Raw genomic sequence first — 114417 nt, 5'->3', positions numbered from 1 at the left:
CGCCCGGCGCACCCGGATCGCCGACCCCTTGCCGCGGCGCACAATCTGCTGCAGCCGCATGCCTTCCGCATCGGTCAACCGACGCGCTCGAACCGGTTCCGCCACAAACCACCCCACACTCTCGACAGCTACTACCGCCCTCGAGAGTGCAGCAATCCCTGGACATACCGCCGGATTCTCAGCGGTGTGTCACCCACCCCGGCCAACGTTCGTGGTCAACGCACTAGTCCTTCCGGGACGCGAGCACCGTTTCGTACAGTTCCCGCTTCGAGACGCCGGTGGTGGCGACGAGCGCGCACGCGTCCTTGAGCCGGGTGCCGTCGGCGACCAGTCGCTCCACCTCGTCGACGAGGTCGGCGGGGTCGGACGCGACGAGGGTGGCGCCCTCGACCACGACGGTGATCTCACCGCGGACGCCCTCGGCTGCCCACTCGGCGAGTTCGGCGAGGGTGCCGCGGCGCACCTCCTCGTACGTCTTGGTCAGTTCCCGGCAGACGGCAGCGCGGCGGGTGCCGCCGAGCACGTCGGCGGCGTCCGCGAGGCAGTCGGCGAGCCGGTGCGGGGCCTCGAAGAACACGCAGGCGCGTTGCTCGGTGACCAGGGCCTGCAACCACGTCTTGCGCTGACCCTGCTTGCGGGGCGGGAAGCCGTCGAAGCAGAACCGTTCGACGGGCAGCCCGGACAGCGCGAGTGCCGTCGTCACCGCCGACGGTCCGGGCAGGCACGTCACCGCCAGATCCTCGGCCACGCACGCCGACACCAGCCGGTACCCGGGGTCGCTGACCGACGGCATGCCCGCGTCCGTGACGAGCAGGACGGTCTTGCCGGACGCGACGTCGGCGACAAGGGCGGGCAGCCGGGCCGTCTCGACCTGGTCGTAGAAGCTGACGACCTTGCCGGTGATCGTCACGTCGAGCGCGGAGGCGAGGGCCTTGGTGCGGCGGGTGTCCTCGGCGGCGACGACGTCGGCCGTCCCGAGCGCCGTACGCAGCCTCGGCGAGGCGTCACCCACGTCCCCCATCGGTGTTGCGGCGAGCACTAGGCGACCAGTCATGACCCACAGCCTACGATTGCGGCGTGACGATGCTGACGGACGAGCGACCGACGCCCTCCGCACGACAGCCGTCCCTGGTCGGACCGGCGCCCCTCGTGCCGCCCCCCGACTTCGGTCCCGTCGACCGCGCGCGCGGCTGGGTGGTGACCCTGTTCGTCACGGCGATCGCGGCGATCACCCGGTTCACGATGCTCGGTTACCCGACCGACGCGGGCACTCCCGTGTTCGACGAGAAGCACTATGCGCCGCAGGGCTGGCAGGTGCTCACCGGCGGCTGGCTCGAGGACAACCCCGGCTACGGGCTGGTGGTGCATCCGCCGATCGGCAAACAGCTGATCGCGATGGGCGAGGCCATCTTCGGCTACAACGGCTGGGGCTGGCGGTTCGCCTCGGCCGTGGCGGGCACGATTTTGGTTCTGCTGGTGATCCGGATCGTCCGCCGGCTCACGCGGTCCACTCTGATCGGTGGTCTCGCCGGGATTCTGCTGGTCGCGGACGGGGTGACGTTCGTCTCGTCCCGGCTCGGCATGCTCGACATCTTCCTGGCGCTGTTCGCGGTGGCGGCGCTCGGCTGCCTGATCGTGGACCGCGACCAGGTCCGCGAGCGGATGGCCCGGGTGTACGCCGAGGACCGGATCGGCGACAGCGAGTGGGGTCCGCGGCTCGGTGTGCGCTGGTGGCGGTTCGGCGCCGGGATCATGCTGGGCCTGGCCTGCGGCACCAAATGGTCGGGCGTCTACTTCATCGTGTTCTTCGGGCTGCTCAGCGTCGCCTTCGATGTGGCGGCCCGGCGCGCCTACGGGGTGCGCCGCCCGTGGTTCGGCGCCGGCGTCCGCGACGTCGGCCCCGCGCTGTACGCGCTCGTCGTCGTACCGCTGTTCGTGTACCTCGCCAGCTACTGGGCGTGGTTCGCCAGCGAGACCGGCGTGGACCGGCATGCCGTGGGCAACGAGATCGGGACCGGCGGCACGTGGTCGTTCGTGCCGGCAGCGCTGCGGTCGCTGTGGTACTACAGCGGCAACGTCCTCCAGTTCCACGCTGGCCTCACCAATTCGGCGGGCAATCATCACCCGTGGGAGTCGAAGCCGTGGACGTGGCCGATGGGTCTGCGTCCGATGCTGTACTACTTCGCCGAGGGCGATCACGTCACCGGCTGCGGGGCGTCGAGTTGCGTCAAGGCGGTCATGCTCATCGGGACGCCCGCCATGTGGTGGCTGGCACTGCCGATGCTCGCGTGGGCCCTGTGGCAGTCCGTGGTGCGGAAGGACTGGCGGTACGCCACCGTCCTCACCGGCTACGGCGCCGCGTTCCTGCCGTGGCTCACCACCCTGGACCGCCAGATGTACTACTTCTATGCGGTGGCGCTGGCGCCATTCATGGTGATGGGTTTCGCGCTGGTGCTGGGTGACGTCCTGGGAAGCGCGCGGGCGTCGTTCGAGCGCCGCACCACCGGCCTGCTCGCCGTCTGCCTGTATGTGGGGCTCGTGGTCGCCAACTTCATCTGGTTGTGGCCGATCCTCACGGCCGTCCCGATCACCCCGGAGACGTGGCAGCACCAGCTGTGGCTGCCCAGCTGGCGCTGACGCCGTAGACGAGTCGAGCCGTCCGGGTCCCGTGGGACCCGGACGGCTCGCAGACTGTTCCTCTAGCGGGACGAGATCCGGTCGCGACGACGCTTCGCCGCCACTCTCCGCATTTCCCTCCGCATTTCCCGGCCGTCGACGATCATCTGGTCCCGGGACAGATCCTTGTACAGCGAGAAGCACAACCCGATCATCACGATGACGAACGGAGCCGCGGCGATGATCGTCATCGTCTGCAGTCCGTCGAGTGCGGTGTCGCCGCCGGTCCACAGGATCAGCGCGGCCACGCCACCGGTGAGCACACCCCAGAACACGACCACCCAGCGCTGCGGTTCCAGTGAACCGCGCTGCGACAGGGTGCCCATCACCATCGAGGCGGCGTCGGCGCCGGAGACGAAGAAGATCCCGACGAGGACCATCACCAGGACGGTCGTGATGCCGGTGAGCGGCAGGTGGTTGAGCATCCCGAACAGCTGCCCCTCCTGGGTGTCCTGCCCGGCGAGGTCGATTCCGTCACGCTGCTCGTTGATTCCCGCACCGCCGAAGATCGCGAACCACACGAGGCTCACGGCGCTCGGCACCACGATCACGCCGACCACGAACTGCCGGATGGTGCGGCCGCGGCTGATGCGGGCCAGGAACATGCCGACGAACGGGGTCCAGGAGATCCACCACGCCCAGTAGAAGATGGTCCACGACGACAACCATTCGCCGGTCGCCGGATCGGACGACGCACCTGTGCGGGCCGACATCTGCGCGAGTTGCGCGGCGTAGGCGCCGATCGTCGTGGGCAGCAGGTTGAGGATCAGGACCGTCGGTCCGACGACGAACACGAACAGCGCCAGGACGACGGCGAGCACCATGTTGGTGTTGGAGAGCCACTGGATTCCCTTGGCGACACCCGACACGGCGGAGGCCACGAACGCGAGGGTCAGCAGGGCGACGATCGCGACCAGCAGGAACGTGCTGACCTCCGACATCCACCCGACGACCTGGAATCCGGAACCGATCTGCAGTGCGCCGAGACCCAGCGAAGCGGCAGTGCCGAACAGTGTCGCGAAGATCGCGAGGACGTCGATGAACTTGCCGATCGGCCCCTCGGCGCGGCGGCCGAGCAGCGGGATGAACGCGGAGCTGAACAACTGCTTGCGACCCTTGCGGTACGAGCCGTACGCGATCGACAGTCCGACCACCGCGTACATCGCCCAGGGGTGCAGGCTCCAGTGGAACATGGTGGTGGCCATCGCAGTTCCGATGCCACCGCTGGAACCCGGAGGGGGTGTCACGTAGTGCGCGAGCGGTTCGGCGACACCGAAGAACATCAGTCCGATGCCCATCCCGGCGCTGAACATCATCGCGATCCAGCTGACGGTCCGGAACTCGGGCTTCTCGCCGTCCTTGCCGAGCGGAATGTGCCCGAACTTGCTGAACGCGAGCCACAGTGAGAAGAGGACGAACCCGGACGCCGACAGGACGAACAACCAGCCCATGTCGGTGACCAGCCAGTCGAGCGCCTTACCCGTCGTGGTGTCGAGATTGTCGGGGGCCACGAGCCCCCAGACGACGATTGCCGACACCGCGGCGGCGGCGGCCGAGAACACGACGTGATCGGTGCGAACACCGACCCGTTTGAGCCCTCCGCCGACGGCCGCGTCAGCGGTGTCGGAACCTTGATCAGGCAGATCAGTATTCATTGCCATGAACAACTACGTTGGTCATTTTCGATGGTAAAAGCAAGCTAGCCCACCGCTTCACACCGAATCGAGACCCACCGAACGGTATCGTTACGCTGCGATTTTGCCCCATCCCGAGCCTCTTCCGAGGAGCCCGTCGATGCTGAGGCGTCCGGCACCGATCACCGCGAGAAGCAGCGACCCGGCGCCGAGTGCGACGACGAGTTCGTACCCGCCGTTCGTGACGAAGACACCCTTGTCCGCGTGCACCAGAATCAGCGCCCCGAGCATGTCGAAAAACAGCAGGATCCCGGCGATCGGTGTGGCGACGCCCACGATGAGAGCAAATCCACCCGCGAGTTCGACAGTGGCGGCCGCAACAGCCGAGATGTCGGGCCGCGGGACGCCCATGTCGGCGAACGACGCCTGGGTTGCCTTCACTCCGTAGTCGAAGAACTTCTGCCAGCCGTGCGCGACGAAGATCACGCCGAGCCCGATCCGGGCGATCAGTAGTGCGAAGTCACGGAAGAGTGCAGAAGCCATGCCGAGCGTCCACCTTTCTGGGGTCACACCGTCTGGGGTCACACCGTCTGGATGCGGCGCCGTCCTCATTCGGCGCCGTCCTCATTCGGCGCCGCGGAGAGCGGACTGCACGAAGCCGAGGATCTCCTCGTCGGACACCCCCAGCTTCCGCAGTTCCTGCACATACCCTGTTGCGGCCTTCTCGGCTCCGGCGCGTATGGGGTCACCGCCGCTCGCGATGAACGTGCCCTGCTTGCCCCGGGTTTCGATGACACCCTGCTCGCCGAGTTCCCGGTACGCCTTGGCGACCGTGTTCGGTGCGAGGCCGACCTCGACGGCGAGTGCGCGGACCGTGGGGATCTTCGTTCCCGCGATCAACTGCCCGCTGCGGACCTGCTCGATGATCTGCAATCGCAACTGGTCGAACGGGGCGGTCGACGAATCGGGGTCGATGTCGATGTCCACGGTCGGCGCCACCTCCGTTGTTCCACGCGTTGTATCAGACCGTAGTTGCGCGGTTGCGGCGCCGCAACGGTTACAGCGCGGCGACGGCGTCCTCGATCGGCGTCGGACCGGACGTCAGCATGAGCGTCTTCTTCGCCGTGTTCGGGTGGTCCAGGAGTGCCGCGACCACCGCTGCGACGTCGGCGCGCGTGACGGTGCCGCGTTCGAGGGGCGGAGCGGTGAGCGTGACGTGGCCGGTCGGGTCGTCGTCGAGGAGACCGCCCGGCCGGAGAATCGTCCAGTCGAGGTGGGTGCGGGCGCGCAGATCTTCCTCGGCGGCCGTCTTCGCGACCAGGTAGGCGGCGAACACGTCGTCGGTGCCCTCGGGGATCGGCTCACCCGCGCCGAACGAACCGACCTGAACGAATCTCTTCGTCCCCGCCTTCTCGGCGGCATCGGCGAGCAGGACCGCGGCCCCGCGGTCGACGGTGTCCTTGCGGGCGATTCCGCTGCCCGGGCCGGCACCGGCCGCGAACACCGCGGCATCCGCACCGGCGAGAGTCTTCGCGACGTCGTCCGCGGTCGCCGTCTCCAGATCGATCACCACCGGTTCGGCGCCGAGCGCCGCCACCTCGTGCTCGTGGTCGGGGTTGCGGATCAACGCGACCGCACGGTCACCGCGGGCGGTGAGAATCTTGATGAGGTGACGGGCGATCTTCCCGTGTCCACCCGCGATGACGATGCGCTGCGGAGTCGCGTCCCTGTGCTCGGCCATGATCGATCTCTCCCTCTTTCGTCGACTAGTCACGACTTACTACCCCCGGTTCAGCGCTCGGTGCGGGCGCATTTGTTCCCCGGGTGCAGAATGTCGGATATGGCGAACACCGCGACCATCTACCACAACCAGCGCTGCAGCACGTCCCGCACCGTCCTCGGATTGATCCGGGACGCGGGCATCGAGCCGACCGTCGTGAAGTACCTCGAGACCCCGCCCTCGCGGGACGGATTGCGCAAACTTCTCGACGACGCAGGCCTGAAGCCGAGCGAGGCGATCCGCAAGAAGGAGGCCGTCTTCAAGGAACTCGGGCTCGCCGAGGCGTCCGAGGACGAACTGCTGGAAGCGATGGTGGACAACCCCATCCTCATCGAGCGACCGATCGTCGTGACGGACAAGGGCACCGTCCTCGCCCGCCCGGCGGCGAAGGTCAGCGACATCCTGTAGGCGCTTCGCGCCCGTGCGTGGTTAGGGAGTCCAGAGACTCGTCAACCACGCACGGGCGGCGGAGCCGCCTACAGCGGGTCGCGGGCCACCGGGCAGGACATGCAGCGGGGGCCGCCGCGGCCCGAACCGAGCTCGGAACCGGCGATCCGCAGTACCTCGATACCCGACGCCTCGAGCCGGGCGTTGGTCTCGACGTTCCGTTCGTAGGCGACGACGACGCCGGGTGCGAGTGCGAGCGTGTTGTTTCCGTCGTCCCACTGTTCGCGTTCGGCGGTGACGTTGTCGAGTCCGGTGTCGATGACGCGCAGCTTTCCGATGCCCATGGCCTCGGCGGCGGCCGCGAGGAACGGGTCGGCGCCGCGGATCGACACGCCTTTGTCCTCGCGGTGAATGGTGAACGCCGACAGCGTGTCCTGAATGACCGGGTACATCACGACGGCGTCGTGGTCGACCATCGTGCACACGGTGTCGAGGTGCATCGACGCCCGAGCCTGCGCGATGGGCACCACCAGCACGGTGTGCGCCAGTTCGTCCTCGAAGACGCTGCGCGCCAACGCTTCGGCACCGGCCGGTGTGGTGCGCTCCCCCACTCCGACAGCGACGACACCCGGTGCCAGGAGCAGGACGTCGCCGCCTTCGACGGGGGCGGTGTGGGATTCGTAGGCGCGCCGGGCACCGCGGAAACGCGGGTGGTGGGCGTAGATGATGTCGGTGAGGGACGTTTCGCGGACGCGGGCGGGCAGTGCCAGCGAGGTGATCGCGACGCGCGGTCCGATCCAGAACGACGAGTCCCGGGTGAACAGCAGGTTGGGCAGCGGGTCGATGACGAAGTCGCCGCCGTGGTGCATGCGACGGACCAGCGACGCCGTGTTCGCGGCGACGGGCAGTTCGTCGAACGTCATGCCTGCCGTGAGGATAGTGGAGAGTTCGGGCGCCGGGACGCCGCGGAGGTGCGCGGCGAGTTCCTGCGCCAGGGTGTGACCCAGCTTCCGGGGGTCGACGGCCGCGCCGATGCCCTGGATGCGGGCGGCTCCGCTGGCGCCGAGTGTCTCGCTGAGCAGGTCGGACAGCAGCAGGACCTCGACGCCGCGGCTGCGCAGGAGGTCCGCGAACGCGTCGTGCTCCTCCTGTGCGCGGTCGACCCAGGGCAGTCCGTCGAACAGCAGTTGGTCGTTGTTGCGGGGTGTCAGCCGCTTCAGTTCGTCCCCGGGCCGGTGCAGGAGGACGGCACGCAGCTGCCCGACTTCGGAGTTGGCCCCCAGCGGCGCAGAACCCGACGCGTTCATGTCTAGACGGTAATGCCGGCGGGCCCGGCAGGCACGCTCAAACGCTCCCGCCGCCGACCGTGTCCCTCGGCCCCGCAGGCGAGTACCGTGAAGCGGCGGAGGTATCTCATGGACGAGAACTCGACTCTCTCGCCGGCGCACACGGATGCGACGGCGAGTTCGTCTGCGACCGCACCACCGGTTCCGTCCGTCCCGCCCGCCCTGGCGCCGTTCGCCGGTGTGTGGCGCGGCGAGGGCGAGGGCGCGTATCCGACGATCGACGACTTCGCGTACACGGAGGAGATCGAATTCGCTCCCAGTGGTAAACCGTTCCTGGCGTACCGGTCTCGGACCTGGGAGGCGGGCACCGGGCGGCCGTTGCACTCGGAGTCCGGGTTTCTGCGGCTCGTCGCCGAGGACGAGGCGGAATTGCTCGTCGCCCAGCCGACCGGGTTCACCGAGATCCACCGCGGTCAGATCCGGGAGGGGATCATCGAGTTGTCGATGGTGGCGCTGAGCGCGTCCCCCGACGCCAAACCGGTGCACAGCATCCGGCGGCAGTTGTCGGTGCGCGGCGGCGACCTCACGTACGACCTGTGGATGGCGCACGACCTGACTCCGCTCACGCACCACCTCCACGGGCATCTCCGCCGCGACTGACCTCGAGTATTGTTCAGGTAACCCGGTGAAAGGTTGCCTGTCGTGGAGATGCCCGAGTGGAGAGCGAAGGAACTGACGCCGGGACAGCTGTCGGAGCGCAGTGGCGTCGCGGTGTCGGCGTTGCATTTCTACGAGCGCGAGGGGCTGATCACCAGCAGGCGGACGTCCGGCAATCAGCGTCGCTATCGCCGGGACACGCTGCGGCGGGTCGCGTTCATCCGCATCGCCCAGCGGGTCGGGATTCCGCTGGCCGAGATCCGGGACGCCCTCGCGACCCTCCCCGAGGGCCGCACCCCGAACCGGAAGGACTGGGAGAAGCTGTCGACGCGGTGGCACGCGGATCTGGATCAGCGGATCGAGCAGCTGATCCGGCTCCGCGACAACCTGACCGGCTGCATCGGCTGCGGGTGCCTGTCGCTGGGGAGTTGTGCGATCGTCAACAGCCACGACCGGCTGGGCACGGCGGGACCGGGTGCCCGCACGCTGGACGTCGAACTGGACGCCCCCGCGCCCGGGGCGTGAGCGTCAGCTGTCGCCGAGCCACTTCTCGATCGCGTCGCGGTCCTGCCCGATCATGTCGCCGATCAGCTTCCTGACGAGGGATTCGATCTGTCCCCCGACGAGCGGGATCTTGACCTGCACCGTTCCGGAGACGTCGAGGACGGTGACGTCACCCGACGCGCGGAGCACCGACGTGCAGTCGATCTTGACGGGGATCCCGGTGGAGCTGCCGCTGATCCTGCCGTCGGCATGGTCGCCGTCGAGTGCGCCCCATTCGTCGGCCCGCTCGACCTTCAGTTCACCGGAGACGACCTTGCGCACCAGCCCGGGGAGGGAGGATGCGCCGATGGTGTCTCGCATCGTCGCCGTCAGCGTGCCGGGGCCGCGGCTGTCGTCGAGGGTGAGCTTCTCCGGCGCCTCCTCGAACCGGTGCTGCCAGAACGCCCGGTCCGTCACCGTCGCGTGCACGCGGTCGATCGGGTACGCGATCTGTTCGGAGTAGTCGAAGCTTTTCGCCATGACGGCAGCCTACGACAACCCCGTGAGTGGCGAAGGAGTCCAGGGACTCGTCAGCCGCGCACGGGTGCGGAGCGCGAATCCGCCGGAACAAGGGACGCGATCCGCGGGGCGGGTCCACACTGGAAAGCAGCAGCTGAGGGCAACTCGAGCAACCGAATGAGGGTGGGCATGGCCGACGGCGAACCTCTGATACCACCGAGTGCCGTCGACGTGGATTTCTCCGACGTCGCCTGGGGAGCGGACCGCACGATGTCCGACTTCGAGACCGGGATGTGGCGGATGGAGGAGGTGCAGCCGAAGCTGCGCTCACCGATCGTGGCGGTCGACGTCCTCGACAAGCCGCCGGACTGGGAGCGGCTCGTGCGCGCCCACGAATGGGCGTCGCACATGGTGCCGCGCATCCGGATGCGGGTGGTGGAGCCGACGCTACGGCTGGGCAACCCGATGTGGTCGGTCGACCCCGAGTTCGACCTCGACTATCACCTGTCGCGCGTGCGGTTGCCGGAGCCCGCGACGTTCGACCATGCGCTGCGGATGTGCAGGCACATGGCGACAGAACCGTTCGACCGCGCCCGGCCGCCGTGGAGCGCCATGCTCATCGAGGGACTCGACGACGGCCGCGCCGTCTACGTCGTGAAGACGCACCACAGCATCACGGACGGTCTCGGCGGCATCCAGTTGATGACCCTGCTGCACAGCAGGCGCCCCGAACCGACGCCGGACAAACCGGATCGGCCTGCGCCGTTGCCGGAGCAGATGTCGGGCGGCGGCGCCCTGTTCGAGCAGGCGCTCGACAACGTGCGCAGCGCCCCCGGCCGTCTCGGCGGCCTGATCCGCGGTGCGGTGCGGACGGCGATGACGGTCGTCGGCGACCCGGTGGGCAGTGTCACGGAGGTCGCCGGTTACGCGAACTCGATCCGCAGGGTGGTGACCCCGCCCCCCACGACGGGTTCGGACCTGCTGCGCGACCGGGGGCTCGGACGCTGGTTCGGGGTGCTCGAGGTGAGTGTCGACGAACTGCGTTCCGCCGCCCACGTCGCGGGCGGGTCGTTGAACGACGCGTACGTGGCGGCGCTGCTGGGCGGTTTCCGCCGCTATCACGAATCGTTCGGCCACGACCTCGAGACGATTCCGGTGGGGATGCCGGTGAGTATGCGTTCGGCGTCGGATCCGACCGGGGGCAACCGGTTCGCGGCGGCCCGGTTCGCCGGACCGGTCGGTGAACGCGACCCGATCGCACGGATCAAGAAGGTGCGCGCGATCATTCTCGGGTTGCGCCAGGAACCGGCACTCGGTCTGCTCGATTCCGCCGCCCCGATCCTGGTCCGGATCCCGACGGTGGTGCTGGCGAACTGGTACCTCTCGCAGTCGACGGGTCTCGATCTGCAGGCCAGCAACGTCGCCGGGGTCCCCGTGCCCGTGTATCTGGCAGGTGCCCGGATCGAGCGGATGTTCCCGTTCGGCCCGGCCCCCGGCTGCGCGGTCATGGCCACTCTGGTGTCCCACGTCGGCACGTGTTGCATCGGCGTCAATCTCGACACCGCCGCCGTGACCGAGCCGGCGCGGTTCATGTCGTGCCTGCAGGAGAGTCTCGACGAGATCGTCGAACTCGGCCGCGGGTGATAGGGAAGGCTGGCGCGATGGACGAGCAGACGACACGGCCACGGGTCTATCTCATCGAGACGATGAGCGAGATGGAGGACGACGTTCTCCGCACGTGGCTGGAGCGGCAGGCGAACGACTCCGGTCAGCCACCGCCGACAGTCCGAGTCACCGATCAGGCGCTCGCCGATCTCGCACGGCGGAAGGATGATCCGCTGCTCACCCCGCTCCGGGTGGTGTGGCTGCCGAAGGAGACCCATCCGGACGGCGCGCAGCGATTGCGGGAGACGCTGTCGCTGCGTGATCCGCTGCACCCCGGCCAGAACACACAGCGCCGGGTGATGCGCGACGACCCGGCGCGGTGCCAGGTCCTCGAGGGCGACCCGGCCCCGCTCAGCGACCTCGAACGCCGACTCGCCGAGAACGGGGGTGGATCCCTTCCGGATTTCATCCGTCGCCAGGCGGCGCTGACCCTGGAGCGGGCCGAGCGCACGGTGCTGGGCACGCAGTACAAGGTGTCGAGGTTCGTCGTCGACGAGATCACCGACGCCAGCCGGTACCACGACGGCACGCATGAGCTGTCGGCAAAATTGAATCTCCCCGTCGCCGAGGTGGATCGCCGTGCCCGCGGGGCGCTGGACGAGATGGTCGCCGCCCAGAGCCGCCGGGCCATCACACTGTGGGATCAGTTGGGCCGCTACTTCTCCCGCGCGTACCGTCTCGACGTCGACACCACCCGGCTCGACGACCTGCGGGAGCTGAACAAGGAACATTCCCTGGTGTTCCTGCCCAGTCACCGCTCGTACCTCGACCCACTGGTGCTGCGGCCGGCGCTGATCGCGAACGACCTTCCGCTCAACCACGTGATGGGCGGGCTGAACATCAACTTCTGGCCGATCGGGCCGATCGGCAAGCGCAGCGGCACCGTGTTCATCCGCCGGAAGATCGAGGGCGACGAGATCTACAAGTGGACGCTCCGCGAGTACATGCGCTACCTGCTCACGAAGCGGTTCAACCTCGAGTGGTACATCGAGGGCGGGCGGAGCCGGACAGGCAAGCTGCGGCCGCCGCGGTTCGGCCTGCTGAACTATCTCGCGAAAGCGTTCCGGGACAGCGGGATGTCCGACGTGTACCTCGTGCCGGTGTCGCTGACCTACGACCAGTTGTACGAGGTCGGCGCGATGGCGGCGGAGGCGCACGGCCAGGCGAAGAGCAAGGAGAGTCTGCGCTGGCTCCTCGGATACGTTCGGGCGCAAGGTCAACGGCACGGCGTCGCGCACGTCAACGTCGGTAGGCCGATGTCGCTGGCGGACTACCTCGGCCAGGAGGACGACCTGCGCCTGGCGGTGCAGAAGACGGCGTTCGAGGTGTGCCACCGCATCAACGAGGTCACCCCCGTCACGGCGTCGTCACTCGTCATGCTCGCGTTCCTCGGCATCGAGGACCGGGCGCTCACCGTCGCCGAGGTCGGCGGCATCCTCGGACCGCTCGTCGACTACATCACGGCGCGCTCGCTGCCCACCGCCGGCGACGTGGATCTGACGGATCCGCAGGTGATCCGAAAGGCCGTGCGCACCCATCTCGACTCCGGGGTCCTGAAGAGTTTCGACCAGGGCAGCGAGCGGGTGTTCTACCTCGGGCGCGATCAGCATCTCGTGGCAGCGTTTTACCGCAACAACACCATTCACTTCCTGGTGATGCGGGCGATCGCGGAGATGGTGCTGCGCGCCGCCGTCGATCAGAAGTTCACCGACCCGCTCGAGGACGGATGGAATGCGGCGCTCCGCATCCGCGACCTCCTCAAGTTCGAATTCTTCTTCAGCGAGAAAGACAGTTTCCGGAAGGAACTGCGGGCCGAACTGGACCTGATCGACCCGGCATGGGAATCCAATCTGGGCGACCCTCAGCATGCGGCGAACCTGTTGTCCGGAATGCGCATTCACCTGGCGCACCGGGTTCTGCAGCCGTTCCTGGAGGCGTACGCCGTGGTCGCGGCTCAGCTGCTGCGCACCCCCGTGGACCGGAAGTTCGACGAGAAGGCATTCATGACGGCGTGCCTCGCCCTCGCCGAGCAGCGACGGCTCCGGCAACAGATCGGGAGCAGCGAGTCGATCTCGGCCGAACTTTTCACGACCGCGCTCAAGCTGGCGCGGAACCGGGGCCTGGTCGAACCGAACGCCGAGAACATGGCGGCCCGGCGGGTCGAGTTCGAGGCCGAACTCCAGACCTTGATCGACCAGGTGCTCCGCATCCGGGCCATCGCACACGAGAATCTCGACCAGATGGGTGGTAGGTGAGTAGATGAGCGATCTCCGCAGTCTCCACGACGACATCGCGGCCGCCGTTCCGGGTCCGGCCACCCTCGCGGCGTTCGACCTGGACGGCACGTTGATCAGCGGGTATTCCGCGAGTGTCGTCTACCGGGACCGCCTGCGGCGCTTCGACATCAGCGTCGCCGAGCTTCTCCGCACCACGAATGCCGCGGTGGAGACCCGATTCCGGGGCGCCGATGTCGGCAACCTGATGCGCATCGGCGTGCAGAGCCTGGCCGGGCGCATGGAGGACGAGATGCAGGAGTGGGGGCAGCGGCTGTTCCGGCAGGAGATCGCGAGGATGATCTTCTCGGAGGTCCGCGGCCTGCTCGCCGCGCACCGGCACGCCGGCCACCGGGTGGTGATGGCCACGTCCGCCACCCCGTATCAGGCACTGTCGGTGGCCGCCGACCTCGACATCGAACCCGAGGACGTGCTGTGCACCCGGCCCGCGGTCCTGGACGGGATGCTCACCGGAAAGCTCGAATCGGCACCACTGTGGGGACCGGCCAAGGCCGAGGCACTGCGCGAGTACGCTGACAAGCACGACGCCGATCTGGGCGACAGCTTCGCGTACTCGAATGGCGCGGAGGATGTTCCGATGCTGAAGTCGGTGGGACATCCCGTGGCGCTGAACCCCGACCGCAAGCTGGCGGCCACCGCGCGGCAGAACGGGTGGCCGTCAGTGAATCTGCGACCTCCCGAGAGCGGCGCCGACCCGATGTCCATCGCCCGCACCACCACCGCGATCGGCGCGCTGATGGGCGCCGCGGCGTTCGGCGTCTCCGCGGGCCTGCTCACCCAGAACCGGCAGACCGGCGCCAACCTGGTCGGCAGCTTCGGACCGGATCTCGCGCTCGCGATCTGCGGCATCAACGTGCGCATCAAGGGCAGGGAGAACGCGTGGTCGGCGAGGCCCGCGGTCTTCATGTTCAACCACCAGAGTTCGCTCGACATGCTGGTGATCGGCAGCGTCATCCGCCGCGACGTCACCGGCGTCGCGAAGAAGGAGGCCGCGCGCGACCCCCGGTTCATTCCCGTGGGTGCCCTCCTCGACGTCGCCTACATCGACCGGTCGGACAGCACCAAGGCGCGGGCGGCCCTCCGCCCGGCCGTGGACAAACTGCAGTCCGGCATTTCCATCGCGATCGCCCCCGAGGGCACCCGATCACCGACCCCGCGTCTCGGCAAGTTCAAGAAGGGCGGATTCCACCTGGCCATGCAGGCGGGGGTGCCGATCGTGCCGATCGTCATCCACAACGCCGGCGAACGGATGTGGCGGAACTCGCTCGTCGCGCACCCCGGCACCGTCGACGTCGACGTCCTCGCGCCCGTGCCGACCGACGGCTGGGACCTCGCGGACCTCGACCGGCACGTCGACGAGGTGCGCACGCTGTTCGAGGACTGCCTGCACGGCGGGCACCGCTGAAAAATTCTTCGAAGAAAGTTCTCGAAGGATGTCGAGAACGCCGGTTGGGCTCCGTCCTGTACGTGAAGCGCCAGAATGGGCGCACCACACGACGAGGAGCAAGACGATGCCGAAGTTCATGTTGCTGCAGCACTACCAGGGCGGCGCGGGATGCGACGTGCCCATGACCGAGTGGACGCCGGAGGAGGTGCAGACGCACATCCGGTTCCAGCAGGACCTCAACGCGGAGCTGGTCGCGAACGGCGAACTCGTCGACGCGCAGGGGCTCGCCGGGCCGGACGTCGCGAAGCGTGTCACGTTCGACGGCAAGGGCGCTCCGGTGGTGACCGACGGACCGTTTCCCGAATCGAAGGAACTGCTCGCCGGGTACCGCATGATCGACGTCGAATCCGAGGCGCGGGCGCTGGAGATCGCCGCGCGGACGTCGGCGGCCCCAGGTCCGGGTGGGGCGCCGATCCAGCAGCCGATCGACGTCCGGCAGGTGATGGGCGCACCCGACGTCGATCTGTGAAGACCGACTACGCAACCTTGAACCTGCTGCGCGAACTGGCGCCGCAGGTCCTCGGTGCGCTCGTGCGGCGGTCCGGTGATTTCGAGGCTTCCGAGGACGCGGTGCAGGAAGCCTTGCTTGCCGCGGCCCAGCACTGGCCGCAGGAGGGGCTACCGGACAATCCGCGAGGATGGCTGATCCAGACCGCCACCCGCAAGATGACCGATCAGATCCGCAGCGAGATCGCCCGCCGCGCGCGGGAGGAGGTGGTTGCCCGGCAGGTCCGTGCCACGGACGTGCCGGATCGGGACGACACCCTGCTCTTACTGTTCCTGTGCTGCCATCCTGCTCTCACACCGGCCCCGGCCATCGCGTTGACGCTGCGCGCGGTCGGGGGTCTCACCACCGCCGAGATCGCCAATGCGTTCCTGGTTCCGGAAGCGACGATGGCACAACGGATCAGTCGCGGAAAGCAACGCATCACGTCGTCCGGGATACCGCTGCGCCGGCCGACGGGTGACGAGTGGACGGAACGCCTGCGGTCCGTGCTGCATGTGCTCTACCTGATCTTCAACGAGGGGTACGCCAGCAGCATCGGCGATCATCTGCACCGCACCGAACTGTCCGCCGAGGCGATCCGGCTCACGCGGGCGGTATACGCGATGCTGCCGGAAGACGGCGAAGTGGGCGGGCTGCTGGCGCTGATGCTGCTGACCGATGCCCGTCGCCCCGCCCGCACGGGTCCGCACGGCGAGCTGATCCCGCTGGCGGAGCAGGATCGCACGCTGTGGGACCGGGAGCTGATCGACGAGGGCCAGCAGATCGTGATGGATGCCGTCGCCCACGGCTCGGTTGGGGCCTACCAACTGCAGGCCGGAATCGCGGCGGTGCACGACGACGCGGATCGGGTCGAGGACACCGACTGGGCGCAGATCCTCGCGCTGTACGGTCTACTCGAGCGCATGTCGGACAATCCGATGGTGACGCTGAACCGCGCGGTGGCCGCGGCGATGGTGCACGGACCGGCCACGGGACTGACGATGCTGGGGACCCTCGACGAGACCCTGGCCGGGCACTATCGGCTCGACGCCGTCCGCGCCCACCTGTTCGAGATGGCCGGCGACACCGAATCGGCCGTCGCGCACTACCGATCCGCGGCGAACCGCACCACCAGCGTGCCGGAGCAGCAGTACCTCGCGGCGCAAGTGGCCAGGCTCAGCGCTGAACGCTGAACCGGGCTCTGCGGCGACCTCACATCAGGTCGGCGAAGATCAGGTTCCCGCCTTCACACTGCCGGTGAAGAAGAACGGCGCCGTGGTGCCGAAGCAGAACACGGTCACGTTGGATCCCTTGGCGAAATCACCGATTGGTCCCACACCGGCTTTGAGTCCGAAGTTCGAATCCAGCCCGAAGCAGTTCCAGCTTTCCCCGCTCGGTACGTTGATGACGATCCCACCAGTGACGCCCGTGCTGAGCGTGGGGGATGCTGTCGCCGTTCCTGCGCCGACGAACATCACCGGGGCGATGACGGCCGAGGCGATTGCGGTGCGGAGTGCGATCTTGTTCATTCTGCTCACCTTCGATTCTCAGAGTCCCCGACCGACAATTTCGGAGAGGCCCGACCTACTACGCATATCGCTCCGACCCCCTCGAAAAGTTTCACAACCTGCGTAGTCGACTACGCGCGACGGGTCGCGGGCCGTGCGGGAGAGTCGACGTACACCGGTGGAGCGTCGACGGGAGCGGGACGATGAGCGAGACCAAGAGCGCCGAACCTCTGGACCGAATAGCTGTGCGGCGCCACCAATTTCGGCTCAGCATGCTCGTCGCCACGATGGCCGTCGTCGGCACCCTGATCGGTTCGGTGTCCGGAGGGGCGTTCACGCTGCTGAACACGTCGAATCAGGTGGAGGCTACGGTGAACCAGTCCTCGAACGAGTTCCTGCGAACGCAGCGGCAGCAGATCTACACGGAGTTCCTCACCGCGGCCAACGAAGTGTGCACCACCGCGAGTTCCGTGTCGGTGGCGTTCGACAACTTCGACGGCCCCGACCTCTCGGGCGTGATGCTCGAAATCCTCGGGCCACTACCGCGGCAAAATCTCGTGCTCGGCTCGAAGTTCGCGGCGGTGGAGTTGATCGGATCCGAGGCGGTAGTGGAATCGGCACGGCGAATGGTGGTCGAGTATCTGGCCGGCGCCGAGACGATCGGCTGGCTGAGCAACGACTTCGCGGCAGATGATGTCGTGTCGGCGGACGCCCTGTCCACCCGCCAGCAGCAGTTCGCCGACCACTTCCAGTCCGGGAAGAGCGCCCAGGAAGACTTCCTCGCCGCAGTGCGGGGCGAACTCGGCATCCCCGGGCACGGTGACCGGCCGTAACCGGACCGAATCGACTCGCCAGGGCTCCGCTCGGTGGGCACGATGGGGACATGTCCGCGACCGGTCCCGTATCCACACAGCAGGCGCTCGAGCCTTCGCTGCTCCCCCGCATCTGGGCGCTCCTGCGCCCCTACCGCGGATGGCTGGCACTCGTCGCGGCCGCGATCGTCGTCTCGTCGCTGCTCGGCATCGTGAATCCCTTCCTCACGAAAGCCGTGTTCGACCGCGCACTGTTCCCCACCGACGGCAGCGGCGTGCATCTGACGCTGCTGCTGTGGCTGGTGGTGGCCATGATCGTGGTGACGCTGGCGGGTTCGGTGATCGGCGTCGGCCAGAGTTACCTCACCACCAAGGTCGGCAACCTGTCGATGGCGGATCTCCGGGAACGCCTGTTCGCCCATCTCGAGAAGATGGAACTGGCCTTCTTCACCTCCACAAAGACCGGCTCGATCCAGTCACGTCTGGCCAACGACGTCGGAGGCGTCCGGTCCGTCCTCACGTCCACGGCGTCGAGCATCCTCTCGAACGTCGTCACCGTCACGGCGTCGCTCGTCGCGATGCTGCTGCTGTCGTGGCAGTTGACGCTGCTCGCGGTCGCGTTGCTCCCCGGTTTCGTCTACCTGCAGCGGCGGGTCGGCGCCCGGCGGCGGGTGCTGGCGCGCAAGACGCAGGAGTCGTTGTCGGACATGACCGCGATCACCGAGGAAGCACTGAGCGTGTCGGGTGTGCTGCTGACGAAGGTGTTCAACCAGGCCGACACCGAACTCGACCGGTATCGGACCGAGAACGCCCGGCAGACGGAACTTCAGGTGCGCCAAGCCATGACGGGGCAGGGCTTCTTCGCCGTCGTGAGCTCGTTCATGGCGATCACGCCCGCCCTCGTCTACCTGCTGGCCGGGTATCTCGTCAGCGGCGGGTCCGCGGCGCTCTCGGCGGGCACGCTCGTCGCGTTCTCGACGCTGCAGGCCAGGTTGCTGCAGCCGTTGGTCTCGCTGATGCGGGTCACCCTCGACGTCCAGACGTCGATGGCGTTGTTCCGCCGCATCTTCGAGTACCTCGACCTGCAACCCGCGATCATGAACCGGCCGGACGCGGTCGAACTGCCCGCGGACTCCCCCGGTCGGGTGGCACTGGACGACGTGTATTTCGCGTACCCCGCGCCCGTGCGGCTGGCCACCGCGGATCCCGACCCGGTGGCTCTGCGCAGCCTGGGCCGCGGCGGTGGGGGCGGCGGCATGCGTGGCGTCACGACCGTCGCGTCTCGGTTCCCGGCCGCGGCGATACCCGACACCGCACCGGCGGAACGTCGCAGCAGGCGCTGGGCGGTCGCAGGCACGTCACTGGAGATCGAACCCGGTCAGCTCGCCGCGTTCGTCGGACCGTCCGGCGCAGGCAAGACCACGCTCTGCTACCTCGTGCCGCGCCTCTACGAGGTGGACAGCGGCGCCGTCCTCGTCGACGGCCACGACGTGCGCGACCTGACCATGAGTTCACTCGCCGACGCGGTCGGGATGGTCACCCAGGACCCGTACCTGTTCCACGCCTCGATCGCCGACAACCTTCGGTACGCCAAACCGGACGCGGCGGATACCGAATTGCAGGCGGCCGCCGCAGCCGCCAACATCCACGACCGCATCCTCGGATTCGACGACGGCTACGGCACCCTGGTCGGGGAACGAGGATTCCGCCTCTCCGGCGGCGAGAAGCAGCGCCTGGCCATCGCCCGGGTGCTGCTGAAGAATCCTCGCGTACTGATCCTCGACGAGGCGACGTCCGCACTCGACACGGTCTCAGAGCGACTCGTCCAGCGCGCCCTCGCAGAGGTGATGCGCGGACGCACCACCCTCGCGATCGCCCACCGGCTGTCCACGATCCAGCACGCCGACGTGATCTTCGTGATCGACGAAGGAACCTTGATCGAACGCGGCACGCACACCGAACTCATTGCGCGGCAAGGGTTGTACGCACGCCTCCACGCCGAACAGTTCGGCGCCGGGCAGGTCGAGTGCCGGTGCACCGACGGCGTCCGATTCACCGACGGCACCGTGCTCCGCGCCGGCGAGGCGTAGCCGCTACAGGAACTTGCTGAACTGGTCGTTCGCCCGCTGCATCACGAAGTCGTACGGCGGCGAGAACTTGCGGGCCCACCAGTAGCCGAACCGGATGTCCGGCGACGTGTACACCAGGTACCGGTCCTTCTTGACGCCGGCGATGATGCAGGACGCCACCTTTTCGGGCGTGACGGCCCGCTTCTCGAAGCGGTGGATCGCCTTCCGGATGCGCGGATCGTCACGGTCGACGCCCGCGATCTCGACGGTGCCGACGAGCGGTGTCTTCACCGCGCCGGGAACCACGAGGCTCACGCCGATGCCGTGCCGTTTGAGGTCGAACCGCAGGACCTCGGAGACTCCGCGGAGCCCGAATTTGCTTGCGCTGTACGCCGCATGCCACGGAAGTGCCAGGAGCCCGGCGGCCGAAGAGACGTTGACCAGGTGTCCGCCGCGTCCCGCCCGCACCATCGGAGGCACGAAACTCTCGATGATGTGGATCGGACCCATCAGATTGACGTCCACCATGGACTTCCAGTGACGGTGTTCGAGATTTTCGACCGTCCCCCACGCGGAGATGCCGGCGACATTCATCACGACGTCGAGGCTGCCGAACTGTTCGTGGACGTCGGCGGCGAATGCGGTAACCGCGTCGTAGTCGGACACGTCGAGCGCACGCGAGAAACTCACGGTGCCCCCACCGCTGCCGACCTGCTCGACCGTCTGCGCCAGGCCGACTTCGTTGATGTCGGTGAGGAACAGTTCGGCGCCCTCCGCCGCGGCGGCCAGGGCGGTTGCCTGCCCGATTCCGCTACCTGCACCCGTGATCAGGCACTTCTTGCCGTCCAGCGTCTTGATCGCCATAGCCGTGTGCGCCCCCGTCGTCACCGATCCGTGTCGGCTGGAAGTCTACGCACGCAATCTGATTGCGCGCACGCAACTGCGGCGGCGCAATTGCCCGGAAGCGACGCGAACCGGCCCGCGGCGGGCCGGTTCGTGACGGTTCACAACCGCTGGGTCATTTCTTCCTGATAAGTACGAATCGTCCTCTCGATCCCATTGGCGTCGTCGTCGTTTCCTCGGTGCCGGGCGTCGTCGGCGCGCTCGCGCAGAACTCGAATCGCCTTCCGAAGCTCGGCGTCACTCATTCTGTGTTCCATATCACAATCATCCCTGACGGCTTCGGTTTTGACCAGACTCGGAGGTCTGCCGCGGCTGCAGAACCCCACCTGATCTGGACTATCGTCCAGATTGCCGAGGTGGGGCCGCCAGTCATTCGCGGCGGCCGAGAGCTGGATCGACGGCGCGCGGCCCGCCGCCCGTGCAGAAGGCACCGGTTCACAGTAGTGTTCACCAAGCCCCGCGGGCCGCGAGCGACCTCTGGTCGTTGCGATGCGCAACGCAACACTTCGGCCCTGAACAGGGGCGATGGACACTCCCGCCTCACGGCGCACACCCCTGCGACGGTGCCAGCAAACTCTCAGTGATTGAAACGGCAACCACGCGGCCACACCCTCGACCGCGGATGCCGACGCGAGCACATCCCGGCCCGCACCGACGCCGCCCTTGAACTTTCAACGGTAGAACGTGCGTGACGAGCACAGAGAGCGCCCGAAAAGCCGACGATTCCCGAGCGGGCGGCGCGCGATGATTGAAACATATATGAGATAAACCTCGCTCGAACGAACGGGGTTTTGCCTCTATGTCCGTGAGTTATCAATCGGTTATCATCGTGGTACGGTGTCGTTCACACGACTGACGCGCGCACGAGAGAGGACCCGGCGGCTCACAATGGCAGATTTTGCTGCGCGGTTGAACAAGCTTTTCGACACGGTCCACCCTCCGGGACGTAAACCGCATACCAACGCCGAGGTCGCGGCGGCGCTGATCGAGGACGGGCATCAGATCTCGAAGCCCTACATCTCCCAGCTCCGATCGGGACAACGCACCAATCCCTCCGACGAGACGGTCGCGGCATTCGCCCGCTTCTTCAAGGTGAAGCCCGACTACTTCTTCAACGACATCTACGCCGCGAAGATCGACCACGATCTCGAGCTTCTCTCGCAACTCCAGGGATACGGACTCCGCAAGCTCTCCAGCCGCGCGTTCGACCTCTCCGAAGAATCGCAGAATCTGCTCACGACGATGGCCGAGAAACTCCGCGCCAGCGAGGGGTTGCCGGAGGTTCCGCCGGACGCGTCCCGCTGACGACGAAAGCCGTTGGGCGGCAACGAGTTCGCGGGAGATCGCTTCGGAGATCTATGTAGGACTCACGGACGCGGGCCCGACGACACCGCCGGATTGCCCTGCCCGGCGTGCCTCGGTGGCGCATGATGGAGCAATGGTTGACAGACCGCAGCTCGGTCCCACGATCTTCGTCCTCTTCGGTGCCACCGGAGACCTGTCCAAACGCATGGTCCTCCCCGCCTTCTTCCAGCTCGCCCTGTCGGGGCTTCTGAACTCCGAGTGGATGCTGATCGGCACCGGGCGCGGCAACGTCTCCGACGATCAGTTCCGCGACCACGTGCACGACGTCGTGAACGAGTTCGGAGTGCCGCACGACGACGCCGACTGGGAACCGTTCGCCCGGCGGCTGAGATTCGCCGGCGGCGGGTTCACTCCCGACAACCCGGGAACACTCCCCACGGCCGTGCAGCAGGCGCGGCAGGACCTCGGCGCGGCCGATGCACAGTTGGTGCACTACCTGGCGCTGCCGCCGAGCACGTTCGCCGAGACCACCCGTGCGCTCGGCGCTCACGATCTGGCCCGCGGCGCACGCGTCGTGTACGAGAAGCCGTTCGGGACTTCCCAGGAGGCGTTCACCGAACTCGACGAAGCCGTGCACCACGTCCTCGACGAGAAGCAGATCTATCGGATCGACCACTTCCTCGGCAAGGAGAGCACCCAGAACCTGCACATCCTGCGCTTCGCCAACGGGATGATCGAGGGCGTCTGGAACCGGGAGCACGTCGAGCAGATACAGATCGACGTGCCCGAGACACTCGACATCGACGACCGCGCCCGGTTCTACGACGCCACCGGCGCCGTCCTGGACATGCTGGTGACGCACCTGTTCCAGGTCGCCGCCGAGATCGCGATGGAACCGCCGGAGACGTTGGGCGCCGACGATCTCCAATCGGCCCGGGAATCCGTGATCGGGACGTTCCGTCCCCTCGATACCGCCGACGTGGTGCTCGGCCAGTACGAGGGGTACCGCGACGTCGACGGTGTCGCGGACGATTCCACGACGGAGACGTTCGTCGCCGCCCGGTTGTGGGTCGACACGGACCGCTGGCGGGGAGTGCCGTTCCTCCTCCGCACCGGAAAGATGCTGGGCGTCAGCAAGCAGCGGGTCAGCCTGGTCTTCCGCAGTCCGCAGGGCCCGCTCACCGACATTCCACCGGACGGCGCAGTCCTGACCTTCGATCTGAAGGGCGACGGCGAGATCGACATCGCCATGGTCGTCAAGGAACCCGGCCCCGACGACAGCCTGTCGGTGGGCCACCTGGGGCTGCCCCTCGACACGGTGCCGCTCGGCCACGCCCTCGCACCCTATTCGCGGCTCATCCTCGACGTCCTGCACGGCGACCGGTCGCTGTTCACGCGCCCCGACGGCCTGGCCCACGTCTGGACCGTCGCCGACGCGCTCCTGCGTGACCCTCCCCCGGCCAAGCCGTACCCCGCCGGATCCATGGGACCGCCCGAGGCCGAGGACCTCGCCGCGCCCTGCGGGTGGCTCGTCACCGGTTCTCCGGACTGACCGGCGTCACGGGCCGCTCCGGCTACTCCGCGGTCGAATCCGCGGTGTCCGCCCGCGCGGGAGCCGGGGCCGACGTGCCGAACTCGGTGTACGCATCCGCGAGTTCGAGGACCCATCGGCGCGGCGACATGCCCTGAGGCGGCGCGATCCATTCGGTGTCGAGGACGTCCGAGGCGACCGGGTCGTGGATCCAGCGCGCGAGAATCTCGGCGCGCTCGGCCGTCGATTCCGGAAGTTGCTGTTCGTCCGCGTCGAGCATGCCGGCACCCGCCTGCAGGTACAGCGCGTCCATGACATGGGCGACGGCGTCGGAGGCGCGCAGAACGGTCGTGCTGCCCTTGCCGTCGCCCTCGACCACTTCGGGGAACCGGGTGACGAGCACCGAATGCAGAGTGTCCATGCGGCGCAGGTCCTGCCGTGCGCGCAGCCAGGTTTCGACGAGCACCCAGACGGTGCCGACCGACACGATCACGGCCGCGACGGTGTACGCAGGCGAGGAGCCGACGAACCACATCTGCCCCGACAGCTCACGCACCAGTCCCACGACCGCTGCCACGAGGACCGTCGCGGATCCGACGACGATCAGCGAGATTCCCCGGCCGAGCGCGGTCCACGCGACGTGCCTGCCGCCGGTCACGACCACCGCGGTCAGCGCGATCACGATGAACACGAGCGCGGGAACGGGAACTCCACCGGCAAGCCCGATTCCGAGCACGAGGGCGACGGTGTAGACGATCACGGCAACCGCACGTAGCGCCGCACGCGGGAGTATCGGCCACACGGAGACCGCGCCGACCGCGCTCGCGGCGGCGAACAGCGTCCATGCCAGTTCGAGGACGATCTCCGACAGGCCGGCCGTCGGGGCCAGGGTGTCGAGGCGACCGGCGACGTCCGGAACGGCCAGCGTCGACGCGATTGCCGCGCTGGACACGGCCACTACCATCGCCACCCGCAGCGGCGTCGGCTGACGCGCGGCGACCCGGCCGATCCGGGCACCCGCCGCCGTCCACACGACCAGCGCAATCAGCCAGCCCATCAGCCGATCGCCTCGTCGTACCGGAGCACGGACACGGGAGTACCGCGCCCCTGCATCGTCTTCAAGCGGATGAGCAGCATCGACGCGAACGTCTCGGCCTCCCACTCCGCCACCTCGTCGGACGGCTGTTCGTCTCCCCGCCGCCTCGACCGCTGGCTGAGCATGTAGGCGATCAGATCGTCGCCGGCCTCGAGGGTCGCGGCCACGATCTCTGCGCCCTCGTGCCGAAACACGATGTGACCCAACTCGTGCGCGAGCGTGCGGTCGAGGTCCGGCAGGCCCGGCGCCAGCACGATCACGTCCCGGTCCGGGTAGGCACGCCGCTGGCCGCAGACCCCGGGTGCCATCGGCTTCGTGAAATCGAGTTCGATGGAACGCTGCCGTTCACGGGCCACCGCGTCCACCACGTGCCGGAGCGTCACCGCCTCGGCTCTGGCCGCCGCGTCACACACCGCGTCCACAGCCGCCGCCACCCGACGATGAGATCTGTTCGCCCCCACGACTACACCCCTCCATTCGAAGCGGGCGGGAAGAATTCCGCCCGAGCGGCCGCGATGCGCGCCTGTTGTGCGCGAGCACCCTGGAATGTCAGCGCACCCGCTCCGCCGGCGCAGCACAGCAGCACGCCGACCCCACCGAGAACGGTGATCGCGGGCAACGGCTCACTGTGGACCACCGGCACCATTCCCGGCGGCGCGGCATCCGGATCGCCCTGGGCAGGCGCCTGCGCGCCGGGCGCCCGAGCGTCGCTGCCGGGGGTCTCCCCCGCGGGCCGGTCCTGGGGCGCGGAATCCGTGGAACCGCTCGCACCCGGGCCTGCCGCGGCGCCGGGACCGAACCCTCCTGCCGAGGCTCCCCCGGAAGCCGGGGGTGCGGCAGGACTCTCGGGGCCCGGCGCGGCAGCAGAGTCGGAACCTACGTCTCCGGAACCCACGTCACCGGAATCGTCGCCTCCGGACGTGTCCGGACGCAGGACCTTCGGTTCGGCCGGGGGCGGCAACTGGATCGGACCGGGCGGCGCGACCACGACTCGGGACGTCGAAGGGGTCGACGTTTCCGTGGGTTCGACGGTCTCGGACGGTTCCGTGGTCCCGGACGGCTCCCCGGTCTCGGACGGCTTGGTGGGCTCGGCCGTCTCGGATGGCTTGGTGGGCTCGGCCGTCTCGCTGGGTTCCTGTGTCTCGCTGGGCTCTCCGCCACCGCATCCGCGCCGGCTCTCGCACGGTGGATGGGGATGATCGGGCTTGCCGCCGCCGGGAGACCCGGTGGAACCGCCTTCGCAGCGACCGCCGTCGCATTCGTGGTACTGGGGGCCCGCGACGGCGTCGGACGGGAACGCCGACACAGTGATCCAGGCGAGCCCGGACAAGAAGGCCACAGCCAACCCGACCACGGTCAGCCTTCGCAAGACACGACGCGCGCTCACCATGCACCCCCCTCGTATTCACGACACGACACCACGTTCACGGCGACATCGCCGCTGTCATGGTAACGAGCGAATCGAGCGGAGGTGCTGGTGGTGCCGGTGTCGGGGAACCGGCACCACCAGCGGTGCCCGAGCCAGGTGGGACTCGAGCAGCTTCGGTGAACCCCTACGGGCTCGGCGTTACCGCCTGGAGGTGCTGATCGGTCAGGGTCTTCGCGACGCCGTCACGCCGGCGGGAGTTCACAGAACGTTCACCAGCAACATCGTCGCGGTGATGGTCGCGACCACTGTCGCCGGCTCGAGAAACTTCGAGATCTTGCGCATTGCCTGCATGTATTTCCACCCCGTGCGATCGACCCCTTGATGACCTACGGACAGTACACAGCATTCAGTTACCTTTTGGCAAATTTGGACCGGAATGCCAGGAACCCCGAACCCCCGACGACGGCACTCACCTGGGCCGGAACGCAGAAGAGGCACTCTCTCCGGATGGAGTGAGTGCCTCTTCTGTGGTGGAGCTGAGGGGAATCGAACCCCTGACCTCTTCGATGCGAACGAAGCGCGCTACCAACTGCGCCACAGCCCCGCGCGGATCCTGCGATCCGCTCGGCAAACTCTAGCAGGCAACCCGCGGAGGGAGCGAATCGCCTGCACCGACGTGGCTTTCGGCCCGGATCCGAGGACTACTCACCGGCAGCCCGGCGCATCGTCGCCTGCTGCATCGGCTCGTCGTCGAAGTGCTCGAGATGATCGAATTCGGGATCCTCGTCGTCCACCTCGAGGACGACGGCGCCCGGACGACGCAACCGGGCAGGGATGAGCCGGAGTTCGTCGTCGCTCCGGGACTCGACACCCAGCCGCGAGCGATTGAGACGCGCGGTCCGCCGCCGACGGATCTCCTGCTCGATCTGGACCTGCCGGCGCAGGTACGCCATGTAGGCGACGAGACCGGCCACGCCGGCCGCGAACGCCCACCACATCAGCGGAGAGATGATCAGGCCGAGCGCCGCCGACATGATCGTCGCGAATACCAGCCCGAGAAGCGATCGCTGCCGAAACCCGTAGCGTGCCTCGCGCGCGATCGCGTCGGCCTCGGGATCGAAGCCGCCGCGTCCCCGGCGTACCGGCACGTACTCGCCGACCGGGGCCCGCTCACCGTCGAAATCGTCTTCCTCTGCGTGAGTGTCCACAAGGTCCTCCGCGTCGTAGCCGTAGTGGTCCGGTTCCGGTTGCCAGTACGGGTCGCTGCGGTGCCCTGCCGCGGGTCCACGCTGCACGGGACGTTCGTCGCCGCGGTGCAGCACGCGCGTCGCGAGTGCTGCGTCACTGGTTTGCCGAATTCGGGGGCGGTTGTTCACCAGCATTGGGACCAGGACGAAGAGCCACACGACGACGAGCCCGATCCAGAGAAACGAGTTCGGCATTCGGCGACCTCCTCCCAATCGTCTACCAGCATGGATACCGCTGTTGACCCATCCAGGCTAACCGCATGAACACGCACATCTTCGCAGACGCGCCGATCTCACCATACTCAGGTGTCACATGCGTAACGCGAAAATGTGGTGCTCGGCATGCCCCGGACAGACGAAGGAAACGATCGGGCAAAGACTCACCGAAAGCGGAGACCCGGTCGGGGAGCTTTGATACCGTGAAATAACTGCCACGTAGCTGGACGTTTGTCCATGTCCGATTCGGCGGACATATTCGGGTGGATTCACCCGGTCACGCCCAGACGGCGCCGGCGGTCACGCCCAGGTGGCTTTGCCACTCCGCACGAGCGAATCCGCGACGGTGCCGGGCACGTCCTCGACGGTCATGCCGACCAGAATGTGGTCGCGCCACTGCCCGTCGACGTCCAGATAACGCGCGAGCAGACCTTCCTCACGGAAGCCGACGTTGCGGAGCACCGCCTGGCTCGCCAGGTTCTCCGGACGCACAGTGGCCTCCACGCGGTGCAGACCCACTGGGCCGAAGGCGTGATCGAGTCCCAGCGCGAGCGCACCGGTGGCCACGCCGAGCCCATTGACGTCGCTGGCCACCCAGTATCCGATCCACGCGGACCGCAGCGCACCCCGCACCACGTTGCCGATCGTGATCTGGCCACAGAAATTGCCGTCGAGTTCGATGGCCATCGGCAGCATCCGGCCCTTCCGCGCCTCCGAACGCAGACTGCTGCACAGTCCGGGCCATCCCGAAATATGATGGCGCGCTTCCCAGGGCGCCTCCCCCGTCGGCTCCCACGGTTCGAGGTGCGCGCGGTCGCGGGTGCGCAGACGGCTCCACGCGGAGGCGTCACGCAGCCTGATGGCGCGCACGGTGACGACGCCACCCTTCACCCGCAGGGGCCCGAGATGCGGCGGCCAACCGGGATGCTGTGTCATCTCGTCTCACGCCGATGCTGTGTCATCTCGTCTCGCACTGTGTCATCAGCCACGCTGCGCCAGGAATGCCACGTCCACCTGGTCACCCGTCCGCACCTCGGTGATCTCGGGTTCGATGAGGACGAGGCAGTTGGCCTCCGCCAGCGTGGCGAGCAGGTGCGAGGACGCGCCCGGCGCCCCGCCGAGAGCTTGGACGAGGTATTCCCCCGTGGCCTCGTCGCGCATGAGCTGACCACGGAGAAAACCCTTGCGGTTCTCGATCGACGTGATGGGTGCGACGGTGCGGGCGGTGACGACGCGGCGCATCGGCTGCCTGCGACCCAGTGCGATGCGGATCAGCGGGCGCACCATCACCTCGAACACGACCAGGGCGCTCACCGGATTGGACGGGAGGAGGAACGTCGGAACCTCGTCCCGGCCGAGCTGGCCGAATCCCTGGACCGATCCCGGATGCATCGCGACCCGGTCGACCTCGAGGTTGCCGAGATCGGCGAGCGCGTCCCGCACGTCCTCGGATGCGCCGCCGCCGACCGCACCCGCGATGACGACGATCTCGGACCGGATCAGCTGACCCTCCACCACCTCACGCAGACGGCGCGCGTCGGCGTTCGCGATACCGACCCGGTTGACGTCGGCGCCGGCGTCGCGGGCGGCGGCGGCCAGCGCGTAGGAGTTGACGTCGTAGACCTGACCGGGTCCCGGGGTGCGGTCGACGTCGACGAGTTCGCCACCTACCGAGATGACGGACAGCCGGGGACGAGGATGGACGAGCACCTTGTCGCGACCCACCGCGGCCAGCAACCCGACCTGAGCGGCGCCGATGATGGTGCCTGCCCGGACGGCGACGTCGCCGGGCTGCACGTCGTCGCCTGCGCGGCGCACGTAGTCGCCGGAGCGCACCGGTTTGTAGATCTTGACGCGGGCCCGGCCGCCGTCGGTGCGGTCGAGCGGGAGGACGGCGTCGGCGAGCGTCGGCAGCGGAGCGCCCGTGTCGACCTTGACGGCCTGACGGGGCTGCAGCCGGATCGGCTGCCGTGAACCGGCCGTGACCTCGCCGACCACGGGAAGGGACAGTTCCACGGGCGCACCCTCGTCGTCCCGGATGTCGGTTCCGGCAGCCTGGACGTCGACGCTACGGACGGCGTAACCGTCGATGGCGGCCTGGTCGAACCCGGGAAGCGGCCGCTCGGTGACCACTTCTTCGGCACACAGCAGCCCCTGGGCTTCGGAGATCGCCACACGGACCGGCCGCGGCGCCACCGCGGCCGCGGTCACGATCGTCTGTTGCTCCTCGACCGACCGCAAGTTCTTGCCTCCCGAGCTTCTAGGATTCCGTCCGCTTCAATCGGTCGATCAGCCATTCGCGCAACGACGGGCCGTACTCTTCCATGTCCAACGCAAAGTCAACCGCAGCACGGAGGTAGCCGCCGGGATTTCCGAGATCGTGTCTCGTGCCTCGGTGCACGACGACGTGAACGGGGTGGCCTTCCTTGATGAGGAGGGCGATGGCGTCGGTGAGCTGGAGCTCGCCGCCGGCGCCGGGTTCGATCCGCCGCAGCGCGTCGAAGATCGCCCGGTCGAGGAGGTAGCGACCGGCGGCCGCGAACGTGGACGGCGCGTCCTCGATGGCCGGCTTCTCGACCATGCCGGTGACCTTGAGGACGTCCGGGTTCGTGGCGTCGGGCACCGTTTCGACCTCGAAGACGCCGTACGCGCTCACCTGGTCCTTGGGGACGTCGATGGCGCAGAGGACGGTGCCGCCGCGCTTGCGGCGGACCCGGGACATCGTCTCGAGCACACCGCGCGGCATCACCAGGTCGTCCGGGAGGAGCACGGCAATGGCGTCCTCGTCGTCGTCGAGGACCGACTCCGCGCAGCCGACCGCGTGGCCGAGGCCGAGGGGCTGGTCCTGGACGACGGACTCCACCTCGAGCAGGCCGGGAGCCTTGCGCACCTTTTCGAGCAGGTGGTACTTGCCGCTGGCCTCGAGCTTGCTCTCGAGGACGAGGTCCTCGACGAAGTGGGCGACCACTCCGTCCTTACCGGGCGACGTGACGATCACGAGCCGGCCGGCACCCGAATCGGCGGCTTCTCCGGCCACGAGTTCGATACCTGGGGTATCCACGACCGGGAGCAGCTCTTTCGGCACGGTCTTCGTCGCGGGGAGGAATCGCGTCCCCATTCCCGCTGCGGGCACGACAGCCGTGCGAAAGGCAGTGGCGGTGTGCGGGGCGGCGTCTGTCATGCCCACACCTTAACTGTGCGGACCTACCAGTCAGTCACCAAGATCCTGTCAGCTACCTCCCGGAACCCGTCGGAGACGCTCTCCGGCCGGCTCTAAGGTTGGGGCATGCACGCACGAACGAAGGACGAGTGGCGGCAACTGGTGCTCACCGGGCGGCGTGCGCTGACCCCCGAACTCCGCGAAGCCGAGGACCAGGCGGTCGTCGCGCTCGTCACACAGGAAGTCGCAGGCGGATCGACCGTCTGCGCCTATGTTCCCACCGCGCTCGAGCCGGGGTCGCTGGACTTCCTCGACGCGCTCCGGCGGGTCGCCGGACGCGTCCTCGTGCCCGTCACCCGCGGTCCCGGCCCGCTCTACTGGTCCGAGTTCACGGGCGCGGACGGTCTCGCCGACGCGAGTTACGGCCTGCGCGAACCCACCGGACCGGTACACGAACCCGGCGAGATCCGTTCGGCCGACACCATTTTCGTTCCCGCCCTGGCCGTCGATCGGCGGGGCGTGCGACTCGGCCGCGGCGCGGGCTTCTACGACCGGACCCTCGGGTTCGCCGCCCCCGGCGCGCGGCTGATCACGATGGTCCGCGACGAGGAACTGGTGCCCGAACTGCCGGAGGATCCCCACGACGTGCGTATGGGATGGGCCCTCACGCCCGGCTCGGGACTCGTCGCGCTCGGCGAATAGCGAGGGCACACGGGGCCCGGAATAGTTCCCTGATTAGCGTTGTTGGCACTGTCGACTGTAGAGTGCTAAAACCTGCGGTTTGACTACACAGTGCGGAGGAACCCAGTGCCCACTTATTCATATGCGTGCACGGAATGCGACAACCGTTTCGACATCGTCCAGTCGTTCAGCGATAACTCCCTGACCGTCTGCCCCGCATGCTCGGGCAAGCTGCGCAAGCTGTTCAACTCCGTCGGCATCGTCTTCAAGGGCAGCGGTTTCTACCGCACCGACAGCCGCGGGACGTCCGGAGCGGCCAGCGAGCCGGCCAAGACCGACTCTGCTCCCGCTGCCAAGTCGGAAAGTTCGTCGACGGCCTCGTCCAGCTCCACGAGCACCGCGACCGCCGCACCGGCCAAGGCTGCTGCCAGCTAGTTCTCGCGCTTTCGCGAGTTATCCACAACTTCTCGTCCATCCACAGGCGGGCCCGTTCCGCGTACCTACGGGCCTGCCGTTCTCCTAGCGTCGAACCATGTCGTTCGACCCCGCCCAGACCGGTCACCACCGGTCGAACCGCGCACACCGCAGCCTGAGCCCGTCGTGGGCCGACCGGCTGTCGGATCTCACCCATCCCGGCTGGGCCCGCACCCTCGCCGCCAGACGCGTCCTGGCCGCCGCGCTCGTCTGCCTCGCGCTGGCCCTCCTCGCCCGCGGGGATCCTGGCTCTGGCCGCTCCGCGGTCGTGGTGGCCGCACGTGATCTGCAACCCGGAGTCGTCCTCACGGACGCCGACGTGGACCTGGTCGAATTCGAGGCCGGGAGCCTCCCCGACGGGGCTGTCACCGCTCTGGCGGACGTAAACGGACGCACCCTCGCCGGACCGACCCGCGCCGGTGAAGCCCTCACCGACGTCCGGGTAATGGGCCCCCGTCTGGCCGCTGCCGCAGCGGGCATGGACGACGCACGGATCGTCCCCGTCCGGCTCGCCGACCCCGCCGTCACGGAACTCCTCCGTGAGGGCGATCGCGTCGACGTGCTGACAGTCGATCCCGGCACACCAGCGAATCCGGACCGGCGGTCCGGAGCCACCGTCCTGGCGTCCCGTGCCGTCGTCGTGCTGGTGACTCCGTCCGAGAACGGACGTGACCAGCGCGAACGGGTGGTGATGCTGGCGCTTCCGACCTCGGACGCCACGACGGTGGCCGCGGCATCCCTCACGAGCGCGATCACCGTGACCTTTCAGTGACCCGCCACGCTGATCTAGGCTTTTCCGGGAGACAGTGCTGGATGACTTGCCACCCACTCGAGGAGACGTCGACATGCTCAAGGGATTCAAGGACTTCCTGCTCCGGGGGAACGTCCTCGACCTCGCCGTCGCGGTCGTAGTCGGAGCCGCGTTCACCGCCATCGTCACATCGTTCACCAACAACGTGATCAATCCGTTGATCGCCGTTGCCGGCGGCGCCAACGACCTGGGTTGGGGTTATCAGATTATCGCCGACAACCCGGCCACCTTCATCAACATCGGTGCCGTCATCACGGCCGTGATCAACTTCGTGATCATCGCCGCGGTCGTGTACTTCATTCTCATCGTCCCGGCCAACGCCGCGAAGAAGCGGTTCATCACCGAACCCGCAGACAAGAAGGCCAGCGAGGCCGACCTGCTGATCCAGATCCGCGACATCCTCGAAGCGAGCCTCCAAACCGACGGGGCCGCAGCGAGTTCCGACGGAGCGCACGCCATGCCGGCGGAGAAGGCCGCCAAGCTCGAGCAGACCCGCGAATAGCGTTTCGACGACTCCGGGCCCGTGCAGCAGCTGCTTGCACGGGCCCGGAGTCATGCGTGGAACGAATATCAGCCGAGGCTGAAGGGCTGTCCCCACAGCGTGACGGTGCTGCTCACGTTGTCCGTCTCCACAGACACGTTCACATACGACCGCGCCTGCGCGTAGCCGGCGCAGCCGCTCACGCCGAGCGTCGAGTCGGCCCAGGAGACCGAACCGTCGGTACCCTCGAAGCTGTTGTATGCCGAGTGCGACTCTCCGCCGTAGGCGTCGGCCGCCTCGAGGTCGAGGATGTCGACGCTGACCGCCTCACCGGGGCCGAGGGTTACGGCACCACCGCCGCTGGGCGTAACGGGAATGGACGTGGCGGCCCCGGTCACGAGGTCCGCGAGGTTCCCCGAGTCGACGCCCGCGCCGGCTTCTGCACCGAAGTCGACCTGGCACGCAAGCACGTAGCCGGGCTGGATGTCCGCACCGGTCGCTCCGGCGCCTTCCAGGTGAACTGCGGCCTTGCCGTTGACCCAGACGTTGCGGTGCAACGGCGTCGAACCCATCGACGGCGAAATGTTCGCACTCTCGTCCGTCAGGTTCACCGTCACCACGGTGCCGTCAGCCAACGTCTGCGTGATCGAACCACCGGGCAGCGGAACGAACGTGTCGGCATTCGCCGCACCGACGGAGAAGAAGCCCATGGTCGCGGCAGCAGCGGCACCGACCGCGGCCAGACGCACACCGTTCTTACGGTTGATGATCATTGTTCCCTCTCAGGGATAGAAACCTCGCGCACGCGAGAAAGTGGGTGGGAAGAACTGCGAAAGAGACCGAAATCAGCCGATGCTGAACGGCGCACCGTACAGAACGGTCTTCGAGTAGTCGTTACCCACGATCTCCACGACCGAGTACGACCGAGCCTGCGCGAATCCACCGCACTTCTGAACCTGCAGCTCCGCATCCTGGTACTGCAGCGCGTACACGCCGTCCTTCTTGATGTCCTTCGCCGCGATCGGCACGTACTTGACCTCACCCGAGTTCAACGGAACCGACAGCCCCAGGCTCGGCGTCAACGAAGACAGATCCGCAGAGAACGACGGGCTCGCCGACAGACCGGTGATGTCCACCTGGCAACCCACGATGTACCCGGTCGACACCCGCGAAACACCATGCGTCGTCGTCGCATTCGTACCGTTGTAGGTACCCGCATTGTTCGTCGTGGCATTCGCGTCCGGAACCTCGGTGACCTCCTTGATGCCCTTGACATCAGCAGTCACAGTTCCCGACACCCACGCCACACGACCGGCGCCATTGGCAGCCAACGACGGCGACGACAGAGCGCTCTCCGCGGTACGCGTCACCGTCACATTCGGACCGGCCTTCGAACCATCAGGCAGCGGGATGAAAGTATCCGCGCTCGCCGCACCGGTAGACATCAAACCGAGTGCAACAGCCGCAGCAGCACCCAGGCCTGCAATACGGGCGCCACGGCGCAGGCCGGACTTGCGGTTCTCGCTCATTCGTTCCCCTCATCAGGCGTGGCTGCTCCGACCGTCGGAGAAAGTCCCACCACCTAGCGAGGTCCAAAGTTAGAGCATTCGAGTCCGAAACGTAATATCCAGAAGGGCGCATTTACGTAAGCGTTACCGTACATAAAGGAGCGTTATTTACTTGTAATAGCGAATTTTGAACGCCAAAAATCGGGGCGCGGGTATTCCCGCGCCCCGATTCCGGGGTATTTCCTACTTGTTTATGGAGAAGACAATCAGCCGATGCTGAAGGGCTGTCCCCACAGGGTGACGTTGCTGCTCACGTTGTCGGTGCTGACCGCGACCTTGACGTAGCTGCGCGCCTGGGCGTAGCCCGCGCAGCCGCTCACGCCGAGGGTCGAGTCGGCCCAGGTGACCGATCCGGTCTTGCCCGTGAACTTGTTACCGCCGGTGTGCGACTCTCCGCCGTAGGCGTCCTTCTTCTCGAGGTCGAGAATGGTGACGTTCTTGGCCTGGCCGGGGCCCAGGGTGATGGCACCGCTGCTCTTGCCGGCCAACGGGCCGGACACAAGGTTGCCGCTCTCGTCATCGATGGTCATCTTGCTGCTGGCGCCGGCGTCACCCTTGGCGCCGAAGTCGACCTGGCAGGCGAGGATGTAACCGGGGGTAATGGTGGCACCCTTGGCGCCGGCACCGTCCAGCGTGACCGCGGCCTTGCCGTTGACCCAGACGTTGCGGTGCAACGGCGTCGAACCCATCGACGGCGAAATGTTCGCACTCTCGTCCGTCAGGTTCACCGTCACCACGGTGCCGTCAGCCAACGTCTGCGTGATCGAACCACCGGGCAGCGGAACGAACGTGTCGGCATTCGCCGCACCGACGGAGAAGAAGCCCATGGTCGCGGCAGCAGCGGCACCGACCGCGGCCAGACGCACACCGTTCTTACGGTTGATGATCATTGTTCCCTCTCAGGGATAGAAACCTCGCGCACGCGAGAAAGTGGGTGGGAAGAACTGCGAAAGAGACCGAAATCAGCCGATGCTGAACGGCGCACCGTACAGAACGGTCTTCGAGTAGTCGTTACCCACGATCTCCACGACCGAGTACGACCGAGCCTGCGCGAATCCACCGCACTTCTGAACCTGCAGCTCCGCATCCTGGTACTGCAGCGCGTACACGCCGTCCTTCTTGATGTCCTTCGCCGCGATCGGCACGTACTTGACCTCACCCGAGTTCAACGGAACCGACAGCCCCAGGCTCGGCGTCAACGAAGACAGATCCGCAGAGAACGACGGGCTCGCCGACAGACCGGTGATGTCCACCTGGCAACCCACGATGTACCCGGTCGACACCCGCGAAACACCATGCGTCGTCGTCGCATTCGTACCGTTGTAGGTACCCGCATTGTTCGTCGTGGCATTCGCGTCCGGAACCTCGGTGACCTCCTTGATGCCCTTGACATCAGCAGTCACAGTTCCCGACACCCACGCCACACGACCGGCGCCATTGGCAGCCAACGACGGCGACGACAGAGCGCTCTCCGCGGTACGCGTCACCGTCACATTCGGACCGGCCTTCGAACCATCAGGCAGCGGGATGAAAGTATCCGCGCTCGCCGCACCGGTAGACATCAAACCGAGTGCAACAGCCGCAGCAGCACCCAGGCCTGCAATACGGGCGCCACGGCGCAGGCCGGACTTGCGGTTCTCGCTCATTCGTTCCCCTCATCAGGATTTCGTGCAGGTTCCCAGCCCCGACGATCGAAGCTGAGGAGTGGTCCATTTCGGGCCCAGCGCAGTATTCGCAGCAAAGGTGTCCGCAGAGTTAACTGCAGACGACCAGTTGCCGGAATTTCGACACTAGAGACAAACCTCACTCAGAGGCCCGTCCGGGCGACGACGTGGCACCACGCCCCGCCCTCCATCTTCGTACTGACTCGTCAGGGACATTAACCTGAGCTAAGAACCTGGGCAACGTGATCAGCCTGTGACGCAATTGTGATGTGTCTCACAAAGTTGAAAACGAAACGTTACCTACGGGTAGCCCCGCTTTGGAATCGCGTGAATGAAAGCGGCCGTACCAGTGACTTTCCGAGCGCGAGTTTTTCCGTTACTGCAGACAACACTTAGATTCATCCAGATTTCAATCACACATTCACCCATGGTGGGGAGGAACCTGACGCCGAAGCCACTCCTCGGACTCGCTGCGTCTGTCCACATGCTGAGACGCCTCGTCGGGTTCGCGTTCGTCCGCGGTGGTGTCGGGGAAGACGTCCCCGAAGATGCGCTCGAGCCGGGCCCTGTCGATCGGGGCCCGGCTCGGAACTGCCTGCTCGTCGGGCTCGCTGTGCGAACCCGGTTCGTCGGAACGAGAAATCGTCTCAGCCTTCCAGACCGGACAATTCGGAAATCACGTGCGCCGCGAGCGGCGTCAGGGTGGCCATGCCGTCCCGGACCGCGGCGCGCGAGGACGCGAGGTTTACCACGAGTGTGCTGCCGGACACACCGGCGAGCCCGCGGGAGAGGCCGGCGTCCAGCGAACCGGCGGCGAGACCCGAAGACCGGAGGGCCTCCGAGATTCCCGGAATCTCGCGGTCGAGGACCTCGGCGGTGACGTCGGGGGCGACGTCGCGGGGCGACACGCCGGTGCCGCCGACGGAGACGACGAGGTCGACGCCGCCGATGACGGCGGTGTTGAGCGCGTTGCGGATCTCCACCTCGTCGGCCGCCACCGCGACGATGGCGTCGACGATGAAGCCGGCCTCGTTCAGCAGTTCCGTCACCAGAGGCCCGATGGAGTCCTTGCCGTCACCGTGAGCGGTGCGGTCGTCGACGATTACCACCAGCGCGCGGCCGGCCAGCGAGGCTTCGATGTCCATGGTCCCTACCGTAGTGGCCCCGTTCAGAACGGACTCGACCTGCCCGAGAATCCCCGTGTTCATCAGCGGCCGCCCTGTTCGGCGGTTCCGAGCGTGACGTCGACGGTCTTGGAATTCGACCCGTTCCCGTCGGTGTAGGTGATGGACACGTTGTCTCCCGGTGCGTGCGATCGAATGGCGGCGATGAGCGCGTCGCCGCTGGTGATGACCCGGTCGTCGACCTTGGTGATCACCGAGCCCTTAGGAATTCCCGCCTTCTCCGCCGGGCTGCCCGACGTGACCTCGACGACGGTGGCACCGTTCGCAGCGTCCTGCGACGGGACCTGGATCCCGATGACGGCCTGGGTGGCCTTGCCCGTCTTGACCAACTCGTCCGCGATGCGCCGGGCCTGGTCGACCGGGATCGCGAAGCCGAGACCGATGGAGCCGCTCTGCTCGCCCGCGCCGGAACCGCCGATGCTCGCGATGGCGGTGTTGATGCCGATCAGCTGACCGTCCATGTTGACGAGGGCGCCGCCGGAGTTGCCCGGGTTGATCGCCGCATCCGTCTGCAGGGCATCGATGACGGTGTTCTGGTTGCCGGACTCACCGCTGGTGGACACCGGGCGGTTGAGCGCCGAGATGATGCCTTCGGTGACGGTCCCGGCGAGGCCGAGAGGCGAACCGATCGCGACGACCTGCTGTCCGACCTGCACGTTGCCCGATGTGCCCAGCTCGATCGGAGTGAGGTTCGTCTTGCCGTCCACCTTGATGACCGCGAGGTCTGATACCGGGTCGGCACCGACCAGCTTGGCGTCGGCCGTGCTGCCGTCCGAGAACGCGACCGTCAGCTTGCCGCCCTTGGCGGCCGCGCCCGCGACGTGATTGTTGGTGAGGATCATGCCGTCGGACGAGATGACGATGCCGGACCCCTCGCCACCGGAACCGCCTGCCGTCGCAACCTCGATCTGGACGACGCTCGGGACCACCTTGTTCGCGACCGCCTGCACCGACCCCGCCGGTGCATTCGCGGCCGGGGTCGCGGTGTTGTTCTTGGGGGCGTCGAGGGAGTTGGTCACCGCGGCGCCGCTGCCGTTGCGATCCGTCGCCAGGGAACCGACGACGCCACCGATGCCGCCGCTCACGAGGGCGAGCGCCACGGCGCCCACCACGATCGCCGTGCGCGCGGGACGCTTCGTCGCGGTTACGGTCGATCCCGCTCCGGCCTGTCCGGGCCCCTGCAGGCCGGGGAACGGGCCCTGAGGCGTCCCGGGCTGCCCGGCCGCATGCTGGGCACCCGGATGTCCCGGAGCCCCGTGCTGGGGGTGCCCGAACTGCTGGGTGGGCTGGGGCGGCGGACCGTACGGATTGCCCTGGGGGTACCCGGCGCCGTAGGCCTGCTGCCCCGCCGGACCGCCCGCCGCGTTGTGCGGAGTGGTCGGGAACTGCTCGGTCGGGTGGTACCCCTGCGTCGGCGGCTGCGGCTGTGGGTTGGCCGGCTGGTCGGGGCGCCCGCCCCGGTCGCCACCGGCGTTCTCGCGGCTGTCGCCGTCGTGGCTGTTTCGATCCTCGGTCATCGCATCACTTCCATCTCCCGCGACCACCCGCAGGGGCAGTCGCACCGTCTCTGTCTACGAGAGTGCCCGGTGGGACTGAGAGGGTCCTGAGACCGGCCTTTGAGTTAGCCGAGACCTCGAGCTTCGAGCCTATTCCGCTTCGGGTTCCCCCGGAAGGACGATGCGGATGAGCGCACCGCCCCGTTCGGAGACGTCCACCGCGATCGTGCCGCCGTGCTTGACGACCACCTGCCGGACGATCGCCAGCCCCAGCCCCGAACCGGGCATCGAGCGTGACGCCGTGGACCGGTAGAAGCGGTCGAACACCAACTCCCGGTCCTCCTCCGGAATACCCGGGCCCGCGTCGTCGACCGTCAGCTCGAGCAGTCCGTCGCCTGCCGGTCTCATCGCCACCCGCACCTGCTCACCGGTCGGACTCCACTTGGCCGCGTTGTCCAGGACGTTCAGCACCGCCCGCGACAATCCCGCGTGGTCGCCGTAGACGAACCAGGGAACGGTGACGGCGGTGAAGTCGATCTCGTTGCGCCTGCGTCGCGCGCGCTCGAGGCTGCGGTCCACCACTTCGCTGAGATCGACTCTCTCGAAGACAGTTTCCGGTGCGTCCTCGCGGGCGAGGTCGACGAGGTCGCCCACCAGCTGCGAGAGTTCCTCGATCTGCGCCACCACGTCGGTGCGCAGTTCGGCCATGTCCTCGTCCGGAATGTGCGGCGCACCAGGACGACTCGACGCGATCAGCAACTCCATGTTGGTGCGCAGCGACGTGAGCGGCGTCCGCAGTTCGTGTCCCGCGTCGGCGACGAGCCTGCTCTGCCGCTCCCGCGATTCCGCGAGCGCCCTCAGCATGGTGTTGAAACTTTCGGTGAGCCGTGCGAGTTCGTCGTTGCCCGTCACCGGCATCGGTGTCAGGTCGTCGGTGCGGGCCACCCGTTCCGTGGCGGCGGTGAGCCGGGCGATCGGACGCAGACCGGTGCGTCCCACCGTCGTTCCGGCGGCGGCCGCGAGGACCACCCCGCACCCGCCGACGATGAACAGCACCCAGGCCAGCCGGTCGAGCACCGCCCCCGTCGGCGCGAGCCGCTGGGCGATCACCAGCGTGCTGCCGTCCTGGGTGCGCTCGGCCAGCACCCGCTGATTGTCGGCGGTGCGCAGGGACGTTTCCTGCTCGCCGCGCGCCACCGACAATTCCGGCTCGCCGATCGGCACATTGGAACCCGGTGGCGTGTACGTGTCGAGGTCCGGAAAGACCAGCGCCACACTGATGTCCGTCGTGTACAGCGTCGCGCCCGCGATGTAGCGCGGATCGAACGTCACGAGGTTGCTGTCGATCAGCGCCGACGCGCGGTTCCGCAGCTGGTTGTCGACGTCGGCGTACAGGGCCCGCGACACCACGGCGTAGGCTGCAATGGCCATCACCGCCACCGCGATGGCCACCACGGACGCGGCGAGCAGCGTCACCCGCCACCGCAACGAGACCGACCGCGTCAACGGCATCGGAGGCCGCATCTCGGGCGGTAACGGGATCGGTCCTGTGGGGTGCCGCGAAATAGGGTGCGTGTCGTGCTTCGCCGACCCCGACTTGGGGGCAGTTCTGTGGAACGGAACAGCCATCACGGAGGAGTCTCCCGCAGCACGTAGCCGACCCCGCGGACGGTATGCAGCAGGCGGGTCTCGCCGTCCGCCTCCGTCTTGCGGCGCAGATACCCGATGTACACCTCGAGCGCGTTGCCGGACGTCGGGAAGTCGTAACCCCACACCTCCTCGAGGATGCGGCCGCGGGTCAGCACCCGGCGCGGGTTGGCCATCAGCATCTCGAGGAGCGAGAACTCGGTGCGGGTGAGGCTGATGGACCGCTCGCCACGCGTCACCTCGCGGGTGACCGGGTCGAGCGTGAGGTCCTCGAACGTCATCTTCTCCGAATCGATGCCCGGCTCCGGGGCGGCGCGGCGCAGCAGCGCACGCAACCGTGCCAGCAACTCCTCGAGGGCGAACGGTTTCGGCAGGTAGTCGTCGGCTCCGGCGTCGAGGCCCGACACCCGCTCCGACACGGAGTCGCGCGCGGTCAAGACGAGAATCGGCAGGTCGTCGCCGGTGCTCCGCAACCGGCGGCACACCTCGAGACCGTCCAGTCGCGGCATCATCACATCGAGCACCAGCGCGTCGGGGCGCGCGTTCGCGACCTTCTCGAGGGCATCGATACCGTCGACGGCCAGTTCCACCGAGTACCCGTTGAAGCTGAGAGACCGCCGTAAGGACTCCCTCACGGCGCGATCGTCGTCGACCACCAAAATGCGCATACCCGACAGTTTGGCCCGATCAACTGAGATATGTCTGAGAAGGGGACCTCGAGACGAGATGGCGCCCGTCACTCGACGACGCGCGGACCCGGCAGCCCCCAGTTCCGCCACAACGCCACCAGCCGCAGCGCGGACGCGAACACCGTCCCCACCACCAGCGCCACATCGGTGCCCGAACCCCACTCGCTCACCGCGACGACCAGCGCCGAACCGAGCAGCGCCGGCACCGCATAGAAGTCCCGCTGCAGCAGCAACGGGACCTCGTTCACCAGCACGTCGCGCAGGATCCCGCCGCCGATCGCCGTCGTGCCGCCGATGAGGCATGACGCCAGCGGACTCGCCCCGTGGTCGAGCGCGATCACCGCGCCCGTGCTCGCGAACAGGCCCATCCCCAGGGCGTCCAGCACCAGGATCTCCCGGCGGAGTTTTCCGACAGTCGAATGCAGGAAGAACACCAGCAACGACAGGCCGAACGACGTGCCGAGGTTCGGCCAGCTACCCAGCGACGTCGGCGGATGGATGCCCAGCAGGACGTCGCGGACGATGCCGCCACCCAGAGCGGTGAACACACCGACCACGCACACACCGAAGATGTCGAGGCGCTTCGTCACCCCCACCAGCGCGCCCGACGCCGCGAACACCGCGATGCCCACCAGTTCCAGGATGTACAGCAGCACCCGCCAAGGTTCGCACGGCGTGCCTTCGGCCCGTGAGTACTTATTAACGTGGGGCGGTTAACAAGTACTCACGGGCGCTTGCGCACTCCGTACCGGCGCTCGAACTTCTCGACGCGGCCCGCGGTGTCCATCACACGCTGCGCACCGGTCCAGAACGGGTGCGATTCGCTGGTCACGTCCACGACCACCAGCGGATAGGTGTTGCCGTCCTCCCACACGGCAGTGCGGTCGCTGGTCAGCGTCGACCGCGTGAGGAACGTGGTTCCGGTGCTCGCGTCCTGGAACACCACGGGGTGGTAGTCGGGATGGATTCCTGGTTTCATTCGTGTCCCTCTCTCGATTCGGGTTCTGCGTAGGGTGATTCGCTGCTCTCGCAGGGGTCTTCGTGGAAGTGCCCGAACGGGTCGGGCCACGACTGCCATCCGGCCTCGTCCGCGAGTTCGTCGTCGGTGACGAGCGCCCACTGCAGCGTGCGGTCGATCTCGGTGGGGTCGGCGGCATGCACCAGCACCACCATCGACGTGTGCCGGTCGCCGAAGCGTTCGTCCCAGCACAGCGCGGCCATCGCACGACGCGCAACCCCGACCTGTTCCTGTTCCTCCGGGGTCATGGCTGCCAGCCAGCGGTCGGCGGCTGCCACCCGCAGTCCCCCACCGGCCGACTCGAGCCACAGCGCCTCGTCCGGCTGCGTCGCGACCCACACGCGTCCGCGCGAGGTGACGACGCCGTCGAGGAGGACGTCGACGGCCTCGTGCAGTCGCTCCGGGTGGAACGGCCGGGTGGCGGTGAACTCGACGAGCATCACGCCGCAGTCGTGGGACAGCGGCGGCTGCCCGCGCAGCAGCGGTGAGTGGGCATGGGACGGCTCACCGCGTCGCGCGCCGGCCGGAATGTCGAGGAGCAGTCGCTCGACGTCGGGGGTGTCCCCGCCCCAGCTGATCGGTGCGCCCGGTGCGAGCCGGGCCAGGACGGCGTGGAGCCTTGCCTGCTGCCAGCCGTCGCCCGCGCTGCCCGAGACGACGAGGGCGTCGGCGAAATCCACCTGCCCGACCGCGACCTGCGCCACGGTGCGGTCGTCGTCCAGCGCGTCGTCGCCGGTGGCGTCGGCCAGCCACGACCCCGCGTCGAGGCAGGTGACGACGCTGTCGACGCGCACGTCCCGCGACGCCGGACCGTCGATCTGCCCGACCACACCGGACACCGACACGTGCTCGACCGCCCAGCAGACGGCCTCGGGTTCGAGCCTGCGGTCGAGGTGCAACACGATGCGCTGCACCGAACTGCGGGTGTGCAGGCGGCGGATCAGCGGGAGGAGGTCCTCGCGCAGCGTGCAGGAAATGCAGCCGTGTGCCAGTTCGAGGATGCGGAGGCGCTCGCGCGGCGCACCCGACTCCAGGGTGGTGACGGTGCGTCGCACGACGCCTTCGTGCACGAGGTCGAGGTCGTGATGCACGACGACGGTGCCGTCGCGGAGCAGCGAGCGCGCCACGCCCTCGGTGGGGCCGTTCCAGCCGGATACCAGGATCAGCGGCGTCCGGCCGTCGAGTATCTCGTTCACGCGCACCCTTTCGATAACGATTGTCATTATGTGGCCCGAACGCTACATTGGAATTCCGCCGTTGTCGAAAATGATTGTCATCACCCTCTCGCGTAGTTGTCGCAGAGGGCAGAGAGGAACGCCCATGTCGGCGCACTGCCAGGTGACCGGACGCCAGCCAGGATTCGGCAAGTCCGTGTCGCACTCCCACAAGCGCACCAACCGGCGCTGGGATCCGAACATCCAGAAGAAGACGTATCTCCTGCCCAGCGAGGGCAGGCGGATCACCCTCACGCTCTCCGCGAAGGGCATCAAGACCGTCGACCGGGACGGCATCGAAGCCGTCGTCGCCCGGATCCGGGCCCGCGGGGAGAAGGTCTGATGGCCGCCCGCAACGAGATCCGCCCGATCGTGAAACTGAAGTCGACGGCGGGCACCGGATACACGTACGTGACCCGCAAGAACCGCCGCAACGACCCGGACCGTCTGGTGATGAAGAAGTACGACCCGGTCGTGCGGAAGCACGTCGATTTCCGAGAAGAGAAGTAGAAGACACCGCCCATGGCAAAGAAGTCGAAGATCGCGAAGAACGAGCAACGCAAGATCGTCGTGGCGCGCTGGGCCGAGCGCCGCGCGGAGCTGAAGGAGACCATCCGCCGTCCGTCGAGCAGCGCAGACGAGCGCGCCGAGGCCCGGGCGGCACTGCAGCGTCTGCCCCGCGACGCGAGTCCGGTACGATTGCGCAATCGAGACGCTGCGGATGGACGTCCGCGCGGCCACCTGAGGAAGTTCGGGCTCTCTCGCGTGCGTGTTCGCGAGATGGCGCACCGCGGGGAGCTGCCAGGCGTCCACAAGTCGAGCTGGTAAAGGAAGAAGATGGCAGTCAAGAGAGCACCGTCGAAGAAGCCGCGTCCCGTCGAGGGCCGCAAGCCCAAGAAGAACCCGTTGTTCGCGGCCAAGATCGAGTACGTCGATTACAAGGACATCAACCTCCTCCGCACGTTCATCTCGGACCGCGGCAAGATCCGTAGCCGCCGCGTCACGGGCCTGACCCCGCAGCAGCAGCGTCAGGTTGCCGTCGCCGTCAAGAACGCTCGCGAGATGGCTCTGCTGCCCTTCACGAGCCGGTAACTCGCAAGGCACCGAAAAGGCCCCGTAATCCTCGGATTACGGGGCCTTTCGTCATTCCGGTCAGCCGAGCGCGGCCCGCATGTCGGCGATCTCCCTCTGCTGGGCGGTCACGATGTCGGTGGCCATCTGCTTGACATCCGGATTCTCACCGTCGGCGAGTTCGGCATTCGCCATCTCGATCGCGCCCTCGTGGTGCTCGATCATCATGGTCAGCCATTGCCGGTCGAATTCGGCGCCCGACAGTGCCGTCAGGGCGTCCAACTGATCGGCCGACATCATTCCGTCGCCGTGATTCATGCCGTGCATGCCGGACGTGTCGGACGCCGGAACCGGTTGTCCCCACTGCTGGAGCCAGTCGGTCATCCGGTCCATCTCCGGTTGCTGCGCCGCCTTGATCGCGGCGGCGAGAGCGACCACGTCGGCGTTGTCGGTGCGGCCGGCGACCAGGTCGGCCATCTCCACCGCCTGGGCGTGGTGCGGGTACATCCCGTTCAGGAACGCGATGTCGGCGTCGTTGAACTGCGCCTGCGATTGGGCCGCGGACGTCGTCGCACCGGACGTCGTCGAGGTGCCGGCCGAGTCGGTGCTGCACCCGGTCAGGACGAGGGCGGCGGCCGCCGCGGCGGAGATCAGGGCTGTGGTGGTACGCATGAGGTACTCCTCGGGATCAATTTCGGTAGTTGACAGTTGGATCCGCCGGGGCACACGCCCCGGACTCCCTGTCACACCCGCAGAATCGAGAGTTCCGCCAACGACAACACCGTCCACGGCGGTGGGCCACGACCCGACTGCGCACGGTCGGCGCTCACCCGCGACCGTCGCGCCGAGGGATTCGCGGACTGCCACCACAGCAGCATCGCCGACGTCAGCGCGGCGATCACCACGATCACACCGGCACACTGGTGGCCGGTGAGATGGACTTGCCCGCAACCGTCCCCGCCGCATCCGTGGGGGTCCTCGCCGTGGGTCGCGGTGGCCGAGGGTTGTTCGTGCACCGCGGCGATCGCGGTCGGCGCGATCAGGCTGTGCATGAGGAGCACCCCGGCGGCGACGGCGATCAGCAACGCGGCACGCGCCACGAGCATGCGCCTCCGCCCGGTTGCCGTCTCCACAGCCCCACTGTAACCGGACATACCCGGCGGGGGTACTCGCCCAGGTGAGTGGCAATGCGTGCCCAAGGACACTTTGTCACTCACGTGGGGGGACGTCGGGCAGGTGAGTGGCAAAGTGTGCCGGGGGACGCTTTCGCACTCACATGGGGGTGTGCGCGAGAATCTCCAGACCCTGCTGCTCGAGGCCGCCGATCGTGTCGGTGAGGATGACGAGCCCGCGGTCGTTCTCCCGGTCGAGAACGACGGTGCACTGGAAGCCGCCCGTCGCGCCGCCGTGCAGCGTGTAGTCCCGACCTTCGAACGGGACGATCGACCACGTCAGCGCCCGGTAGTTGGCGCCGACCCACCGCGGGTCCATGGCCGTGCCGCCCGGGACCGTGCCGTCGAGCAGGGCCCGGACATACGTCGACATGTCCTTCGCCGTGGACCGCAACCCGCCGGCCGGCGCGTAAGCGTCCAGCGGCCACGGGTCCTGCGACCGGTGCAGGACGTCGAATCCGCGGGTGACGTTCGCCGGCAGGTCGGCGTCGGTGAGCGGCATCCACGACTGCGACAGTCCGAGCGGGACGAGCATGCGCTCGCGAAGCAGCGACGGGTAGTCGGTGTGCGCGGCCGCGGCCAGGGCCTGCCCGAGCAGCGCGAAGCCGACGGTCGAGTAGGAGTAGCTGCCGCGGGTGGTGAGCGGCGCCGACCGCAGTTGCTCCAGCAGGGTGTCCGGGTCGTACGTGAACGGGTTGGACGCGACCACCCAGTGTCCGACGGCGACCACGGTGTCCGTGCTCATCGGGAACTGCGCCAGCCCGGACGTGTGGGACGCCAGTTCGAGCAACGTCACGTCGCCGACCGGCGCGCCCTGCAGCGGCAGCACGTCCGCGACTTTCGTGTCCTCCCGCACCTCGCCCCGGGCGACGGCGTCGACGAACAGCGCCGCGGTGAACGTCTTGGTGACGGAACCGATCTCGTAGTCGGTGTCCTCGGTGGCCCCGAAGTTCGCGAACCGGGTGCCGGAGGAGTCGATATACGCGACGCTCGCGTTCTCCCGGTAGCTGCGCCCGAGGACCTGCCCGGCGAGCGCGATCAGCGCCGGATCCCCGCTCGACGGCGGGGCCAGCGCCGACGCCACGGGAGCGGCACCCCAGGCAAGGGTCCACGCGCAGAACAGCGCGCAGAGAACGGTCGTTCGACGCAGCATTGCGACTCCTCGAGCGCGATGGAACGCGCACACAGACGATGTCCCCGACCGGACGCTATTGTCACTCACCCGAACCCCTGGCACTAGACTTCGGAAGGTTTGCCGACAGGTGGCATCCCTGTCGAGGAGGTGCCCCGCAGCGTGTCGGGAGTTGTTGCGGGATTCACCGTCATATTCGTGATCATCGCGATCGGCTACATTCTCGGCCGGCGCGGGACGCTGGGCGCGGAGGGCGAATCCGTCCTGGGCAGGCTGGTGTTCTTCGTCGCCACGCCGGCGCTGCTGTTCGAATCGCTCGCATCGTCCGACCTCTCCGTGATCTTCTCGCCCACACTGGCCGTCGCGGCTGTCACGGCATTGACGGTCGGCGCACTGTACATGGTCGTCGCGAGGGTGTGGCTACGCAGGTCCCTTCCGGAACTCACCATCGGCGCGCTGTCGTCCTCGTATGTGAACTCCGCGAATCTGGGCATTCCCATCGCGGTGTTCGTGCTCGGGGACGCCTCGTTCGTGGCGCCGCTGCTGCTGTTCCAGATCATCGCGTACTCCCCCATCGCCCTCACCATCCTCGACGTCACCACACTCCGGCGCGGCGCGTCGCGACTCGACACGATCACCGCGCCGTTCAAGAACCCGATCGTCGTGGCCGGCGCGGCGGGACTGCTGATCGCCTTGCTCGGCTGGACCCCTCCGGAGGCCCTGATGCAGCCGTTCCGGCTCATGGGTGGCGCGTCGGTGCCGGGTGCGCTGCTCGCGTTCGGCATCTCGCTGTACGGGGTGCGGGTGCTGGAGAAGGGGACGAGTCCGCGTCGCGACGTCGCGCTGGCGTCGGTGCTCAAGATCGTCGTGCAACCGGTGCTGGCCTACGTGATGGCGCGCTATCTGCTCGGGCTGGACGGCCACGAACTGTTCGCCATCGTGGTGGTGGCGACGCTGCCGACGGCGCAGAACGTCTTCGTCTACGCCAGCCGGTACGGGGTGGGAACGGTCCTGGCCCGGGACACCGCGTTCGTCACGACACTGGCTGCGATTCCGGGGATTGCGCTGGTCTCCGGCCTGCTCGCGGGATGAGGTTACCGTGGCTTATGCGCGTAATCGCCCTCGCAGTGCTGGCCTGCCTCGCCGTCGCCGGATGCGGGTCCGGTTCGAGCACCGACGAACCGACGATTCCCCCGGAGATCGCGTCCGCAGTGGATCCCAGCCCGACCAATCCGTCGTCGGGGATGCCCATTCCCTCCGAAGTGCCCGGCGAGGACTTCGGCACCGTCTTCGAACCGCGGCCCGACATCGTCCGCGCGAATCCGACGCCGTTCGAGTCGTGGTCCCGCGCGGACGGCAACAAGGTGGCGATCCACTTCGTCACCGGAACCCCGGAGTGTTACGGCGCCGACGCGGCAGTCACGGAGACCGACACCACCGTGACGATCTCGCTGCGCACCGGCACCCTCCCGGAGGCGGCCGACAAGATGTGCATCCTCGTCGCCGTGTTCGGCACCCTCGAGGTCCAGTTGCAGGCGCCGCTCGGCCATCGTCAGGTGATCAACGGTTGACCTGGTGAAGCACTGGTTCCTCAACGTCTGCGTTGCCACTGCTCTCCTCCAGGCCGTCTATCACGCCGTCCGTGTTCTCGTCTCCTACCGCGTCCTCGCTCTCGGCGGCGACGCCGTCACGATCGGCGTCGTCACCGCGCTGTTCTCGCTGGCGCCGCTGCTCGTGGCCGTCCGGATCGGACGCGCCGTGGACCGCCGGCATGCGGCCGCGGTCCTGCGGACGGGTGTGCTGCTGACTTCCCTCGGCGTCCTGGTGATCGCCGTCAGCGGCGACCTGATCGTCCTCGGACTGGAGAACGTGATCCTCGGGTTCGGGCAGATCCTCGTGACCGTCGCCGGGCAGGGGTTCATCACGCTCCTCTCCCCACCGGGTGAACTGGACCGCGGTTTCGCCGGATTGACGCTCGGCGTCTCGATCGGCCAGGCCGTCGGGGTGCCGCTGGTCGGTGTGATTGCGGCGGGAAGCTCGGACGGCGGCGTCGTCGAGACCACCCTGGCGTTGACGGTGATGGGTGTGGTGGCGCTTGCCGCGGTCCCGTTCGCCTGGCCGATTCGCGAACGCCCACAGCCGGCGGGACCACCGTCGCCCGGCGACCGGCAGTCCGTGTTCAGCATGATCGCGACGACGGGGATGCGGCCGGCCGTGTTCAGCAGCCTGATCGTGCTGGCGTCGGTCGACGTCGTCGTCGCGTACCTCCCCGTCCTCGGGCACGAGTTCGGTTTCAGCGTGCTGTTGGTGACGTTGCTGCTGACCGCGCGCACCGCGGCGTCGATCGTGTCGCGCGCGTTCCTGCCGTGGCTGCTCACCCGGGTACCGCGGTCGAGGCTGCTGGTCTCCGCGACGCTGTGCTCGGCGCTGCCCACCGCCCTGCTGCCGTTCGTCCCCGACCCGGCCGTCATGGCACTGCTGCTCGTCGTCGCCGGATTCTTCTGGGGCATAGGCCAACCCCTGACCATGACGTGGGTGGCCGGGCTCGTCACCGCCGCCAACCGGGCCGCCGCGTTGTCTCTGCGGCTGACCGGCAACCGGCTCGGGCAGGTCCTGATCCCGCTGGCCGCGGGCGCCGCGGCGGGGGTCGCGGGCACGTCGTCGATCTTCGTGATCACCGGCGGCCTGCTCGGCACCGCGGCGGTGTCGACCTGGCGAGCCGTGAGTACTTCTTAACCGCCGGCGGTTAAGAAGTACTCACGGGTGCCGAAACGTCGCGCCCACCGACACACGACGCTCCACTTCGTCGGATGTGGCGTGCGTCTCTCGTCGACACACTGGTTCCCAGTCACGCGTTTGTCAGATCAGGGGTCAGGAGCCACACGATGAGCTATACCGGTGTCATTCCGAGCACGACCGACACACCCGGTCCACGCCGGGACGAGGCCGCCGTGTCGAGCGCGGTCCTGGCGTCCGGAGGTACCACCCCGCGGCTGCGTTTCGTCGACACCGCGGATGCACGGCCCGAGCCGGCCGCCGTCATGGTGTGGCCGCAGGGCACCCCGCTGCTCGCGGAGCTGGTCGCGTTGTTCGCCGACCTCGGGTTGCGGGTGGCGTCCCACGAGCAGCTGCCCGACGGCGAGCCCGGCAGCCCGCTGGTCCACCGGTTCGACTTCAGCACCGGCGACTTCGCCTGGGACGCCGCAACTCCCGGTCTGCTCTCCGACGCGTTCGAGGCCGCGGCCGCCGGACATCTGGAGGTCGACGGTTTCACCCGCCTCGTCGCCGCCGCGAACCTGACGTGGACGGACGCCGTCCTGGTCCGGGCGGCGTGCCGGTACCTCCGGCAGGTGGGGCTGGGACTGTCGGAACCCAACATCGTCGCGATCCTTTTGCGGCACAACGATTTCGTGCGCGGATTCCGCGACCTGTTCACCGCCCGGTTCGATCCCGCCGTCGCCGGCTCCGACCGTGAGAGCGCCGCGGCGGACGCCGAGCGGGTGCTGCTCGCCGCGATCGACCGCACCGCGACAATGGACGAGGACCGGCTGCTCCGCGGACTGCTGTCGTTCACCTCGGCGGTGTTGCGCACCAACTGGTTCCGCCACGACCGCACGATCAGCGCCGCCCCCGCGGCCTTCAAGATCGACCCGTCGATGCTGTCGCTGTCCGCGGCCGTGACGCCGTACCGTGAGATCTTCGTGCACTCGCCGATCGTCGAGGGCAGCCACGTCCGCAGCGGTCCGGTGTCCCGCGGCGGCCTGCGCTGGTCGGACCGCAAGGACGACTTCCGCACCGAGGTGCTGGGTCTGATGAAGACGCAGCACGTGAAGAATTCGCTGATCGTCCCGATGGGCGCGAAGGGCGCGTTCGTGGTACGCACCGAGACGACCCCGGACGCGGTCCGCGCGGCGTACACGAGTTTCATCGACGGACTGCTCGACGTCACCGACGACATCGTCGACGGCGAGGTCGTGCATCCCCGCGACACGGTGATCTACGACGAGTCCGACCCGTATCTGGTGGTGGCGGCCGACAAGGGCACGGCCCGGTTCTCCGATCTGGCCAACAGCATCGCGACGCGACGCGGGTTCTGGCTGGGTGACGCGTTCGCGTCCGGCGGGTCCGCCGGCTACGACCACAAGGCGATGGGCATCACGGCGCGCGGCGGATGGGTGTCGGTGCGCAGGCATTTCGCGGAGATGGGCAAGAACGTCGACACGGACGCGTTCACCGTGGTCGGCATCGGCGACATGTCCGGGGACGTGTTCGGCAACGGCATGCTGCTCAGCCGCGCCATCCGGTTGGTCGGCGCGTTCGACCACCGGCACATCTTCCTCGATCCGGAACCGGATTCCGAGGCGTCCTACCGCGAGCGCGAGCGCCTCGCAGCGGTGCCCGGCAGCAGCTGGGACGACTACGACCGCAGCCTCGTCTCGGCGGGTGGCGGTGTGTGGCCGCGGACCGCGAAGAAGATCCCGCTGTCGCCGCAGGTGCGTGAACGTCTCGGCGTGACCGCGACCGAACTTCCCCCGCACGAGGTGGTGAAGGCGCTGCTCACCGCGGACGTGGACCTGTTGTGGAACGGCGGAATCGGCACGTACGTGAAGGCGTCCACCGAGGGGCACGCCGACGCGGCCGACCCGGCCAACGACGCCGTCCGCGTGGCGGCGAGCGATGTGCGCGCCGCGGTGATCGGCGAGGGCGGCAACCTCGGTCTCACCCAGCGCGCCCGGATCGAGTACGCGCTGAACGGCGGCCGGATCAACGCCGACTTCATCGACAACGCCACCGGCGTCGCCACTTCCGATCGGGAGGTGAACCTGAAGGTCGCGCTGGACGCGGCCGTCGCGGTCGGCGAACTCCCCGCGGCGGAACGGAACACGCTGCTCGCCCGGGTCCAGGACGAGATCGGCGAATCGGTGCTCGCCGACGCCGCCTCCCAGACCCTCGCCATCAGCCTGGCCGAGGTCCACGCCCCGTTCCTGCTCGGACGCCACGAGCGGCTGATCGAGAACCTCGAGCGGGACGCCGGCATCAGCCGGGCCGCGGAGGTCCTGCCGTCGGCGGCGGAATTGTCGGCGCGGCACCGCGCAGGCAACGGACTGGTCCGGCCGGAGATCGCCGTCCTGCTCGCGCAGTCGAAGAACCTCGTCGTCACCGAACTGCTCGCCTCCCCCGTGCTCGACTTCGCGGTGTTCGACGGTGTGCTCGCCGACTACTTCCCGGCCCCCATCCGCGAACGCGTCCCCCGCCAGATCAGCGGTCACCGGCTCGCCCGGGAGATCGTGGCCGTCATCGTGGCGGGCGACATGATCGACCGCGTCGGACCGGGCCTGATCCACCGACTGGAGGAGCGACTCGGCGTCGGCACCCCCGAGATCACCGTCGCGTACGCCGTCGTCCGGCAGGTATTCGACATCGACCGCCTGTGGAACGAGGTCCTCACGCTGCCCGGCGCGTCGCACCGGACCCGGCTGAACCTGCACTTCGGCATCCAGGACCTGATCGAGCGCACCACGTCGTGGCTGCTGCGGCACCGTGGCACGGATGCGCAGGAACTGATCGAGCGTTTCGCGAAACCGGTCCAGGAACTCGCGGCCGCCCTTCCCGGCCTCACCGGTGCGCCCGCCCAGGACCTGAGCACGCTGCGGATCCTGGCACAGGCCTTCGCGCTGGAGACCACCGCCCAGTCGCTGGACGTGCCGATCACCCAGGTGGCCGAGACGTACCGCGAATTCGGCCGCGTGGTGGGCCTCGACTGGCTGTCGGAACGGTTCTCCGTCGGCGAGACCGGGACCGCCTACTGGGAGGCGATGGCGGGGGCCGTGCTCGTCGACAACCTCCAGGAGCACTGGCACGGCCTGATCGGGCTCGTCCTGCGCGGCGCCTCGCCCGCGACGACCGCCGCCGACGCCGTCGCCCACTGGCTCACCGAACACACCACCGCCGCGGACCGCCTGGCACAGATGCTCGGCGAACTGCGCAGCCTCGACCGCGTGGACAACTCGAGCATCTGCGTCATCGACGCCGAACTGTCGCTCGCGCTGACCCGCTGCTGAACCCGAACCACCTTTCACGAACCGATCAGCACTTCAACCAAAGGAGCTCGAAAGTGCCTACTCTCCAACGTGATGTCGCCATCGTCGGCGCAGGCCCGTCCGGCCTGGCCGCAGCGACGGCGCTGCGTAAGGCGGGGTTGTCCGTCGCCGTCCTGGAGGCGCGCGGCCGCGTCGGAGGCCGCACCTGGACCGACACCATCGACGGCGCGATGCTCGAGATCGGCGGTCAGTGGGTCTCCCCCGACCAGACGGCGCTGATCTCGCTGCTCGACGAACTCGGCCTGGAGACGTTCGACCGGTACCGCGAGGGCGAATCCGTCTACATCTCGGCCGCAGGCGACCGCACCCGCTACACCGGTGAGTCGTTCCCCGTCGACGAGACCACCCGCAAGGAGATGGACCGCCTGGTCCAGATCCTCGACGACCTCGCCGCGCAGATCGGGGCCGAGGAGCCCTGGGCGCATCCGCTGGCCCGCGAACTGGACACGATCTCGTTCAAGCACTGGCTGATCGAGCAGTCCGACGACGCCGAGGCTCGCGACAACATCGGCCTGTTCATCGCCGGCGGCATGCTGACCAAGCCGGCGCACTCGTTCTCCGCGCTGCAGGCGGTGCTGATGGCCGCGTCGGCCGGATCGTTCTCGCACCTGGTGGACGAGGACTTCATCCTCGACAAGCGGGTCATCGGCGGTATGCAGCAGGTGTCGATCCGGATGGCGGCCGCCCTCGGCGACGACGTCTTCCTCAACGCCCCCGTGCGCACCGTCCGGTGGAGCGAGGACGGCGCAGTCGTGCTGGCGGACGGGGACATTCGCGTGGAGGCCTCCCGCGTGATCCTCGCCGTCCCGCCGAACCTGTACTCCCGCATCTCCTACGATCCGCCGCTGCCGCGCCGCCAGCACCAGATGCACCAGCACCAGTCGCTGGGACTCGTCATCAAGGTGCACGCCGTGTACGAGACCCCGTTCTGGCGGGCGGACGGCTTGTCCGGCACCGGATTCGGCGCCTCCGAGGTCGTACAGGAGGTGTACGACAACACCAACCACGAGGACACCCGCGGCACCCTCGTCGCATTCGTGTCGGACGAGAAGGCCGACGCGATGTTCGCACTGAGCGAGGAGGAGCGCCGCGCCACCATCCTCGGCTCCCTCGCCCGCTACCTCGGGCCGAAGGCCGCCGAGCCGGTGGTGTACTACGAGTCCGACTGGGGCTCCGAGGAATGGACCCGGGGCGCGTACGCCGCGAGCTTCGACCTCGGTGGCCTGCACCGGTACGGCAAGGACACGCGGACGCCGGTCGGACCGTTCCACTTCTCCTGCTCGGACATCGCCGCCGAGGGCTACCAGCACGTGGACGGCGCCGTCCGGATGGGTCAGCGCACCGCCGCGGACATCGTCGCCCGCCTCGGAAAGTAATCCCGTCCGATCATCGCCCGGCAGTCACGACTGCCGGGCGATGATCGCGAGCAGCAGTTCGGCGCGCACGCGCGCCACGTCCAGTCGGCAGTCGATCAGCGATTCGATCCGCGCCATGCGGCTGCGCAGGGTGTGCCGGTGCACGCCCATCGCCGCGGCCGCCGACTCCCAGTGCCCGTTCGCCTCGAGGAACGCCCGCAGCGACCCGAGCAGTTCGGTGCCGTTGGTGCGGTCGTAGTCGTCGATCGGCGAGATCATCGTGTCCGCCAGCGAGTTCAGCACCTCCCTCGTCGAACTGAACGCGAGCAGCGCGCTGCCGGTCAGCGCCGCGAATTCCAGCGGATCCGCCCCCGCCTCGGCGGCCGACGCGGCCAGCTGGGACTGTTCGATGGCCGCCACGAGACCGGCGACCTCCCGCCGCCCGCTCAGCCCGGCCCGGATCGCCTTTCGTTCCGGGGCGGACAGACTGCGGAGCATCGCCCGCGCGAAGTCGACGTCGTCGGTTCCCCGCAGCAGGACTGTGACCCGCGCATCGTGCCGGCGGGAGAACAGTTGCCGTCCGGCCTTGTTCATGGCCACCGCGACCGTCGACTCCGCCCGTTCCGCGAGCGCGGGCGTCTCGGCGACGACGGTGAGTCCGCGGACCATGCCGTCCGCGTCCGCGGCGTGCCGGATCTGCGACCACGCGGGCGCGAGGTCGCGGTCCTCGGTGAGCAGCAGGCCGAGGGCGTGCGAATTGAGCCGGTTCTGTGCCGTCCTGAGCCGCACCGGCTTCTCGAAATCCAACGCGAGCAACGAGTTCGCGTGACCGAGCAGGATCTGGTCCACGTGACTGAGCGCGGTGGGACTGATCACGGCGAGGTGGCCGTGCGGGGTGCTGCCGACGCTGATCTGCTGCACCGTGATCGAGGCGCCCGAGCGCGCGAGCGACACGCTGCTCGACGCCCCGCCGGTGCCCGCCTCCAGCACGTCCCGCAGTTCCCCGAGGACGTCCTCCGCGGGCTGCGCCGGATGCGCCTCCAGCACCCGGCCGGACAGGTCGAGGAGCAGGACCGTGGACGCCGTGGCGACGGCGAGTTCGCGGACGGTGGCGCCGGTGCCGCCCTGGATGACGGCGCGGGTCATCCGCGGTTGCGCCCGGGACGCGCGCAGCACCGCCTCGTACTCCTGCTCGGCCAGACGGTTCATGACCCTCTTGACCACCGCCGCGAACGGGGTGGGCAGCGGTATCTCGAGCAGCGGCAGCCCGATCTCGTCGGCGACGGCCACCAGGTCCTCGGGCACCTCCGGATGGGAGAGTCCGGTGCCGAACCCGACCGCCGCCACCCCGGCTTCGCCGAGTCCGCGCAGGTACCGCCCCCGGTCGGCGGCCGTCAGCGGCAGCCGGATACCGGTGGTGAGGAGCAATTCGCCGCCGGAGAGCCAGCGGAAGGGGTCCTGCAATTCGGTGGCGTGGGCGAACGTGATCTCGTTGCCGAGACCGGCGGCGCCACCCTTCAGTTCGAGAGCCAGGTCCGGCTGGGACAACATCCAGCGAACGGGAACGGTCATGTCGGCTCCTGCGCAGTGTGCGGTCGGGTCCGTGTCACCCTGACCGGTCGGAATGGGGATAGCGCTGGACAAGTTGGCCAGCTGAGCACGGACGACTACACCATTGTGTCAGACGCCGACCTCGAACAACGCCGAAACGCAACATTAACGAATCAAGTTCGTTTGCCCCCTTGCGCGCGGGACGCACCCTCCGCATACTTAACGAATCTCATTCGCTAAGTGACCCACGTCTCACGCGGGCCGCCACCCGAGACCGGAGTTGTCGTTGACCCACCCCAGGAATCCCACGTGACCGCCGCCGTCCGCGTCCCCCTGACCCTCGGCCGCGGTATCGCCACCTTCAGCGTCTTCGTCGTCGGCTACATCACGGCCAATCTCATCCCGCTCATGATCATCGCGATGGTCGAGGACCTCGGCGTCACCCAGACCGTCGCCGGCGCCGTCCTCACCGGTTCACTGCTGGCCACCGCGCTCGTCTGCCTCGCGACCACCCGGTGGGCGGCCGGCCGCTCACGCCACCTGCTCGGCCGCGTCAGCCTCGTCGTAATGGCCGCCGGTTTCGGCGTCGCCGCCCTGATCCACTCCGCGCCGATCGCGTGCGCCGCCATCATCGTCGGCGGGATCGGCGCCGGCGGCGCGGTCGCGGTCGGCGGGGCCGCCCTGGCCGCGCTGAACAATCCGAACCGGGTGTCCGGGATCAACGGGCTCGTCAACCGCACCGCGGTCACCGGAGTCCTCGCGCTGATCCCGATCCTCGGCCTGCACATGACCAACGCCTTCGGGATCGTCGCGGTGCTGGCGCTGGCGACGGTCTTCACGATCACCTGGCTGCCGTCCGCTCCCGCCGTCAACGAGGACGACGACGAGCCGAGCGCGGCGCACACCCGAACCCCGTTGCCCCAGGGTGTCACCGACAAGAAACTGGCCGTCGCAGGCTTCTCCCTCCTCGTGCTCTTTGCGATCTGGGCGATCGGCGAGGACTCGCTGTGGGCGGTGTCCGGCATCATGGGCGCCGAACACGCCTCCCTGACCGAACAGCAGATGGGTCTGGCGCTCAGCCTGTCCACCGCGGGCGGCATCGGCGCCGCCCTCGTCCTGACGGCGCTCGGTTCGCGCCTCGGCCGCACCGTCCCCACCGCCGTCCTCCTCGGACTCGGCGCCGCCCTCAAACTGGGCTCCTGCCTGGCCACCGATTCGACGACGTATCTGGTGCTCATCATCGCCTGGAACACGGTGTACGCCGCGGCCTTCATCTACGTGGTGGCCATCGCCGCCGCGCTGGACCCGTCCGGCCGCTGGTCCGCCCCACTCCTCGGCACATACCTGGTGGGGTCGGCGTTCGCCCCGCTCTTCGGCACGCTCGTGACCGGCGCCATCGGGTACGTCGCGTTCGGCTTCGTCCTGGCAGGCATCAGCCTCGCCCTGCTCGTGCCGATCGTCTGGATCGCCCGCCTGTCGACGCGCACCGAGCAGGCCTCCGCGTCACCCGGACAGGATCCCGCTGACCGGTACACCACCTCGGTCGTCGTCTGACGGAAAGAGAGAACACCATGAACACGGACACGACCCACTACCGCGGCGGCCGGATCTTCACCGCCGCCGAACCCGCCTGGGCCGAGTCGATGATCGTCCGGGGCGACCGCCTCACATACGTCGGCGACACCGCGACCGCCGACACGCTGTCCGGCGACACCCGCGTCGTCGACCTCGGCGGGGCATTCGTCCTACCCGGCTTCATCGACGCCCACACCCACCTGCTGATGATGGGACAGGCGCTGCAGAAGGTGGACCTGCAGAGCGCCGCCGACCTGACCGACATCCAGGACCGCATCCGCCGGTTCGCCGCCGAGAACCCGGACGCGCCCCGGCTCCTCGGCCGCAGCTGGCTGTTCTCCGCACTCGACGGGCACCCGCCGACGCGTCAGATGATCGACGCGGCCGAAGCCGACCGACCCGTCTACCTCGATTCCAACGACGTGCACTCGGCGTGGGTGAACACCGCCGCGCTGCGCGAACTCGGCATCGACGCGGACACCCCCGACCCGATCGGCGGCCGGATCGAGCGCGATCCCGTCACCGGTGAGGCCACCGGCATGCTGTTCGAGACGGCGGTGACCCAGATCGTGTGGCCCGCCCTCGCGAAGGTGATCAGCAACGACGAACGGGACACCGCCCTCGCGGCCGCGTTCGAGCAGTATCTCGCCGACGGCGTCACCGGGGCGGTCGACATGGCGCTCGGCGCGGACGAGGTCGCGGCACTCGAACGCGCACTGGCCGCGGGCGACGGCACGCTGCCGCTCCGGGTGGCCGGGCACTGGCTGATCGAACGAACCGATTCGGAAGAGGACAACGTCCGCCAGGTGCACGAGGCGGCGCAATTCCAGCAGCGGCTGCAGGGCCCCTGGCTGCGAATGGCCGGGATCAAGGTCATCATCGACGGCGTCATCGACAGCTGCACCGCCGCCATGAAGGAACCGTACTCGGACGGCACGAACGCCGAACCGATCTGGGACCTCGCGTCGCTGGCACCGGTGGTCGCCGCGGCGGACGCCGCCGGACTGCAGGTGGCGATGCACGCCATCGGCGACGAGGCGTCGGAGATCGCGCTCGACGCGCTCGAACACGCGGTCGCCGCCAACGGGATTCGCCCGCGCAGGCACCGGATGGAGCACCTGGAGACGATCACGGAGGACAATGTGCAGCGGCTCGCCCGGCTCGGCGTCGTCGCCTCGATGCAGCCGGTGCACGCCGATCCGGCGATCCAGGAGAACTGGCGGGCGATGCTGGGCGACCATCGGGTCGAGCGGGCGTTCCCGTGGCCCGAGATGACGGCGGCGGGCGCCGTCCTCGCGCTGGGGTCCGACGCCCCCACCGCACCGCATCCCCCGCTGCCCAACATGTACATCGCGACGACCCGCAAGTCGGCGATCGATCCGGCGCTCGCGCCCAACCTGCCGGAGTACGCGCTGCCGATGGCGGACGCGCTCGCGCACGCCACCCGCGACGCCGCCTACTCGTGCCGCTGGGACGACCTCACCGGTCAACTCGTCGCGGGCAAAGCCGCCGACTTCGTGGTCCTCGACGGGGATCCGTTCACCGCCGGCGCCGATTCCCTCCTCACCGCGCGGGTGCAGCTCACCGTGGTGGCCGGCTCGGTGCGCCACGAGGCGGAGGTGGCAGGCAGCCACCCGAGGTAGCCGACCCGCTCAGTCCCGTTCGGCTGCGGCGTCTTCCGCGACGCCGCAGCCGATCTGCTCACAGAACCCCAGCATCGCCGTGCGCGCGGCATCGACGGTGATGAGACTGTTTCCGCCGACGATGTGCAGACCGTACGCGTCTTCGAGGGCCACCAAATTCATTGCCGCCTGGTCGATGTCGCCGCGCACGGCGAACTCCCCCGACGCGTGCCCGTCGCCGAGGATCGCGCGGTACGTCGCGAGTTGCCGCAGATACATCTTCCGGACCAGTTCGTCGTGCAGCGCCGAAGTGCCCGACATGAAGTCGAATTCGTAGAGCAGCCGCATCAGGGTGTCGTCGGGCCCGCTCGGCAGGCCCGCGTCGATGGCCGTCCTCAGCTTGGCGGCGTACGACGTCTGGGCGGCCACCGCCTCGTCGCGCTGATCGCAGTAGCGCTCGGTGCCCGCCCGGTGGGCCTCGACGAGAAGCGCATCCAGGTCGTCGAAATAGTAGAGCAGCGCACCGCGGGTCAGGCCCGCCCGCTTCGCCACGTCGGTCAGGGACAGGGACCGCAGTCCGTGCGCGGATCCGGCCTGCAGCGTGGCCTCGATGAGTTCGGACCGCCGCTGCTTCTGAGTGTTCGGTCGTGCCATGGCGTTGACAGTAGCCGACGTGATCTGTGACACTCGGCCCAGTTGTTTGACGGACCTGTCAAAAAACTATTTCACCCCCCTCACCCTCCCCGAACGGACAGCTCATGGACCAGACCGCCCGGCCGCCCACCGCCACTCCCCCGCCGCCCCGGGCGCCTACGAGGCCTCGCTCTCGCGGAGCATCGGCGTCGGCGGGAACATCCTGATCACCCTGTCGTCGATCTCACCGGCGTCGAGCGTCTTCATCCTCGGCGGCTCCGCCCTCGCCCTGTTCGGCACCGGCGTCTTCTGGGCGTTCCTCATCGCCGGCATCGTCAGCATCCTCATCGCCTTCTGCTACGCCGAACTCGCCTCCGCGTATCCCGTTGCCGGCGGCGACTACTCGCTGGTGGCGCGGGCACTCGGACCGGCCTTCGGCGTCGCCACGTTCTTCATCAGTCTCATCTCGCTGCCGCTGATCATCGCGGTCTTCGCCCTCGGGGTCGCCGACTACCTGGGCGTCGCGATCCACGGACTGTCGCCGCAGCAGACCGCACTGGTCGTCGTCGTGATCACCACCGTGACCGCATGTTTCGACATCCGGACGAACAGTTGGCTCACCGGCGTCTTCCTGGGCGTCGAGATGGCGGCGCTGGCCCTGCTCACCGTCCTCGGTTTCGTCCACATGGAACGGCCGCTGTCGAGCCTGCTCAGCCCGGAGGTCCTCGACCCGGCCACCGGCCAGCTCGCACCGCTGGCGATCTCCGGACTGATGCTCGCCGTCACCCAGGGGATCTTCGCGTACAACGGGTACGGCGGCGCCGTGTACTTCGCAGAGGAGACCAAGAACGCCGCCCGCTCGATCGCGAAGGCCGTGATCTGGAGCGCCGTCATCACCGTCGCCACCGAACTCGTCCCGCTGATCGCCATCATGGTCGGCGCCCGCTCGCAGACCGAACTTTTCGGATCCGACCTCCCCGTCGAGGCCTTCCTCACCGAACGCGCCGGTCACGCCGTCGCCATGGTGGTCATGCTCTCGATCGCCCTCGCCGTGATCAACGCGATCATCGCCATCACGCTGCAGGCGGGCCGGCTGCTCTACTCCGCCGCGCGCGATCGCGCCCTCCCCGGGACCGTCGCGGCGCCGCTGCAGGCCGTCAGCACCAAGGGCCGCGTCCCCGTGCTCGCCACCGTCGTGATGGGCGCCATCGCGTTCGCCGCCTGCTTCGTCCCACTGGACGTCCTGCTCACCGCCACCGGGTCGACCCTGACGTTCACGTACCTGTTCATCGCGCTGGCCGCGATCCACCACCGCCGCGGCGGAACCACCCGAGCCGGCTACCGCATGCCGTTGTGGCCGCTCGCCCCGGGAATCTGCATCGCCGCACTCGGTCTCGTCTTCGTCGTCACGCTGCTCGACCCGGAGCAGTGGCTCAGTCTCGGCATCTCCCTCGGGCTCGTCGCCGCCGGCTTCGTCTACTTCGCCCTGTACCTGCGACCGCGCAGGAACACCCACCTGCTGCTGCTCGACGCCGCCCCCGAGGAGACCCGCTGATGCTCGACCTGCTGCTGAACAACGGCGTCGTCCGCACGTTCGACGCGCCCGGCCGGGCCGAGGCCGTCGGCATCGCGGACGGCCGGATCCGATACGTCGGGACCACCGAGGACGCCCCGCCCGCCCGGCGGACCATCGACCTGCGCGGCCGGCTGGTCACCCCCGGCATCATCGACAGCCACAACCACCTGCTCCTCGGCTTCGACCCCGACGCGGTGAGTCTCGAAGGCGCACAGGACCTCACGGAGGTCCGGCGGCGGATCGGCGCGCACGCGGCCGCCCGCCCCGACCTCGACTGGATCTGCGCCGAGAACGCCGTCTACTCCGTGGTGACCGGGCGCAGACCGAACGCCGACGACCTCCGCGGTCTCACGGACCGCCCGGTCTTCATCACCACCTACGACCAGCACTCGGTGTGGCTGAACGACGCCGCGCTGCGGAAGCTCGGCATCGACCGCGGCACCCGGATCCCCTGGGGACGTCCGGAATTCGACGACCACGGCGCGCCGACCGGCTGGGTCACGGACTTCTACACCAGCGCGATGACGCGGGCCGGTCTGGCCGGCCTGCAGCGCGACATCCCGATGTACTCCCCTGACCGCCGGTACCGCCGCATCACGTCCAGCCTGGAGATGGCGACCGCGTGCGGGATCACCACCGTCGTCGAACCGCAGGTCCCGCTGGCCGAACTCGACCTGATGTACCGGGCGCGCGCCGAGGGCCGGATGCAGTCGCGGGTGATCACCGCCCTGTTCCACCCGGTCGGCGCCGACGCCGCGTTCCGCCGGGACCTGCGGGAGGCCGTCGACGGTGCGCCGGTCGACGACATGCTCCGGCTCGGGCCGGTCAAGTTGTACGCCGACGACGTGATCGAGCCGCACACCGCCGCCATGCTCGCCGACTACGCGAACCGGCCGGGCCACCGCGGGGCACCGAGCCTGCCGCCGCAGGAGTTCACCGCGATGCTCACCGAACTCGACCGCCTCGGTTTCCAGACGCACACGCACGCGACGGGCGACTGGGGCATCCGGCTGGCGCTCGACTCGATCGAGCACGCCGCCCGCGTCAACGGCACCACCGACCGGCGGCACGGCATCGTCCACGTCGAGTGCCTGCATTCCGAGGACCTTCCCCGGTTCCGGGACCTCGGGGTCGTCGCGGCGATGCAGCCGCGGCACTGCTCGCCCGACCTCGTCGCGGGAACGTGGATGGAGAACGTCGGAGAGGATCGGTGGGACCGGGCGTGGCGTTTCCGTTCGCTCGCCGAGTCGGGGGCGGCGCTGGCGTTCTCCAGCGACTGGCAGGTCGGGGAGATGGATCCGCTCGTCGGCCTCTACTCCGCCCTGACCCGATCGGGCCTGGACGGCCGCACCGACTGGACTCCGCGCGAACGGATGGATCTGGATTCGGCGTTGCGGGCGTACACCCGTGGCGGCGCGTGGGCCTGGCACGCGGAGGACGACCTCGGGGTGATCCGTCCCGGCGCCCACGCCGACCTGGTCGTCTGGTCGGCGGACCTGTACACGCTCGACCCCGGCGATCTGCTGGACCAGCGGGCCGACCTCACCCTCGTGGGCGGCGAGGTCGTGCACGACGCCGCCGTCGCGAGCGTCCCCGCGGACGTGCCGTTCGCCGGTTCCGGGGCGGCCGGGCACACCTGCTCGCACGGGTGACGCCGGAGTGGACAACTCGGCGCGACGGGGGGCGCGTCTTTCACCATTTTGTCAGCTGCCTCTGGCTTGTGAGACAGCGCACACTTGTTTTCAGATGTTCTGCAACTCCGGGCCCCGGTCGGACCGTTCCACCGACGGACCGCTGCGGACCACGAGTTTCGACCCCACGAGAGGAACCGGTACCGATGTCGATCGACGTACTCGAGAACTACATCAACGGTGAGTTCGTCGCCTCATCCGCGACGGAGACGCTGGACTTGATCAACCCTGTGGACGAGAGCGTCGTCGGGCGGGCGCCCGTCTCCACCAAGGCCGATGTGGACGCGGCCGTCGAGGCTGCCGAGCGGGCGTTCGTCACGTGGGGAAAGACCACTCCGAGCGTGCGGCAGACCGCGTTGCTGAAGCTCGCCGACGCGATCGAGGCGCACAGCGACGAACTCGTCGAGGCCGAGTGCCGCAACACCGGGCAGCCCAAGCAGGTCATCGCCGACGAAGAGATCAAGGTGGGCGCCGACCAGCTCCGCTTCTTCGCGGGCGCAGCCCGCATGCTCGAAGGCAAGGCCGCCGGCGAATACATGGACGGCTTCACGTCCTACGTGCGCCGCGAGCCGATCGGCGTCGTCGGTCAGGTCACCCCGTGGAACTACCCGTTCATGATGGCGCTGTGGAAGATCGGCCCCGCGCTCGCGGCGGGCAACACCATCGTGCTCAAGCCCAGCGACACCACCCCGAACAGCACGCTCGTCCTGGCCCGGCTGACCAAGGGGATCCTCCCGGACGGCGTCTTCAACGTCGTCCTCGGCAACGGCGAGACCGGCGCCACCCTCGTGGAGAACCCCGCCCTCGGACTGGTGTCGATCACCGGATCCGTGCGGGCGGGCATCGCCGTCGCCGTCTCCGCCGCACGCCAGCTCAAGCGCGCCCACCTCGAGCTCGGCGGCAAGGCGCCCGCGATCGTCTTCGGCGACGTCGACATCGAGAAGACCGCGAGCGGTATCGCCGAGGCCGCCTTCTTCAACGGCGGCCAGGACTGCACCGCCGCCACCCGCGTCCTCGTCCACGAGTCCATCCACGACCAGCTCGTCGACGCCCTCGTCCGCAAGGCCGAGACGCTCGAGCCGGGCCTGCCCGACGACCCGAACACGTTCTACGGCCCGCTCAACAACGTCAACCACTTCAACGCGGTCAGCTCCAAGATCGCCGAGCTCCCCGCGTCGGCGAAGATCGTTACCGGCGGAAAGCGTTCGGGAGAGCAGGGTTTCTTCTTCGAACCGACCGTGATCACCGGAGTCGACCAGCGCGACGACATCGTGCAGGAGGAGACGTTCGGTCCCATCCTCACCGTGCAGAGCTTCTCCGACGAGAAGGAGGCCGTGACCCTCGCCAACGACGTCCGGTACGGTCTGGCGTCGAGCGTGTGGACCAACGATCACGGCGTCACGCAACGGCTCTCGGCCGCACTCGATTTCGGTGCCGTCTGGATCAACTGCCACATCCCGCTGGTCGCCGAGATGCCGCACGGCGGATTCAAGTACTCCGGATACGGCAAGGACCTCTCCGGCTACGGCGTCGAGGACTACACCCGCATCAAGCACGTCATGAGCTCCAACGACTGACGTCGCTCCCACCCAACCCATCCACGTCACGACCTTTGAGGACTGCACCATCATGAACGACATCCAGTACCGGCTGCCGCAGAAGCGCGCCCTGGTCACCGAGCTCCCCGGCCCGAAGTCGGCGGCCCTCACCGCACGCCGCCGCGCCACCGTGGCCGCGGGCGTCGGCTCCAGCGTCCCCGTGTACGCGGCGGATGCCGACGGTGGTGTGGTCGTCGACGTCGACGGCAACTCCCTGATCGACCTCGGCTCGGGCATTGCCGTCACCAGCGTGGGCGCGTCCGATCCGGCCGTCGCCGAGGCGGTCCGGGAGCAGGTCGGGCACTTCACCCACACCTGTTTCATGGTCACCCCGTACGAGGGCTACGTCCGGGTGGCGGAGGAACTCGCCGCCCTCACCCCCGGAGACCACGAGAAGCGCACCGTCCTGTTCAACTCGGGCGCCGAGGCGGTGGAGAACGCGATCAAGGTTGCCCGCCTCGCCACCGGCCGCGACGCCGTCGTCGCATTCGACCACGCCTACCACGGTCGCACGAACCTGACGATGGCCCTCACCGCCAAGTCGATGCCCTACAAGGCCCACTTCGGCCCGTTCGCACCCGAGGTGTACCGGCTCCCGATGTCCTACCCGTATCGGGACCAGGACGGACTGACCGGCGAGCAGGCCGCTCAGCGCGCCATCAGCCAGATGGAGAAGCAGATCGGCGCCGATTCGCTCGCGGCGATCGTCATCGAGCCGATCCAGGGCGAGGGCGGATTCATCGTTCCCGCCGAGGGATTCCTCCCCACCCTGGTGAACTGGGCTCGCGCCAACGGCGTCGTGTTCATCGCCGACGAGGTGCAGACCGGCTTCTCCCGCACCGGCGCCTGGTTCGCGTGCGAGCACGAGGAGATCGTCCCGGACATCATCACGATGGCCAAGGGCATGGCGGGCGGAATGCCGCTGTCCGCGATCACGGGCCGCGCCGAACTCCTCGACAAGGTGCACCCCGGCGGACTGGGTGGCACGTACGGCGGCAACCCCGTCGCGTGTGCCGCCGCGCTCGCCGCGATCGACAGCATGCGGAAGTTCGACCTGCCCGCTCGTGCACAGCACATCAGCGACTTGGCCCTGCCGCGGCTGCAGGCCCTCGCCGCCGAGGTCGGAGTCATCGGTGACGTGCGTGGACGCGGCGCGATGCTCGCGATGGAGTTCGTCAAGCCCGGCACGACCGAGCCGGATGCGGAACTGACGAAGGCCATTGCCGCCCGTGCGCTCGAACAAGGTGTCATTCTGCTGACATGCGGTACGTACGGCAACGTCATCCGGCTGCTTCCGCCGCTGGTCATCGGCGACGACCTGCTCGACGACGCCCTGACCGTGATCGAGCAGATCGTGCGCTCGCTCGTCTGACCCGTGCGCCTTTCCGGTAGCCACCACTACCGGAAAGGCGCACGAGAACGAACCGCCCACCCATCGACCAGAGGAGACATCATGACCCGGACGACCACCGGCACGTTCCATCCTCTGGACCCGTTGGGGGCGGACGAATTCGCGAAGGCCGCGGCCGTCCTCGCCCGGGAACACGGGGTCGGGGACGGCTGGCGGTTCGCGTCGATCGAACTCGCCGAACCGGACAAGGCGGCGGTGTCGGCGTTCGACGGTTCGGGCACCGTCCCGGACCGCCGGGCGATCGTCGTGTGCTTCGACCGCGGCAGCGGAGACACCTACAAGGCGCTCGTCTCGCTGACCGGAGACAACGTGGTCTCCTGGCAGCACATCCCGGACGTCCAGGCCAATTTCACGGTCGACGAATGGGAAGAGGCGGACGCCTTCCTCCGCGGACACCCCGACGTGATCGCGGCGCTCGCGAAGCGCGGGATCACGGACATGAGCCTGGTGTTCATGGACGTGTGGACGTACGGCGACGCGGTGACCCCGGAGAAGTACAGGGGCCGCCGGCTCGGGTGGTCGGACACCTGGGTGCGGTCGGCCGAGGGCGCCAACCCGTATGCGGGCCCGGTCAACGGTTTCCACTGCGTGATCGACGTCAACAAGATGGAACTGCTCGAGATCGAGGACACGTTCAGCGTCGAACGTCCCGAGGTCATGGGCGAGTACGTGCCCCGGCACATCCCGGAGCGGATCCGGAACGCGAGCACCCGGCCGCCGTTGAAACCGTTGGACATCGTCCAGCCGGAGGGACCGTCGTTCACACTCGAGGGCAACAAACTCGAATGGCAGAACTGGTCACTGCGGGTGGGGTTCAACTACCGCGAGGGCATGACCCTGCACGCGGTGACGTACACCGACAACGGCCGGGTGCGTTCGATCGCGAACCGGATGTCGTTCGCGGAGATGGCGGTGCCGTACCGCGACACCAGCACCGATCACTACCGCCGCACCGCTTTCGACATCGGTGAGTGGGGCATCGGGTTCATGACCACCTCACTCACCCTGGGCTGCGACTGCCTCGGCGAGATCCGGTACCTCGACGCCGTCCTCCACGACAGCCACGGTGTGCCGTTCACGATCGAGAACGCGATCTGTATCCACGAGGAGGACAACGCCGTCCTCTGGAAGCACGTCGACCACGACGGCGCCGAGGTGCGCCGCATGCGGCGGCTGACGGTGTCGACGCACGTGACGGTCGCGAATTACGAATACCTCGTCTACTGGCGGTTCTACCAGGACGGCAACATCGAGTGCGAGGTCCGTGCCACCGGGATCATGGTGGTCAGCCACTTCCCCGAAGGCGGTGAGCACCCGAGCGGCACTCTCGTCGACACCCGCACGTACGCGCCGTTCCACCAGCACTTCCTGGTGGCGCGGCTCGACCTCGACGTCGACGGCACCCAGAACACGGTGTACGCGACCGAGACCGAGATCGTGCCGATGGGCCCGGACAATCCCCTCGGTCTCGCACTGCGCCAGAAGAACACCCCGCTGCGCACCGAACTCGAGGGCAGGCAGGACTTCGACTGGCAGAGCCAGCGGGCGTGGAAGGTCGTCAACGACAACACGACCACCGGACTCGGCACCGCCCCCGCCTACAAACTCGTTCCCGGCGGTGCGATCCCGTCGATGTTCGACCCGGCGTCGCCGATCTTCCAGCGCACCGGCGCGATCGGTCACACCGTCTGGGTGACTCCCAACTCCCCCGACGAACGCTGGCCCGCCGGGGAATTCGTGAACCAGAGCAAGGTCGATCACGGACTTCCCGCCTGGACCGCGGCCGACCGCCCGATCGAGAACACCGACGTGGTGCTCTGGTACACGTTCGGGATCCACCACATTCCGCGGCCGGAGGATTGGCCGATCATGCCTGCGGACACCGTGTCCTTCTGGCTGAAGCCGGCCGGATTCTTCGACCGCAACCCCGCCCTCGACGTCGCCCCCACCCCGGAGGCGTGCGATCACCACCATCCCCACCACGAGGACTCCGATGACTGATTTCGAACGGCTCCGCGCCACCCTGCCCACCGGTCTGTGGATCGACGGCGCCCAGACCGACCCGATCGACGGCGGCACCTTCCCGGTGTACGACCCGGCAACGGGCACCCTCATCGCCGACGTCGCGGATGCGGGCGGCAAGGACGCGATGCGAGCGCTGGACTCCGCTGCGGCGGTCCAGGAGGAATGGGCGGCGACCGCACCGCGGCAGCGGTCGATCATCCTGCGGTCGGCGTGGGAGAAGGTCATCGAGCGCACCGACGACCTCGCGCTGCTCATGACGATGGAGATGGGCAAGGCCCTGCCCGAGAGTCGCGGCGAGGTCAACTACGGCGCCGAATTCCTGCGCTGGTTCAGTGAGGAAGCCGTCCGCATCCAGGGCCGCTACACCACGTCGCCGTCGGGCAGCGGACGGATCATGGTCACCAAGGTGCCCGTCGGACCCACCCTGGCCGTCACGCCGTGGAACTTCCCGCTCGCGATGGGCACCCGCAAGATCGGCCCCGCGCTCGCCGCAGGCTGCACGATCATCGTCAAGCCCGCCGAGGACACCCCGCTCACCATGCTGCTGCTCGCCGAGATCTTCGCCGAGGCAGGACTGCCCGCCGGTGTGCTGTCGGTGCTGCCCGCATCGAACGCCGCCGCCGTCACCGAACCGCTGCTCGCCGACCCGCGGCTGCGGAAGGTGACGTTCACCGGATCCACCCGCGTCGGCAAGATCCTCATCGAGCAGTCCGCCCAGCAGGTTCTGCGCACGTCGATGGAACTCGGCGGCAACGCGCCGTTCGTCGTGTTCGACGACGCCGACATCGACGCCGCGGTCGAGGGCGCGATGGCCGCGAAGATGCGCAACGGCGGCGAGGCGTGCACCGCCGCCAACCGCCTGATCGTCGCGAACTCGGTGCGCGAGGAGTTCACCACCAAGCTCACCGACCGGATCGCCGCGCTCACCGTCGGACCAGGCAGCGCGGACGGCACCAACGTCGGTCCCCTCGTCAACGAGAAGCAGCGCCGCAACGTGGCGTCCCTCGTCGACGACGCCGTCGCCGCGGGCGCCCGGGTCCGCACCGGCGGCAAGTCCGTCGACGGTCCCGGCTACTTCTTCCAGCCCACCGTCCTCGACGAGGTGCCCGCGAACGCCCGCATCGTCCGCGAGGAGATCTTCGGACCCGTCGCCGCGATCACCGGTTTCGACACCGAGGCCGAGGGCGTCGCCGCCGCGAACGACACCGAATACGGTCTCGCCGCATACATCTACACGCAGAACGTCGACCGCGCGTTCCGCGTCGCCGACAAGCTCGAGAGCGGCATGGTCGGCGTCAACCGCGGCGTGATCTCCGACGTCGCCGCGCCGTTCGGTGGAGTCAAGCAGTCCGGACTCGGCAGCGAAGGCGGCACCGAAGGCATCGAGGAGTACCTCGAGACCAAGTACGTCGGCTTCGCGTAATCCCCCGCCCCGAGACAGAACGGAACCGTCATCATGCGATTGGTCGTTGGATATCTCGCCACTCCCAGCGGGGAGGACGGTCTGGCCCTCGGGGCGCAGCTCGCCCGTAGTCTCGGGGCACAGCTCGACATCTGCATGGTTCTCCCGCCGGACCGCACGGTCCCGGCGAGAGTTCCGGCAGAGACCGGCTACGACGACATCCTCGCGTCCCGCGCGCAGCGCTGGCTGGACGAGGCGAAGTCGTCGGTGCCGAGCGACATCGACGTGGACGTGCACCTGAGTTTCCACGACTCGTTCGCGCAGGGCCTCCTCGACGAGGTCACCCGCCTCGGCGCGCACGCGATCGTCGTCGGCGCCGCGGGTGACGGCCTGCTCGGCAGGCACTCGGTCGGATCCGTGTCGACGGAATTGCTGCACTCCGCGCACGTGCCGATCTGCCTCGCGCCCCGCGGCCATCGGCATTCCTCCGCGAAGAAGATCCGCGAGGTCACGTGCGCACTCGGGACGCGCGTCGGCGCGGACGTGCTGCTGCGAACCGCCGTGCGGACCAGCAAGCGGATGGAGACCCCGCTCCGCCTGGTGTCCCTCGTCGAACTGGACCCGCACCACCACCTTCGCGATCATCGGGACACGTCCGAGAGCGTCCGCGAGCGCGCGGTCGCCCATGCACAATCCACCCTGGACGAGGCGAAGTCCGCACTACCCGAAGACTTCCCCGTCTCCGTGACGATCGCCGACGGATCCTCCGTGGAATCGGCGGTCCGCAAACTCGACTGGCAGGACGGCGACCTCGTCATGGTCGGCTCCAGCCGTCTCGCCCAACCTCGTCGACTGTTCCTGGGATCCACCGCGGCCAAGATGCTCCGCGTCCTGCCGGTGCCCATGGTCGTCGTCCCCAAGCAGGAGTTCCCCAACAGTGAGTAAAACGTCCGCGACACCCGCCCCGGATCCACGATCGCACCCGACCGGAGGTTCAGACATGACGAACAGCGAAGGCGCACCGGCGTCGGCCGGCGTTGCCGTGAGCACCAAAGGGCTGGCCACCGGTGCGGTCGGGACCTTTGCAGGGGCGGTCCTCGGGATCTCCTCCGTGGCACCGGGTTACACGCTGACGGCCAGCATCGGACTGATCGTCGCGGCGGTCGGGCTGAAGATGCCCGCCATCTTCATCGCCGGCTTCATTCCCATGTTCCTCACGGCGTACGCCTACCGTGAGCTCAACTCCGAATCACCCGACTGCGGTGCGTCGTTCACGTGGTCGACGAAGGCGTTCGGACCGTACGTCGGCTGGATGTGCGGCTGGGGCATGGTGATCGCCACGATCATCGTGCTCTCGAACCTCGCGGCGATCGCGGTCCAGTTCTTCTATCTGTTCATCGCGAAACTGTTCGACGCACCGAGCATCGCGGACCTGCCCGGCAACAAGTTCGTGAATGTGGGCACCACCCTGCTCTTCATCGCGCTCGCCACGTGGATCGCCAGTCGCGGCATCACCACCAGCGAGAAGCTGCAGTTCGCGCTCGTCGGCTTCCAGATGGTCCTGCTCATCGCGTTCGCGGTGGTGGCACTGGTCCACGTCGGCAACGGGGACGCCCCCGCCGGGCTGTCGTTCGACCTGAGCTGGTTCAACCCGTTCACGGGACTGGCCGTCGGCGCGTTCGTGATCGGCCTGACGGGTTCGATCTTCGCGTTCTGGGGCTGGGACACCTGCCTGACACTGGGCGAGGAGTCGAAGAACCCGAAGAAGACCCCCGGTCGCGCCGGACTGCTGTGCGTGATCACGATTCTGCTGACCTACCTGCTCGTGTCGGTCGCCGCGATGATGTACGCCGGCGTCGGCGAGGACGGTCTCGGACTGGGCAACCCGGACAACTCGGAGAACGTCTTCGGCGCCCTCGCCGATCCGGTGCTCGGCAACTGGGGCGGCATGCTGCTGTTCCTCGCGGTGTTCGTCTCCTCGGTCGCGAGCCTGCAGACCACGTTCCTGCCGGCCGCGCGGACCATGCTCGCCATGGGCGCCTACGGCGCATTCCCCAAGAAGCTCGCCGACGTGAGCCCCCGGTTCCTGGTCCCGTCGTATGCCACGGTCGTCGCCGGTGTCGTCACCGCGGTGTTCTACACGGTGGTCACGTTCCTGTCCGAGCGCACGCTGCTCGACACGATCGCCGCTCTGGGCATCATGATCTGCTGGTACTACGGCATCACGGCGTTCGCGTGTGTCTGGTATTTCCGGGACAGCCTGTTCACGAGTTTCCGCAACATCGTCTTCCGGTTCGCATTCCCACTCCTCGGCGGCCTCATGCTGCTCGCGGTGTTCGTGATCTCGATCGAGGAGAGCATGAACCCGGACAACGCGAGCGGCGCCTCCATCGGCGGCATCGGGCTCGTCTTCTTCCTCGGCTTCGGCATCCTCCTGCTCGGCGCCGTGCTGATGATGATCATGCGCTTCCGCAGCCCCGCGTTCTTCGAGGGCAAGACCCTCAACCGCGACACCTCGGCGTTGCGGGACGAGGGCGATCTCACGGCTCGTTCGGAGCCTGCGCCACCAAGCCAGCGATAAGCGTCCGCAGCCCGAACTCGAATGCTGCATCCGCCCGTCCGGGGTTCGGCCCGGACGTGGCCAGGGCGGCTCGCATGGACTCGTTCGCCTCCGGCGCGGTCGCCCAGACCACTTCGGGTGCGGCGAGGTCCAGCGCCGACCCCAGCACGAAACTGTCGACCGTCGTGATGGCGTGCAGAATCTCCTCGGGCGTGAAGCCACCGTCCGAGAACGCCTGTGCCAGAGCGTTGTACAGAGCGAATGCCACACCGGACTGCACTGTGTGCGCGGTGAACAGAGGAATCAGCCGAGGATGCTCGGCGTAGTTGCGCCGATATTCGCGCGCCAGGCCGGCCACCGTCTCGCTCCACTTGCCGTCGGGGTCCGCCACCACGATGCCCGCCATCATGCGGGCACGCATCAGTTCGATGATCTCCGCCCTCCCGGACACGTGGTTGTACAGCGAGGAGGGCCGGACCTTCAGCCGTTCGGCGAGACCCGGCATCGTGAAATCACCCGTGAGGTCCACCATGCGCATCGCGGCTTCGGTGATGATCTCCGGCGACAGCAGTCGCTGTGATGGCCGTGGCATGGGTGCCCTCCTGGTCGGTGTATGTCACCGGCGACGCGCGCCTCGGCGCCGCCGTAGCGGCGACCAGGGCGGATACCGAAGGAATCGAAATCTTCGCTCCCCGCCCCTTGATCGCCGAGCGTTTACCCACCATACTTAACGAATCCAATTCGTTTTAGGCGCTCGCCGAACCGAACATCCGAGGAATCACAATGTTGACGATCACCGCCCTCACCCCTCCCGAGTCCCTGTCGAGGACGCGCGAGACCGGACGCACCCCGCTCCGCGTCGGCCTCGTCCAGCACCGCTGGCACGAGAACGAGCAGGATCTGCGGGCCGAACTCGACGAGGGCATCGCCGCGGCAGCCAAGCTCGGGGCGCGCGTGGTGTTCCTCCCCGAACTCACCCTCAGCCGGTACCCCGCCTTCGTCGAGGGCGGTGACAACCCCGGCCGCCAGGCCGAGGACCTCCTCACGGGACCCACATTCACCTTCGCCGCCAAGGCCGCCGCCGAACACGGCGTCCTCGTCCACGCGTCCCTGTACGAGCGGAACGACTCCGAGAACGGCGTGCAGTACGAGGACGGACTCGGTTTCAACACCGCCATCCTCGTCGCCCCGTCCGGGGAACTGCTCGCGCACACCCGCAAGCTGCACATTCCCGTCACCGCCGGCTACTACGAGGACACCTACTTCCGCGGCGGCCCCGCCGACAACCCGTACCCGGTCCACACCGCCGAGGCACTGGGCGGCGTCAAGCTCGGACTCCCCACCTGCTGGGACGAATGGTTCCCCGAGGTCGCCCGCGCCTATTCGCTCGGCGGCGCCGAAATCCTGGTGTACCCCACCGCGATCGGCTCCGAGCCCGACCACCCGCAGTTCGACACCCAGCCGCTGTGGCAGCAGGTGATCGTCGGCAACGGCATCGCGAACGGCACGTTCATGGTGGTGCCCAACCGCCACGGCGGCGAAGGCCTCATCACGTTCTACGGCTCGTCGTTCATCTCCGATCCCTACGGCCGCATCCTCGCGCAGGCCCCGCGCGACGAATCCGCGGTGCTGGTCGCCGACCTCGACCTTCAGCAGCGCGAGGACTGGCTGGCGCTGTTCCCGTTCCTGGCCACCCGCCGCCCCGACACGTACGGCGTCCTCACCGAGCCCGTCGATCACGCGTCCCCGTTCGGGAGGAACTGATGACCTGGCGCATGCCCGCGGAAGGCGAACGGCACGAACGTACCTGGATGGCCTACCCCAGTGCGGGCTACTCCCTGGGCGACACCCCCGAGGAGCAGCACGAGGCGCGCACCACGTGGGCCGAGGTGGCGCACGCGGTCGCCCGATTCGAACCGGTCACCGTCGTCGTCGATCCCGGTGAGGTGCCGGCGGCCGCGGAGTACCTGTCCGCCGACATCGACATCGTCGAGGCACCGCTGAACGACGCCTGGATGCGCGACATCGGACCCACGTTCGTGCTGTCCGAGGACGGACGCCTCGGCGGCGTCGACTGGATCTTCAACGGCTGGGGCGGCCAGGACTGGGCCCAGTGGGACAAGGACTCGAAGATCGGCGCCCTGGTGGTCGAGCGGTCCGGTGCCGAACTCGTCGACTCGCCGATCGTCAACGAGGGCGGCGGCATCCAGGTCGACGGCCTCGGCACCGTGCTGGTGACCGAGACCGTGCAACTCGACCCCGGCCGCAACCCGGACCTGTCGAAGGCCGACATCGAGGCGGAACTCGCCCGCACGATCGGTGCCACCAAGGTGATCTGGTTGCCGCGCGGGCTGACCCGCGACTCCGACACCTACGGCACCCGCGGGCACGTCGACATCGTCGCGGCCATCCCGTCGCCCGGCGTCGTCCTGGTGCACGATCAGCGCAACCCCGAGCACCCCGACTTCGAGGTCAGCAAGGCCGTCATCGACGTGCTGAAGCAGACCACAGACGCCCGCGGTGAGTCGTGGGAGATCATCACCGTCCCCGCGCCGCAGGTCCTGCGCGACGAGGAGGGCTTCGTCGACTACAGCTACATCAACCATTTCGTCGTCAACGGCGGCGTCATCGCGTGCAGCTTCGACGATCCCGCGGACGAGGAAGCGGTCGCGATCCTGTCGGCCGCCTACCCCGGACGCACCGTCGTGCCGGTCGACGCCCGCCCGCTCTTCGCGCGCGGCGGCGGCATCCACTGCATCACCCAGCACCAGCCCGCCGCTGTGCGCTGACGCACCCGTGAGTACTTGTTAACCGCCGGCGGTTGACAAGTACTCACGGGTCAGCGCCTGCGACGCATGTAATCGCTGACGACGGCGGCGCCGAGACCGTCCAGACCGGGCGCCACGACGCGTCCGCCGACCCGCTCGGCCATCCGGTCCACCACCCGCGCGAGACCGGGATCCTCACCGAGCCGGAAGAACGTGACGTGGGCGCCGAGCCGGGCGAGGGTGTCGAGTTCCCGGACCGTCAGACCGAGGGTCCGGGCGCTCGGCGGGTAGTCGAAATACGCGAAGCCGTCCGGCTCGAGGTGCGCCGTCGGCTCACCGTCGGTGACGATCAGGACCACCGGCTGCGCGTTGGGGTGCCTGCGCAGATGCCGGGCGGCCAGCAGCAGCGCGTGGTGCAGGTTGGTGCCCTGATCCCAGGCGCCGTCCAGGCCTGCCAGCTCCGACGGCGTCAGCACCTGCGCGTGCCTGCCGAACGAGATCAGCTGCAGTTCGTCGCTGCGGAACCGGGTGCTCACCAAGTGGTTCAGCGCGAGGGCGGTGCGTTTCATCGGCACCCACCGCCCCTCCATCACCATCGAGAACGACGTGTCGACCAGCAACGCGACCGCCGCCTGCGACCGCTGCTCGGTCTCCATCACCTCCACGTCCGCGACGGACAACCGGACGGGGACGCGACCGCGTTCGACCGGATCGGACGCCGCCCGCAGCACCGCGTTGGTGATCGTGCGCGTGACGTCCCACGGCTCGGTGTCGCCGAACGCCCACTCGCGGGACGCTCCCGTCGGCTCCCCCATCGCCCCGGCGCGCCGCGTCTCCCGTTGCCCGCCACGCGAAGACAGTTGCTGCGCGACGTCCCGCAGGGCGGTCTGACCGAGTTGGCGCATCGCCTTGGGCGACAGCCGCCACTGACCGTCCGCCCCGCGGTCGAAGAATCCCTGGTCCCGCAGGGCCTTCTCGAGTTCGGCGAGGGTCTGCGCATCCGCCGCCGCCTCGTCGCCCAGTTGCCGGGCCAGGGCTTCGGCGTCGATGTCGTCGAGTTGCGCGCCCGCGTACTGCTGCGACAGTTGCTCGGCGAGCGACTCGAGTTCCGCGATGTCCTGCAACGCCCCGGTGCCCTCGCCGAGGCCCATGCCGTCGTCGCCGCGGAACCGCTGCGCGCCCTGCCAGTCCTCGCCCGGGCGCGCGGCCTGTAGGTGCTGGTCCAGGCGGTCCAGCTGTCCGATCAGCGACGGATCGCCGAACGCCTGTTGCGCCAGCGCGTCGAGTTCGTCGCGCTGCTCCTGCGACAGCGAGTTCCGCAGCCGCTGCGCCGCCGCCGCGCGCTGCGCCAGCGAGTCGAGCAGTTCCTCGACGTTGCGCGGGTTCTCGGGGAAGTACTCCCCGTGTTTGTCCATGAACTCGTCGAACTGTTCCTGCGTGTCCTCGCCGCGGGAATGCTTGTCGAGTAGGTCGTTGAGATCGGCGAGCATCTCCCGGATGCGTTCGCGGTCTTCTTCCGTGGCGCCCTCGAGTGCCTGTTTCATGCCGGCGAACCGCTGGTCCAGCATCTCGCGGCCCAGCAGGTCGCGGATCTTCTCGTAGTCGGCGCGGGCTTCGGAACTGCGCCAGTCGTAGTCGGCGAGTTCCTGCACGGCCTGCGCGGTGGACGGCGACAGTTCCTCGAGGCGCATCTCGGAGAAGCGGGCGTCGTCGTCGAGCGCGCGGGCCAGCGTCTTGCGTTCCTCGAGTACCGCGCGGTCGAGGAGTTCCCGGACCTCTTCGAGGGTGCCGTTCAGGTTGTTCCGCTTCAGCAGCTCGCGGCGGCGCCGATTGGCCTCGGCCGCAAGCTCGTCCAGCCCGCGCATGTCCCGGTTGCCGCGCCGCAGCATCTCGCGCAACGCCTGCCGCGGCGAACTGCCCGCGAACACGTCGTCGCCGATCGCGGCGAGGGCCTCGCGCAGGTCCACCGGCGCCGCCAGCGGATCACCGCCCTCGTACGGCCCGTACCGCGCATTGTGCGGCCCGCGTTCCGCCTTGCGGGACATTACGAATACACCGTCTGCCCGTTGATGTCCGGGTTCTTGGAGATCCGCCGCGCCAGGTACAGCCCTTCGAGGGCGAACTCGGCCGCCGCGGCCCGCTCGCCGTCGGACTCCGCGCCCAGACGCTCCGCGAGCACGTCGAGGACCTCGAGTTCGGGCAACTCGTTCAGCAGCGCCTTCGCCGTGATCCGTTCGCCGGTGACCACCGGATCACCCTGTTCGACGGCGTCCACGAGTTCCGCGAGGTCGATGCCGCCGAGCCGGGTGCGGACCGTGTCGGCCGTCGCCCGCCTGAGCAGGTGCTCGAGGACCTCGATCTCACGCCCCTCCTCGCCGGATTCGAATTCGACCTTGCCCCGCAGCACGTCGACGACGGTCTCGAGGTCGACCGGCCGCGCGACCGGGTCGGCCTCACCGAGGACCGCGCCGCGATGCACCGCAGCCGCACTGACGGTTTCGGCGCCCGCCACCGCGAAGCGCGCGGACACCCCCGACCGCTGATCCACCGACGTCGACTCGCGGAGCAGACGAGTGAACCGGGCCAGGATCTCGAGAAGGTACTCGGGCACCTCCGCGGTGAGGTGCGCCTCCTGGAGTATGACCGCGACCTCGTCGTCGAGACGCGTCGGGTAGTGCGTCCGGATCTCGGCACCGAACCGGTCCTTCAGTGGGGTGATGATACGACCGCGGTTCGTGTAGTCCTCCGGGTTCGCACTCGCCACCATGAGAACGTCCAGCGGCAACCGCAGGGTGTACCCGCGGACCTGGATGTCGCGTTCCTCCATGACGTTGAGCAGCGACACCTGGATGCGTTCAGCGAGGTCGGGCAACTCGTTGATGGCGACGATGCCCCGGTGTGCGCGGGGAACGAGACCGAAGTGGATGGTCTCCGGGTCGCCGAGACTGCGACCCTCCGCGACCTTCACCGGATCCACGTCGCCGACGAGGTCAGCCACCGACGTGTCGGGGGTCGCGAGCTTCTCCGAGTACCGCTCACTGCGGTGCCGCCACGCGACGGGGAGGCTGTCGCCCAGTTCCTGCGCCCTGCGGATCGACGCCGGGGTGATGGGCTCATAGGGATGCTCCCCGAGTTCGGAACCGGCGATCACCGGGGTCCATTCGTCGAGGAGCAGGTTGAGGGTGCGGAGGAGGCGGGTCTTGCCCTGACCTCGTTCGCCGAGCAACACCACGTCGTGACCTGCGATGAGTGCCCGTTCGAGTTGCGGTTCCACCGTCTCCTCGAAACCGACGATGCCGGGCCACGGGTCACGACCGTCGCGTAGGGCCGCGAGCAGATTCTCGCGGATCTCTTCCTTGACGGTGCGTTGAACGTGGCCCGACTCGCGGAGCTCGCCGACGGTGGAAGGTCTGTGTTCCGATGACGTCACCACTCCACGCTACGAGGGTTCGGGCGAATCGGCACGCGGTTAATGCGCGCCGACCCGCCTGAGCACTGCGCGCCTACGCCGCAACCGCGTACGACGACGCGGCGTCCAACTCGCTCCACGCGGCGCGGTACTGCTCGACCGTCGCCGGGCCGGCCTCCGTCAGAAGCGAGTCCAGCAGGAGTCGCGGATCGCCGCGCCACGCCCGGACCACGTTCGCGACCGCGCGGTTGGAGAACAGACCCGACCCGGTGAGCGCAGTCACCCACTCGTCGATCGCGCCCCGGTGAATCCGCTCGACGGCCTCCCGGCGGAACCCGCCGTCGACGAAGTCGAGGGAGAACATGGCGGCGACGAAATCACCGGTGGTCAACTGTACGACGTTCATGATGCGGCACCTTCCTGGAGTCGGGAGCTCTTCTCGGACGTAATCCGTTGGAACAACTGGTGATGCTGACGCTAATCGCCGAATTTGTGAGTTCTGTGATGCTTCTCTGAGATCTCAGCCGCGATGCCTGCCTGCCATGACCAGGCGACTGCGCGCGACGTGAACTGGTAGACAGTCCCCATGCCTGACACCGAGATCACCTTCGCCAGCGGTGCCGTCACCTACTACGGCAGCCTCCGCACCCCCGCCGACGCGAACGGGTCGGCGCCCGCCGCACTGCTGCTCGCCGGCAGCGGTCCGACCGACCGCAACGGCGACAGCGCCCTGCTCCCCGGTGACATCGGAACCCTGCGCCACCTCGCCGACGTGCTCGAACAGCACGGACTTGCGAGCCTGCGCTACGACAAGATCGGCAGCGGCGAAACCGCCCTCGGTCCGTACGAGGTGGAAGAGGTCGGCGGTCTCGGCTTCACCACCTTCGTCGACGCCGCGTCCGCCGGCCTCGACTTCCTGGCCGCCCAACCCGGGGTCGACGCGTCGCAGCTGATCGTCATCGGACACAGCGACGGCGGTCTCGTCGCCCTCGCGCTCGCCACCGCGGAGAACGAGTCGCGGGTGCGCGCCGTCGGACTGCTCGAACCGCTCAGCGTCCGGCTCCTCGACCTGCTCACCACGCAGATCCACGGACAGCTCGATGCCGTCGTCGGCGCCGGACAGCTGCCGGTGGAGCTGGCCGACGAACTGCGACTCGCGCTCGCGGACACCGTCGAATCGCTCCGCACGTCGGGCACGATCCCCGACGACCTGCCGGAGCCCCTGCAGAACGCCGGGCTGGTCCATGCCAACGCCAAGGCGCTCGCGGAGGAGGACGCCCTCGACCCCCGCGCACTGGCCGGCCGGCTGCCCGCCGGTTTCCCGGTTCTCACGAGCTGCTCCGCCAAGGACATTCAGGTGCAACTCGCGGACGTCGACGGCCTGAACGACGCCCTCGCGCACACCGCGCTGACGCCGGTGCGGATGACGAACGCCAATCACGTCCTCAAGGACGTCGGCGACCGTCCGTCCACCGGACCGGATTACGTGGAACCGCTGCCCTACTCGGCGGAGTTCACCGAACCGTTCGGCAGGTGGATCGCGTCGCTGTGATCAGTTGCCCCCGCCGGCCCCGGTGATCACGGCCAGCAACGTGCTCGCCAGATCGGACACGAGCCCGAGGTTCTTGTCGTTGACGAGGTCCTCCAGGCCGTCCAGTCCCTGGACCTCGAGCAGCGGCGCGAGCATCTCCATCAGCTCGGACAGCTGCGCCGAGTCCGGCGCCGTCGACTTCGGGTTCGTGGATTTCGGGGTGGTCGCCTTCGGGGTGGTGGTGGTGGTCGACGACGCGCTGTCCTCGCTCGCCTCGGGTTCCGTGGTCGCGGCCGGCGCTGCGGCCAGCTCCTGGGCGGGCGCCGTCTCCGAGCCCGTCAGCAGGTAGGTGACGATGCCCGTCGTGATGGTGATGGCGTGCTTCAACTGGCCGTCGGAGCTCTCCAGCTGCGCGGAGTCTTCCTTGTTGGACCCGTTGCCCATCTCGACGAACACCAGCGGAACCTGGGTCAGTGCCGGACCGGCCACATCGGCGCGGGTCTGCAGGCCGTCGTTGACGCCGGCGTAGTTGGCAGGTACGAAGCCGTCGGACTTGTAGGCGTCGCGCATCATCTTCGACGCCTCGAGCCCGCCGCCGGACTGCGCCGCGTCCGCCTTCTCGTCGGGGATGGGCAGCGACGGGATGATCATGTGGAACCCGTGCTTGCCCGCGTCCTCACCCTGGGCCGTCGAGTCCGCGTGGATGCTCACTGCCAGATCGGCGTTCGATTCGCTTGCCGCACGAGCCCTTTCGTCGATGCACCCGCCCCAGCCGGTGTCGTCCTGACGACTCAGGACGACCTTCGCGCCGAGGCTCTCGAGGCTGCTCTTCACCAGCTGGGTGACGTTCCAGTTGATGGTGTGCTCGGGTACGCCGCCCAGCGACGTCATGCCGCTCGTCTGGCAGTCCTTGGTGTTTCCGCGGCCGTCGTTGACCTGCTGCGCGAGGTCGTGACCCTCGCTGGAACCCTGATGTCCGGGGTCGAGGAACACCGTCATCCCGGACAGTTCGGTGCCCGTCGCCGTCGCCGCGGGTTCCGCCGACACCTGAGCAGGGATGAGCACGGACGCACCCAGGACGCAGGCGCCGAGGCCGGCCTTGATCGCAAAACGGTTCATAACGGGGATGGGCGCACCGTCGCAGTCCGGGCGCCACTCTCCTTCCACAGGTGCCACTCGAGTCACATCAGCCCCGAGTGAATCAGCTGCACCGCGCGTTCGTGCTGCTCGAGTCCGGATCGAAAGCAACCTGTAACCAAAGTGGTGGGATTCGACGGACGAGGTGCGGATGTGAACGGGACGGCAACTCTGGGCGAAGACTCGCTGCTCAACCGTGCCTTCCTGCGCAGTGGCCGGATAATGGAGGTGCAAACCCTCAACCGGTGCTGTACGGTCATCTACCAACCAGCAACGACACGCAGAAAGGTACGGCCATGATGCAGCTTCACGCGCTCTTCGCATCCGTACCCGCATGGCGTCGATGCTCCGCCGACAAGCACATCACCAAGTACGGCGCACCCCGAGAACGTTGAGACTCAACCAAGTCGTTCTCGGGCACCCAGGGCAAACCCCTCGGGTGCCTTTTCTTTTACCTTTCACCTTCAGGAGCACCACATGAAACTTCGCATCAACCAACTGTCCACCTCTCCCCCGTATCTGGACCTGCCGGACGACCTCACCGGTTACGCCGTCACCCTCGACCTGTCGCACTGCGACGCCGCCCACGAGGCCGGCCTGGGCGAACTGATCAGCGAGGTCCGCAGTCGCGGTGCCGCCCGCGTGGTCATCACCGGTTCGCCGCGTGAACTCGAGGGCACCGGCCGCGCGCACGGGGCCGCAGCCGCCTGACGACGCAGAACGGGCCCCGGCGCGATGCCGAGACCCGTTCGAGATAAAAGCCGAACCCTAGTGCGCGAAGTGCCGCGCACCCGTCAGGTACATGGTGATGCCGGCTTCCTTGGCCGCATCGATCACCTCGTTGTCGCGGACGGAACCACCCGGCTGCACGACTGCCTTGACGCCGGCGTTCGCGAGCACCTGCAGTCCGTCGGGGAACGGGAAGAACGCGTCCGACGCGCCCACCGACCCGACCACCCGGTCACCGGCCCGCTGCACCGCGAGGTGCGCGGAGTCGACGCGGTTGACCTGGCCCATGCCGACGCCGACCGACGCACCGTCGGAGGCGAGCAGGATGGCGTTGGACTTCACCGAACGGCACGCGCGCCACGCGAACTCGAGATCCTTCAAGGTCTGCTCGTCGGCGGCGTCGCCGACGGCCAGGGTCCAGTTGGCGGGGTCGTCGCCCTCGGCGTCGAGCACGTCGCGCTCCTGGAGGAGTGCCCCACCGGACACGGGACGCAATTCGATTCCCGTCGCGGTGGGCGCCTTCGCGAGAAGGACGCGGACGTTCTTCTTGCGCTGCAGCACACCGAGCGCGCCGTCCGCGTAGGACGGGGCGATGATCACCTCGGTGAAGATCTCGGCGACCTGCTCGGCCATCTCGACGGTGATCTCGCGGTTCGCGGCGATGACTCCGCCGTACGCGCTGACCGGGTCGCAGGCGTGTGCCTTGCGGTGCGCCTCGGCGATGTCGGCTCCGACCGCGATGCCGCACGGGTTCGCGTGCTTGATGATCGCGACGGCCGGCTCACTGAAGTCGAACGCCGCACGCCACGCCGCGTCGCCGTCGGTGTAGTTGTTGTACGACATTTCCTTGCCGTGCAGCTGCTCGGCCTGCGCCAGACCGGCCGGGGCGGCGGAGTTCACGTAAAGGGCCGCGGCCTGGTGCGGGTTCTCGCCGTACCGCAGGACCGCCGAGCGGTCCCAGGTGGCGCCTGCCCACTCGGGGAACTGCGAGTCGCCGCTGTCCACCAGCGTGGACGTCATCCAGCTCGCGACGGCGACGTCGTACGACGCGGTGTGCTGGAACGCCTGCGCGGCGAGGGCGGTGCGCTCGGGCAGCGTGAAACCGCCGTCGGCGATCGCGGTGAGCACGTCGTCGTAGCGAGCGGGATCGACCACGACGGCCACCGACGGGTGGTTCTTCGCGGCGGCACGCACCATGGACGGACCGCCGATGTCGATCTGCTCGACGCATTCGTCGGGGGTCGCACCGGAGGCGACGGTCTGGGTGAACGGGTACAGGTTCACGACCACCAGCTGGAACGCCTCGATGCCGAGTTCCTCGAGCTGCGCGAGGTGCTCCGGCTTCCGGGTGTCCGCGAGGACGCCGGCGTGCACCCGCGGGTGCAGGGTCTTGACCCGGCCCTCGAGGCATTCGGGGAAGCCCGTCAGCGCCTCCACGGGGGTGACCGGGATGCCGGCGTCGGCGATCTTCGCTGCGGTCGACCCTGTCGACACCAGCTCGACGCCTGCCTTGTGCAGGCCCGTAGCCAGTTCGACCAGACCGGTCTTGTCGTAGACGCTGACGAGCGCTCGGCGTACTGCCTTGCGTTCACTCACTGGGGATCACGGCCTTTCGTCCATCGGAAACAACTCCACGGGTGGCGACAGCGGCGATGACGTCCGCCAACAACCGTCGCTCCACAGTCTTGATGCGCTCGTGCAGGGTCGACTCGTCGTCGCCGTCGAGCACCGGCACGGGCTCCTGAGCCAGGATCGGTCCGGTGTCGACGCCCGCGTCCACGAGGTGGACCGTCGATCCCGACACCTTGACGCCGTAGGCCAGCGCATCCGGGACCGCGTGCGCGCCGGGGAATGCAGGCAGCAACGCGGGGTGCGTGTTGATGATGCGACCGCCGAAGCGGTCCAGGAAGGCGGGGCCGAGGATCTTCATGAATCCGGCCGACACCACGAGCGACGGCTGGTGCGACGCGACGGCCTCGGTCAGCGCGACATCCCAGGCGGACCGGTCGGCGTGGTCGCGGAGCCCGACCCGGAAGTGGGTGATGCCCGCGGACTCGGCGTGCCGGATGGCGTCGCAGTCGCGGTCGACGCCGACGGCGACGATCTCGGCGGGATACCCGTCGGTGTGGGTTGCGTCGATCAACGATCTCAGGAGGGTTCCCGCACCGGAGGCGAGTACGACGATCCGCGCTGGCGCGGACGCGACCGGCGAAGTGGTCGTGGGCCCCAGGTGGTCACGCGAGGAAGTCAGCGCTCTACTCCTGAACAATCGAATCGAAAGGGGGCGGTCGCATCGTCGACCGACCAAGAGCCTAGTCGCTGGGGGTTGCGGGCCCGCGGGGCAGGTCGGCTTCCGGGGCCTCGCCCGCCTTCCCAGACCCCTCGGGTTCTGCCGTCGCCGCATCCTCCTCGACCTCGGCATCCACCACGACCTCGGCCTCGGCGTCGGTGTCCTGCGGTGCGACGGGGGCCGCGGGCGCTTCGGTGTCGTCGACGAGTTCGGCCTCGATCACCCGGCCGGAAGCGGCTGCCGGGACCTCCGGCTCCTCGGTGATCGGGGCGGCGATCGCGGGAACCTCCTCCGCGCCGGGAAGGTGCGGTTCCTCGTCCTCCGTGTCGGCCTCGTCGTCTTCGCCCCGGCTGCGGTGCCAGGCGACGACCACCGCCGTCACCGCGCCCGCGAGTCCGAGCCACGCGAACGTGAGCAGCCCGAACGCCCACCAGTTCAGCTCGACCGTTCCGAACGCGCCGAGCCTGCCGCCGGACACGAGTCCGAGTACCGCCGTCACCACACCCACACCCGCGGCGGCGGTCAGCACGGTGAAGAGCGCTTCCTGCCCGGCGACGCGACGTCCGCAGTCGCGTCCGAGCATCACACCGATCAGCAGCGGAACCACCAGCAACGCCGGCCAGGCGCCACCCGACACCCCGTCGGGAACCGCGCCGAGCAGCGGCAACGGCGGCAGCGAACCACCGACGTTCCCGAACACGCTGACAGAGACGTCCCCGATCTGCGCGGTCCCGCCCACGACGGCGGCCGCCGCGCCCACCACCACGTTCGGCAGGTACAGCACGGACAGGATCGTCAGTCCGAGCGCTCCGACGACGCCGTCGCCGCGTTCGAGCAGCGACCCGACCGTGGACCACTCCAGCAACAGCGAGATCGTGACCAGCACCGCACCGGCACCGACGATCGCCGCCAACGCGCGCAGTCCCGGCCGCACCGCGTCCCGGACCCACGACGGAACCTGCGCACCGAGCGTGGGCCACATCGCGACCGTCACACCGATCCCCGCCGCGAGCAGGTGCACCACCAGCACCCACCCGAACGCGGCGAGCGCATTCGGGGAGGACAGCGGGATGACCGCCGACGCGTCCGCGATGACCGCGATGGCGATAGCCGTCACGACCAGCGGTCCGGCCACCGCAGCGCCGATCACCTGCAGAGCGTGCCGCCGCGAGGACTCCGGATGCACCGCCGCCGCGCACCCACGGGCGACCACCCACATCATCCCCGCCGTCGGGATCAGCGGGAGCACACCGAGGGACGTGCCGTCGATCGTCAACGGCACCTGGTGAATCGCCAGCCACGACGCCGCGATGGCACCGAACGTTCCCGTGAGGTCGCTGTTCGCCGCCACCAGCGTGACGACGATGAGCGCGGACAGCAGGACGATCGTGACCCCCGCGGGCCGGAACGCGACCGCGAGCAGCGCCCGCATCTCGTCGGCGTCGGGCACCGGACGCTGTCGCGGGGCTCGCCGCGCATCGTCACGGACGGCTCGCCGCTCGTCATCACGGACGGTTCGCCGCTCGTCATCACGGACGGCTCGCCGTCGTGCACCCTGTGCGACGCGCTGAGCACGATCAACCAATGAACTCATCCCCTCGAGAGTGGCACTCCGACGCCGCGACAGCGGTCAGGCGCGCCGCACAGAAGTGGCCTCCGACCAGGTTCGGTCAGAGGCCACCTGCTGGATGGACCGCTACTTGTCGTCCCTGTCGGCGCGCGCGTCGAACGCCTGCGTGGGCGCGCTGTACCCCTCCGATTCGGACTTCTCGGCCGACTCGGCCGGCTTCGCCTCGGTAGAGGGCTGCTCGCCGTACTCCAGCGTGCGCTCCACGGGCGAGGATTCGGGCTGCGACCCGTACGCCGGCGCCGCGTGCTGCGCCGAACCGTAGCTGGTCCCGGCCGGGTACTGCGAGCTGGGCGTTCCGGTGGGCTGCGAGGGCGTCGACGGCTGCGAGTACCCCTGGTACTGCGGCTGCTGGTAGGCGGTGGTCGGGGCGTCGAACGACGCGGAGCCGGCACCCGCACCCGCCGCTCCGTAGCCCGGCTGCTGGGGCTGCCCGTAGCCCTGGGAGTAGCCGGGCTGGCTCTGCGAGGGCTGGCCCTGCTGGCCGTAACCCTGCTGGCCATAACCGGGCTGGTTCTGCTGCCCGTAGCCGGGCTGCGACTGGCTCTGCTGCCCGTAGCCCTGCGAGGCGCTCTGGCCGTAGCCCTGCGGCTGCTGCTGTCCGTAGGACTGCTGCGGACCCTGCGCGTATCCCTGCGGGGCGCCCTGGCCGTACCCCTGCGGGGTCTGGCCGGGCTGACCGAAGCCCGCGGCTGCGGCCGGCTTGGGCGCCGGCTGCTTCAGGACGCCGATGTCGAACAGCACGGCTGCCACGGCCACGGCCGACTGGATGAATCCGAGAACGAGGATGAGGATTGCGCCCCAACCGGAATCCGCGTCGACGTTCAGGAAGACGAACAACGCAACGACCCAGCCCGCGACGGACGCCGCCGCGGCCGCACCCGCATAGGACTGCTTCGGGAGGAGGGACGCCGCCGCGAGCAGACCACCGAGGAACAGCAGTCCGAGTCCGTCCGTGTTCGCTTCGAACGAGTTCACGGACTCTCGCGCCAAGGTGGCGTACGGGGCGAACCCGAGCAGTAGGTTGAGGACACCGAGAACGGCGACACCGATCAGGAGGAAGAAGCCCAGGCCTTTCGATTCTCCCCCTGCAGTCGGTTGCGCGGGCGGACCGTAATTCGGCCCGCCGGGCGTGAACGTCATGACTTCTCCTAGTCGACAAGTGGTCTGCGTGCGCTCTTCCGACGCTAGCGTACGGATACCCGTCGGTCACTGCCGTCACTCGCGGCACGCAGCACCGGGATCAGGGCAGGAGACAATGGTCCGGTGCCGTACACCCTCGCTCCCCGCGCCGCCGATCTCACGCTCGAGACGGAGGTAAAGCATTCACGCTTCATCGCGGCCCTGCGGCGCGTCGAGGACGCCGAGGCGGCACAGGCTTTCGTCCAGGATCGACGTAGCGCGTATCCCGATGCGCGACATCACTGTTCGGCGTTCATCGTCGGCAACGGGCCCAGCGACCGGGTCGAACGCGCGAACGACGACGGCGAACCCGGTGGCACCGCGGGCATTCCGATGCTGCAGGTGCTCAAGGCCCGCGACCTCGTCGACGTCGCGGTCGTCGTGACCCGGTACTTCGGGGGGATCAAGCTGGGGGCGGGCGGACTGGTGCGCGCCTACTCGGCCGCGGTGGCGGCCGCCGTCGATGCCGCACCGCTCGTGCGGAGGGAGCGTCGCCACCTGCACACCCTCGCCGTCGGCCACGCCGAGGCGGGACGGGTCGAGTCGGAACTGCGGGGGCGGGGCGTCGTCGTGGTGGACACGGCCTACGCGGAATCCGCGGTCCTCACCCTCGCGGCGCGGGACACTGCGGAGCTGGCCGATCTGGTCGCTGCCGTCACGTCGGGGACGGGGACGCTCGATCCGGCCGGGGAGATGTGGGTCGACGCCTGAACGACCCGTGCGTGGTTGACGAGTCTGTGGACTCGTCAACCACGCACGGGCCCGGAGGGCCTAGGCCTGGACGGTCAGGCTCTGCAGGATCTCGCGAGCGAGCGCAGCGGTCTCGGACGGCGTCTTGCCGACCTTCACGCCGGCAGCCTCGAGGGCGTCCTTCTTGGCCTGCGCGGTGCCCGAGGAACCGGAGACGATGGCGCCTGCGTGGCCCATGGTCTTGCCCTCGGGGGCGGTGAAGCCCGCCACGTAGCCGACGACCGGCTTGGTGACGTTCGCCTTGATGTAGTCGGCGGCACGCTCTTCGGCGTCGCCGCCGATCTCACCGATCATCACGATGACCTTGGTCTCGGGGTCCTTCTCGAACGCCTCGATGGCGTCGATGTGGGTGGTGCCGATGACCGGGTCGCCGCCGATGCCGATGGCGGTGGAGAAGCCGAAGTCACGCAGTTCGAACATCATCTGGTAGGTCAGCGTGCCCGACTTCGACACGAGGCCGATCGGGCCGGTGCCTGCGATGTTGGCCGGGGTGATGCCGACCAGCGACTCGCCGGGGGTGATGATGCCGGGGCAGTTGGGTCCGATGATCCGGGTCTTGTTGCCCTTGGAGACGTTGTACGCCCAGGCGTACGCCGAGTCCTGCACGGGGATGCCCTCGGTGATGACCACGAGCAGCGGGATCTCCGCGTCGATGGCCTCGACGATGGCGTCCTTCGCGAAGGCCGGGGGAACGAACGCGATGGAGACGTCCGCGCCGGTCTTCTCGATGGCCTCGGCAACGGTGCCGAAGACGGGCAGCTCGACGCCGCCGTCGTGGGTCACGGTGGTGCCGGCCTTACGGGCGTTGACACCACCGACGACCTGGGTGCCGGCCTTGAGCATCAGCGCGGTGTGCTTCGTGCCCTCGCCACCGGTGATGCCCTGGACGATGACCTTGGAGTCCTTGGTCAGGAAGATAGCCATGTGATTTAAGTCCCTTTACTTTGCGGCGAAGGCCAGCTCGGCGGCCTTGTCGGCAGCCTCGTCCATGGTTCCGACGACCGTGACCAGCGGGTGGGCGGCCTCGGCGAGGATACGACGACCCTCTTCGACGTTGTTGCCGTCCAGGCGGACGACCAGCGGCTTGTTGGCCTCGTCACCCAGCGTCTTCAGGGCGCCGACGATGCCGTTGGCGACCGCGTCACACGCGGTGATGCCACCGAAAACGTTCACGAACACGCTCTTGACCTGCGCGTCGTTCAGGATGACGTCCAGGCCGTTCGCCATGACCTCTGCGGAGGCGCCGCCACCGATGTCGAGGAAGTTGGCGGGCTTCACGCCACCGTGCTTCTCACCTGCGTAGGCGACGACGTCCAGGGTCGACATGACCAGGCCGGCGCCGTTACCGATGATGCCGACCTCGCCGTCGAGCTTGACGTAGTTGAGGTCGTTTTCCTTGGCCTTGAGCTCGAGCGGGTCGGTGGCGTCCCGGTCCTCGAACGCCTCGTGGCCGGGCTGGCGGAACGAGGCGTTCTCGTCCAGCGTGACCTTGCCGTCGAGCGCGAGGATCTCGTCACCGGGCGTGCGGACGAGCGGGTTGACCTCGACGAGGAGAGCGTCTTCGTTGATGAAGACCTCCCACAGCTTCTGGATCGTCACGGCCGCTGCGTCGAGCACCTCGGCGGGCAGCTTTCCTGCCTCGGCGATGCTGCGCGCGAACGCGAGGTCGACGCCCTTGACGGCGTCCACGGGGATCTTCGCGAGTGCGTCGGGGTTCTCCTCGGCGGTGACCTCGATCTCGACGCCACCCTCCACCGAGCACATGGCCAGGTAGGTGCGGTTGGTGCGGTCGAGCAGGAAGGAGATGTAGTACTCCTCGGCGATGTCACTCGCCTCTGCGACCAGCAGCTTCTTGACGACGTGACCCTTGATGTCGAGGCCCAGGATCGCCTCGGCGTTGGCCTGCGCTGCATCGACGTCGGCGGAGTACTTGACGCCACCCGCCTTGCCGCGGCCGCCGACCTTGACCTGCGCCTTGACCATCACTGGCTTGCCGATTTCTTCGGCAATCTCGCGTGCGCCGGCCACCGTGTCGGTAACACGCCCAGCCGAAGTCGGCACCTCGTGCTTGGCGAAGAGTTCCTTCGCCTGGTATTCGAAGAGATCCATCTGCTCACCGTCTCGTCTGCGTTGACACCCGCTCGAGGGGTAGGAGCGGGTCTGTTTTGGACTTTAACCAGTTGCCGGGCCCGCTCTGCGCCCGCGTGTCTGCTATGTGGTCCACATCACGCGATATCACGCACTGAGGCGGGCCTCACCGCTGCAAACGGGGCGGACCTCACCGATTTCTGCGGCGTGCAGTGAGGGCCGCGGCAGCCGCAATCAACACTATGCCCACCGTTGCCGGGACGACACCGGCCCCCATTTCGGGGTCGGTGACACGGGCGACGGTCAGCGGCCACGACACGAGGTATACCCCCACGGCAACGGCCGAACCGAGCAACAATGCGACCGCCCTGGCGGGCCGGGCACGTGAGGCAACTATCACTGCGAGGACGACCGCCGCGCCGAGCAGCACCCGCCCCCACACGTCGAGGTTCCACGGGACCTCCGCGAACGACGCGGGCGCGTACTCGTCGCCGCGTGCGTCGGTCCCGCGAAAGAGCGGCAGTCCCAGTCCGACGAACGCGGCGACGGCACCGAGCCCGCCGACCGCGAGGACCGCGGTCGAGGTGGACGGCCCCTCGGACGTGTCGATCTCCTCGCGTTCCGCCGAGCCCGCGAACCACGTGAGCACCCCGGTGACACCCGCGGTGACGGCCGCGCACCACAGCAGTACGGCACCGGTTCCGGCGCCGATTCCCGGCACGTCGGTGGCGAGCACCACGGACTGCGACACGGCTGCGACGGAGTACGGGATCGTCACCCACAGCACCCCGACCGCGGGCCGGACGGCGGACGCGAACTCCGACAGCAGCAGCCAGACACACCCGACGACGAGGACGAGGGCGGCAACCAGCACGACCCGGGTGGCGTAGACGTCGGGGCGTGCCGTGTCGCCGGGGATGTCGAGGACGGGGAGCAGCGCCCCGGCGGCGGCCAGTAGGGCGGTGACGATTCCGGTGGCCCCGGCAGCGACGTGCCATCGCGCGATCCGGGCGCGCGCCGCGGCGGCCTCGGCTCGCAGCGCCGCCTTGGCGACGCCCTTCGCGGACGGGGTGACCGCCCCCGGCTTGGCCGGGCCGCCCTGCGCCGGCGCGGACGGCGAGGCGGCGAGTGTCTTCAGGATCCTGCCGTCGCGGGTCCGGTCGATCATCGGGATGCAGACGCCGACGAGCACCAGGAGCCCGGCGCCGACGGTCCCCCACACCGCGCCGGGACCGGGCTGGATCCGTTCGCCGGCGGCGAGTCCCGCGACCAGACGCGTCCCGACCACGCCGAGCGCGGCCAGGCCTGCCCCGACGAGCGCACCGGACGCGACGGGGGGCGAAATCGAGGCCAGCGCCGAGGCGACGACGATCAGGACGGCCGCCGCCAGGATCCCGGCGCCCGCGGACGCGGCGAGGTCCGACTCGACGACGGTCGGGACGAGGATGACGGGGTCCTCGGACACGAAGGCGGGAGCGAACAGCGCGCCGACGAGGACGACGGCGGCGGCCACCGCGACGGCGGACGGCAGGAAGCCGATGCGGGCGCCCGTCGCGCGCCCGACCTGTTCGGCGCTGCGGGCGTCGCCGTACCCGTCCATCAGGGAAGCCCGGTGCACGGCGACCATGCCGAGCAGGCCCGCGAAGGCGATCAACGCGTGCCCGGCGAGGGCGGCGTAGGCGCCGGTCCCGGCGGCCAATTCGGCTGCCGTGTCGGGCCGGAACAGTTCGAGCCGGTTCGCGTCGATGGCATCCGACCACAGCTGCGTGTCGAGGACGGCGGCGCCGACGGACACGGCGCCTGCACCGGCCAGCAATGCCCCGGCCACCGCGGTGCGGCGGGCGAGAACCGCGGGAACGGCCAGAACCGGTGCCGCGACGGCGAAGACGGCGGCCCACACCGCGGCCGCGCCGATCGCGGCCGGCGCTGCCGCCCCGTCGACCGCGCGGACGGCCTGCAGGACGGGCGCCGACGCCACTCCCAGACCTCCGACGATGCCCAGCACGACCGCGAGCACGGTCCCCCGGCGCGCGCGGACGGGATCGGGCTCGTCGACGGCCGTCAAGCCGGTGCCGCCGGACGAAGGAATGCGTTCGGGCTCGGCCCTGCGCCCGTCCGGGGATCGAGTTGATGACGCCACAGGCCGACGCTAGCCCTTACCCACCGCTTCCCCCGGGTTGTGACACGCGTGCGCACGGGCGAGATTGAACCGAGACGAAAGGCGGGTTCGACGTTTCCCCAGCTCAGTTTGTGATGCCGGTCACATGTAGCCGTTCCTCTGCGTTACAGGTTGCGCGCATCGCAACCGTTTCGTTACCGTCGCCAAGGTCTTAGTCACAGGCAGGTCACGAGCAGGAGGACGGACGGGCGTATGCACCATCGCAGCCAGTTCACGGCCAGCCGTTTTGTGAGTCACCACGATGACGAGTTGCGGGGTCACAACGACGAAGTCGCGCCCACGTATCCCCCACAGTCGGTCGAGCATTATCCCGAGACCGCTAGTTCTGAGATTTCCAGCATGTTCTTCCGCAATTCGCAGTCCACACGCTCCACCCACGACAGCGTCGACACCGGCAACGGCATCGAGACCGTCGACACCGAGTCCGAGATCCCCGGCTTCATCCCCCGCAGCGGTTCCGAGTCCTTCGAGGGCGCACCCTCCCACTCCCGCCGCGGAGCCCACCGCATCCCGACTCCCCCCTCAGCTCTCAAAGGCCGCGCCGCTGTCCTCGCAGTCGCAGCGGGCGCCGTAGTCGCCGCAGGCCAGGCCGCAGTCACCAGCGGATCGTCCAGCTCCTCCGATCACTCCGAGGTCGCCCTCGCCAGTGACGAGTCGAGCGCCATCGGGACCACCGCAGAGCCGCAGGCCGCGCAGTACTCCACGGTCGCCGACACCGCCGCCGCCGATTCGAGCGCCCCGCAGGTCCTCAACATCGCGAACCCGACCGACCTGTCGCAGTTCAGCAACCTGCTCGCCAAGGGACAGCGTTTCAGCGAAGAGCGCGCCGCCCGCGAAGCCGCTGCCCGCCGCCCCCTGTTCGTCCTCCCCGCCGTGGGAACCTTCACCTCCAACTTCGGAACCCGCTGGGGCACCCTGCACGCGGGCGTCGACATCGCCGCCCCCATCGGGACCCCCATCGTGGCCGTCGCCGACGGCGAGGTCATCGACTCGGGTCCGGCTTCCGGGTTCGGCATGTGGGTCCGCCTCAAGCACGCCGACGGCACCATCACCGTCTACGGCCACATCAACACCTCCACCGTCACCGTCGGCCAGAAGGTCATGGCGGGCGACCAGATCGCGACCGTCGGCAACCGCGGCTTCTCCACCGGCCCGCACCTGCACTTCGAGGTGCACCTCGCCGGCGAGAACAAGATCGATCCCCTGCCCTGGCTGGCCTCCCGCGGCATCAGCCTCGGCCCCGAGATGGACTGATCTCCGCACCACCCCCGAACACAACACGACTGCGGCGCATGCATTGCATGCGCCGCAGTCGTGTTTCGTGTCGCTACAGCTTGATCATCGGGACGCCACCGATCAGCATCAGCCGGACCTTGCCCGCGCTGCCGAAGTCGATGGTGACCGTCGCGGTCGGCCCGGCTCCCTTGGTCTCGAGGACCGTGCCGAGGCCGTACTTGTCGTGACTGACCCGGTCGCCGACCGCGAGGACCAGGTTGTTGTTGCGGGAGCGCGCGGCGCCGAAGCTCGGGGTGCTCGCCGACCCGCCGCCGTAACCGGAACCGCCGCCGAACCCCTGCCCGTATCCCGATCCGCGCGCGCGGCCACCGCCGATCGCGCCACCGGAACCCATGCGGGGGCCCGGGTCCTCGCGACGCCAGTGCACGAGATCCGACGGGATCTCCTGCAGGAACCGCGACTCCGGGTTCTGGATGGGCTGACCCCACGCCGATCGCATGACGGCCCGCGTCAGGTACAGCCGCTGACGGGCCCGGGTGATGCCCACATATGCGAGCCGCCGCTCCTCCGACAGTTCCGCGGGGTCGCCGAGCGCCCGCATGTGCGGGAACTGGCCGTCTTCCCACCCGGTGACGAAGACGACGGGGAACTCGAGCCCCTTCGCGGTGTGCAAGGTCATCAGCGTGACGACGCCCTCGTCGTTGTCGGGTAGCTGGTCGGAGTCCGCGACGAGGGACACCCGCTCGAGGAAGGCGGCGAGGGAACCGGGGTCGGGTTCGCCGTCCCTGGCGTCGACGTCGCCGTCCTCCGTCGGCTCCACCAGTCCGGCGGCGTTCCGCGCGTCGGAGCTGAACTCCCGCGCCACGCTGACGAGTTCGTTGAGGTTGTCGAGGCGCGCCCCGTCCTGGGGGTCGCTGCTCGCCGCGAGTTCGGCGCGGTAGCCCGTCCGCTCCAAAACCGCCTCCACGACATCGCCGATGTCGCCGAGCTGGTCGGGGACGATGTCGTCGGCCGTGGTCTCGGGCGGCATCAGCACCCGCAGTCCGTCCATCAGCTCGAGGAACGACGCGATGGCCTTCTGGGAGCGGGTGTTGAGCAGCCGCACCCGGCCCTCCCCACCGTCCCGCAGCGCCTCGGCGAAGCTGATGCCCCGCTGTTCGGAGTGGACGGCGACGCACGCCTCCGCGCGGTCGCCGATGCCGCGGCGCGGGGTATTGAGGATCCGGCGCAGGCTGACCGTGTCGTCCTCGTTGGCGAGGACCCGCAGATACGCGACGATGTCGCGCACCTCCTTGCGCTCGTAGAACCGCACCCCGCCGACGACCTTGTACGGAACGCCGAGCCGGATGAAGATCTCTTCGAGCGCGCGGGACGAGTTGTTGGTGCGGTAGAAGACGGCGACGTCACCGAACTTGGCATCGCCCGAATCGACGAGCTTGTCGATCTCGGACGCCACGAACGACGCCTCGTCGTGCTCGTTGTCCGCGACGTACCCGGTGATGAGCTCGCCCTCACCCGAATCCGTCCACAGCCGCTTCTCCCGCCTGCCGGTATTCTTCGAGATCACCGAGTTGGCCGCCGACAGGATGTTCTGGGTGGAGCGGTAGTTCTGCTCCAGCAGGATGGTGCGGGCGTCCGGGTAGTCGCGCTCGAACTCCTCGATGTTGCGGATCGTGGCGCCGCGGAACGCGTAGATCGACTGATCCGCGTCGCCCACCACACACAGCTCGGCCGGGGTGACCCGATGGTCCGCGTCCTCGCCGTCCGCGATGCCGCCGACCAGTTCCCGCACCAGCATGTACTGGGCGTGGTTCGTGTCCTGGTACTCGTCGACCAGCACGTGCCGGAACCGTCTGCGGTAGTACTCGGCCACCTGGGGGAACGCCTGCAGCATCGCGACCGTCTCGCCGATCAGGTCGTCGAAGTCCAGTGCGTTCGCCGACCGCAACCGCTGCTGGTAGTGGCCGTACACCTTGGCGATCAGCCGCGGCAGTTCCGCCGGCTCCTTGTCGGCGTCGGCGCTCGCCTGCTCCGGGTCGATCAACTCGTTCTTGAGATTCGAGATGTGGGTGGCGAGCAGCCGCGCCGAGTAGCGCTTGGTGTCGATGTTCAGATCCTTGGCGATCATCGTCAGCAGTCGCCGCGAATCGTCCGCGTCGTAGATCGAGAAGTTCGAGTTGAGGCCCGGAAGCAGCGCCGCCTGGGCCCGGAGGATCCGCACACAGCTCGCGTGGAACGTGGACACCCACATGCTGTTGGCCCGGGGGCCGACGAGGTGGGCGACCCGCTCCCGCATCTCGGCGGCGGCCTTGTTGGTGAACGTGATGGCCAGGATCTGCCCGGGCATCACCCCCCGCTCGGCCAGCAGATAGGCGATGCGGCGGGTGAGCACAGCCGTCTTGCCCGAGCCCGCGCCGGCGACGATCAGCAGCGGAGATCCGGCGTGCACGACCGCTTCCCGTTGCGGTGGGTTGAGGCCCTGGAGGAGCGCGTCGGACCCCGTGCGCGCAGGCGCGGCGGCGGGCGGAGTCGACTCGGCGCTCAGGGGAGAAGCGGTGCCGGAGATAGTGTTCATCAACTATCAAACTTACCGGCGTGTACCGACAGCGTCACAGCGGCTTGGCCTGCGCGGTGCCGCCATGGCAAACTGGTACACATGTTCAGTCCGCCGTCGCGCCCCCTGTGGCGATTTTTTTACGGGTACCGGCCTCCGGTGCCCGTGAACTGAACAGCTCACGAGCCCCGAGGTCCGCACCGGATCCGGGGCTTTTTTCGTCAAATGAGCCTGGATCGGTAACGACTCGAGCCAAAACAACGATCCAAGTTCTGACAAGAGGGAGACGAACCAATGAGCACTCAGACCGTCGCTTCAGCCGCCAAGGAAACCGCTGTGCCCACCAGCGAGGCCGAGATCGAGGTTCTCCGCCAGGAGATCGACAAGCTCGACGCCGAGATTCTCGCCGCGATCAAGCGCCGTGCCGAGGTCTCGCAGCTCATCGGGCGCACCCGGATGGCGTCCGGCGGTCCCCGCCTCGTCCACAGCCGTGAGATGAAGGTGCTCGAGCGGTTCAACGAGCTGGGCCAGGAAGGCCACACGCTCGCCATGCTGCTGCTGCGCCTCGGGCGCGGCCGCCTCGGTCACTGAGTTTCCCGAAACGGCCGCCCGTCCCCCGACGACGGTCGTCACGGTTCGAGTGCTACGTACTTGGTCTCCAGGTACTCCTCGATGCCTTCACTGCCCCCTTCGCGCCCGAAGCCTGACGCTTTGACGCCGCCGAAGGGGGCAGCGGTGTCCGAGATGACCCCGCGGTTGACGCCGACCATGCCCGATTCGATGGCGTCGGCCACCCGGAGCGCACGATCCAGGTCGCGGGTGAAGATGTACGCCGCCAGCCCGAACTCCGTGTCGTTGGCGGCGGCGATCCCCTCCTCCTCGGTGTCGAACCCGGCGATCGCGGCCACCGGCCCGAATACCTCCTCCTTCAGGATCCGCGCCTGGGTGGGAATCTCGTCCAGCACCGTCGCCGGGTAGAAGTAGCCGGGACCTTCCGGGGCGACGCCGCCGAGCCGCACCCGGGCGCCCGCGCCGACGGCGTCCTGCACCAGTTCCCCGACCTTCTCGAGCTGGTCCGCGTTGATCAGCGGGCCGAGCGTCGTGTCGCTGTCCGTGCCGGGGCCCAGCTTGTACGAGGACAGCTTGTCGACGAGTTTGGCGGTGAATTCCTCCCGCACACTGTTCGCGACGTGGAACCGGTTGGCCGCGGTGCAGGCCTCGCCACCGTTGCGCATCTTGGCGAGGAGGGCGCCCGCCACCGCCTTGTCGACGTCCGCGTCGTCGAAGACCACGAAGGGCGCGTTCCCGCCGAGTTCCATCGAGGTGCGCAGCAGCCCCTTCGCCGACTTCTCGACGAGCATCCGCCCCACCCCGGTCGAGCCCGTGAACGTGAGCTTCCGCAGTCGCGGGTCGTCGATCAGCGGACCGGTCACCTCGCCCGACTTCGACGTCGGCAGCACGGACAGCACGCCCTTCGGCAGTCCCGCGTCGGCCATGACCTCGGCGAGCAGCAGCATCGTCAGCGGCGTCTCGGAGGCGGGTTTGACGATCATCGTGCAGCCGGCGGCCAGGGCGGGCCCGATCTTGCGGGTGCCCATCGCGAGCGGGAAGTTCCACGGCGTGATCGCCAGACACGGCCCGACGGGCTGCTTGGTCACCAGGATGCGCCCGTTCCCCGCGGGCGCCGGGGTGTAGCGGCCGGCGATGCGCACCGCTTCCTCACTGAACCACCGGAAGAACTCGGCGCCGTACTTGACCTCCGCCGCGCTCTCCGGCAGCGCCTTGCCCATCTCCAGCGTCATCAGCAGCGCGAAGTCGTCGGCCCGGGCGGTAATCTTCTCGAACACCGCGCGCAGCAGTTCCCCGCGCTCCCGTGCCGGGGTCGCCGCCCACTCCCGCTGAACCGCCACCGCGGCGTCGAGCGCCTTCATCGCGTCGCCCGGACTGGCATCCGCCACCTCGGTGAGGGCGTCGCCGGTGGCCGGGTCGAAAACGGTGAACGTGGCACCGTTCTCGGCGTCGCGCTTCTCGCCACCGAGGAAGAGGGTCGTGGGAACGGTTCGCATGAGTTCGACAGCATCCATGACGTCCATCATGCGCCGCACCGAAGTTCGCACGGAAGTTTCGACGCGCGGGCATTAAGCTCGAATCTCGTGAGCTCAGACATCACCGGAACCGCGGCCTGGCAGAAATTGCGTGATCATCACGCCCAGATTCAGACCGTCCATCTTCGAGAGCTCTTCGAGAAGGACCCGGCACGCGGACAGGAACTCACCGTCTCGGCGGGCGACCTGTACATCGACTACAGCAAGCACCGCATCGACCGCGACACGATCGGGTTGCTGCTCGAGTTGGCGCGCAGCGTCGACCTCGAGGCCCGCCGTGACGCGATGTTCGCGGGCGAGCACATCAACACGTCCGAGGACCGCGCCGTCCTCCACACCGCGCTGAGGCTGCCTGCCGACGCGTCTCTCGTCGTCGACGGTCAGGACGTCGTGGCCGACGTCCACGACGTCCTCGATCGCATGGGCGACTTCACCGATCGGGTGCGCTCCGGCGAATGGCGCGGCGCGACGGGCGAGCGGATCAAGACCGTCGTCAACATCGGCATCGGCGGATCGGATCTGGGCCCGGTGATGGTGTACCGCGCGCTGCGGCACTATGCAGACGCCGGCATCAGCGTCCGGTTCATCTCCAACGTCGACCCCGCAGACCTGGTGCGCAGCCTGAACGGCCTCGACCCGGCAACCACCCTGTTCATCGTGGCGTCCAAGACGTTCTCGACCCTCGAGACGCTCACCAACGCCACGGCCGCCCGGCGGTGGCTTCTCGGCGGCCTGGGTCTCGGAAACGAAGCGGTTGCAAAGCATTTCGTCGCCGTCTCGACCCACGCGGACCGGGTGGCGGAGTTCGGCATCGACACGGCCAACATGTTCGGATTCTGGGATTGGGTCGGCGGCCGGTACTCGGTCGATTCCGCCATCGGACTGTCGGTGATGGCGGCGATCGGCAAGGAACGTTTCGCAGAGTTCCTCGCCGGATTCCACGCCGTGGACGAGCATTTCCGGACGGCGCCGCTCGAGGAGAACGCGCCGGTCCTGCTCGGCCTGATCGGACTCTGGTACTCGAACTTCTTCGGCGCCGAATCCCGTGCCGTGCTGCCGTATTCCAACGACCTCGTGCGGTTCGCGGCGTATCTGCAGCAGTTGACGATGGAATCGAACGGCAAGTCGGTGCGCGCCGACGGCTCCCCCGTCCCCGCGTCCACCGGTGAGATCTTCTGGGGCGAACCCGGAACCAATGGGCAGCACGCCTTCTACCAGCTCCTGCACCAGGGCACGCGGCTCGTGCCTGCCGATTTCATCGGTTTCGGCGAGCCCACCGACGACCTGCCCACCGCCGACGGCACGGGCAGTATGCACGACCTGCTGATGAGTAATTTCTTCGCGCAGACGAAGGTCCTGGCGTTCGGCAAGACGGCCGAGGAGATCGCGGCCGAGGGCACCCCCGAAGAGCTGGTGCCGCACAAGGTCATGCCCGGCAACCGGCCGTCCACCACGATCCTCGCGCCGAAGCTCACGCCGTCGGTGATCGGGCAGCTGATCGCCCTGTACGAGCACCAGGTGTTCGTCGAGGGTGTCGTGTGGGGCATCGACTCGTTCGACCAGTGGGGTGTCGAACTCGGCAAAACCCAGGCCGTGGAGCTGCAGCCGGTGCTCACCGCCGTGGAAGAACCCGCCGCGCAGAGCGATTCGTCGACGGACAGCCTGGTGCGCTGGTACCGCCGTCAACGCGGACGGGCCTGATTCACCAGCTCTCGGTGGTGTAGACCCGGCCGGAGCGGTCCACCAGCCGGGCGCGCAGTTCATGCTGTTCGATCCACCGGATCGCGCCGATGCCGCGGGCGAGGGCGGCGACACTGGCCGCGTACGCCCAGAGTGCGTCGTCGGCGATCACCGTCACCGTCTCCCATTCGGTGGTGGTGGGTGGTTCGGTGACCGGCGGCGCGACCGCCGTCGCCATCGCCGTCCCGTTCACCAGTTCGACCTCGCCGTCGCCGGGCACCGGGATCTGCCAGCCGCCGGCGGGACAGTGTCCGGCCGTCGCGATGACGTCGCCGATGCGGACGGCGGCCCCGCACTCGAGCTGCCGGGCGACCAGTTCCGCCGCCCGATCCACCGTGTCCGCCTTGGCGGTGTCGGTGATGTCGAACGACGCGCCCCACGGCGCGAACACGACATCGTCGTCGATCTGGACGTCGAGGAAACTGGGTTCCGGGTGCACGGTGGGGATCAGGTCCTCGTCGGGGGATTCGGTGGCGAGCGGGTTCACCACCCCGTCGGTCATCCGGGCCGCCCAAAGCGCCGAACGCAGCAGCGCGGACATCCGCCTGCTGACCTTGACCGGCGCACCCTGGGACAGGTTGACGGCGTGGATCTCCGCGTCGCCGCGGTGGATGTCGCAGACCGATTCGGCCTCGTCGATGACGGCCGCGATCAGCGCCGCGGCCTCCGGAAGGGCAGCGCCCTCGGTGACGTCGACCTCCACGACGGAACCCCACACCTTCCATTTCTCGACGCTAACCATGGTGTTCTCCGTGTGCGGTCCCGTACAGCGCTGCACTTCCAGTATGCGCCGGTTGTCCAGAGGCCGACCTCCGGCGACCGACGCAACCGGTCGTACACTTCGCTGGTGAGCGCCCGATTGAGCGTCGTCGACGAGATGTTCCTGCGCACCCACCGGGGGTGGGGAACGCCGATCGTGATGCAGGGACTGTGGCGCACCGACGGCCGGGTGGACGCCGCGACGCTCGATTCCCTGATCGCCGACCTCGCGCGGGGACCTCTGGGTAGGCGGGTGGTGCGCCCGCGGGTCCCCGGCGCGAGGCCCCGGTTCGAGCCGAGCGCGGACGCCTTTCCCGTCGAATACGCGGAGATCGAGGCAGGCGCGGTCCTGGCCTGGGCGGACGAGCAGGCCTCGTTGCCGGTGGACCCCGAGCGCGGTCCGGGCTGGCGGCTGGCCTGCGCACGACCGGCCGGCGGGGGCACGGTGCTGTCGCTGGTGTGTTCCCACGTGATCGCGGACGCACGCGGACTGGCGGCCGCGATCGCGGCGGCCCTGCAGGGCGTGCCGACGTCGGACGGGGGTGGCGCGGAAGGCGCGGTCGCAGACATGTGGGACGCCACCCGGCTCGCGCGCCGCGTGACGGAGGGGACGGCCCGCGCGGTCGCCGGCCTGGTGGTCAGCGGGTCCCGTCGCGCGGAACTGCGCCGCTTCCTGCACGTGAGTGGCAAAGCGTCCCCCGGCACACTTTCCCACTCACCTGTGGGGGTGGTGCTGGACGTGGACGCCGAGCGGTGGGACGCCGTCGCGGAGCAGGCAGGCGGCACCCCGAACAGCCTGTTCCTGGCCGTGGTGGCCGAGTTGGCGCGGCGGGGCGGCGAGACCCGGCCGCTGACGATCAGCGTGCCGATGGATCTGCGCGGCCAAGGCGACCCGACGGGCACCGCGAATTCCGTCGCCGTTGTCGAGGTGGACGTGACCCCGAAGGACACTGTCGGGGACGTGCGGGCGAAAAGCCGTGCGGCGTTCTCCTCACCCGCGATGACGAGTCCGGCCGGTTTCCCGGAGGAGATGCTGCAACTGGTGCCCGACCGCGTGGCGCACGCCCTCACCGGCAACCCCGGTGAGCGCGACGTGCTGTGTTCCAACATCGGACCGCTGCCCGACGCGCTCGTCACGATCGGTGGTCACCGGACCACTGGCATCGCGACCCGCGCCGTGCACCCGGGTGTCGTGACCAGCCGCACCCGGCTGTCCGCCTACTTCAGCCGCTTCGGCGGCAGCTACTCCCTCGCGCTCGAGTCGCTGGACAGCCCGGACCGCGCGGCCCTCCGCGAGCGGGCGGGCGAGGTCCTCGCCCGGCACGCGCTCACCGCTCGGGCCTGGTAACGGCTATGGACTCGGTCGTGAGATCGGTGTACGGCTGCCGCGCCGACTCCGGATCGCCGTACGTGATCGCCCGCTCCCGTCGCGTCCGCGACGCCAGCGTGACCGCCCAGTTGAGCAGGGTGCCGAACCGGTTGCGGTACCCGGCGAGGAACGCAATGTGGATGGCACCCCAGGACACCCAGCCCAGGAACCCGGACATCCGGATCGGACCGGCCTGGAGCAGTGCGTGCCTGCGGGCGATGTAGGCGGCGCTGCCGAGGTCGCGGTACTTGAAGGGTTTGCGGTCGGGTGTTCCGCCCTCGATCGTGCGGGCGATGCATCCTCCGACGTGCCTGCCGCCCTGCATCGCGACCTCGGCCACGCCGGGGAGGTCGTTCAGCGACATCAGGTCGCCGATCACCCAGACGTTCGGGTGTCCGGGCACCGTGAGGTCGGGTTCGACGGCGATGCGCCCGCCCTGAATCTGCTTGACGCCGAGCGCATTCGCGAGAGCGGCGGCGAACGGCACGGCCTCGACGCCCGCGGTCCACAGGACCGTGCGGGCCCCGTAGCGCTTCTTGGTGCGGGCCGCGTTCTTGGCCGTGGTCTCGATGCTGGTCTCGCAGACGTCGGTGACGTGCACGCCGAGGTGCGTCTCGACGCCGACCTTGTCCAGGGTCCGCTGCGCCGCCGCGGACAGTTTCCGGTTGAACGACTGCAGAACGCGGTCGCCGCCGTGGAACAGCAGCACCCGGGCCTCGCAGGGATCGATGGACTGGAATTCGTTCGCGAGGGCGTGCATTGCGAGTTCCCGGATCTGGCCTGCCAGTTCGACGCCGGTGGGTCCCCCGCCCGCGACGGCGAACGTCAGCCACGGCCTGCGTTCCTCCGCGGTGGGCAGCGATTCGGCCATCTCGAAGGCGCAGATCAGTTTTCGGCGAATGGCGAGTGCGTCGTCGAGGGTCTTCATCCCCGGCGCCCACTGGATGTATTCGTCGTGCCCGTGGTACGCCTGCCGCATGCCCGCCGCGACGATCAGGTAGTCGTAGGGAAGTTCGAACGTGGAGCCGTCGAAGCGACTCGCGGTCAGGACCCGGCCGACCGCGTCGATGCCCTGCGCCTCGCCGAGGGCGACGTGCACGTTGCGGACCCCGCGCAGCAGGTGGCGCAGCGGGCTGCTGATCTCGCCCTCGGACAGCAGGCCCGTCGCGCACTGGTACAGCAGCGGCTGGAAGACGTGGCTGGTTCCGCGGTCGAGCAGGGTGACGTCTACGTCCACGCCGCGGAGCCGGCGGGCCGCGTAGATGCCGCCGAACCCTCCCCCGACGATGACGACCCGCGGTCGCGAACGCTGCAGGCCGAGGGACGAGGATTCCTGGGCGGTCGTCATAGGTCAGTCCTACACGAACCGGGATGTCCACGCATGAGGAAGGAACCGCAATGCGACGTCGATTCCCCGCCACTTGATGCCCGGCAGCGCAGCGCGGTTCGTCTCCTTCTCGATGGCCGACACCATCGCGTCGACGCCGTCGCCGAGGGTTGCCGTCAGCGCGGAACTGTCGCCGGCCTTGCTCGACATGTCGGTGGCGATGTACCCGGGAAGAAGCGTGGTCACCACGATCGGGCTCTTCCGCAGTTCCGCGGTCAGCGCCTCGCCGAGTGCCGACACCCCCGCCTTGCTCGCCGAGTATGCTGCCTTCGGGCCGGGCAGACCCCGGTCCGCGCTGACCGAGGACACGAGCACCAGGTGCCCGGAGTTCTGCTTGCGGAAGATGCCGAGCGCCGCCTCGCACTGCGACAGGGCGCCGACGAAGTTGGTGCGGGCGGTGGCGAGGTTGGCGTCGGCCCGGCCCGTTCCGATCCTGGCGCCCTTGCCGAGTCCGGCGTTGACGACGACGCGGTCGAGTCCGCCGAGTTCGTCGCGCAGTTCACCGAAGACCCGCACGACGGCGTCGTGGTCGGTGACGTCGAGTTCGCGGACGGCGACGGCGATCCCGGGATGCGACGTCCGCAATTCGTCGCGTAGGGCCTCGAGTCGTTCGACGCGGCGCGCGCACAGTGCGAGGTCGCGGCCCTGCGCCGCGAACCGGCGGGCCATCTCCTCGCCGAGCCCGGAGCTCGCGCCCGTGATCAGAATCTTCTGCCGTGTCATCCCGACACAGTATCTACTCGGCGGTAACAACGCGGGAGGCCCGCCGGAACCTCTGACATCGCACACCGACCGGCTTACGGTTACAGGTATGACTGACTCCGGTAGCGGCGCGGAAGAGTTCGATGTCATCGTGATCGGCGGCGGTCCCGCGGGTGAGAACGCGGCGAGTTACGCCATCGCCGGCAGCGACCGCACCGCGGCGCTGATCGAGCACGAACTCGTCGGCGGGGAATGCTCCTACTGGGCCTGCATGCCCAGCAAGGCGCTGCTGCGTCCGGGTGAGGTCCTCGGCGCGGCCCGCAACATGCCCGGGGTGTCGGCCGGGCCGCTCGACGTGGACGCCGTGCTGGCACGCCGCGACTCGTTCACCAACAACCACGACGACTCGTCGCAGGTGATGTGGGCCGACGCGGCGGGGATCGACGTCATCCGGGGATCGGCACGGATCACCGGGGACCGCACGGTGACGGTCGGCGATTCCCGCGAGCTGCGCGCCCGGCACGCCGTCGTGGTCGCCACCGGGACGACCGCTACCGTCCCGGACACCCCCGGCCTGCGGGCGGCGTTGCCGTGGATCTCGCGGGACGCTACCAACATGAGGGAGATTCCGCGCCGGGTCGCCGTGATCGGCGGCGGCGTCGTGGCCTGTGAGAGCGCGACGTGGCTGCTGGACCTCGGCGCCCAGGAACTGACGATGGTGGTCCGCGGCCGGGCGCTGCTCCCGAAGAACGAGCCGTTCGCCGGCGAACGGGTGGCCCGCAACCTGGAGAAGAAGGGTGCGCGGATCCTGTTCGGCGCGGACCTTCGCGGCGTCGAACGGGCCGACGCCCGCGACACCGGGATCGGCCGCATCCACGGCGGTCCGGTCACCCTGGACGTGGCGGGGCAGGACCCGCTCGTCGTCGACGAGATCGTCGTCGCGACCGGGCGCACGCCGGCCACGTCGTCGCTCGGCCTCGACGCGCGGCTGCTGAACTCCCGCGGATACCTCACCACCGACGACCATCTGACGACGGCCGACGAGTGGTTGTACGCCGTCGGCGACGCCAACGGTCGCGCGCTGCTCACCCACATGGGCAAGTACCAGGGCCGCGTGTGCGGAGACGTGATCGCCGCCCGCGCCGAGGGCAGGCCGCTGGACGGCTCCCGATTCCGGGCCACCGCCGACCACGGGCAGGTCCCCCAGGTGGTGTTCGCCGATCCGGAGGTCTCGGCCGTCGGGATCACCGAGCAGGAGGCGCGCGACGCCGGCGTGGACGTCGAGACCGTGGAGGTCGACATCGCCGTCGCCGGCTCGTCCCTGTCCCGCGACGATTTCAGCGGTCACGCCAAGCTCGTGGTCGATCGGGCCACCGACACCCTGGTCGGGGCGACGTTCGCGGGCACCGATGTCGCCGACCTCGTCCACGCCGCCACCGTCGCGCTGGTCGGGAAGGTGCCGCTCGACACACTGTGGCACGCGGTCCCGTCGTACCCGACCGTGAGCGAGGTGTGGCTGCGACTGCTGGAGGCGCGGCGCTGACCCGGGACGGAACACCCCGGCGGATGACAGCGTCTCCTCAGGCGGTCTCCGTATAGTCGCCGGCATGGCGTCTGACACTCTCACGACCGACACGCTGGTGAGGACGACCGCGGGGGTGGTCCGGGGCCGGCGCGTCGGCGACCTGGTCGCGTGGCGGGGAATTCCCTACGCCGCTCCCCCGGTGGGTCCGCTGCGGTTGCGCGCACCCCAGCCGGTCACGCCGTGGTCCGGTGAGCTCGACGCCATCGAGTTCGGCGACGCCGCCGTGCAGCACAAGAAGTTCACCGCACTGCGGCCGGGCAAATATCAGCCGAGCAGCGAGAACTGCCTGACGCTCAACGTGCTCGCCAGGCCCGGCACGTCCGGCGCGCGCCCGGTGATGGTGTTCATCCACGGCGGCGCGTACACGCTGGGCATGTCGGCCACCGCGCTCTACGGCGGACAGTCGCTGGTCCGCCGCGGCGACATCGTGTACGTGTCGATCAACTACCGACTCGGATCCCTCGGATACCTCGACTTCACCCAGTTCTCCACCCCTGAAAGACCTTTCGACTCCAACCTCGGCCTCCGCGACCAGGTGGCCGCACTCGAATGGGTGCAACGCAACATCGCCGAATTCGGCGGCGACCCCGACAACGTCACCGTCTTCGGCGAATCCGCGGGCGCCAACGCCGTCACCACCCTGATGGCCACCCCCGCCGCGAAAGGCCTCTTCGCGCGGGCGATCTCGGAGAGTTCCGCACCCGGTCTCGTCACCACAGCCGACCGGGCCGCCCGGTGGGCATCCGACTACGTGACGCTGCTCGGAGCCGAACCCGGCGCTGCCGCAGAGGCGCTCGCGTCGTCACCCGTCGGGGCCCTGGGCCGGGCCGGGAACCGTCTCGGTGCAAAGGTGCTCTCGGAGACGCCGGGACTGCACCCGTTCGGACCCGTGATCGACGGCGACTTCCTGCCGAAGCCGCCGCTCGACGCGTTCGCCGACGGCTCGGCGCACCGGGTTCCGCTGATCATCGGCACCAACGCCAGCGAGGGCACTCTGTTCCCGAAATTCCTCGACGCACTGCCGACGGACCCCGACCGGATCGGGCGGATGTTCGCACTCACCGACCCCGCCGCCGAGGCGCGCGTCACCGCGGCGTATCCGGGCTACCCGGCACCGGACGCCGCCGTCGCCCTGGGCGGCGACCTGACGTTCTGGAGGCCGTCGATCGAACTGGCCGAGGCCCATTCCGCGTACGCCCCCACCTTCAATTACCGTTTCGATTTCGCGCCGCGCGCGATGAAGTGGCTCGGTCTGGACGCCACGCACGGGTTCGAACTGTTCGCCGTGTTCGACGTCGCCGACACGCTGATCGGCCGCGGCCTCACCCTGCCGGGCGGACGACGCGGCCTGAAGGACGTGACGGATAATGTGCAGCGACACTGGCTGCACTTCGCCTCGCGGGGAACACCGTTGGTGTCGTGGCCGAAGTACGACACCGACCGGAGGGCAACACTCGTGTTCGACACCGTCACCACCGTCCAGGACGACCCGCGCCGGGAGCGCAGGCTGGCATGGGAGGGGTACGCGGGTTACCACGGGCAGGGCCTGTGAGCGGTCTGGAAGTCCACACCGATGCCGGCGCCGTCGGAGGGCGCCGGATCGACGACCTGGCAGCGTGGCGGGGCATCCCCTACGCCGCGCCCCCGGTCGGGCCGCTGCGATTGCGGGCCCCGCACCCGGTCGAACCGTGGTCGGGGGTCCGGCGGGCGTTTTACTTCGGGTCCCCCGCACCGCAGGGCAGCGGGACCGACGAGGACTGTCTCACCCTCAACGTGCTTGCCCCCGGTTCACCATCGGCGACGCCGCGACCGGTGATGGTGTTCATTCACGGCGGCGCCTACTCCGGCGGAACCTCGTCCTCGTCGCTGTACGGCGGACAGTCGCTGGTCCGCCGCGGCGACATCGTGTACGTGTCGATCAACTACCGACTCGGATCCCTCGGCTACCTCGACTTCACCCAGTTCTCCACCCCCGAAAGACCTTTCGACTCCAACCTCGGCCTCCGCGACCAGGTGGCCGCACTCGAATGGGTGCAGCGCAACATCGCCGAATTCGGCGGCGACCCCGACAACGTCACCATCTTCGGCGAATCCGCGGGCGCCAACGCCGTCACCACCCTGATGACCACCCCCGCCGCGAAAGGCCTCTTCGCGCGGGCCATCGCCGAGAGCCCGCCGGTGGCCTCCGCCTACCACCCCGACCGGGCGGCGCGGTGGTCGCGCGAATTCCTCGAGATCGCCGGGGTCCCGCTGTCCGAGGCCGCGACGTGGCTCGAGACCGCCGACCCGGCCGATTTCGTCGCGGCGGGGACGACGCTGGCGCACCGGGGCGCCGACGAGGAACCCGGAACCCGCGCGTTCGCCCCCGTCGTCGACGGCTTCTTCCTTCCCACCCACCCGCTCGACAGTTTCGCGACCGGATCCGGGCATCCCGTTCCGCTGATCATCGGCACGAACCGCCACGAGGGCAGGGTCTTTCCCCGGTTCCTGAACATCCTGCCCACCGATCCCACCCGGATCGACAAGATGTTCTCGCACGTGGACGCGTCGGTGAAGGAGCGGGCCATCGCCGCCTACCCCGGCTATCCACGCCGGCGGGCGGCCGCGGACCTCGGCGGCGACGTGACGTTCTGGGAACCGTCCGTCCTGTGCGCGCAGGGCCACACGACCGTCGCCCCGACCTACAGCTATCGGTACGACTTCGCACCCCGGTTGCTGCACGTCCTCGGGTTGGGGGCCACCCACGCCACGGAGTTGTACGCGGTGTTCGGGTTGACCGGGCCGTGGTCGCGGTTGCTCACCGTGCTCGGCGGACGCCGCGGGTTGCGGGCCGTCACCGACACCGTCCAGTCGCACTGGCTGCATTTCGCCCGCCACGGGACGCCCGTACCCGGTTGGCCGCGGTACTCGCCGGAACGCCGGGAGACGCTGGTCATCGATGACACGAGCAGGGTGGAGAACGATCCGCTCAGTGAGCGCCGGCGGGCCTGGCTGGGGTACGAGCACCGGCGATAGCGGGACCGTCGGCTCGTTCCCCGTTGCGCCCCTCCCGGTTGCCCTACTCTCGTAGAGACCTGCATTCGGGAGGCGAGAATGACCGAGTCGAACGACCTCGCAGGCCGCACCATGGTGGTCACCGGCGCCACCTCGGGCCTCGGCCTGGAGACCTGCCGCCAATTCGCACAGCGCGGCGCCACCGTCGTCCTGGTCGGCCGGAACCAGGACAGGATCGACGCGGCGATCGCCGACCTGTCCGAGAGCGCGGACCGCGACAGGCTGAACTCGGCGCTGGCGGATCTGTCCTCGCTCGATCGGGTCCGCAAGCTGTCCGGGGAACTGCTGCATCGGTTCCCGCGGATCGACGTGCTGGTGAACAACGCGGGCGTCGACGTGGGGCAGCGCCGGCTGACGGTGGACGGAATCGAAGAGACGTTCGCCGTCAACTACCTCGCGCCGTTCGTACTGGCGACGACACTGGCTCCGGCGATGGCGCGGGCGTCGACCGCCGACGCCGCCGGTTACCGGCGTCCGTCGCGGATCGTCGACATCACTTCGTCGGGACATCGCGGCGGCAGCCTCGACTTCGACGACCTCGACGGCGCGAAGGACACGTTCCACGGCCAGCGCGCGTACAACAACTCCAAGCTCGCCCTGGCCCTGTTCACCCGAGAGTTGGCGCGCCGGTCCGATCCCGCGAGGCTCGTCGTCAATTGCGCCGACCCCGGATTCGTCCGCGGCACCGCCCTCGGCCGGGGTCTGCCGTTCGGCCACCAGGTGGTGGGCACACTCCTGACACCGTTCATGGCCGAGGTCGCCAAGGCAGCGGAGACCGCGGTGTGGACCGCCACCGCGACGGAGAGCGGCAAGTTCACCGGCCAGTACGTCAAGGGCTGCAAGGTCGTTCAGCCCGGCAAAGACGCACGGGACGCCGGACTCGCCGCGCGGCTGTGGGACGCTACCGAGGCACTGCTCGTCGGCCGCAGTTGACGCTCGTCAGTTCGGATCCTCGAACAGCGACAGCACATTGCCGTGCGGATCCCGGAACCACGCGACCCGGATGCCGTCCGGTGCGAGCCAGGCCGCGTGCTCGTCCTGATCCATCCCCGGATACTCGGTGAACTCGATGCCCTTGCTGCGCAGCGAATCGACGACCCCGTTCAGATCGGCGACCTTCCACCCCAGCACCGTGTACCCGGTGTCGGCCTTCGCCTGCACCAGCGTGACCCGGAGCAAGGCCCCGTTGCAGTCGAGGGCCAACGCGAACTCGTCCCGCGAGACGCGCGTCAGCCCCAGGGTCTCCACGTAGAACATCTCCGAGACGTCCAGGTCGGTGCTGGCCACGAAACTCACGAGCTCACCCTGAAGACTCATGAATCAACTGTGCCCCGCGCACCCGTGGACAGGCAAGAGTGCGGGGTCACCCGCGGCGGCATCCCGTGACCCGGGGCACACGGCCCGGCGACCGCAAGTTAACGTCGATTCGACAGGTCGTCTCGCACCGGAATGAGGAACTCGCGTGTCTGCTCCAGTTTCAGAGAAGAAGGGCCCCCTCGCGGGCATTCGCGTCGTCGAATTCGCAGGCCTCGGACCCGGCCCGCACGCCGCCGCCCTCCTGGCCGATCTCGGCGCCGACGTGGTCTGCGTCCAGCGCCCCGGAGTGATCCCGTCGGACGGTCCGTACGACCAGATCCAGCGCGGCCGCCGCGTCGTCGAGGCCAACCTGAAGGACCCCGAGCAGGTCGAGAAGGTACTCGGGCTGATCGAGCGGGCCGACGTCGTGATCGAGGGCTTCCGGCCCGGTGTCACCGAGCGCATGGGCCTGGGCCCGGACGTCTGCCTCGAGCGCAACGAGCGGCTCGTGTACGGACGGATGACGGGCTGGGGCCAGGAAGGTCCACTGGCCAGCGCCGCCGGCCACGACATCAACTACATCTCGCTGACCGGCGTCCTGCACGCCATCGGCCGCAAGGGTGAGCGTCCCGTGCCGCCGCTGAACATGGTCGGCGACTTCGGTGGCGGTTCGATGTTCCTGATCTTCGGGATCCTGTCCGCGCTGGTGGAACGCCAGTCGTCCGGCAAGGGGCAGGTCGTCGATGCGGCAATGGTCGACGGCGCGCTGGCGCTGTCGCACATGATGTGGGCGTTCCGCGGCCGCGGCGTCTGGTCCGACGAGCGGGGCGTCAACCTGCTCGACACCGGTGCACCGTTCTACGACACCTACGAGACGTCCGACGGCAAGTACATGGCCGTCGGCTCGATCGAGCCGCAGTTCTACGCCCTGCTGCTGCAGGGCCTCGAACTCGACCCCGCCGAACTGCCGCAGCAGATGGACGTGTCGGCGTGGCCGCAGATGAAGAAGGTCTTCGCCGAGAAGTTCCTGTCGAAGACGCGCGACGAATGGGCTGCCATTTTCCTCGGCACCGACGCCTGCGTGTCGCCGGTGCTGACGTTCTCGGAGGCGCCGTCCAACGAGCACATCGCCGCCCGCGGGTCGCTGATCGACCTCGACGGCGTCACCCAGCACGCCCCGGCACCGCGGTTCTCCCGCACCCCCGCCGGCGCTCCCACCCCGCCGGCCCGCGAGGGCGTCGACATCGACACCGTCTGGACCTGACCCCCAGGTGAGTGGCAAAGCGTGCCCGCGCACGCACTGCCACTCACCTGCTCAGACGACGAGGGACGGTTCCGCGAGCTCACGGTCGACGGCCAGCGTCTCGTACGCTGCCGCGATGCCGTCGACGCCGCGGCGCAACTCGTCGGACGTCCGCGCGTACGGGAGCCGGACGAACCGCTCGAACGCGCCCTCCACCCCGAACCGCGGTCCCGCCGCCAGCAGCACCCCGAAGTTGGGGGCCGTCGCCGCCAGCGCCGTCGAGACCGGCGCGGGCATCCGCAGCCACAGCGACATCCCTCCCGAACCGATGGTCGGGATCCAGTCCGGGAGGCGGTCGGCGAGCGCGTCGAGCATCGCGCCCCGCTGTTCCCGCAGCTCCGCACGGCGACGCGCGAGAACGAGGTCGTCGTCGGAGAGCAGATGCGCCGCCGCGAGCTGGTCCATCACCGGTGTCCCCAGATCGACCGCCGCTCGCGCCCCGGCGAGCCGGGTGATCAGCGCCGGATCCGCACGAATCCAGCCGACGCGCAGCCCACCCCAGAACGACTTGGCCGCCGACCCGATCGTCACGACCTCCGACTTCGCCACTCCCCTTCCGTACGCCGCGACCGGACCCGGTGACGGCTCGTCGAGCCACAGGTCGACCATCGTCTCGTCCACCACCAGCGTCATGCGGGTGTCGCGCGCAATTCGCGCCAGCTCGGCCCGCCCGGACTCGTCCAGGCACAGCCCGGTGGGGTTGTGGAAGTCCGGAATCAGATACGCCATCCGGGCCGCGGTCTGCCGGGCGGCGCTGCGGATCCCGTCGAGATCCCACGCCCCGGACGCACCGCCCTCCGGACGGACGGGAACCGGAACCGGTCGCGCACCGACCCTGCGGATCGCCTCCAGCGCGTTGGGGTACGTGGGGTGATCGACCAGCACCCGCTCCCCCGGCGCCGTCAACACGTTGAGGAGCAGCCGCAGCGCGTGCTGGGCACCGGACGTGACCATGATCTGCTCGGGTGAGGTCTCGAGTCCCCGCGCCCTGTAGCGGGCCGCGATCACGTCCCGCAACGCGCCGATGCCCACCGGCTCCATTCCGTGCGTCGGAAGGAACTGCGGAAGTGATTGCAGCGCATAGGCGTAGGCCTGTTCGACCGCTTCGGCGGGCGCGGCCATCGCGGCGTAACTGAGATCCACCACCGCACCGTCGGACCCGGGCTGGTGCGCCCGGAACATCAGCCCGCTCTGCCGCGCCCCGAGCGGCAGCGCGACCGTGCTGCGCGACCCCTGCCTGCTGATGAGATACCCCTCGTCCCGGAGCACCGAATACGACGACGTGATCGTGGTCCGGCTCAGCTCCAGCACCGACGCCAGTTCGCGTTCGCTCGGCAAGGCGACACCCAACGGGATGCGGCCGTCGTGCACGAGCAGGCGGATGCTCTCGGCCAGTGCCCGGTAGGCGGGTCGCGCCGCCGAGCGGCGGCCGCTGTCGTCCTGCCAGTTGCCGAGGTCCCTGGCCAGGGAGCGTGCTCCGAGTACACGAGTCATCATGCAGTCCAGTATCAACCACTTGGCTATTCAACTCCAAGCCAGTTCTCGCGAAGCTCGGATCCATGACGACACTGATCACGCTCCTGTGCATGGCCCTTCTGGCCGCGGCGGTCGCACATTTCGGCCCCAAAGAGGGAGGTAAGGGCGTATTTCGCCTGGAGCAGTTCCGGATCGGCGCACCCCTCGGCGGCATCTTTCCCGACCAGTCGAGCAGTCCAGAAGATCTGGACTGGCCTGATCCGGGACGTCAGTGCTCCGGCGGCCGCGGCCGCTGATCGAACGTCCGCCGACCGCGGTTCGCGGACGGTATGTGTCGGAGGTCGGAGGCATACTGGGCTGGTGACCACAGGAATCGCCCTGTTCGACACCGCCCTCGGCACCTGCGCCATCGCGTGGCGGGCCGCGGGGATCGTGGGTGTGCAATTACCCGAAGGTTCACCCGAATCCACGCGGCAGCGTCTCGAACACTGCTTCCCGGACGCAGTGGAGCACCAACCGCCCGCGCCGGTCCAGCAGGCCGTCGACGGAATACGCGAACATCTGGGCGGCGCACTCGACGATCTGCGGTGGATCGACCTCGACTTCGAGGGGGTGCCCGAATTCGACTGCCAGGTATACGACATCACCCGCGCGATCGACCCGGGCACCACCCTCACCTACGGCGACATCGCGGCGGAACTCGGCAAGCCGGGCGCCGCGCAGGCCGTCGGTCAGGCGCTGGGCCGCAACCCGTTGCCGGTCGTGATCCCGTGCCATCGCGTCCTCGCCGCGGGCGGGCAGGTGGGCGGCTTCTCCGCCGGTGGCGGCACCCTCACCAAACGCGAATTGCTGGCCCTCGAGCACACTCCCGGTTTCGACGACCCGGTGCTGTTCTGATCGGCTCCTGCGTATCGGCGACGAGTTCGCGCGCCATCGCGGCGGCCGCGGCCATCCTGTCGCCGCCGGGAACCCGAAGCGTCTGCACGACCCGCTGATCCGTCCCCCTCACAGCGGCACATCCCAGCACGAACGCCTGCCCGCCGGCGACGATCGCCCGTTCCACGGCATGGATGAAGGCATCCACCGTCGACCTCGGATCACCCTCGAAGACCCAGGCACCGAGATCCGTCGACACCACCGCCACGCAGCGGCAGGCGTCCACCGGATCGTGCCCGGAACCGAACGACTCCAGGACGGTGGCCGCTGCGTGGAAGCTGTCGTACCACCGGTCGGCCGTTGTCCGGGTGCTCGCTTCGACAGTTCTGATCATCGGCTCGAATGTATCGCAGTTCACCCGTCCTCTTCACACTTCGCGATCAATGTCGCGAGCCTCCCCTTTCCGATTGCCGCCATGTGGCGTTGTGCAACGACCAGCTCGTCCACTCGGTCATTGGTCACTCGCCGGTCGATCTCCGCCAGGATGTGGTCGAGAGTGAGCCCCTCCGCCGCGATGACCACGGGAAAGCCGAACCGAGCGCGATACCGGGACTCCCTCTCACGCAGCACGGCGAGTCTCCCGGCCGAGCTGGCGACGAGTGCACAGTGCTCGGCTGCGGCATGAGCCGAGTCTGGAGGGTCCGAAAGCGGAAGATAGCTCTCCAGGGCCATCGCGACGTCCTCGGACGTCATGGACCGCCACGCGGCCGCGGCCGCAGCAAGCAGGTCCGCACGGTCGACGTAGGGGCGTGCGGACAGCATCGCGGTTGCCCAGGTCCGCGACGGCGTGCAGATCAATAGTTCTTTCTCCAGAGCGGATTCGTCCAGCGCGTTGAGCGTCACGACGGCAATGTCAGGCATGTGCGCTCGCGCGCCGGTAGAGTGCGAGGCTTTCCTCGGCCACGCGGGACGCGTCCCCGGCGCTCAACCACCGCGGATAGGACGTCACCGCGGCCACTGCGTCGTCCAGCGAGCTGCGGACGAACGCGATCTCCTCCGCATTCGCCTCGAGTCCGAGCGACTGCAGCAGGACCTCGGCCATCCGATCAGTGGTCAGGCTGTCCCACACCCACTCCTGCCGACCACCCACCACTGCGGGGCTCACGCACGACGAGACGGGCGGGAACACGTCCGGTCCCCCGGTGATCGCAGCGATAACGTCGCCGGGCATGTGCTTGAGGTGGGCATATCCTCCGACCACCGGCTTGAGGGGCGGCAGGCCCACCGAACTTTCCGACGCCACGAGTTGTGCCAGGGACGTCAGCTGTTCGACGTGGATCCCCGTGTCGACG

107 protein-coding genes and 1 tRNA gene (2 of these 108 only partly in view) are annotated in these 114417 nt (G+C 68.6%); 52 read left to right on the top strand and 56 right to left on the bottom strand.

Features of this window, described 5'->3' with window-relative positions:
* A protein-coding gene (locus tag I1A62_RS38590; protein WP_219457536.1) for an IS630 family transposase crosses the window boundary here: on the bottom strand, window positions 1–78 show its start. The gene continues 1020 nt to the left of window position 1, outside the view; the window shows 78 of its 1098 coding nt (coding positions 1–78); the start codon lies at window positions 76–78; its stop codon lies off the left edge, out of view.
* A 145-nt stretch (window positions 79–223) separates the two neighbouring features.
* Window positions 224–1054, bottom strand: a complete 831-nt coding sequence (gene rsmI / locus I1A62_RS38585; protein ID WP_124389261.1) for a 16S rRNA (cytidine(1402)-2'-O)-methyltransferase — start codon at window positions 1052–1054, stop codon at window positions 224–226.
* A 29-nt stretch (window positions 1055–1083) separates the two neighbouring features.
* Here rsmI and I1A62_RS38580 point away from each other — a divergent pair, with 29 nt between their 5' ends.
* The gene (locus I1A62_RS38580; protein WP_219461664.1) at window positions 1084–2637 is read left to right on the top strand and encodes a dolichyl-phosphate-mannose--protein mannosyltransferase; all 1554 of its coding nucleotides are present in this window, start codon (window positions 1084–1086) and stop codon (window positions 2635–2637) included.
* Between the two features lie 62 nt (window positions 2638–2699).
* Here I1A62_RS38580 and I1A62_RS38575 read toward each other — a convergent pair whose 3' ends face one another.
* The 4 genes from I1A62_RS38575 to I1A62_RS38560 form a co-directional block, all read right to left on the bottom strand.
* Complete coding sequence (locus I1A62_RS38575; RefSeq protein ID WP_374710851.1) at window positions 2700–4331, bottom strand: BCCT family transporter; 1632 nt, start codon at window positions 4329–4331, stop codon at window positions 2700–2702.
* Between the two features lie 90 nt (window positions 4332–4421).
* Complete coding sequence (locus I1A62_RS38570; protein ID WP_124389259.1) at window positions 4422–4853, bottom strand: DoxX family protein; 432 nt, start codon at window positions 4851–4853, stop codon at window positions 4422–4424.
* An 81-nt stretch (window positions 4854–4934) separates the two neighbouring features.
* Window positions 4935–5309 carry a GntR family transcriptional regulator gene (locus I1A62_RS38565; protein ID WP_124389258.1) on the bottom strand — a complete coding sequence of 125 codons (375 nt, stop codon included), beginning with the start codon at window positions 5307–5309 and terminating at the stop codon, window positions 4935–4937.
* Between the two features lie 58 nt (window positions 5310–5367).
* On the bottom strand, window positions 5368–6051 hold the full coding sequence (locus I1A62_RS38560; protein ID WP_124389257.1) for an NAD(P)H-binding protein: 684 nt from the start codon (window positions 6049–6051) through the stop codon (window positions 5368–5370).
* A gap of 99 nt (window positions 6052–6150) precedes the next feature.
* Between I1A62_RS38560 and arsC the strand changes: the two genes are divergently transcribed.
* On the top strand, window positions 6151–6498 hold the full coding sequence (arsC, locus tag I1A62_RS38555) for an arsenate reductase (glutaredoxin) (RefSeq protein WP_338050663.1): 348 nt from the start codon (window positions 6151–6153) through the stop codon (window positions 6496–6498).
* A gap of 68 nt (window positions 6499–6566) precedes the next feature.
* Here arsC and arcA read toward each other — a convergent pair whose 3' ends face one another.
* Entirely contained in the window at window positions 6567–7784 is a 1218-nt protein-coding gene (gene arcA, locus I1A62_RS38550) for an arginine deiminase (protein WP_219457535.1), read from the bottom strand.
* A 108-nt stretch (window positions 7785–7892) separates the two neighbouring features.
* Here arcA and I1A62_RS38545 point away from each other — a divergent pair, with 108 nt between their 5' ends.
* Together I1A62_RS38545 and soxR are read left to right on the top strand one after the other, a co-directional pair.
* Entirely contained in the window at window positions 7893–8423 is a 531-nt protein-coding gene (locus I1A62_RS38545; protein WP_124389254.1) for an FABP family protein, read from the top strand.
* 42 nt (window positions 8424–8465) lie between these two features.
* Window positions 8466–8945, top strand: coding sequence for a redox-sensitive transcriptional activator SoxR (gene soxR / locus I1A62_RS38540; protein WP_308340759.1), 480 nt, complete (start codon window positions 8466–8468; stop codon window positions 8943–8945).
* Between the two features lie 3 nt (window positions 8946–8948).
* Here soxR and I1A62_RS38535 read toward each other — a convergent pair whose 3' ends face one another.
* Entirely contained in the window at window positions 8949–9443 is a 495-nt protein-coding gene (locus I1A62_RS38535; RefSeq protein WP_219457531.1) for a DUF2505 domain-containing protein, read from the bottom strand.
* A 168-nt stretch (window positions 9444–9611) separates the two neighbouring features.
* Here I1A62_RS38535 and I1A62_RS38530 point away from each other — a divergent pair, with 168 nt between their 5' ends.
* The 5 genes from I1A62_RS38530 to I1A62_RS38510 all read left to right on the top strand — a co-directional run bounded on the left by I1A62_RS38530 (window position 9612) and on the right by I1A62_RS38510 (window position 16508).
* Window positions 9612–11066, top strand: a complete 1455-nt coding sequence (locus I1A62_RS38530) for a wax ester/triacylglycerol synthase domain-containing protein (protein ID WP_124389252.1) — start codon at window positions 9612–9614, stop codon at window positions 11064–11066.
* Between the two features lie 17 nt (window positions 11067–11083).
* Complete coding sequence (locus I1A62_RS38525) at window positions 11084–13342, top strand: glycerol-3-phosphate 1-O-acyltransferase (protein ID WP_219457529.1); 2259 nt, start codon at window positions 11084–11086, stop codon at window positions 13340–13342.
* 4 nt (window positions 13343–13346) lie between these two features.
* Window positions 13347–14786: an HAD-IB family hydrolase gene (locus I1A62_RS38520; RefSeq protein ID WP_219457527.1), complete on the top strand. Its 1440-nt coding sequence runs from the start codon at window positions 13347–13349 to the stop codon at window positions 14784–14786.
* 106 nt (window positions 14787–14892) lie between these two features.
* Window positions 14893–15297, top strand: a complete 405-nt coding sequence (locus I1A62_RS38515) for a YciI family protein (protein ID WP_124389249.1) — start codon at window positions 14893–14895, stop codon at window positions 15295–15297.
* On the top strand, window positions 15294–16508 hold the full coding sequence (locus tag I1A62_RS38510; RefSeq protein WP_219457524.1) for an RNA polymerase sigma factor: 1215 nt from the start codon (window positions 15294–15296) through the stop codon (window positions 16506–16508). Before I1A62_RS38515 ends, I1A62_RS38510 begins: the two co-directional genes overlap by 4 nt.
* A 39-nt stretch (window positions 16509–16547) precedes the next feature.
* Here the strand turns inward: I1A62_RS38510 and I1A62_RS38505 are convergent, their stop codons facing one another.
* On the bottom strand, window positions 16548–16844 hold the full coding sequence (locus I1A62_RS38505) for a hypothetical protein (RefSeq protein ID WP_219457522.1): 297 nt from the start codon (window positions 16842–16844) through the stop codon (window positions 16548–16550).
* Window positions 16845–17026: 182 nt separating this feature from the next.
* Between I1A62_RS38505 and I1A62_RS38500 the strand changes: the two genes are divergently transcribed.
* Window positions 17027–17656, top strand: a complete 630-nt coding sequence (locus I1A62_RS38500; RefSeq protein WP_219457520.1) for a hypothetical protein — start codon at window positions 17027–17029, stop codon at window positions 17654–17656.
* Window positions 17657–17706: 50 nt separating this feature from the next.
* Window positions 17707–19725 (top strand): ABC transporter ATP-binding protein, encoded by a 2019-nt coding sequence (locus I1A62_RS38495; RefSeq protein ID WP_219457518.1) that lies wholly within the window; start codon window positions 17707–17709, stop codon window positions 19723–19725.
* 3 nt (window positions 19726–19728) lie between these two features.
* Here the strand turns inward: I1A62_RS38495 and I1A62_RS38490 are convergent, their stop codons facing one another.
* Both I1A62_RS38490 and I1A62_RS38485 read right to left on the bottom strand, forming a co-directional pair.
* Window positions 19729–20568 carry an SDR family oxidoreductase gene (locus tag I1A62_RS38490; protein WP_124389244.1) on the bottom strand — a complete coding sequence of 280 codons (840 nt, stop codon included), beginning with the start codon at window positions 20566–20568 and terminating at the stop codon, window positions 19729–19731.
* 140 nt (window positions 20569–20708) lie between these two features.
* A complete protein-coding gene (locus I1A62_RS38485; protein ID WP_124389243.1) occupies window positions 20709–21038 on the bottom strand; it encodes a hypothetical protein in 330 nt (109 codons plus the stop codon).
* 457 nt (window positions 21039–21495) lie between these two features.
* Between I1A62_RS38485 and I1A62_RS38480 the strand changes: the two genes are divergently transcribed.
* The gene (locus I1A62_RS38480) at window positions 21496–21912 is read left to right on the top strand and encodes a helix-turn-helix domain-containing protein (RefSeq protein ID WP_087559989.1); all 417 of its coding nucleotides are present in this window, start codon (window positions 21496–21498) and stop codon (window positions 21910–21912) included.
* A gap of 133 nt (window positions 21913–22045) precedes the next feature.
* Entirely contained in the window at window positions 22046–23464 is a 1419-nt protein-coding gene (locus I1A62_RS38475; protein WP_219457517.1) for a glucose-6-phosphate dehydrogenase (NADP(+)), read from the top strand.
* Between the two features lie 22 nt (window positions 23465–23486).
* Here I1A62_RS38475 and I1A62_RS38470 read toward each other — a convergent pair whose 3' ends face one another.
* From I1A62_RS38470 to I1A62_RS38435, 8 genes are all read right to left on the bottom strand, one after another.
* Window positions 23487–24500, bottom strand: a complete 1014-nt coding sequence (locus tag I1A62_RS38470) for a hypothetical protein (RefSeq protein ID WP_219457515.1) — start codon at window positions 24498–24500, stop codon at window positions 23487–23489.
* On the bottom strand, window positions 24500–25000 hold the full coding sequence (locus I1A62_RS38465) for an ImmA/IrrE family metallo-endopeptidase (protein ID WP_087559986.1): 501 nt from the start codon (window positions 24998–25000) through the stop codon (window positions 24500–24502). The genes I1A62_RS38470 and I1A62_RS38465 overlap by 1 nt, the downstream gene beginning before the upstream one ends.
* 2 nt (window positions 25001–25002) lie before the next feature.
* Window positions 25003–25878: a cell surface protein gene (locus tag I1A62_RS38460; RefSeq protein ID WP_257890992.1), complete on the bottom strand. Its 876-nt coding sequence runs from the start codon at window positions 25876–25878 to the stop codon at window positions 25003–25005.
* Between the two features lie 558 nt (window positions 25879–26436).
* Window positions 26437–26512 (bottom strand) — tRNA-Ala (locus tag I1A62_RS38455).
* 97 nt (window positions 26513–26609) lie between these two features.
* The gene (gene glpR, locus I1A62_RS38450) at window positions 26610–27350 is read right to left on the bottom strand and encodes a gephyrin-like molybdotransferase receptor GlpR (RefSeq protein WP_095861226.1); all 741 of its coding nucleotides are present in this window, start codon (window positions 27348–27350) and stop codon (window positions 26610–26612) included.
* A gap of 321 nt (window positions 27351–27671) precedes the next feature.
* On the bottom strand, window positions 27672–28307 hold the full coding sequence (locus I1A62_RS38445) for a GNAT family N-acetyltransferase (protein ID WP_124389239.1): 636 nt from the start codon (window positions 28305–28307) through the stop codon (window positions 27672–27674).
* Window positions 28308–28352: 45 nt separating this feature from the next.
* Complete coding sequence (gene glp / locus I1A62_RS38440) at window positions 28353–29612, bottom strand: gephyrin-like molybdotransferase Glp (RefSeq protein ID WP_015889440.1); 1260 nt, start codon at window positions 29610–29612, stop codon at window positions 28353–28355.
* 19 nt (window positions 29613–29631) lie between these two features.
* Complete coding sequence (locus tag I1A62_RS38435; RefSeq protein WP_124389238.1) at window positions 29632–30552, bottom strand: UTP--glucose-1-phosphate uridylyltransferase; 921 nt, start codon at window positions 30550–30552, stop codon at window positions 29632–29634.
* A 105-nt stretch (window positions 30553–30657) separates the two neighbouring features.
* Here I1A62_RS38435 and I1A62_RS38430 point away from each other — a divergent pair, with 105 nt between their 5' ends.
* The 4 genes from I1A62_RS38430 (at window position 30658) to mscL (ending at window position 32999) form a co-directional block, all read left to right on the top strand.
* Window positions 30658–31233 carry a 5-formyltetrahydrofolate cyclo-ligase gene (locus I1A62_RS38430; protein WP_219457511.1) on the top strand — a complete coding sequence of 192 codons (576 nt, stop codon included), beginning with the start codon at window positions 30658–30660 and terminating at the stop codon, window positions 31231–31233.
* Window positions 31234–31338: 105 nt separating this feature from the next.
* Complete coding sequence (locus tag I1A62_RS38425) at window positions 31339–31647, top strand: FmdB family zinc ribbon protein (RefSeq protein WP_015889437.1); 309 nt, start codon at window positions 31339–31341, stop codon at window positions 31645–31647.
* 97 nt (window positions 31648–31744) lie between these two features.
* Window positions 31745–32458 carry an SAF domain-containing protein gene (locus tag I1A62_RS38420; RefSeq protein ID WP_219457510.1) on the top strand — a complete coding sequence of 238 codons (714 nt, stop codon included), beginning with the start codon at window positions 31745–31747 and terminating at the stop codon, window positions 32456–32458.
* A 73-nt stretch (window positions 32459–32531) separates the two neighbouring features.
* Window positions 32532–32999, top strand: coding sequence for a large conductance mechanosensitive channel protein MscL (gene mscL, locus I1A62_RS38415; RefSeq protein ID WP_087559978.1), 468 nt, complete (start codon window positions 32532–32534; stop codon window positions 32997–32999).
* Window positions 33000–33067: 68 nt separating this feature from the next.
* Here mscL and I1A62_RS38410 read toward each other — a convergent pair whose 3' ends face one another.
* The 11 genes from I1A62_RS38410 to mrf all read right to left on the bottom strand — a co-directional run bounded on the left by I1A62_RS38410 (window position 33068) and on the right by mrf (window position 43467).
* Window positions 33068–33751 carry an MspA family porin gene (locus I1A62_RS38410; protein WP_219457508.1) on the bottom strand — a complete coding sequence of 228 codons (684 nt, stop codon included), beginning with the start codon at window positions 33749–33751 and terminating at the stop codon, window positions 33068–33070.
* A 72-nt stretch (window positions 33752–33823) separates the two neighbouring features.
* Window positions 33824–34507 carry an MspA family porin gene (locus I1A62_RS38405; protein ID WP_219457505.1) on the bottom strand — a complete coding sequence of 228 codons (684 nt, stop codon included), beginning with the start codon at window positions 34505–34507 and terminating at the stop codon, window positions 33824–33826.
* Between the two features lie 245 nt (window positions 34508–34752).
* Window positions 34753–35436 (bottom strand): MspA family porin, encoded by a 684-nt coding sequence (locus I1A62_RS38400; RefSeq protein ID WP_219457507.1) that lies wholly within the window; start codon window positions 35434–35436, stop codon window positions 34753–34755.
* A gap of 72 nt (window positions 35437–35508) precedes the next feature.
* Window positions 35509–36192 carry an MspA family porin gene (locus I1A62_RS38395; RefSeq protein WP_219457505.1) on the bottom strand — a complete coding sequence of 228 codons (684 nt, stop codon included), beginning with the start codon at window positions 36190–36192 and terminating at the stop codon, window positions 35509–35511.
* A 665-nt stretch (window positions 36193–36857) separates the two neighbouring features.
* Window positions 36858–37418, bottom strand: a complete 561-nt coding sequence (locus I1A62_RS38390; RefSeq protein ID WP_005567398.1) for a molybdenum cofactor biosynthesis protein B — start codon at window positions 37416–37418, stop codon at window positions 36858–36860.
* The gene (locus I1A62_RS38385) at window positions 37418–38911 is read right to left on the bottom strand and encodes a S1C family serine protease (protein WP_219457503.1); all 1494 of its coding nucleotides are present in this window, start codon (window positions 38909–38911) and stop codon (window positions 37418–37420) included. Before I1A62_RS38385 ends, I1A62_RS38390 begins: the two co-directional genes overlap by 1 nt.
* Before the next feature lie 129 nt (window positions 38912–39040).
* A complete protein-coding gene (locus I1A62_RS38380; protein WP_219457501.1) occupies window positions 39041–40519 on the bottom strand; it encodes a HAMP domain-containing sensor histidine kinase in 1479 nt (492 codons plus the stop codon).
* A complete protein-coding gene (locus I1A62_RS38375) occupies window positions 40519–41205 on the bottom strand; it encodes a response regulator transcription factor (protein WP_087562455.1) in 687 nt (228 codons plus the stop codon). Before I1A62_RS38375 ends, I1A62_RS38380 begins: the two co-directional genes overlap by 1 nt.
* Before the next feature lie 68 nt (window positions 41206–41273).
* Window positions 41274–41882, bottom strand: coding sequence for a trimeric intracellular cation channel family protein (locus I1A62_RS38370; protein WP_124389230.1), 609 nt, complete (start codon window positions 41880–41882; stop codon window positions 41274–41276).
* Between the two features lie 68 nt (window positions 41883–41950).
* Complete coding sequence (locus I1A62_RS38365) at window positions 41951–42205, bottom strand: type B 50S ribosomal protein L31 (RefSeq protein WP_015889426.1); 255 nt, start codon at window positions 42203–42205, stop codon at window positions 41951–41953.
* Window positions 42202–43467, bottom strand: coding sequence for a ribosome hibernation factor-recruiting GTPase MRF (gene mrf / locus I1A62_RS38360; RefSeq protein ID WP_124389228.1), 1266 nt, complete (start codon window positions 43465–43467; stop codon window positions 42202–42204). Before mrf ends, I1A62_RS38365 begins: the two co-directional genes overlap by 4 nt.
* A gap of 97 nt (window positions 43468–43564) precedes the next feature.
* Between mrf and rpmB the strand changes: the two genes are divergently transcribed.
* Genes rpmB through rpsR form a run of 4 tightly spaced genes read left to right on the top strand, consistent with a single transcriptional unit; the run spans window position 43565 to window position 44550 of the window.
* The gene (rpmB, locus tag I1A62_RS38355; RefSeq protein WP_124389227.1) at window positions 43565–43801 is read left to right on the top strand and encodes a 50S ribosomal protein L28; all 237 of its coding nucleotides are present in this window, start codon (window positions 43565–43567) and stop codon (window positions 43799–43801) included.
* The gene (gene rpmG, locus I1A62_RS38350) at window positions 43801–43968 is read left to right on the top strand and encodes a 50S ribosomal protein L33 (protein WP_005238642.1); all 168 of its coding nucleotides are present in this window, start codon (window positions 43801–43803) and stop codon (window positions 43966–43968) included. The genes rpmB and rpmG overlap by 1 nt, the downstream gene beginning before the upstream one ends.
* 12 nt (window positions 43969–43980) lie before the next feature.
* The gene (rpsN, locus tag I1A62_RS38345; RefSeq protein ID WP_087558673.1) at window positions 43981–44286 is read left to right on the top strand and encodes a 30S ribosomal protein S14; all 306 of its coding nucleotides are present in this window, start codon (window positions 43981–43983) and stop codon (window positions 44284–44286) included.
* Between the two features lie 9 nt (window positions 44287–44295).
* Window positions 44296–44550 carry a 30S ribosomal protein S18 gene (rpsR, locus tag I1A62_RS38340; protein ID WP_005238639.1) on the top strand — a complete coding sequence of 85 codons (255 nt, stop codon included), beginning with the start codon at window positions 44296–44298 and terminating at the stop codon, window positions 44548–44550.
* A gap of 60 nt (window positions 44551–44610) precedes the next feature.
* Here the strand turns inward: rpsR and I1A62_RS38335 are convergent, their stop codons facing one another.
* The 3 genes from I1A62_RS38335 to I1A62_RS38325 all read right to left on the bottom strand — a co-directional run bounded on the left by I1A62_RS38335 (window position 44611) and on the right by I1A62_RS38325 (window position 46854).
* Window positions 44611–45201 (bottom strand): DUF305 domain-containing protein, encoded by a 591-nt coding sequence (locus I1A62_RS38335; protein ID WP_219457500.1) that lies wholly within the window; start codon window positions 45199–45201, stop codon window positions 44611–44613.
* 71 nt (window positions 45202–45272) lie between these two features.
* The gene (locus tag I1A62_RS38330; RefSeq protein WP_257890650.1) at window positions 45273–45662 is read right to left on the bottom strand and encodes a DUF6153 family protein; all 390 of its coding nucleotides are present in this window, start codon (window positions 45660–45662) and stop codon (window positions 45273–45275) included.
* Between the two features lie 139 nt (window positions 45663–45801).
* On the bottom strand, window positions 45802–46854 hold the full coding sequence (locus I1A62_RS38325) for a serine hydrolase (RefSeq protein WP_219457497.1): 1053 nt from the start codon (window positions 46852–46854) through the stop codon (window positions 45802–45804).
* Window positions 46855–46995: 141 nt separating this feature from the next.
* Between I1A62_RS38325 and I1A62_RS38320 the strand changes: the two genes are divergently transcribed.
* The 5 genes from I1A62_RS38320 to I1A62_RS38300 all read left to right on the top strand — a co-directional run bounded on the left by I1A62_RS38320 (window position 46996) and on the right by I1A62_RS38300 (window position 54310).
* The gene (locus I1A62_RS38320) at window positions 46996–47925 is read left to right on the top strand and encodes an AEC family transporter (RefSeq protein WP_124389223.1); all 930 of its coding nucleotides are present in this window, start codon (window positions 46996–46998) and stop codon (window positions 47923–47925) included.
* A 14-nt stretch (window positions 47926–47939) separates the two neighbouring features.
* Entirely contained in the window at window positions 47940–48404 is a 465-nt protein-coding gene (locus I1A62_RS38315) for a hypothetical protein (RefSeq protein WP_124389222.1), read from the top strand.
* A 1-nt stretch (window position 48405) separates the two neighbouring features.
* The gene (locus I1A62_RS38310; protein WP_219461663.1) at window positions 48406–49569 is read left to right on the top strand and encodes an MFS transporter; all 1164 of its coding nucleotides are present in this window, start codon (window positions 48406–48408) and stop codon (window positions 49567–49569) included.
* 149 nt (window positions 49570–49718) lie between these two features.
* On the top strand, window positions 49719–52895 hold the full coding sequence (locus tag I1A62_RS38305; protein WP_219457495.1) for an NAD-glutamate dehydrogenase domain-containing protein: 3177 nt from the start codon (window positions 49719–49721) through the stop codon (window positions 52893–52895).
* A 53-nt stretch (window positions 52896–52948) separates the two neighbouring features.
* On the top strand, window positions 52949–54310 hold the full coding sequence (locus tag I1A62_RS38300; RefSeq protein WP_219457493.1) for an NAD(P)/FAD-dependent oxidoreductase: 1362 nt from the start codon (window positions 52949–52951) through the stop codon (window positions 54308–54310).
* A 24-nt stretch (window positions 54311–54334) separates the two neighbouring features.
* Here the strand turns inward: I1A62_RS38300 and I1A62_RS38295 are convergent, their stop codons facing one another.
* Entirely contained in the window at window positions 54335–55861 is a 1527-nt protein-coding gene (locus I1A62_RS38295) for a PucR family transcriptional regulator (protein WP_219457491.1), read from the bottom strand.
* Window positions 55862–56149: 288 nt separating this feature from the next.
* On the opposite strand from I1A62_RS38295, the gene I1A62_RS38290 reads away from it, so the two are divergent.
* Together I1A62_RS38290 and I1A62_RS38285 are read left to right on the top strand one after the other, a co-directional pair.
* Entirely contained in the window at window positions 56150–57394 is a 1245-nt protein-coding gene (locus tag I1A62_RS38290) for an MFS transporter (protein WP_219457490.1), read from the top strand.
* A gap of 17 nt (window positions 57395–57411) precedes the next feature.
* Window positions 57412–59058, top strand: a complete 1647-nt coding sequence (locus I1A62_RS38285; RefSeq protein WP_219457488.1) for an amidohydrolase — start codon at window positions 57412–57414, stop codon at window positions 59056–59058.
* Window positions 59059–59067: 9 nt separating this feature from the next.
* On the opposite strand, the gene I1A62_RS38280 is transcribed toward I1A62_RS38285, so the two are convergent.
* The gene (locus I1A62_RS38280) at window positions 59068–59691 is read right to left on the bottom strand and encodes a TetR/AcrR family transcriptional regulator (protein ID WP_257890649.1); all 624 of its coding nucleotides are present in this window, start codon (window positions 59689–59691) and stop codon (window positions 59068–59070) included.
* On the opposite strand from I1A62_RS38280, the gene I1A62_RS38275 reads away from it, so the two are divergent.
* The 8 genes from I1A62_RS38275 (at window position 59690) to I1A62_RS38240 (ending at window position 71954) form a co-directional block, all read left to right on the top strand.
* Window positions 59690–61225: an APC family permease gene (locus tag I1A62_RS38275; RefSeq protein ID WP_257890648.1), complete on the top strand. Its 1536-nt coding sequence runs from the start codon at window positions 59690–59692 to the stop codon at window positions 61223–61225. The two genes, I1A62_RS38280 and I1A62_RS38275, sit on opposite strands and share 2 nt — an antisense overlap.
* Entirely contained in the window at window positions 61225–62898 is a 1674-nt protein-coding gene (locus tag I1A62_RS38270) for an amidohydrolase (RefSeq protein WP_219457485.1), read from the top strand. Before I1A62_RS38275 ends, I1A62_RS38270 begins: the two co-directional genes overlap by 1 nt.
* Before the next feature lie 185 nt (window positions 62899–63083).
* Entirely contained in the window at window positions 63084–64514 is a 1431-nt protein-coding gene (locus I1A62_RS38265) for a gamma-aminobutyraldehyde dehydrogenase (RefSeq protein ID WP_124389212.1), read from the top strand.
* A gap of 52 nt (window positions 64515–64566) precedes the next feature.
* Window positions 64567–65907, top strand: a complete 1341-nt coding sequence (gene gabT, locus I1A62_RS38260) for a 4-aminobutyrate--2-oxoglutarate transaminase (protein ID WP_219457483.1) — start codon at window positions 64567–64569, stop codon at window positions 65905–65907.
* Between the two features lie 81 nt (window positions 65908–65988).
* Window positions 65989–67947 carry a primary-amine oxidase gene (locus I1A62_RS38255; protein ID WP_219457482.1) on the top strand — a complete coding sequence of 653 codons (1959 nt, stop codon included), beginning with the start codon at window positions 65989–65991 and terminating at the stop codon, window positions 67945–67947.
* Window positions 67940–69394 (top strand): NAD-dependent succinate-semialdehyde dehydrogenase, encoded by a 1455-nt coding sequence (locus I1A62_RS38250; protein ID WP_219457480.1) that lies wholly within the window; start codon window positions 67940–67942, stop codon window positions 69392–69394. The genes I1A62_RS38255 and I1A62_RS38250 overlap by 8 nt, the downstream gene beginning before the upstream one ends.
* 33 nt (window positions 69395–69427) lie before the next feature.
* Entirely contained in the window at window positions 69428–70318 is an 891-nt protein-coding gene (locus tag I1A62_RS38245) for a universal stress protein (protein WP_219457478.1), read from the top strand.
* A 55-nt stretch (window positions 70319–70373) separates the two neighbouring features.
* Complete coding sequence (locus I1A62_RS38240; RefSeq protein WP_219457476.1) at window positions 70374–71954, top strand: APC family permease; 1581 nt, start codon at window positions 70374–70376, stop codon at window positions 71952–71954.
* Here the strand turns inward: I1A62_RS38240 and I1A62_RS38235 are convergent.
* Complete coding sequence (locus I1A62_RS38235; RefSeq protein WP_015889403.1) at window positions 71914–72525, bottom strand: TetR/AcrR family transcriptional regulator; 612 nt, start codon at window positions 72523–72525, stop codon at window positions 71914–71916. The two genes, I1A62_RS38240 and I1A62_RS38235, sit on opposite strands and share 41 nt — an antisense overlap.
* A gap of 191 nt (window positions 72526–72716) precedes the next feature.
* Here I1A62_RS38235 and I1A62_RS38230 point away from each other — a divergent pair, with 191 nt between their 5' ends.
* The gene (locus I1A62_RS38230) at window positions 72717–73697 is read left to right on the top strand and encodes a nitrilase-related carbon-nitrogen hydrolase (protein ID WP_219457475.1); all 981 of its coding nucleotides are present in this window, start codon (window positions 72717–72719) and stop codon (window positions 73695–73697) included.
* Window positions 73697–74722 carry an agmatine/peptidylarginine deiminase gene (locus I1A62_RS38225; RefSeq protein WP_124389206.1) on the top strand — a complete coding sequence of 342 codons (1026 nt, stop codon included), beginning with the start codon at window positions 73697–73699 and terminating at the stop codon, window positions 74720–74722. The genes I1A62_RS38230 and I1A62_RS38225 overlap by 1 nt, the downstream gene beginning before the upstream one ends.
* 50 nt (window positions 74723–74772) lie before the next feature.
* On the opposite strand, the gene I1A62_RS38220 is transcribed toward I1A62_RS38225, so the two are convergent.
* From I1A62_RS38220 to I1A62_RS38210, 3 genes are all read right to left on the bottom strand, one after another.
* Window positions 74773–76746 (bottom strand): VWA domain-containing protein, encoded by a 1974-nt coding sequence (locus I1A62_RS38220; protein WP_124389205.1) that lies wholly within the window; start codon window positions 76744–76746, stop codon window positions 74773–74775.
* On the bottom strand, window positions 76746–78131 hold the full coding sequence (locus I1A62_RS38215; protein WP_015889399.1) for a sigma 54-interacting transcriptional regulator: 1386 nt from the start codon (window positions 78129–78131) through the stop codon (window positions 76746–76748). Before I1A62_RS38215 ends, I1A62_RS38220 begins: the two co-directional genes overlap by 1 nt.
* A 73-nt stretch (window positions 78132–78204) precedes the next feature.
* On the bottom strand, window positions 78205–78516 hold the full coding sequence (locus tag I1A62_RS38210) for a hypothetical protein (protein WP_124389204.1): 312 nt from the start codon (window positions 78514–78516) through the stop codon (window positions 78205–78207).
* Between the two features lie 180 nt (window positions 78517–78696).
* Here I1A62_RS38210 and I1A62_RS38205 point away from each other — a divergent pair, with 180 nt between their 5' ends.
* Complete coding sequence (locus I1A62_RS38205; protein WP_219457473.1) at window positions 78697–79662, top strand: alpha/beta hydrolase; 966 nt, start codon at window positions 78697–78699, stop codon at window positions 79660–79662.
* Here the strand turns inward: I1A62_RS38205 and I1A62_RS38200 are convergent, their stop codons facing one another.
* The gene (locus tag I1A62_RS38200; RefSeq protein ID WP_219457472.1) at window positions 79663–80760 is read right to left on the bottom strand and encodes an N-acetylmuramoyl-L-alanine amidase; all 1098 of its coding nucleotides are present in this window, start codon (window positions 80758–80760) and stop codon (window positions 79663–79665) included.
* A gap of 495 nt (window positions 80761–81255) precedes the next feature.
* Between I1A62_RS38200 and I1A62_RS38195 the strand changes: the two genes are divergently transcribed.
* A complete protein-coding gene (locus I1A62_RS38195) occupies window positions 81256–81489 on the top strand; it encodes a hypothetical protein (RefSeq protein WP_072937320.1) in 234 nt (77 codons plus the stop codon).
* A 57-nt stretch (window positions 81490–81546) separates the two neighbouring features.
* Here the strand turns inward: I1A62_RS38195 and purH are convergent, their stop codons facing one another.
* The 4 genes from purH to I1A62_RS38175 form a co-directional block, all read right to left on the bottom strand.
* Window positions 81547–83103 (bottom strand): bifunctional phosphoribosylaminoimidazolecarboxamide formyltransferase/IMP cyclohydrolase, encoded by a 1557-nt coding sequence (gene purH, locus I1A62_RS38190; protein ID WP_087558700.1) that lies wholly within the window; start codon window positions 83101–83103, stop codon window positions 81547–81549.
* Window positions 83096–83776, bottom strand: a complete 681-nt coding sequence (purN, locus tag I1A62_RS38185) for a phosphoribosylglycinamide formyltransferase (protein WP_083395586.1) — start codon at window positions 83774–83776, stop codon at window positions 83096–83098. The genes purH and purN overlap by 8 nt, the downstream gene beginning before the upstream one ends.
* A gap of 43 nt (window positions 83777–83819) precedes the next feature.
* Window positions 83820–85382: a DUF6350 family protein gene (locus tag I1A62_RS38180; RefSeq protein ID WP_219461660.1), complete on the bottom strand. Its 1563-nt coding sequence runs from the start codon at window positions 85380–85382 to the stop codon at window positions 83820–83822.
* Between the two features lie 111 nt (window positions 85383–85493).
* Window positions 85494–86567, bottom strand: a complete 1074-nt coding sequence (locus I1A62_RS38175; protein WP_219457470.1) for a DUF5336 domain-containing protein — start codon at window positions 86565–86567, stop codon at window positions 85494–85496.
* Between the two features lie 123 nt (window positions 86568–86690).
* Here I1A62_RS38175 and I1A62_RS38170 point away from each other — a divergent pair, with 123 nt between their 5' ends.
* Entirely contained in the window at window positions 86691–87317 is a 627-nt protein-coding gene (locus I1A62_RS38170; RefSeq protein ID WP_219457468.1) for a YigZ family protein, read from the top strand.
* A 60-nt stretch (window positions 87318–87377) separates the two neighbouring features.
* Here I1A62_RS38170 and sucD read toward each other — a convergent pair whose 3' ends face one another.
* The 3 genes from sucD to I1A62_RS38155 all read right to left on the bottom strand — a co-directional run bounded on the left by sucD (window position 87378) and on the right by I1A62_RS38155 (window position 91584).
* The gene (sucD, locus tag I1A62_RS38165; protein ID WP_005238543.1) at window positions 87378–88280 is read right to left on the bottom strand and encodes a succinate--CoA ligase subunit alpha; all 903 of its coding nucleotides are present in this window, start codon (window positions 88278–88280) and stop codon (window positions 87378–87380) included.
* Window positions 88281–88295: 15 nt separating this feature from the next.
* Window positions 88296–89465, bottom strand: a complete 1170-nt coding sequence (gene sucC, locus I1A62_RS38160; RefSeq protein WP_124389199.1) for an ADP-forming succinate--CoA ligase subunit beta — start codon at window positions 89463–89465, stop codon at window positions 88296–88298.
* Window positions 89466–89634: 169 nt separating this feature from the next.
* The gene (locus tag I1A62_RS38155; protein WP_219457467.1) at window positions 89635–91584 is read right to left on the bottom strand and encodes a hypothetical protein; all 1950 of its coding nucleotides are present in this window, start codon (window positions 91582–91584) and stop codon (window positions 89635–89637) included.
* 231 nt (window positions 91585–91815) lie between these two features.
* Between I1A62_RS38155 and I1A62_RS38150 the strand changes: the two genes are divergently transcribed.
* Entirely contained in the window at window positions 91816–92877 is a 1062-nt protein-coding gene (locus I1A62_RS38150) for a M23 family metallopeptidase (protein ID WP_219457465.1), read from the top strand.
* A 73-nt stretch (window positions 92878–92950) separates the two neighbouring features.
* Here the strand turns inward: I1A62_RS38150 and pcrA are convergent, their stop codons facing one another.
* Window positions 92951–95434, bottom strand: coding sequence for a DNA helicase PcrA (gene pcrA, locus I1A62_RS38145; RefSeq protein ID WP_206005973.1), 2484 nt, complete (start codon window positions 95432–95434; stop codon window positions 92951–92953).
* A gap of 273 nt (window positions 95435–95707) precedes the next feature.
* On the opposite strand from pcrA, the gene I1A62_RS38140 reads away from it, so the two are divergent.
* Window positions 95708–96004 carry a chorismate mutase gene (locus I1A62_RS38140; protein WP_005238528.1) on the top strand — a complete coding sequence of 99 codons (297 nt, stop codon included), beginning with the start codon at window positions 95708–95710 and terminating at the stop codon, window positions 96002–96004.
* A 38-nt stretch (window positions 96005–96042) separates the two neighbouring features.
* Here I1A62_RS38140 and I1A62_RS38135 read toward each other — a convergent pair whose 3' ends face one another.
* Window positions 96043–97497, bottom strand: a complete 1455-nt coding sequence (locus I1A62_RS38135; protein ID WP_219457463.1) for an NAD-dependent succinate-semialdehyde dehydrogenase — start codon at window positions 97495–97497, stop codon at window positions 96043–96045.
* Window positions 97498–97566: 69 nt separating this feature from the next.
* Here I1A62_RS38135 and pgi point away from each other — a divergent pair, with 69 nt between their 5' ends.
* Window positions 97567–99219: a glucose-6-phosphate isomerase gene (gene pgi, locus I1A62_RS38130; RefSeq protein ID WP_219457461.1), complete on the top strand. Its 1653-nt coding sequence runs from the start codon at window positions 97567–97569 to the stop codon at window positions 99217–99219.
* A gap of 1 nt (window position 99220) precedes the next feature.
* On the opposite strand, the gene I1A62_RS38125 is transcribed toward pgi, so the two are convergent.
* The gene (locus I1A62_RS38125; RefSeq protein ID WP_072937332.1) at window positions 99221–100000 is read right to left on the bottom strand and encodes an FAD:protein FMN transferase; all 780 of its coding nucleotides are present in this window, start codon (window positions 99998–100000) and stop codon (window positions 99221–99223) included.
* Window positions 100001–100105: 105 nt separating this feature from the next.
* On the opposite strand from I1A62_RS38125, the gene I1A62_RS38120 reads away from it, so the two are divergent.
* Window positions 100106–101365, top strand: a complete 1260-nt coding sequence (locus tag I1A62_RS38120) for a hypothetical protein (RefSeq protein WP_219457459.1) — start codon at window positions 100106–100108, stop codon at window positions 101363–101365.
* On the opposite strand, the gene I1A62_RS38115 is transcribed toward I1A62_RS38120, so the two are convergent.
* Together I1A62_RS38115 and I1A62_RS38110 are read right to left on the bottom strand one after the other, a co-directional pair.
* Entirely contained in the window at window positions 101346–102734 is a 1389-nt protein-coding gene (locus I1A62_RS38115; protein WP_124389192.1) for an NAD(P)/FAD-dependent oxidoreductase, read from the bottom strand. The genes I1A62_RS38120 and I1A62_RS38115 overlap by 20 nt on opposite strands.
* 9 nt (window positions 102735–102743) lie before the next feature.
* Window positions 102744–103496, bottom strand: a complete 753-nt coding sequence (locus tag I1A62_RS38110) for an SDR family oxidoreductase (protein ID WP_219457457.1) — start codon at window positions 103494–103496, stop codon at window positions 102744–102746.
* An 88-nt stretch (window positions 103497–103584) separates the two neighbouring features.
* Here I1A62_RS38110 and I1A62_RS38105 point away from each other — a divergent pair, with 88 nt between their 5' ends.
* The 4 genes from I1A62_RS38105 (at window position 103585) to I1A62_RS38090 (ending at window position 109047) form a co-directional block, all read left to right on the top strand.
* Window positions 103585–105018: an NAD(P)/FAD-dependent oxidoreductase gene (locus I1A62_RS38105; RefSeq protein ID WP_219457455.1), complete on the top strand. Its 1434-nt coding sequence runs from the start codon at window positions 103585–103587 to the stop codon at window positions 105016–105018.
* A gap of 64 nt (window positions 105019–105082) precedes the next feature.
* Window positions 105083–106612: a carboxylesterase/lipase family protein gene (locus tag I1A62_RS38100; protein WP_219457453.1), complete on the top strand. Its 1530-nt coding sequence runs from the start codon at window positions 105083–105085 to the stop codon at window positions 106610–106612.
* Window positions 106609–108075, top strand: a complete 1467-nt coding sequence (locus I1A62_RS38095) for a carboxylesterase/lipase family protein (protein ID WP_219457452.1) — start codon at window positions 106609–106611, stop codon at window positions 108073–108075. Before I1A62_RS38100 ends, I1A62_RS38095 begins: the two co-directional genes overlap by 4 nt.
* 78 nt (window positions 108076–108153) lie before the next feature.
* Window positions 108154–109047 carry an SDR family oxidoreductase gene (locus I1A62_RS38090; RefSeq protein ID WP_219457450.1) on the top strand — a complete coding sequence of 298 codons (894 nt, stop codon included), beginning with the start codon at window positions 108154–108156 and terminating at the stop codon, window positions 109045–109047.
* A 6-nt stretch (window positions 109048–109053) separates the two neighbouring features.
* Here I1A62_RS38090 and I1A62_RS38085 read toward each other — a convergent pair whose 3' ends face one another.
* Window positions 109054–109431 carry a VOC family protein gene (locus tag I1A62_RS38085; protein ID WP_124389186.1) on the bottom strand — a complete coding sequence of 126 codons (378 nt, stop codon included), beginning with the start codon at window positions 109429–109431 and terminating at the stop codon, window positions 109054–109056.
* 145 nt (window positions 109432–109576) lie between these two features.
* Here I1A62_RS38085 and I1A62_RS38080 point away from each other — a divergent pair, with 145 nt between their 5' ends.
* On the top strand, window positions 109577–110674 hold the full coding sequence (locus I1A62_RS38080; protein WP_219457448.1) for a CaiB/BaiF CoA-transferase family protein: 1098 nt from the start codon (window positions 109577–109579) through the stop codon (window positions 110672–110674).
* A 51-nt stretch (window positions 110675–110725) separates the two neighbouring features.
* Here the strand turns inward: I1A62_RS38080 and I1A62_RS38075 are convergent, their stop codons facing one another.
* Complete coding sequence (locus I1A62_RS38075; RefSeq protein WP_219457447.1) at window positions 110726–112210, bottom strand: PLP-dependent aminotransferase family protein; 1485 nt, start codon at window positions 112208–112210, stop codon at window positions 110726–110728.
* Between the two features lie 62 nt (window positions 112211–112272).
* Between I1A62_RS38075 and I1A62_RS38070 the strand changes: the two genes are divergently transcribed.
* On the top strand, window positions 112273–112485 hold the full coding sequence (locus I1A62_RS38070; RefSeq protein ID WP_257890646.1) for a hypothetical protein: 213 nt from the start codon (window positions 112273–112275) through the stop codon (window positions 112483–112485).
* Window positions 112486–112549: 64 nt separating this feature from the next.
* Window positions 112550–113086 carry a methylated-DNA--[protein]-cysteine S-methyltransferase gene (locus tag I1A62_RS38065; RefSeq protein ID WP_124389182.1) on the top strand — a complete coding sequence of 179 codons (537 nt, stop codon included), beginning with the start codon at window positions 112550–112552 and terminating at the stop codon, window positions 113084–113086.
* A 393-nt stretch (window positions 113087–113479) separates the two neighbouring features.
* Here the strand turns inward: I1A62_RS38065 and I1A62_RS38060 are convergent, their stop codons facing one another.
* Both I1A62_RS38060 and I1A62_RS38055 read right to left on the bottom strand, forming a co-directional pair.
* Window positions 113480–113986, bottom strand: coding sequence for a 2-oxo-4-hydroxy-4-carboxy-5-ureidoimidazoline decarboxylase (locus I1A62_RS38060; protein WP_219457442.1), 507 nt, complete (start codon window positions 113984–113986; stop codon window positions 113480–113482).
* Window positions 113979–114417: the final stretch of a 2-isopropylmalate synthase gene (locus I1A62_RS38055; RefSeq protein ID WP_219457441.1), read on the bottom strand. Its footprint extends 860 nt past the window's final position; only the last 439 of its 1299 coding nucleotides appear in the window; its start codon lies off the right edge, out of view — the gene reads right to left on this strand; the stop codon is at window positions 113979–113981. Before I1A62_RS38055 ends, I1A62_RS38060 begins: the two co-directional genes overlap by 8 nt.

Origin of the sequence: Rhodococcus sp. USK10 (assembly GCF_019378875.1) — a bacterium.
GTDB classification, from domain to species: domain Bacteria; phylum Actinomycetota; class Actinomycetes; order Mycobacteriales; family Mycobacteriaceae; genus Rhodococcus_F; species Rhodococcus_F pseudokoreensis.
This window is presented reverse-complemented; position numbering and strand designations above follow the sequence as displayed.

Bases quoted from the DNA above. Each gene is read 5' to 3' on its own strand.
- rsmI (WP_124389261.1), bottom strand. From the start codon at position 1,054: ATGACTGGTCGCCTAGTGCTCGCCGCAACACCGATGGGGGACGTGGGT.
- I1A62_RS38580 (WP_219461664.1), top strand. From the start codon at position 1,084: ATGCTGACGGACGAGCGACCGACGCCCTCCGCACGACAGCCGTCCCTG.
- I1A62_RS38575 (WP_374710851.1), bottom strand. From the start codon at position 4,331: ATGAATACTGATCTGCCTGATCAAGGTTCCGACACCGCTGACGCGGCC.
- I1A62_RS38570 (WP_124389259.1), bottom strand. From the start codon at position 4,853: ATGGCTTCTGCACTCTTCCGTGACTTCGCACTACTGATCGCCCGGATC.
- I1A62_RS38560 (WP_124389257.1), bottom strand. From the start codon at position 6,051: ATGGCCGAGCACAGGGACGCGACTCCGCAGCGCATCGTCATCGCGGGT.
- arsC (WP_338050663.1), top strand. From the start codon at position 6,151: ATGGCGAACACCGCGACCATCTACCACAACCAGCGCTGCAGCACGTCC.
- arcA (WP_219457535.1), bottom strand. From the start codon at position 7,784: ATGAACGCGTCGGGTTCTGCGCCGCTGGGGGCCAACTCCGAAGTCGGG.
- I1A62_RS38545 (WP_124389254.1), top strand. From the start codon at position 7,893: ATGGACGAGAACTCGACTCTCTCGCCGGCGCACACGGATGCGACGGCG.
- I1A62_RS38535 (WP_219457531.1), bottom strand. From the start codon at position 9,443: ATGGCGAAAAGCTTCGACTACTCCGAACAGATCGCGTACCCGATCGAC.
- I1A62_RS38530 (WP_124389252.1), top strand. From the start codon at position 9,612: ATGGCCGACGGCGAACCTCTGATACCACCGAGTGCCGTCGACGTGGAT.
- I1A62_RS38525 (WP_219457529.1), top strand. From the start codon at position 11,084: ATGGACGAGCAGACGACACGGCCACGGGTCTATCTCATCGAGACGATG.
- I1A62_RS38520 (WP_219457527.1), top strand. From the start codon at position 13,347: ATGAGCGATCTCCGCAGTCTCCACGACGACATCGCGGCCGCCGTTCCG.
- I1A62_RS38515 (WP_124389249.1), top strand. From the start codon at position 14,893: ATGCCGAAGTTCATGTTGCTGCAGCACTACCAGGGCGGCGCGGGATGC.
- I1A62_RS38505 (WP_219457522.1), bottom strand. From the start codon at position 16,844: ATGAACAAGATCGCACTCCGCACCGCAATCGCCTCGGCCGTCATCGCC.
- I1A62_RS38500 (WP_219457520.1), top strand. From the start codon at position 17,027: ATGAGCGAGACCAAGAGCGCCGAACCTCTGGACCGAATAGCTGTGCGG.
- I1A62_RS38495 (WP_219457518.1), top strand. From the start codon at position 17,707: ATGTCCGCGACCGGTCCCGTATCCACACAGCAGGCGCTCGAGCCTTCG.
- I1A62_RS38490 (WP_124389244.1), bottom strand. From the start codon at position 20,568: ATGGCGATCAAGACGCTGGACGGCAAGAAGTGCCTGATCACGGGTGCA.
- I1A62_RS38480 (WP_087559989.1), top strand. From the start codon at position 21,496: ATGGCAGATTTTGCTGCGCGGTTGAACAAGCTTTTCGACACGGTCCAC.
- I1A62_RS38475 (WP_219457517.1), top strand. From the start codon at position 22,046: ATGGTTGACAGACCGCAGCTCGGTCCCACGATCTTCGTCCTCTTCGGT.
- I1A62_RS38470 (WP_219457515.1), bottom strand. From the start codon at position 24,500: ATGGGCTGGCTGATTGCGCTGGTCGTGTGGACGGCGGCGGGTGCCCGG.
- glpR (WP_095861226.1), bottom strand. From the start codon at position 27,350: ATGCCGAACTCGTTTCTCTGGATCGGGCTCGTCGTCGTGTGGCTCTTC.
- I1A62_RS38445 (WP_124389239.1), bottom strand. From the start codon at position 28,307: ATGACACAGCATCCCGGTTGGCCGCCGCATCTCGGGCCCCTGCGGGTG.
- I1A62_RS38435 (WP_124389238.1), bottom strand. From the start codon at position 30,552: ATGACAGACGCCGCCCCGCACACCGCCACTGCCTTTCGCACGGCTGTC.
- I1A62_RS38430 (WP_219457511.1), top strand. From the start codon at position 30,658: ATGCACGCACGAACGAAGGACGAGTGGCGGCAACTGGTGCTCACCGGG.
- I1A62_RS38420 (WP_219457510.1), top strand. From the start codon at position 31,745: ATGTCGTTCGACCCCGCCCAGACCGGTCACCACCGGTCGAACCGCGCA.
- mscL (WP_087559978.1), top strand. From the start codon at position 32,532: ATGCTCAAGGGATTCAAGGACTTCCTGCTCCGGGGGAACGTCCTCGAC.
- I1A62_RS38410 (WP_219457508.1), bottom strand. From the start codon at position 33,751: ATGATCATCAACCGTAAGAACGGTGTGCGTCTGGCCGCGGTCGGTGCC.
- I1A62_RS38405 (WP_219457505.1), bottom strand. From the start codon at position 34,507: ATGAGCGAGAACCGCAAGTCCGGCCTGCGCCGTGGCGCCCGTATTGCA.
- I1A62_RS38400 (WP_219457507.1), bottom strand. From the start codon at position 35,436: ATGATCATCAACCGTAAGAACGGTGTGCGTCTGGCCGCGGTCGGTGCC.
- I1A62_RS38395 (WP_219457505.1), bottom strand. From the start codon at position 36,192: ATGAGCGAGAACCGCAAGTCCGGCCTGCGCCGTGGCGCCCGTATTGCA.
- I1A62_RS38390 (WP_005567398.1), bottom strand. From the start codon at position 37,418: ATGAACACGGGGATTCTCGGGCAGGTCGAGTCCGTTCTGAACGGGGCC.
- I1A62_RS38385 (WP_219457503.1), bottom strand. From the start codon at position 38,911: ATGACCGAGGATCGAAACAGCCACGACGGCGACAGCCGCGAGAACGCC.
- I1A62_RS38380 (WP_219457501.1), bottom strand. From the start codon at position 40,519: ATGGCTGTTCCGTTCCACAGAACTGCCCCCAAGTCGGGGTCGGCGAAG.
- I1A62_RS38375 (WP_087562455.1), bottom strand. From the start codon at position 41,205: ATGCGCATTTTGGTGGTCGACGACGATCGCGCCGTGAGGGAGTCCTTA.
- I1A62_RS38365 (WP_015889426.1), bottom strand. From the start codon at position 42,205: ATGAAACCAGGAATCCATCCCGACTACCACCCCGTGGTGTTCCAGGAC.
- mrf (WP_124389228.1), bottom strand. From the start codon at position 43,467: ATGACAATCGTTATCGAAAGGGTGCGCGTGAACGAGATACTCGACGGC.
- rpmB (WP_124389227.1), top strand. From the start codon at position 43,565: ATGTCGGCGCACTGCCAGGTGACCGGACGCCAGCCAGGATTCGGCAAG.
- rpmG (WP_005238642.1), top strand. From the start codon at position 43,801: ATGGCCGCCCGCAACGAGATCCGCCCGATCGTGAAACTGAAGTCGACG.
- rpsN (WP_087558673.1), top strand. From the start codon at position 43,981: ATGGCAAAGAAGTCGAAGATCGCGAAGAACGAGCAACGCAAGATCGTC.
- rpsR (WP_005238639.1), top strand. From the start codon at position 44,296: ATGGCAGTCAAGAGAGCACCGTCGAAGAAGCCGCGTCCCGTCGAGGGC.
- I1A62_RS38335 (WP_219457500.1), bottom strand. From the start codon at position 45,201: ATGCGTACCACCACAGCCCTGATCTCCGCCGCGGCGGCCGCCGCCCTC.
- I1A62_RS38325 (WP_219457497.1), bottom strand. From the start codon at position 46,854: ATGCTGCGTCGAACGACCGTTCTCTGCGCGCTGTTCTGCGCGTGGACC.
- I1A62_RS38315 (WP_124389222.1), top strand. From the start codon at position 47,940: ATGCGCGTAATCGCCCTCGCAGTGCTGGCCTGCCTCGCCGTCGCCGGA.
- I1A62_RS38305 (WP_219457495.1), top strand. From the start codon at position 49,719: ATGAGCTATACCGGTGTCATTCCGAGCACGACCGACACACCCGGTCCA.
- I1A62_RS38295 (WP_219457491.1), bottom strand. From the start codon at position 55,861: ATGACCGTTCCCGTTCGCTGGATGTTGTCCCAGCCGGACCTGGCTCTC.
- I1A62_RS38285 (WP_219457488.1), top strand. From the start codon at position 57,412: ATGAACACGGACACGACCCACTACCGCGGCGGCCGGATCTTCACCGCC.
- I1A62_RS38275 (WP_257890648.1), top strand. From the start codon at position 59,690: ATGGCGTTGACAGTAGCCGACGTGATCTGTGACACTCGGCCCAGTTGT.
- I1A62_RS38280 (WP_257890649.1), bottom strand. From the start codon at position 59,691: ATGGCACGACCGAACACTCAGAAGCAGCGGCGGTCCGAACTCATCGAG.
- I1A62_RS38270 (WP_219457485.1), top strand. From the start codon at position 61,225: ATGCTCGACCTGCTGCTGAACAACGGCGTCGTCCGCACGTTCGACGCG.
- I1A62_RS38265 (WP_124389212.1), top strand. From the start codon at position 63,084: ATGTCGATCGACGTACTCGAGAACTACATCAACGGTGAGTTCGTCGCC.
- gabT (WP_219457483.1), top strand. From the start codon at position 64,567: ATGAACGACATCCAGTACCGGCTGCCGCAGAAGCGCGCCCTGGTCACC.
- I1A62_RS38255 (WP_219457482.1), top strand. From the start codon at position 65,989: ATGACCCGGACGACCACCGGCACGTTCCATCCTCTGGACCCGTTGGGG.
- I1A62_RS38250 (WP_219457480.1), top strand. From the start codon at position 67,940: ATGACTGATTTCGAACGGCTCCGCGCCACCCTGCCCACCGGTCTGTGG.
- I1A62_RS38245 (WP_219457478.1), top strand. From the start codon at position 69,428: ATGCGATTGGTCGTTGGATATCTCGCCACTCCCAGCGGGGAGGACGGT.
- I1A62_RS38240 (WP_219457476.1), top strand. From the start codon at position 70,374: ATGACGAACAGCGAAGGCGCACCGGCGTCGGCCGGCGTTGCCGTGAGC.
- I1A62_RS38235 (WP_015889403.1), bottom strand. From the start codon at position 72,525: ATGCCACGGCCATCACAGCGACTGCTGTCGCCGGAGATCATCACCGAA.
- I1A62_RS38230 (WP_219457475.1), top strand. From the start codon at position 72,717: ATGTTGACGATCACCGCCCTCACCCCTCCCGAGTCCCTGTCGAGGACG.
- I1A62_RS38225 (WP_124389206.1), top strand. From the start codon at position 73,697: ATGACCTGGCGCATGCCCGCGGAAGGCGAACGGCACGAACGTACCTGG.
- I1A62_RS38220 (WP_124389205.1), bottom strand. From the start codon at position 76,746: ATGTCCCGCAAGGCGGAACGCGGGCCGCACAATGCGCGGTACGGGCCG.
- I1A62_RS38210 (WP_124389204.1), bottom strand. From the start codon at position 78,516: ATGAACGTCGTACAGTTGACCACCGGTGATTTCGTCGCCGCCATGTTC.
- I1A62_RS38205 (WP_219457473.1), top strand. From the start codon at position 78,697: ATGCCTGACACCGAGATCACCTTCGCCAGCGGTGCCGTCACCTACTAC.
- I1A62_RS38200 (WP_219457472.1), bottom strand. From the start codon at position 80,760: ATGAACCGTTTTGCGATCAAGGCCGGCCTCGGCGCCTGCGTCCTGGGT.
- I1A62_RS38195 (WP_072937320.1), top strand. From the start codon at position 81,256: ATGAAACTTCGCATCAACCAACTGTCCACCTCTCCCCCGTATCTGGAC.
- I1A62_RS38175 (WP_219457470.1), bottom strand. From the start codon at position 86,567: ATGACGTTCACGCCCGGCGGGCCGAATTACGGTCCGCCCGCGCAACCG.
- sucD (WP_005238543.1), bottom strand. From the start codon at position 88,280: ATGGCTATCTTCCTGACCAAGGACTCCAAGGTCATCGTCCAGGGCATC.
- sucC (WP_124389199.1), bottom strand. From the start codon at position 89,465: ATGGATCTCTTCGAATACCAGGCGAAGGAACTCTTCGCCAAGCACGAG.
- I1A62_RS38150 (WP_219457465.1), top strand. From the start codon at position 91,816: ATGCACCATCGCAGCCAGTTCACGGCCAGCCGTTTTGTGAGTCACCAC.
- pcrA (WP_206005973.1), bottom strand. From the start codon at position 95,434: ATGAACACTATCTCCGGCACCGCTTCTCCCCTGAGCGCCGAGTCGACT.
- I1A62_RS38140 (WP_005238528.1), top strand. From the start codon at position 95,708: ATGAGCACTCAGACCGTCGCTTCAGCCGCCAAGGAAACCGCTGTGCCC.
- I1A62_RS38135 (WP_219457463.1), bottom strand. From the start codon at position 97,497: ATGGATGCTGTCGAACTCATGCGAACCGTTCCCACGACCCTCTTCCTC.
- I1A62_RS38125 (WP_072937332.1), bottom strand. From the start codon at position 100,000: ATGGTTAGCGTCGAGAAATGGAAGGTGTGGGGTTCCGTCGTGGAGGTC.
- I1A62_RS38115 (WP_124389192.1), bottom strand. From the start codon at position 102,734: ATGACGACCGCCCAGGAATCCTCGTCCCTCGGCCTGCAGCGTTCGCGA.
- I1A62_RS38110 (WP_219457457.1), bottom strand. From the start codon at position 103,496: ATGACACGGCAGAAGATTCTGATCACGGGCGCGAGCTCCGGGCTCGGC.
- I1A62_RS38105 (WP_219457455.1), top strand. From the start codon at position 103,585: ATGACTGACTCCGGTAGCGGCGCGGAAGAGTTCGATGTCATCGTGATC.
- I1A62_RS38100 (WP_219457453.1), top strand. From the start codon at position 105,083: ATGGCGTCTGACACTCTCACGACCGACACGCTGGTGAGGACGACCGCG.
- I1A62_RS38090 (WP_219457450.1), top strand. From the start codon at position 108,154: ATGACCGAGTCGAACGACCTCGCAGGCCGCACCATGGTGGTCACCGGC.
- I1A62_RS38085 (WP_124389186.1), bottom strand. From the start codon at position 109,431: ATGAGTCTTCAGGGTGAGCTCGTGAGTTTCGTGGCCAGCACCGACCTG.
- I1A62_RS38075 (WP_219457447.1), bottom strand. From the start codon at position 112,210: ATGATGACTCGTGTACTCGGAGCACGCTCCCTGGCCAGGGACCTCGGC.
- I1A62_RS38070 (WP_257890646.1), top strand. From the start codon at position 112,273: ATGACGACACTGATCACGCTCCTGTGCATGGCCCTTCTGGCCGCGGCG.
- I1A62_RS38060 (WP_219457442.1), bottom strand. From the start codon at position 113,986: ATGCCTGACATTGCCGTCGTGACGCTCAACGCGCTGGACGAATCCGCT.